The organism is Aquimarina mycalae, assembly GCF_029906345.1.
GTDB lineage: Bacteria > Bacteroidota > Bacteroidia > Flavobacteriales > Flavobacteriaceae > Aquimarina.
Genome location: NZ_JARYGY010000002.1, coordinates 393244 through 508586 on the forward strand (window position 1 = coordinate 393244; position 115343 = coordinate 508586).

A 115343-nucleotide genomic window follows, 5' to 3' on the forward strand; every position below is an offset into this window, starting at 1 on the left:
GGAGTATTAAACAACAAGGTCATATTTGCTCCGCTATCGAATAAAAAATTTCCTGTACGAGTACTGCCATCTCTTAAGGTGAATGTAAGATCAATTTGAGGAATTGGAATACCATCAAATTTTAAAGGAATCTGAACATAATCATCTAATCCAGTGATTTCTTCATCCTTATCATATAAAGTAATCATGTTGTTCTCAAAATCAAAGCGAGTACTATATTGTTTTAAGATATCATACCCTATTATCCCTTCAATTTTTCTTCCTGATCTCTCTGAAAGTTTTTGCAGATCAACAAGTACTAAATTAGAATTATTGAGTGCCAAAGAACCTACTCTGATGGTTTGATTTAATGCAATATTATATGTTTCTGATCCATTAGCTCCTTGTGCTACTTGAGAATAATTAGATGTAACACCCAGTCTTTTGGCAACTGCACTGTCTAAAACTCCGGTAGATGCACCTGTATCAAACACAAAATTCAATGATTCTTTTGTATTATTAATTTTGACCTTAATAAATACTAACTGATCTTCTTCAAAAGGGATGGTCTCTACCTGAGCTTTAGCAGCAATGGCTATGAAAATAAATAGTGTAAATAATATTCTGTTCATTTTGATTGATTGTAAGATTTATCCTCCTATTCTTATATGCATTCCATCTCCGTTACTTCTCGTTGATCTTCTATCCTCCATTTCTTTCATTTTTTTCTGCATAATTTCTTCGAATTTGCTTTCTGTTATCGTCTTGCCTTTAGTTGGTTCTGCAATAGTTACTTTTTTCTTAGGATTCAATACTATTTTGTTACAAAGCATCGTCTGATCTCCATCATTTACCTCCAAAATTAATCCTGGTAATCCCCAATATATGGATGGCCCATTATTTACTGGAATTTCTGGAGTGTACCAAGCAGTCACAGTAATTTCTTCTTCAGACGGCTCTATATCTTCTTCGCCATTATGTGAAAAATTTTGCAATCGCTGAATAGTTCGTTTGGTTGTTGCTTTATAACAGGTATAATTTCCAATTTTTTTGGTTTCATTTTCTAATTTCCAGTTAAAATGTGTAAGGGTATCTTTTACTAAAAACATTTTACTAAACAAATCTCGTTGCGCACTAAATCGTTCTTCTTTACTATTTTTATATAATATATCTGAAGATCCAGATCCTGCAATCACCACTCTAATTCCAGCTGGTTGCGGAGCTCCAAGACTTTCTTCCTCTTTATACACTGATTCTGTTTTGTTAAATCGCAATATATATTCCTTCTGAAATTGCTTTTTCATCATTTCCTGAATTTGCTTTTGCATATCAGAATTCACCTGTGTGCTATCTAATTTTATGTCAAATTTTCTATTTGTCTTATAGGTAGCAGTTCCTTGAAAATCTTGAGCTGTTACAAACTGTACCAAGAATAATACTATTAATACTACAAGTCTTATCATGATTGTTTATTTTAAAAGTTTAGTTAATTTATTTTTTAATGCTGTGGCTTCTCCCATTATTAACTCTCCATCTTCTCCTTGGATATATGCAATCCCCGATTCTATGCTTTTTATCAACCCATTTTGATCAAGAATTATATTCTTTGGAAAATCATTCATTTCTAGAGCATCCGTATATTCTTTTGCATCCACAACTTGCTTAAAATCAAAATCATGTTTTTTTAAGAATTTTTCTACTTTCTCTTTGGATTCAAAAGTAACAGCAACAAAATTCACACGATTCCCAAAATGTTCCTTTAATTTATTTAACTCAGGCATTTCATCAATACAAGGTTTGCAACTTGTAAACCAAAAATTCAGTAAGGTGGGTTTTCCTTTTAGTTCACTAATGCTAATTTGATCTCCATCTAAACTCACTAAAGTAGATTCCAGCATTGACTTTCCTTTAAGTGATTCTAGTTTTGTTTTTGTTTTTTTCCTTCCGCTTAAGTCTACATGAAACCCAAAATCATGTATGATTGAATCTTGTTTTACTTCAGTATCTTTGATATCAACATCCACAACTATCGTTTTGTTTCCTTTACTAAATTTTTCATATAACTTTTGTTGTTGCTCTTTTACTACTTCTTCTGAAATTATATTTCCATCAGAACCTCTATAATACACATCTTGTGCATTAACAGTATATATTGTTATTACAGATATTAGAAGAGCGGTTAATGTTTTCATGTTGTTTTGATTTTATGTGATTAATACACCACAAAGATGAGCACTGAATGCTAACTATACCGTTAACCAATGTTAACGAGTGTTAACCGATTCGGTTTATATCATTTAAGAAACCTATTTTTGACATATGCAAAAGAACCGTTATAAGAACATTCTATATTTTATTACCATTGTAATAGTAGCTACATTAGGCATACAGGTATATTGGAATTTCAAAAATTATGAAGCAGGAAAACAGCAATTAATTAATGAGGTTCAAATAAGTTTGGATAATGCTGTTGATCAATATTACGAAAAACTAGCAAAGGATCAGACCATTGGTTTTGCTTCAAAATCGGGGCATCTAACCCAGTTTATAGGGAGTTCTCAATTTGATAGTATTATTAAGGATATTGACACCGCTCGTTCTCGATTTAGAAATATTGACTTCATAGATTCTACTCATATTGAAGGTGTTTCTGTGTTTAGAGGTAAGCAAGTGGATGATGATATTGATAAATTTCTAAAGACACCTGACATTTGTGATTCTGCAAAAATAGATATTCGTGTTAGCAGTCCTGACTCTGTTCATTTTAAGTATGAAGAACATCCTTTACAGGCACTTACTTCTAAGATCGTAATATCAATTAATCAAGAATCAATAGAATTAAAAGAAATAGATAGTCTTTTTCGAAAAGAATTAGGCAGAAAAAATGTTGCTGTAGATTATGGGATTACCTATACCGATCCTATGAAACAAACTAAGAAGTTAGATTCTCTGATTTCTTTTAAAACTTCATTGTCAACAAAATCTAAGTCCTCATACTTACCTCCTAATAGTACGTTAGAATTATTCTTCACTAATACTACCCGTAGTATTCTAAAGAAAAATTTAATCGGGATTTTACTATCTTTTCTTTTAGTAGGAGCAGTAATTGGATGTTTATTATATCTTTTAAAAATTATCAATCAACAAAAACATCTTGCTGAGCTAAAAAATGATTTAATCAGTAATATCACTCACGAGTTTAAAACACCAATAGCAACAATTAGTGTCGCTCTGGAAGGAATCCAAAACTTCAACACAGAAAATGATCCTGATAAGACCAAAAAATATGTAGAGATGTCTTCGAACCAACTTGGAAAGTTAAATACAATGGTCGAAAAAATACTCGAAACAGCAACATTGGATAGTGAAGAATTACAGTTAAATTTAGAAGAAATAAATCTGGTGCATCTTATAGATGCTATTGCTAAAAAACATCAAGCGAATACTCCCAATAAAGAAATATCATTTGATAGCTCACATGAGAATATTTGGAAAAAAATAGATGTGTTTCATTTTGAAAACGCTATCAATAATATTGTAGATAATGCAATCAAGTATGGTGGAGATACTATTTCTGTTCATATTAAAAACACCAATCCACATATAATCATTGAGATTCAGGATGATGGTACTTCTTTAACCAAAGCTAATAAAGATAAAATTTTTGAAAAATTTTATAGAGTTCCAAAAGGGAATACACACGATGTAAAAGGTTTTGGAATTGGTTTATTTTATACAAAAACTATTATTGAAAAACATCAAGGTGCTATTCAATTATTGCTAGATAATCAGAAGACTAACTTTAAAATCACACTACCTAATGGCTGAACGTATAGAAATAGTACTAGCAGAGGATGAACCTTCTTTAGGTCAAATCATTAAAGAAAGTCTAGAAACCAGAAATTTCAAGGTGCATCTTGCTCAAAATGGAGAAGAAGCTTTTGCATTATACCAATCTATACAACCAAAATTATTAGTATTAGATGTAATGATGCCAAAAAAAGATGGATTTACATTAGCGAAAGAAATTAGAGTAGAAAATGATACTGTTCCCATCATATTTCTTACTGCAAAATCACAAACTCAAGATGTGGTAGAAGGTTTTACGATTGGAGGGAATGATTATCTAAAAAAGCCATTTAGTATGGAAGAATTAATTGTACGAATCAATAATTTGTTGCATCGTACAAAAATCCAACAAAGTTCTCAAATACTAACTATTGGTAAATATACTTTTGATTTTCCTAAACAGATCCTTACCTATGATCATGAATCACATCAACTCACTCACAGAGAAGCACATTTATTATTTCATTTGATAAAAAACAAAAACCAGGTATTGGATCGCTCTATGATTCTTAAAAAGCTATGGGGAGATGATGATTTCTTTAATGGTAGAAGTATGGATGTCTTTATCACCAAGCTTCGTAAGAAACTAAAACAAGACGATACCATTCAAATCATAAACGTAAGAGGATATGGTTATAAATTAGTTTGCTAGAAGTTTTAAAATATCTTTTGCGTTTACTGCTATCGCAAGAACAAAAAAAAGAGGTATTATCAAACAAGTCAAAAGACCTAAAATCCCTAATACTATATTACCCTTTACAATAGTTTGTATTCCAGAAATGATTCCTAAAACAACACAAAGTATACTTAATAACAAAATAAACATTGATAACAGAACCAATACTGCTTCCTCTTCTCTATTATTAGACGATACAAAGGTAAAAGCTACTAGAGATAAGATTGAGAACAGCCCTAATATTATCGATAAGTATTTTTTATATTTCAATGATAAATGATTTAGAATTATAGACAGTTTGCAAATTTATGCTAACTGTATATTTTATCATTACCTTTTAGTAAAATAATACTCAAGGGTTTATTTCTTCACAATGATGATTCTTAAAAAACTTTTGTAAACTACAATCTGTTTAATGACATAAATATGAGCGTCTTTATCGTCAAACAACGTAAGAAACCAAGATAAGACGATACCATTCAAATCACGAACATAAGAGAGTATGACTATAAATTAGTTTGTTAAAAATGGTCTTATTTTTGTACTTTGCTGGTTTATGAAAAAGATCATCTTCTTTTTAATAATATTAGGAAGCATCTATTCCGTTTCTGCCCAGCGAAATGTTATAGCAAAAGATACCATTGCATTGGATACCAATCGGTTTTTAGGCATTGATACTTTTGGCGCTACTTATTTCGCCAAAGACAATATCTTTTACAAAAAATGGAATAATCAGGAGTGGCAATTCGGTGATTTTATTTTAGGACAACTTACCGAAGTTTCTATTCTTAACCCTTTAAAAATTGTGTTATTCTATGAATCTTCTAATACTGTGGTTTTGGTAGATAAATATTTATCCGAAATTGATAGGATAAATTTTAATACAATTACAGAGTTTAAAAGTCTATCATTGGTGTCTCCTGCAAATGATAATAGTATTTGGATTTTTGATGTAAACACGCAACAACTAGAAGTATTCGACACTAATTCTGACAAAACCATTGTAGCATCACAACCTTTGAGTGAACTTGCTACCAGACAACAAAGTAATTTTAATTATTGTTGGGTACTTAGTGACAATACACTTTCTCAATTTAATATTTATGGAAGCTTACTTAACAGAATTGACAATAATGGATTTATTGATATCAGAATTATTAATAACGATCTTTTAATACTAAAAACAGATGGCTTATACTATCGATCTACTGAGACTGAAGAAATAGAAAAAATAAATCTTCCTGAAATTCCTATAAAACAGTTTTATGTTACTAATGAAATCCTTTATATTTACCACCAAAGTAAGATTTACAGTTTTGACCTAACACCCCAAAAAAATTAATCAATTATGCACGTAGCTATTGCTGGAAATATTGGTGCTGGAAAAACAACACTAACCAAACTATTAGCCAAACATTATCGATGGGAACCACAATTCGAAGATGTTCTGGAGAATCCATATTTAGAGGATTTTTATAATAAAATGGAGCGTTGGTCTTTTAATCTTCAGATTTATTTCCTTAACAGCCGTTTTAGACAAATTCTGGAGATACGTGAGAGTGGAAAAGATATCATACAGGATAGAACGATATATGAAGACGCATATATCTTTGCTCCTAACTTACACGCAATGGGATTGATGACCAATCGTGATTTTGAGAATTATAAATCACTTTTTGATCTTATGGAAAGCGTTGTAGAAGGCCCAGATTTACTAATTTATTTACGTAGTAGTATTCCTAATTTGGTAGCACAAATTCACAAACGAGGTCGAGAATATGAAAATACGATTAGTATTGATTACTTAAGCCGACTTAATGAACGTTATGAAGCTTGGGCTCATGGATATGATAAAGGTAATTTGCTTATTGTAGATGTTGATCACCTTAACTTTGTAGATAACCCAGAAGATTTAGGAAGTATTATTAATCGAATTGATGCAGAATTAAACGGATTATTCTAAAAAACAAAAACTCAAGATATAAACAAAGGCTTTTCTTAATTGAAAAGCCTTTGTCTTTTGCTCTAATAATTTTAAACAACATCTTATAGTCCAATTATTAAAAAATTAGACTACCCAATAGATGTTAGGATTTTTGTTCACCATCAGTTTTGGTTTCTTCAGTATCCTCCTTAACTGCTTTTTCTAAAGATTTCTCAGCTTCTTCTCCAACTTCCTTAACTGCTTGCTCTGCATCAGCCTCCATTTTCTCAACTTCTTTCGCAACATCTTCTGCTACATTCTCAGTCTTTTCTTGTACCTCACTGGTAGTCTCTTCAGTAGTAGTTTCCTTATTTGTATCTCTACAAGAAACAAACGCTACCTGTAAAGTGGCTAAAAACACAAATGTTAACATTACTTTTTTCATAATATAAAATTTTAGTTTGTTATTATATCGCTATAACGGTGTTCTAATCTCTCTATTTCTATTACCTTGGTAATGTTTTCACAAAAAATCTTAATTTTTTTAACAGAATGAATTTCAGTAATTTATTTCAATTTCTTTCAGAATTACAACAGAACAATAACAAAGAATGGATGGATGCTAATCGCAAATGGTATCATCAGGTTCGTAATTCTTTCATACAATGGTTAGATGAATTAGATACCGAGTTTGCTAAAATCGACCCTAATTATTACCCAACTCCAGGAAAAAAAGGTATTAATCGCATTAATAACAATTTGCTTTTTCATCCCAATAAACCTGTATATAAGGATCATTTTGCTGCTGGATTAGATCAGCGATCTAAGCAAGGGGATTTTTATATCCAGATAGGCATTAATGATTGTGAACTGGCTGGCGGTTATTGGAAACCAGACACCAAGCTAATACATAGTATCAGAGAAGCAATAGATTATAATGGTGAAGAATTAAATAAGATTATACACAAAAAAAGTTTTCGAAACACATTTGGTGAATTATATGATGATGGTGAATCTTTAAAAAAAGCACCTAAGGGATACACAATAGATCACAAGCATATCGATTTATTACGGTATAAAACATTGGCAGTTATTCATCCTCTTACTAAAGAAGAAATTTTACAAGAAGACTTTAATGAAAAGGTAATCGAAGTGTATAAAGAAATGCTCCCTTTTAGAAGATATCTAAATGAAGCAGTTACTGTTTAAGTGTATCATCTACCTCTTGTATCAAATGTTTTAAAATCATATCGGTAGCGCCAGTATTGCTATTGATAAAATGACCTGCAATCATACCTGTCTGCTGCCTAAAATTTTTATTATCTATCAACTTATTCATTATCGCAGAAAACTCTGAAGCATTAGAAATCGAAAATAACCCTGCTAACTTCTGTAATTGTCTTGCCTCTCTAAATTTTTCAAAATGCTTACCGATAATAATCGGGATCCCAAATGTCGCGGGTTCTAGAATATTATGTAATCCTGATGTTCCCATTGCACCGCCAACATATGCAATATCACCATAACTATAGACACGTGATAAATAACCAATGGTATTCATAATAAATACTTGGTGATCTTTCAAACTCTTGCCATCCTTTTCAGAAAAAAGAACCGTCTTTTTTGCTATTTTTTGCCTCAACCTATCTACACCTGTATCTTTTATTTCGTGTGGAGCTATAATGAAACATACTTCTTCTGTTGACTGATTCACATAATCTACAAACACCTCTTCATCCTCTGACCACGAACTACCAATTACAACACATAGCCTATCATCGATAAATTCTGAAATAAAATCAACTTGATTATTCATTTCGATCTGATGTGATACTCTATCAAAACGAGTATCGCCACTTACGGATACATTCGTAAAACCTATCTTATCTAATAATTGTTCTGAAATGGTATCCTGAACAAAAAAATGATTAACCGTTTTTAAAGCACTCCGCATAAAACCACCATACCATTTAAAAAAAGTTTGATCTTCTCTAAATGACGCTGATATAATAGTGATGGGAACCGCATTTCTTTGTAATGTCTTTAAGTAATTCGGCCAGAACTCATATTTTACAAAAACTGTAAGTTTTGGTTGTACTAGTGTTACAAAATTATTTGCATTTTTTATGGTATCTATAGGAAGATATACAATAATGTCTGCAAGTGTACTATTCTTTTTTACCTCATATCCAGATGGAGAGAAAAAAGTAACCAATAATATATAATCAGGATATTTTTTCTTTAACCCTTCCATTACAGGAACTCCTTGTTCATACTCCCCTAAAGATGCACAATGGAACCATATTACCTGATCATTATCACTAATGTTTGTTTTTAAAATTTTAAAAACTTCTTTTCTTCCGTCTACAAACAGTTTTAGTTTCGGACTTAACAGTCCAATTGCAGGAAGTAATGCATTAAATATCGAGATAAAGAAATTATATAAAAAACCCAAAAGAAGTAATGTTTTACGAGTTGCTAAAATACAGTTCTTTCTCTAAAAAAACAGTGAAACATTCATTACAAAAAAACATAGCTTCAAATTAGCAAAAACTCAGCTTAAATACCATTTTAACAAAAAAACATTTGAATTTTTACATTTTTAACAAAATTAATTCAATAAAATTCTTAAATTAACACCTAATATCACACAAACTCAAATCTCATGAAATTAAAATTTACTCTAATTGCATTATTTTCCTGTGCAATAGTATGTGCTCAGAATTTTGCAGAAGTGCAACTCCCTAAACCTGATAAATTAAATCCATTCTTTATTGGTCCACTTCTTAAATCAACGATTCATTATGGTGTTACGCCTCCAAACTACAATGGAAAAGTAATTCTGTTTAACCACGGATATATTGATCTTAATCAGACTCAGTTTTTGTTTGACAATTCATTTTATCAAAAAACGTATGATGAAGGATATCAGGCTGTATTTGTTGCAACTACGCGAGGTGGTGGGATTTGGATTAATGGAGAGTTGCTTGCAGAATCTATCGATATTATCACCGCAAGATATAACGTTCCTGATGTATATATTGTAGCGCATAGCAATGGAGGGAAAGCTGCAGAAGCCGCTATGATTCAGTATGGTAAAAAAAATAAGGTCTCTCAGGTTTTTGCTCTTGGCACTCCATTCTGGGGAACCTATCTGGCCGATATTTCTCAAATGCCATGGTTAAACTGGGCTTGGCGCCTTACAGGACTCAATGAAGGAGCCAGAACCTCAACCACATATTATTGTAGAGATGTAGTACGTCCATATTTAGATAATAATGCGAATAACGAACCTGAAAAATTCGTGGTATTAGGAGCATCAGGATTCCTTAATGGATCTAATCTTCTTGCCAGAGCGGCGTTTACAGTTACTGGCGGAATTTTACTTCCCGTTCAAGGTGCTAATGACGGAGTTGCTCCTTATAGAAGTACGCTAAGACCAGGAGCTGATTATGTCTTCAGAAAAAATGATTTTCGAGCAATTTTTGATCATATCGATGTTAGTTTGGGACAATTTAGCTGGCGATATATAAAACCTTACATTGAAAATCGATCCCAGAAAAGTAATGAAACAATCAAAACTGAAAATCCAGTAAGTTTTACTACCAAAAGTAATTATTACATCATACATTCGGAAAACGAGTATGATCGCATACTACTTGACAAAAACTCGACATTTGCCGTTGCAGAAATCATTCATGAAAACCCAACAGCATCATTTCAAATTTTTGATCAGGATCTAAAAAAAATAAGTTCGAAAAAAAGCTATGCTGAACAGGAACACAAAACAATTATTCCATTTTCTGAAAATAATATGCACCTAAAAAGTGAAACACGTTTTGCTGCTTTTATAAAGCAAAATAACGGAATCACAATGTCTTTAGAACATCAGATAAAAAATAACCATCCAGCGCTAAAAGTTGACATTCATTCTGATAAAAAACATGCTTCTTTAATAGAAAATACAGAAGTTCGTGGTGTAATTACTAAAACCTCAGCTATAGATGGAACTCCATTGCAAAACGAGCCCGACATTATTACTTTTAACAATATCAATGGTAGTTTTTATTTTGATACTAAAAACTTGGAAGAAGGTGTTTACAGTTTATTTTTAAATTCTGAAAGTAAAGGCAACTTCAAAAGAAGTATTATTTCTGGGTTTGTAGTTGGTGATGTTCAAAAAAAACTTGATATCACAAAGGATCAAGATTTAATTAATCATTCTGAAAAATCCATTAAGATTACTCCTAATTCAGTCAAAAACACAGCTATTTTATCTTTAGATCGATATCGAGTATCAGATCAGATATTCATCCAGTTGTATGATATTACCGGAAAAAAAATCAAAGATTTCACCATATCAGCGAATCAAAATTCGCAATATGATGTCTCAAAAGAACTACAAACACTCTCTGGAGGTATCTACCTTTTGCAAGTTAACAATACAGAAACCATAAAATTTGTAAAAGAATAATATAAATACCTGAAAGAAAAGCTTTTGTCTATATGGTATTATTTTCACAGGAATCGTTAATAAAAAATCGATCAAAACTATGCATCAAATTGCCAATCGCATCATTATTTTGTACTTTCGTCGGGTTACAAAACACATCCTATGAAGAAGATTCAAATGGTTGACTTAAAGGGTCAATATCAACAAATAAAAGAACGTGTGGATGCATCTATTCTAGAAGTTATAGATTCTGCTGCCTTTATAAATGGTCCAGAAGTACATAGTTTTCAAAAAGAATTAGAAGAATACCTTGATGTAAAACATGTAATCCCTTGTGCTAATGGAACTGATGCATTACAAATAGCAATGATGGGATTAGGTCTAAAACCTGGTGATGAAGTAATCACTGCAGATTTTACATTTGCTGCTACTGTAGAGGTAATTGCACTATTACAACTCACTCCTGTTCTGGTTGATGTAGAACTTGATTCTTTTAATATAGATCCTGAAGCTATTCGTAAAGCTATCACTCCAAATACCAAAGCTATTGTGCCTGTTCATTTGTTTGGACTTGCTGCGAATATGGATGAAATTATGGAGATTGCTAACGAACATAATTTATATGTAATAGAAGATAATGCACAAGGTATTGGTGCTACGTATAAGTTCAATACTGGAAAAACTGCAAAAACTGGAACCATAGGACACGTATCTTCTACATCATTTTTTCCATCTAAAAATTTAGGATGTTATGGTGATGGAGGAGCAATTTTTACCAATGATGATGATCTGGCACATACGATTCGTGGTATCGTAAATCATGGAATGTATAAGAGATATCACCACGATGTTGTTGGAGTAAATTCTAGATTAGATTCTATTCAAGCTACAGTACTTAGAGCTAAATTACCTAATCTCGACAGCTATAATAATGCCCGAAGAACTGCTGCTACAAAATACAATAAAGCTTTTGAGGGTATTGCAAATATTATCACCCCAAAAGTAAAAGGAAATAATTGTGGGACTAGTGAAAATGTAATTTGTGAAACCTGCAATTGTCACGTATTTCATCAATACACTTTACGAATCGTCAATGCAGATCGAGATGCTCTTGTAAAACATCTTAACGAGGTTGGTATTCCTTGTGGAGTATATTACCCAATACCTCTACATAATCAAAAAGCATATCGAGATGAAAGATATAATGAAGATGATTTTGTGATCACTAATCAATTAGTAAAGGAGGTTATTTCTTTACCAATGCATACAGAATTAGATGAGGAACAAATTAATTTCATTACCAAAACAGTTATTGATTTTGTTTCAAAATAAATTAAAAAAATGAGTTAGCAATCATTAGCTAATCATATACAAATATTATAATTACACCCCTTAGTTTAATTAACTATAATACAACAAATAAACGCCTATAATGGATTCACTTTGCATTTGTTATAATCTAGTAGATCATAATAATATTCCTGGAATTCCCCCTTTACCAGAAGCATATATTGTACCTGTAACCAATGGAAGTCTTGGTTATGTAGAAAAACAAGCAACTCCAGGAACTTTAGAAAGTTTTGGAATACCATATCTGGAAACTTCACACGAGCAATTGTTAGAAATATGTTCGAGTTTAAAAATTGCTGTATTAGAACAGCAGTTCCGACCAGCAAAAAAAAGAAAGACTTTTGGTTTAGCAGAAATTTTAAAAGAACCAAAAATTAAGGAAGTAATCCTGGATTATATTAATAAAAAATTATCCGTTTTTTATGCGCTAGTAATAGAAAACAAATATGCTGTTATACATAATGCGCAAAGAAAAGATCCTTTTGAGGTTCATAGATTATCAATTGGTGATAGTATCCTTAATCCAATATTAGAATTCACAAAAACCGATGAAGGCATTGATTATTCTTTCTCTTTAAAGGATGGAGATAAATCTATAGTTCCTCAAAATCATAGCATTCAAATATTGCTTAATGAACCTTCCTGGATTGTTGTAGATAAATACATTTTCCACATTAATAACCTTAATGCTAATAAACTTAAACCATTTTTTAGTAAAGAAAAAATTACTATTGCTAAGAAACATATCAAAACCTACCTTGATAAGGTAATTATTCCTGTTATTAAAAATGTAGATGTGATTGCTAATGGTTTTGAGATTGTTATTAATAAAACCATAGCATCTTATGGAATAGAAGTTATTCAAGACTTTATAAAAGAGAACTATGTTGTAAAAGTGGTTTTTAAATATGATCAATCTGTATTTGATTATAATAGTTCGAAAACAACATCATCAGATGTACATTTTGGCGAAAGCGAAGAAATTCAAATTACTCAGATCAAAAGAGATCCTGAAGCAGAAAAGCAAATTATTGCGTTATTAGAATCTAAAAGCTTAGTCATTAACAATAATCTTTTATTAGAAACTGAAAACTTAGAGGATCCTTTAGCAATTTTTAATTGGGTACAACAACATCATGCACAGTTAGAAAAAGAAGGCTTTGAGATCACCCTTCCTGACCTTGATAATAGAACCGTAAACCTTGATGCGCATCAAATCGAAATCCAAAACAAAAAAAAAATGACTGGTTCGATGTCAAAGGAATAGTTCATATTGGAAATCAAGAAATTCCGTTTTCTAAATTTGTTAAGTACATAAAACAAAACAATCGTTTTTTTCAGATTGACGATCATTCTGTATTTATTATCCCTTTAGAGTGGATGACTCGTTTTAAAAAATTAGCGGATTTCGGAAAAATAAAAGAGGACAGTATACAAGTAAACAAAGGTAATTACACCTTACTTAGGGATATTATCCCTCCAGAAGCGTTAGAGATTACAGAAAATATTGATTTTGAATACCAACCTTCTTCTCAGCTAAAAGCCACATTAAGGCCTTATCAGGAAGAAGGTGTAAAATGGCTCATACAACACCAACAAAATCAATTAGGCGCTTGTCTTGCTGATGATATGGGGTTAGGTAAAACCTTGCAAACCATCGCTACTTTAGTGCACACTAAAGAACAACTTACTCCAGAACCTCAGGAAACAAAAACAATTCGATTGGACTTGTTTAGTGATCCTTTAGAAATAAAAACCTATCTCAAGGCATTAATCGTACTACCATCTTCTTTAATATTTAACTGGGCACAGGAAATATTAAAATTCGCTCCTCAACTCACAATCACAAAATACATAGGGTCCGATCGTAAAAACATAGTACCTTATCTAGAAACATATGATATTATCCTTACGACATACACCACATTATCCAAGGATATTTCACAATTGCAAAAAACAGAGTTTACATATTTAATAACCGATGAAAGCCAGCAAATTAAGAATAAAGAATCTAAAATATTCAAAGCAATCAATGCGATACACTCAAAACACAAAATCTCATTAAGCGGTACTCCTATTGAAAATTCGTTGACTGATCTATGGTCGCAGATGGAGTTTATCAATCCAGGAATGCTAGGAAGCTATCCATTTTTTAAGGATCATTTTAAAATCCCTATTGAAAAACATCAAAATGAAGAACGTATTAAAGAACTAAAAACCTTAATAGAGCCATTTATCCTAAGAAGAACCAAAGAACAAGTAGCTAAAGATTTACCAGCCTTAACTGAACAAATTGTCTACACAGAGATGTTAACAGCACAAGAGAAAGAATACGAATCTCAGAAATCTGCTGCCAGAAATTTATTATTGGGTATCGACCCTATTTCTACCAATAAGATACATATTATCAACACCTTAACCAAACTACGCCAATTGGCCAATCATCCTAAATTACTACATACTTCGACAGAAGATATTTCTGGTAAATTTATAGATGTTACCTCACATTTAGAAACCTTGGTTAGGTCTAACAAAAAAGTATTAATATTTAGCTCTTTTGTATCTCACCTTGATCTATATCAGGAATGGTGCACATCTCAAAATATTTCTTTTGTAAGTCTTACAGGGCAAACAAAAAACTCTGACCGAGAAAAAGTGGTCAACGAATTTCAGAGCAACGATGCAATTTCTTTATTCTTTATTTCATTAAAAGCAGGAGGAGTAGGTCTTAATCTCACCAAAGCTTCCTACGTTGTATTACTAGATCCTTGGTGGAACCCTTTTATAGAAAAACAAGCTATTGCTCGTTCGCATCGTATTGGACAAGAAAACAATGTTCTAGTTACCCGATTTATCACAAAAAACACTATTGAAGAAAAGATATTAAAGTTACAGGAAAGAAAAAAGAACTTATCTGATGAAATCATAGCCATTGATACAATTCCTGATTATGTAGAAAATGATCTGGCAGAATTATTAAAATAACATTGTTCACTTTCACCCTAAACGATTATACAAATACTAAACATCGTACTGTAATATCTAAAATTATAAACCGTCATTAAAGAAAAAATGAAACACTTTTTAGTAATAATTTTTATAGTCATAAATCTTTTTTCCTGTACATCTCAAGAATCAATCATCATTAAAAAAAAGGAAATAAATTGGCAAGAGTTCCCTGACCTATTTACTGACAATAAAAAAACAACGTTTATTGATAAGTTTCATTTTTTGGAAAACGTAACAATGTATGAAATAACATATCTAAGCGATGGACTAAAAATCCAATCATTTGCTGCGATCCCAAAAAAAGAAGGAAAATATCCAGTTATTATATATAATAGAGGTGGAAATCGAGATTTTGGAGCAATCCAATTATTTGGTGGTCACCAAAAATTACCTATAGCACATATATTCTCTAAATTAGCAAATGAAGGGTATATTGTTATAGGGTGTAATTATCGAGGTTCTGGCAATAGTGAAGGAATGGAAGAATTTGGAGGGAAAGATGTAAATGATATTCTAAATCTCAACAAAGTTGTTCATGAACTACCCAAAGCGGATACCAAACGTATCGGAATGTATGGTTGGAGTCGCGGTGGAATGATGACATATATTGCATTAACAAAGATGAACAATATAAAAGCAGCTGTTGTTGGAGGTGCACGATCTGACTTAAGAACAATTGATAGACCTCAAATGGAAAAGAGAGTGTATGCTGAATTGATTCCTGATTACTATCAAAATAAAGATGAAGAATTAAAAAAGAGGTCCGCTATATTATGGGCCGATAAATTCTCTCCAAACGTCCCTATTTTACTATTACACGGCAACTCGGATTGGAGAGTAAAATCTACTAATTCATTAAGATTGGCTTTAGAATTTGAAAAACATAGAATCCCTTATAGACTAAAGATCTTTGAAGGTGCTAATCATGGTATAAGTCAATTTAGAAAAGAAAGAGATCAAGACGTATTGGATTGGTTTAATAAATACCTTAAAGGCTCTGCTACCTTACCAAACATGGAATTTCACGGAAGATAAACAACACAGCCTACCTATATTTCTAAAAGAAATCATAATCTAGCTTTATATCACAACAATTTATTCTAAATTGTTGCTTTTGTATATTTATTACTCGATTTACTTATATCAATTCACAAACTCATGAAATTTCTTTACACATTACTTTTTGCTCTAATTAGCACTACACTTCTTGCTCAAGATACTTATTTACATTGTGGAAAATTAATTGACACCAAATCTGGTACAGTTCTTACCGAAAAAACAATCGTTGTTTCTGGAAACAAAATCAGCAAAGTAGAAAGTGGGTATACTTCTGGAAAAAAAGGTGATATTACAATAGATCTTAAAGATAAAACGGTTATGCCTGGACTTATCGACATGCATGTACATATCGAAAATGAATCTAATCCAAAAGCATATTTAGAACGTTACACAAACAATGAAGCCGATGTAGCATATAACTCCGTGGGATTTGCCAAAACAACACTAATGGCAGGATTTACAACTGTACGAGATCTTGGAGGAAGCGGCGTAAATATCGCATTAAAAAAAGCTATTGCACAAGGAAAAATTGATGGCCCTAGAATTTTTACAGCTGGTAAATCACTAGCTACAACAGGAGGTCATGCAGATCCAACAAATGGAAGTAAAAAATCCTTAGTTGGAGATCCAGGACCAAAAGAAGGTGTTGTAAACAGTGTCGAAGACGCAAAAAAAGCAGTAAGACAACGTTATAAAAATGGAGCTGATCTCATAAAAATTACAGCAACAGGTGGTGTTTTGAGCGTAGCTAAAAGTAGTTCAAATCCTCAATTTACTATAGAAGAAATAAAAGCAATCTGTGAAACTGCAAAAGACTATGGCTTTCATGTAGCTGCACATGCTCATGGCGATGAAGGTATGCAACGTGCAGTAATGGGTGGTGTAAAAACTATCGAACACGGAACCTTAATGAGTGAAAAAACAATGGATCTTATGAAACAATATGATTCATATTTAGTCCCGACTATTACAGCCGGAAAAGAAGTAACTGGCAAAGCCAAAATAGATGGTTACTACCCAGCGATTATAGTTCCGAAAGCATTAGAAATTGGCCCTAAAATTCAAAATACATTTAGCAAAGCTTATAAAAAAGGGGTCGGCATTGCTTTTGGTACAGATGCTGGAGTTTTTAAACATGGGCAAAACGCAAAAGAATTTGGTTATATGGTAGAAGGCGGAATGCCAGCTATAGAAGCTATACAAAGTGCTACAACTACAAATGCCAAAATCTTGAATATGCAAAATCAATTAGGACAAATCGCTAGCGGTTTCTTAGCAGATATTGTTGCGGTAAATGATGATCCGACTCAGAAGATTGAAACCATGGAAAATGTTGTGTTTGTAATGAAAGAAGGTAAAATATACAAACAATAATATATTATTTTAATACACTAGTGATGTTACCCAAAAATAGTTAGGTGGTAAAAAGACCGTATCAATGAAAAAGATTCTGCAATATATCTTTGTTAGTGCTATTGTACTATTTGGGTTATTTTATGTCTATACTAAATGGGCAGCTGCGAATGAAGGTGATCCAGCTCCTGATTTTGAAACCACATTAGTGGATGGAACACCTTTTAAGCTATCCAATCTACAAGGCAAATATGTGCTATTGGATTTTTGGGGCTCCTGGTGTCCTCCTTGTATTAAAGAAAGTCCAGAATTAGTGGCGTTACATCAAAAACACGCGGATCAATTAACCATTGTTACGGTAGCACTAGAAAAAAATAAGGATTCCTGGAAAAAAGTGGTTTCGAAATATGGATATACTTGGAAAAATCAAATTGTTAGTCAGAATAGATTTGTGATGCTTTCGGATATAGCAAGAAAATATGGAGTTTCAGAAATTCCTGCTAAATTTCTAATTTCGCCAGAAGGAAACCTAATAGGCAACTATTCCTTTGAAGAGATTGATAGATTATTATCGGATAATTAACTGTAAAACAAGATTTTTAAGCACTATAAAAAGATCTTGGTACCTTATCCATAATATTTATAGTATAAAAACTACATTCAGAAAATATTGATTAATATCGGAAAGAATGAATAACACCAAGAAAATAATTAAATACTGTGTTTTAGGGTTAGCTATATTCTTTTTTATAATAACCTTACTTGGTTATACCAACCTTGGAAACTTATCAATTACTGAAAGTTCTGAAAACATTTTTGTGAACATCGAAAATGAAAAAATTAGAATTTCGCAAAAAGGAAATGGAAAAGACATATTACTAATTCACGGTAGTCCTGGCTCTATTGAAGATTGGAATAGTATTGTAGATGCTCTGGCGAAAACCTATAGAGTAACTACTTTCGACAGAGCAGGGCATGGTTTTAGTTCTTCAAACGAATATACGTATCATATAAAAGACAATGCTATTTTGGTCGAGCGCCTGATCGAACAATTAGGATTAAAAGATCCCTTGATCGTTGGACATTCTTATGGAGGCTCCACAGCTGCATATATGGCAGTCCATTCCGATCTAAAAGAATTAAAATATATCATCCTTGATTCTCCATTATACAAATCCCGTTCAAGAGGGATCTATAAGTTAATTTCGACTCCAGTTATAGGAAAAGGAATAGCACTGGCATCCTCATACACTATTGCAAATAGTCAAATAAGAGATGGTGTCACACCCATATTTAAATCTATTAAAGAAGAAAAGATTCAAGAATTAGTTAAAGAAAGGCAGAGAATGTGGTCTCAACCTAAAGTGATTTATACAAAATCTATGGAATCTATTAATTATCAAGATGATTTGAATTTAATTTCACATAAATATAAAAATATAGTATCCGATATCACTATTATAACAGCTAAAGACTCTATAAACACTTTAAGGAAAGATTGTGAAAAATTCCATTCAGAAGTACTTAATTCAGAACTAATAATCTTGGATAACACAGGGCATTATATCCAATTCGACAAATCAAATGATTTGATTGAGGTGATTCATCGTAAAATGTCAAATCAATTTCGACCCTAAATAAGCAAGAGTCAAACTATAAATAAAACCCTCTTTTTGAAATATTATATGAAAACAATTAAAATTTTTATCCTACTGGCAATCATTTCGATCTCTTCCTGGAGTCAGGAAACTGATCTCTCAATATTTAAAAATCTTATTGGTAAAGAATGGAAAGCAGAAGCTAAATGGGGAGATGGGACTATCTTTAAACAAGAAACTATTTTCGCTTTTGATTTAAACAACACCTTAATTATTGCAAAATCTAAAGGGTTTACCGATAAAAAACAATCGCAATATGGTTGGCGTAATCATGGTATCAGAAAATTTGACACAGAAACTAAAACGATCAAATTCTGGGAATTTGATGTTTTTGGAGGTGTTACTGAAGGCACAGTGCAGGTAGATGGAAAAAATCTCATATACCAATATCAATATGGAGAATCTCTAGTTACTGATATGTGGGAATATGTAGATGATCACACCTATAATTTTAAAGTTGGAAACTATGTGGACGGAAACTGGAAGCAGGTGTATCTAGAAACTCAATTTAAAGCAGAAAAATCAGAGAACAGCGGTCGTTAAACTCTTTAAAATGTTCATGCTATTCGTATAAAACGACTAACAACTCTTTCGTTTTTAAGATTTAAATTCAGGAAATAAGATCTGGAACGACCAATAGGATATAATTGCTAGAAACATCCAATAAAACGTATAACATGCAAATTCTAAAACCAGATCTTAGCCGTTTCGAAACTATCAAAGATTTTCCTTATACAGAAAATTTCATTGATTTTGATAATCTTAGAATGCATTATATCGATGAAGGAAAAGGTGAAACAATCTTAGCCCTTCATGGAGAACCTACATGGTCATATCTTTATCGAAAATTTATTCCCACATTAAAAGACTATCGATTTATTGCTCCAGATTTAATTGGGTTTGGTAAATCAGATAAAATCGTAGGATGGAAAAATTATTCTTTTGATCTTCATTTTAGATCCTTAGAGCATTTTATTCAAAAATTAGATCTCAACGATATTACTTTGGTCGTACAAGATTGGGGTGGTATGCTAGGATTAAGTTTGTTGGCAAAATATCCTGAAAAATTTAAAAGAGTCGTAGTATTAAACACTTTTTTACCAGTAGGTAAAAAGATGTCGCTCTTTTTTAAGATCTGGAGAATGTATGCAAAATATCATCCATCATTATCGATTAGCACTATTCTTAAACGAGGTTCTTATCAAAAACTATCAAAAGAAGTTCTAGATGCATACAATGCTCCTTACCCAAACAGAAAACATAAAGGAGGTGCTGTTGCTTTTCCGTTATTGGTTCCAGCAGATAGAAACGATCCAGCGGTTAAACCAATCCAGAAGGCCAGAGATGTACTTTCTAAGTGGAATAAACCTGCATTAGTTTTATTTTCGGATAAAGACAAAATTCTTGGCGGATTGGATAAATTCTTTTATCGATTAATCCCTACTGCAAAAGAGCAACAGAAAATTAAAATCAAAGATGCTGGGCACTTTTTACAAGAAGAAAAAGGTGAAGAAATAGCACAATACATTCTTAAATTTATGAAAGATGAATTGAAAATAAAGGATTGCTAGCATCTATTCTAGATAGATCATAAAAAAACCTCGAAGTCTAATAACTTCGAGGTTTTAATTTTTTATATTTTTTCTATTCTATATCGAAGCAGAAATAGTTTCCATAGATCGATCTACTTTTTTTACTAATCCTGATAATACTTTTCCAGGGCCTACCTCAGTAAACGATGTCGCACCATCTTTCATCATATTTTGCACACTTTGAGTCCATTTTACGGGTGCTGTTAATTGAGCTATCAAATTCTTTTTGATCTCTTCTGGATCAGTAACCGCAGTGGTAGTTACATTTTGATATATCGGACAGTTAGGCGTATTAAAAGTAGTTGCTTCGATTGCTGCAGCTAGTTCTTCTCTTGCTGGCTCCATTAATGGTGAATGAAAAGCACCTCCAACTGGTAATACCAATGCTCTACGAGCTCCTTTTTCTTTCATCAATTCGCAAGCTTTCTCAATTGCTTCTACTTCTCCAGAGATTACTAATTGACCTGGACAATTATAATTTGCAGCCACTACTACCCCATCAATTTCTTTACAAGCCTGCTCTACTACCTCATCTTCTAACCCAAGCACAGCTGCCATAGTTGAAGGTTTTATTTCACAAGCTTGCTGCATTGCTAATGCTCTTTTAGATACTAATCTAAGCGCATCTTCAAAATTCAATGTGCCATTTGCTACTAATGCAGAAAATTCACCTAATGAATGTCCTGCCACCATATCTGGTTTAAAACTATCTCCTAATACCTTGCTTAAAATTACGGAGTGTAAAAATATTGCTGGTTGCGTTACTTTGGTTTCTTTTAACTCATCCGCAGTACCCTCAAACATAATTTTAGTGATTTCAAAACCTAAAATATCATTGGCCTTATGAAAAAGTTCTTTAGCAATTTCTGAATTTTCATATAAATCCAGTCCCATTCCTGAAAACTGAGCCCCTTGACCTGGAAAAACATATGCGTTCATGTATTGTGTATTTTAAAATTTTGACAAAAGTAAGTATAAAGTTGATAGTGGATAGTAGATAGCCAATAGAATTTTATTGATTTTCAGTTTTACGCAATTACAATCACAACCTTAATTAACTGATGAATAACATGTTATTTATTTGTAGTGATTAAAAATACTTGTAACTTGATTGTAATAAGAACTCCCAAATAAATTAAGATGGACTAATAAATAGTATAATTGCCAAAGAGGAATTCTTTCTTCCCAATACTCTGTAAGTGGAAAAGTTTCGTTATAAACTTTAAATAATTCCTGATCAAAGCCTCCAAAGAGATGCATCATTGCAATATCCATCTCTCTTGGTGCATAAGATATTGCAGGATCTATGAGACAAGGATTACCTTTACAATCAATTATAAAATTACCATTCCACAAATCACCATGTATTAAACTAGATGGTTCATTTGGAATTTCTTTAGCAATAGTTTTGTAAAAAGAATCCAAATTTTCGAACACAAAACCATTTGCGATAGCAAGTTTAAACTGGGGTTCTAACCTTTGTACTATATAAAATTCTGAAGCAGTATCCTGTTTAGTGTTATATTGTGGTAAACTCCCGATATAATTATCATTTTCAAAACCGAAATAAGATGCGCTTCGGCTATGTAAAACTGCCAATTGTCGCCCAAACACATTCCATAAATTAGCAGCATCTCTCTCACTTGCGATATATTCGAGTATCAAAAATGCATATTCATCATGTATTCCAGATTGTAATACTTTTGGCACCGTAAAAGCATCTGCTTTTCTTAATACTTCAAGTCCTTGTGCTTCTGCCTTAAACATTCCTGGAAACCTGAAAGAGGTATTGATTTTGATTACTGCTTTTCTAGTATTGGTTTCTAGACAATAGACATCATTAATATCGCCTCCCAACAACTGTTTCGTAGTTATTACCTTTTCAGAAAAAAGGTTTTCTACACGCTGTATGAGTTTTTTTGTCAGCAAGATAAACTTACTTCTTCTTATATGTCAAATATGTAAAGCCAAACTCATGTCGCTCATCTGCGCCATGAAGTTCTTTATTCTCTACAATCCAAGCATCAGGATCTATTTCTGGGAAAAAAGTATCCGCTTCAAACGTTCCATGTACTCTAGTCAGTTCGATATAATTAGCATATTCCATCCCAATTTTATAAATCTCTCCTCCACCAATAATAAAAGGTTGCGGATCATCTTTTGCTATTTCCAACGCTTCATCCATAGAATGAACCACAACAGCTCCTTCTGGATTATAATTTTCATTTCTGGTAATTACCACATGAACACGATTTGGCAGTGGTTTTGGGAATGATTCAAAAGTCTTTCTTCCCATGATAATATGATGACCAGTGGTCAACTCTTTAAAACGTTTAAAATCATCTGGTAAATGCCATACAAGGTCATTATCTTTTCCCAAAGCATTATTTTCTCCAGCTGCAGCAATCATAGTTATCTTACGATCTAATTTAGGTTTTACCCTTTCTTCAACAGCTTTGGGTTGTTGTTTTTTAATGAATTCTTCTTTCTTCTTAATAAGATCATCTTTGGGATACATAAGGTCTACATCCTTTTGGATTAATGCTATTTCTGCTTTTTGTTTGGCTATCAGACGTTCCATTTGATTGCTGGTCCATTCTGTTCCCATAAACTTATGAAACAACCATACATTGCAGAAATGTAGTACCAGTAAAAATGCCCAACAAACAATCGCGGCTACGTACCAATTAGTCCCGAAGAAAGTAATTTCTTTACCAACACCTATTAGTAAATTAAGAATAACCAAAAAAATAGAGCCAACTAAAAAAATAATGAAATGTTGAAATAATCTTTTCTTTTGTACAATTCGTTTACGCGCATGTTCATACAATTCACGTTGTACTGGATCAATTTGTGGAGCTTCTTTTCTTTTTGAAAACATTTTAATAGTACCTTAGTAATGCTTGATTAATATCCAAGTAAATATAAAGGTTTTGCTAAAAAGCCCTAAAATAACTTATGAAGAATTTAAGAAAAGAATTTCCCGTACTATCTCAAAACACTTATCTCAACACCGCATCCTCTGGATTATTATATGACTCCTTATTAGAGTTTAAGCAAGAACATGATCTTGATTTTCTCATTGGTGGAAGCATGTTTCGGGATGATCAAGAAAAATTTCTAAACACTGTTAGAAAATCGATTGGAAAATTTTTTGGGTGTAATTCGCAAAATACGGTGTTAACTCCTAATTTTTCTTTAGGATTCAACACTATTCTTAATGGGTTGGAAAAAAACAAAAAGATTCTTCTGTTGAACGAAGATTATCCTTCAATAAATTTTGCAGTAACCAATAAAGGATTTAACGTTTGTTATGCTGAAGTAAATGGCACATTAGAGCAAAATATTGAAGAAGCTATAACTAAACATACACCTGATATTTTTGCTTTTAGCTTAGTACAATATATTAATGGTATTGCTATTGACCTGGATTTTCTCCAAAAGATAAAACTAAAACATCCTAATCTTTTACTAATTGCCGATGGCACGCAATTTTGTGGAACCAGAGTTTTCGATTTTGATTCATCTGGGGTTGATATCCTAGGATGTAGCGGTTATAAATGGTTATTAGGAGGATACGGTAATGGGTTTATATTATTTAAAGAAGGTATTCTTGATCAAATCACACCCAATACTTATAAAAAATCAGCTTCTGAAACTAATTATGACGCTTCATATACTAGTATAAGAGCCAGATATGAATGTGGTCATTTGGATACTTTGAACTTTGGGAGTTTACAATATTCTCTACGATTTCTATCCAATATTGGACTAGTAAAAATCGAAGAAAAAATTACAACGTTGACCGAGTATATTAAAACTGAATTAACAAATCTAGACCTATTAGAAAAAGATGTTGTTTCAAGAAAAAATCATAGTTCGATATTTTGCATAAAAGGAGACCAAAAATTACATAAAGTACTACAAGAAAAAAATATTATTACCTCTCTTAGAGGCAATGGAGTTAGAATAAGCGCTCATTTTTACAACACAAAAGATGAAGTTACAAAACTACTTGACACACTACATCGTTATCGTTAATATCTAATTGTTAAATGTTGATTAAATTATTGGAAATCTGACCATTTGCTCTTTTTAGTTCATCTGTTTTGTACTAATTTCACCTAAATTTTATTAACCAAAAACTAATTACAATCTAAAATTATGGCGATATCAAAGCAATACTTAAAATCAAAACCTATCTGCAAAGTAACTTTTTCAGTACCTGCAAAAGAAGCTGTTTCTGTTAGTGTCGCAGGAGAATTTAATGAGTGGAATACAGAAGCAACTGTGCTCAAAAAATTAAAAAATGGCATTTTTAAAGGGACTTTGAACCTTCCTAAAGATCAAAAGTTTGAATTTAAATATGTTGTAGATGGGCAGTGGACCAATGAGTCTGAAGCAGATGGATATCAATGGAATGATTTTGCTTCTGGAGAAAACAGTCTATTAGTATTATAATAAAACAAAGATTTATATTGAGATTGTAGTTATTATTCTACAATCTCAATATATCTTCCTAACGAATTCAGCATTTTTTATTTATATAATATGAATTAAAAATATTAGTTTTAGAAATGAATTTTCTTGAAACTATATTTTTATTTTTTGCTTTTCAAGCTTTCATTTTTGCAATGCTATTTTTCATAAAAAAGAAAGGAGATAGGACTGCAAATATCTTATTCGGCATATACATACTGTTGTTCTCCTACAACATGGTATACAACACTTTGTACTGGTCTAAACTCTTATACTCCACACCATATATTCATCTAATTTTCACTAATAAAATCCCATGGGTTTTATACGGCCCTGTACTATATTTTTATACAAAAAGAATCCTATATGCACATAAATTCAAAATTTCAGACATTATTCATTTTATACCACTATTATATGTTTTAATTTCATATAGCCCATTTTCTTTTCTTTCAACACAGGATAAAATCGATATTTTAAAAAATGATAGATTATTATCATATACCTATCTCTACTCTCCTTATGTGATCAAGATCATTATCGCTTTAATGTTATTTTATTGCGGGCTTTTGTTTTTTTCGTTTACACAAAAAATTAGAAGCTTAAATAATTTAAGGTGGTTGCAGTTGTTAAGTTTTTCTTTTTTAGGTTATGTAATATCCTTTTCCTCTTACTTTATCTTAGTTTATTTTAATATTCTTGACAGAGGTTCTGATTACTTTATTGGTTTTTCCATGATGTTTTTTACCATGCTACTTTCTTACTTTTGTTTTCTTCAACCTACTATATTTGATGGGGTATCTGTAAACAAAATCATCCCTTTCAGAAAATATAGAAAAACTGGACTTACCAAAAATCATTCAACTGAAATAAAATCTAAATTAACAGAATTCATGGAGCAAGATAAACCGTACTTAAACCACGAATTAAGACTAGATGATTTAGCACAGAAGTTCACTCTTTCAAGACATCATATGTCTCAAGTTATAAATGAGCAGTTTGATCTCAGTTTTTTTGATTTTGTTAATCAGTACAGAGTTGAAGAAGCTAAAAAAATGATCATCAAAAATGATCACCTAACTATAAATGAAATATTATATTCATGTGGTTTCAATAATAGGGTATCATTCTATAAAGCTTTCAGAAAGATTTCCGAAATCACGCCATCAGAATATCGATCTCTTAACCGCTTAAAAAGAGAAGTTCTAGATTAAGTAATATTTCTAATTCATCATAATTTCATAAGAAAATTAAGACCTGTTTCCTTTATAGGTATACTTTTGATATTGATAATATACCTTATTAGCTTTCTAATCGAGCGCAAAAAACAGATCATTCTGTAAACCTTTGTCGGGAAACAAAAAGCCCTCTAAAATGTAACCTGCTTTCTCTGAAATTTATCTTCATTTGTTCTGGGTACCTCTAACAAAACATTTTTCTAAAACTAAAAAACTGTATTATGATGAAAACTTTTTATACGCTACTTTTAATTGCTTTATTCTCTTTTTCTTCTTGTGGATATGATGATTTTATATTTTCTGATGACGACTCTTTCCCGCCACCATTTAAGTTTACTTTATCTACGCTCACTACATTACCAATTGGTACTGGCGGACTTGATGTAGATCGTCAAGGAAACATTTATGCAGCAGATTTTGGTGTAGGTTTAGCTAATATCAATGGATCTGATATCTTTAAAATAAATCCAAATAATGGATCAGTTGAGCTATTTGCCAGTCTTGAACCTTCAGGCCTTACTGGTAATCATTTTGATAGGCAAGGCAATTTATACCAATCAAATTTTTTATCCAGTAAAGTCTTTAAAATAGATCGACAAGGTACTACTGAACTTTTTACGGAAGAAGTTTCATTACCAACAGGAATAACAATAGACAGGAAAGGAAATATTTACGTATTAAGTTGTTCCAACGGAACTATTACAAAGTTTACACAAAATGGAGAAGCAACTTTACTCGCTAGTAGCGAGAGCTTTAAATGCGCGAATGGAATAACTTGGGTAAAAGATACTGGTAATCTTTATGTAGTAAACTTTAACGACGGCAATGTACTGGAAGTAACCTCTACTGGAAACGTTTCCATATTAGCAGAAATCCCAAACTCTACGGGAAATGCACATATCACGTCATTTAGAGGTCAACTATATCTCACTGCTGCTTCTTTAGGGCAAATTTTCAGGGTAAGCTTGGATGGACAATCCGTGGAAGTCATAGCTGGGAACGGAAATTCAGAAAACACCGATGGTGATGCTTTAACTTCAGGATTGAGAACTCCTAATGATCTTGCATTTAGTCCAGATGGTAGAAAAATATATATTAACTGTGTAGCTAATTCAGGAAACGCAAACGAACTATCTCCAACTGTAATACGTGTTTTAAAACTAGAGAGACATTGAGTACTTAAAGGAAATCGATATTGAGGTTGTAGTAGTAATTATTCTACAACTTCAATACCTTTCCAAAAAGCGACATAACCTTTTATCTGTTTTGCAAGATCACTTGTTTCTGGATAATACCATGCCGCATCTTTATTTTCATTACCATCTACTGATACAGTATAATACGATGCAACTCCTTTCCAAGGACATTTAGTATGAGTTTCACTAGACTTAAAAAATTCCTGTTTAATAGATTCTGGTGGGAAATAGTGATTATTCTCTATCACTTTTGTTTCATTGCTTTCTGCAATGACCTGATTATTCCAAATTGCTTTCATAATTATTATTTTTTATAAAAATCAAAAAAATTATTCTGATTTTTTAAATATATAGTTTTTGTAATATTGGTTTGCATCTGTAAAAGATTGTGTAATAGTCAACCCTGATTCATTTGCAAGCCACTTAACTGTATCATCATCATATTTCTGCGAGATCTCCGTATGAATACTCTCCCAAGCCTCAAAGTGGACTTGTAAAGACAAACAATCGATATCTACCGTTTGTTTTTTTGTACTTACGAGATAACTTTTAGCGGTACCACTTTCCGGATCATATACTTCCCAGTGAATAAAACCGTCAAGATCAAAATTACCTCCAAGCTCTTTATTAATTCTTGCTAAAACATTCTTATTAAACGCTGCAGTTACACCTGATTTGTCGTTATAAGCATCCAAAACTTTCTGCGGATGTTTCTTTTGATCAAAGCCCATAAAAATAAGATCATCCTTATGCATCACAGCATTCAATTTTTTCAGAAACTGAATAGCTCTAGGATGAAGCAGATTACCAATGTTTGATCCCAAAACCATAATCACTTTTTTACGATTACTGATATGCTGCAACCTATCTAATACTTCAAAATATTCACCTATTTGACCTTGCACATTAAGATCAGGTAATTCTTTAGTAAGATTTTCAACCAATCCATCAACGGCATTTTCACTAATATCTATAGGATGATATGTAACAGGATACCCTTGATCAAGTAATTCATTTAACAGAACTTTGGTTTTCTTACCATCACCTGCACCTAACTCGATAAGGTCGAAACCATCTTTATTAGCATCAAAGCTTTGAAGGATATCTATTTTATGTAATTGAAAAATATCATATTCTGCATCGGTAAGATAATATTCTGGTAAAGCCATGATTTTCTGAAAAAGCTTGTCTCCCACTTCATCATAGAAGAATTTAGAAGATAAATATTTCGGGAAAGCTGTTAAACCTTCATGCACTTCTTTACCAAATGTGCAAACTAATACGTTTTGATCTTTTGAACTCATGTAAAAGGGGTTATGTATTTTTTACCAATCGCAATCCATTAAATTGCCATCTCAATTGCGGGTGGAAAAAATTTCGATATGTTGGTCTTGTATGATTATTTGGTGTAGCTACAGATCCTCCTCTAAGTACTTTTTGGTTTACCATAAATTTCCCATTATATTCACCAAGAGCTCCAGGAGCTTTTGCATAATTTGGATATGGTAAATAAGCACTTTCTGTCCATTCCCATCTTGTTCCCCAATCAAAATATTGTTGAGCCGCCTCCCATTCAAATTCTGTAGGTAAACGTTCTCCTTTCCATTGAGCGAAAGCGAAAGCTTCATAATATGAAATATGGGTTAAAGGCACATTAAGATCTAAGCTTTTTAACCCTGTTAATGTATACTGTTTGTATTCACCGTCAAGTTTATGCCAGTATAATGGCGTTTCTATAGCATTAGAATTTATCCAATCCCACGCTTCAGCATGCCATAAAAGACTATCCTTATAACCATTATCATTAATAAAGTCAATGTATTCTTTATTTGTAACCAAAGACTTAGCTATACTATACTTTTGAAGAAATACATTATGAACACCTAACTCGTTATCATAACAAAAATCATCTCCTTTATAACCGATTTCATACAGACCTTCATCCATCAGAATATACTCCGAAGTTGGGGTAACTAAAGGGTTTTCATTAAAGGTATCATTATACTTTGGCAAGAGTGGATTATTTCCTAGAATAAACTTAATATCTGTAAGCAATAATTCCTGATGCTGCTTCTCGTGATGAATTCCTATCTCTATAAGTTTCCTTACTTCTAGGTCGTTACTGTCTTCTAATAAAGATTGCAAATTAGATGTTACATAATCCCGATAATCATACACTTCACTAACTGTCGGCCTGGAAAGATTACCTCTGTTTGTTCGTATTACTCGCGCTCCCATGCTTTCGTAATAACTATTAAAAACGTATGCAAAGTCATTGTTAAAACGAGTATATTCTTTTTTAAATTTTATTAGAATAAATTCCTCAAAAAACCACGTTGTATGCCCCAAATGCCACTTTGGCGGTGAAACATCAACAATAGGTTGAACCACATAGTCTTCAATCTGAAGTGGTGCACAAAGTTCCTCTGAATGTGATCTGGTCTGTAATAAAGAAGAAAGTAGATTATCAGTAATTACCATAAAAAAAAAGTGTATTCGGGTTTACGAATACACTCAAATTTAATGATTTTTATTTTGTTCCTGCCTTACGATACAGTTAATCCGATGTTAAATATATACTATTCCTGATTTGGTTTTCTAAAAGTAATAGGCACCGAATAAGCAATGGCAATTGGTTTTTCACCCCATTTACCTGGTTTCATTTTAGGTATAGTACGTATGATTCTAACTGCTTCTCTCTGTAAATATCTATGAGCTCCTGTTACTTCAATTACCTCAGCTTTACCTTTTTTATTTATAACAAACTCCACAATTACTGTACCTGTCAATCCATCTTTTTCCGCAATTTCAGGATATCTAAAATTTCTTATAATATGGTTGCGCAAGTTATTATCAAAACACTTAACTGGTGTCTGTCTGGATCTGTCACATTTTGGCCATAAAGGAGTAATTCCCTTTTCATTTGCGTTCTCCTGAGACAAAATTATATTGTCCTGAGCGAAAGAGAAAGCAGAACATAAAATGGTTATAATTAGTAATGTTTTTTTCATAATAATTCAGTTTAAAATTTGGGGGTTAAACTGCAACTGCACCTTTAATATGAGGATGCGGATTATAGTCTTCCAATGTGAAATCATCAAAAACGAAGCCAAAAATATTTTTCACCTCTGGATTGATCTTAATTCTTGGTAATTTTTTAGGAGTTCTCGACAATTGTAATTCTAATTGTTCCATATGATTATTATATATGTGTGCATCACCAAAAGTATGTATAAATTCCCCTGCTTCATACCCACATACCTGCGCCATCATCATTGTAAATAAAGCATAAGAAGCTATATTAAAAGGCACCCCTAAAAATATATCTGCACTTCTTTGATACAACTGACAAGAAAGCTTCCCATCAGCAACATAAAATTGAAAAAAAGCGTGACAAGGTGGCAAGGCAGCTTTACCATCAGCTACATTCTCTGAAAAAGATTTTGAAGTATCTGGCAACACACTTGGATTCCATGCAGACACCAACATTCGTCTACTATTAGGGTTATCCTTAAGTGCATCAACGATCTCCTTTATCTGATCAATTTCATCGCCGTTCCAATTGCGCCATTGATGACCATATACTGGACCAAGATCTCCTTGCTCATCTGCCCATTCATTCCAAATACGCACTCCATTTTCCTGAAGATATTTAATATTAGTATCACCATTCAGAAACCATAATAATTCATAAATAATTGATTTAAGATGTAGCTTCTTGGTTGTAACCATAGGGAATCCTTCACTAAGATCAAAGCGCATTTGATAACCAAAAACACTTTTAGTTCCTGTTCCTGTTCTATCTCCTTTTTCATTACCATTTTCTAGTACATGACGTACTAAATCAAGATATTGCTTCATATTCCTTTACTAACTTTATTTTTGGATTTGTTAAAATTATATTAATACTTGTCAAATATACAAAAAATAGGTTTCGGGATATTGTTTAATATGTAGATTATGAAATAGTTGTAAATCCGATTATAAAATCACGTTTTTGACAATAAAAATGTCAATCATTTATCCTATAATCATTCCAGCGATAGTTGCCGATAATAATGAAGCTATAGTTCCTCCGATTAACGCTTTCATTCCAAATTCTGACAAGGTTTTTCTTTGTCCTGGAGCAAGAGAACCTATTCCTCCAATCTGAATCCCAATCGATGCGAAATTTGCAAATCCACACAACATATACGTAGCCATGATAACGGATTTATTATAGGTTAAATGTAGAGGGTTTGCCGCATTCTTTAAATCTGCTAATTGTATATAACCAACAAACTCACTGGCTGCCAATTTGATCCCTAATAACTGCCCCATCAACATCATATCTTCCTTAGCAACACCAATTAACCACATCAAAGGAGCAAACACAGTTCCCAGAATAGATTCTAAAGAGAATCTATCATAGGGAGTATTCTCGGCAATAAAAGAACTTAAGGTCGTTACTTCTCCAACCCATCCTAAAATTCCATTAAGCATTGCGATTAATGCCACAAAAACTAACAACATAGCTCCTACATTTGCCGCTAGTTTTAGCCCTTCAGTAGTTCCATTAGAAATAGCATCCAACACATTAGAGCCAATTTTATCTTGTGTTACTTCTATATTTGAATCAAACTTCTCTGTTTGAGGATATAAAATTTTAGAAATCACGACAGCTCCAGGTGCTGCCATAACCGAAGCAGCTAATAAATGCTTAGCAAAAACCAATTTTAAAGCCTCATCATCACCTCCTAAAAAACCAATATAAGCAGCTAACACACCTCCAGCAACCGTAGCCATTCCTCCTACCATAACTAATAATATTTCCGAACGATTCATTCGCTCTAAATATGCCTTTATCATTAAGGGGGCTTCTGTTTGTCCTAAAAAAATATTTCCCGCCACACTAAGGCTTTCTGCTCCAGAAATTCTCAATAATTTCGTAAGAACCCAAGCAAGCAGTTTCACTATTTTCTGGATTATTCCAAGATAAAAAAGCAATGATGTTAATGCCGAAAAGAAGATAATAGTTGGTAATACTTGAAAAATAAATATGAAACCATATGAATTAACATCCATAATACCTCCTAATAAAAACTCACTTCCAGCTACTGTATAATTAAGTATCGCCACAAAAATACTCCCCACAAACTCAAAACCAGATTGTACAAAACCTACCTTAAGTACTCCAAAAGCTAAAAGTAATTGAGCGCCAAGACCTATACCAGCAGTTTTCCAGTTAATGGCTTTTCTATTACTACTAAAAAGATATGCTATTAACAATAACACAATCATTCCCAAAACCCCTCTCCAAAAACTGGAAAAAGAAAATCCCTGACTAGGAATAATCTCATCCTTAGCACTGGCTAGTTCAATATAAGAAGGATGTGATTTAGAGATTAAAGAAATTACCTCATTTCCTTTTTTAAGCCTTATAGTGTTTGAAGATTCATCAATAACTTCATAATACACATCAACAACTTTAGGAACTTTCTGTTTTAAAACGATTAAATTGTTATTTTGAATCCAATAACCACTCGTAAATGCTTTGCTTACTAAAGAACTGTAAGATCCATCATTTTTTAATTCAAAAAAATCTTTTCCTTTAATAAACTCTTTACTTCCTGAAATACTATCTGGATAATTAAAATAGGATGTATACTCTGAAACCTGCCAAAAAGAAGTTCTTGAATGAGGTTTTCCAATATCAACTTTAACTGAATCCTCAATGGATTGAGCAGATAATAAAGTAAAAACGAATAATGATAACAGGAAAGATAATAGTCCTTTTTTCATAAAAATAGAAGTAATATTATAATATAAATTCAGGATTAGTAATTAAAGTATTCACAATTAACCACGCTTAGAAATTTCATCTCTGATTCTTGCAGCTAATTCATAATCCTCATTATTAACAGCCTGTTCAAGCATACGGTTCAACTCATCTAATGATAAATCTTTGTAGCTAGTTTCCTTTCCAACCATTTCAACCTCATCAGAAACTAATTCATCTACCAATAAACTTTCGGGATCATTCTCATCATCCTTTTTAGGGTTTACTTTTAGATAAATCCCTGCTTGATCCAAAATGTTTTTATAAGTAAATATTGGTGCTTGAAAACGTAATGCTAAGGCAATAGCATCGCTGGTTCTGGCATCAATAATTTCTTCAATCTTATCACGCTCACAAATAATACTTGAATAAAAAACGCCGTCTACCAGTTTATGTATAATAACCTGTTTAACGATTACATCAAATCTGTCTGCAAAGTTTTTAAATAGATCATGGGTTAATGGTCGTGGAGGTTTAATTTCTTTTTCTAATGCAATCGCAATCGACTGTGCTTCAAAAGCACCAATAACAATTGGTAATTTTCTTTCTCCATCCACTTCGCTTAAAATCAATGCGTAAGCGCCATTTTGGGTTTGACTGTAAGATATTCCTTTTATGTTCAGACGAACTAAACTCATAGTATTTTCAATAAAAAAGGCTGTTTGAACAAATGGACTTTTACATGTGTTCAAACAGCCCTTTATTGGGCACAATTTATGAAAATTATGCGTTATTAGCCTTAAATTCCTTTAATTTTTCAATAAGCTGTGGTACTACCTCAAAGGCATCTCCGACTATTCCGTAATCGGCCGCTTTAAAGAAAGGCGCTTCAGGATCATTATTGATGACTACTTTTACTTTACTAGAATTAATTCCGGCAAGGTGTTGAATTGCTCCAGAAATACCCACTGCGATATACAGGTTAGAAGCTACTGGTTTTCCAGTTTGTCCTACGTGTTCACTATGAGGTCTCCATCCCATATCACTTACTGGTTTAGAACAAGCAGTAGCCGCTCCAAGCACATCCGCTAACTCCTCTATCATACTCCAGTGCTCTGGTCCTTTTAATCCTCTTCCTCCAGAAACAACAACTTCTGCATCTGCAATAGAAACTTTATCAGTTGCTTTATCTACTGATGTTACATTTACTGTAAAATCAGCATCAGATAATGATGGTTCAAATCCCTCTGCTGCAGCTGCTCCAGAAGCTTCTTTTAATCCGAACGCATTATTTGACAACCCTACTACTTTAACATCTGTTGAAATTTCTGTAATATTAAAAGCTTTATTAGTAAAAGCTGTTCTTTTCACAGTAAAAGGTGCTGTATTTTCTGGCAATGCAACCACATTAGAAGCATATCCTGCATTAAGATGCACGGCTAACATAGAAGCTAAAAACTTACTATCAGCACTAGAACTTACTACCACCACTTTTGCTCCTTCTTTTTCTGCAGCTTGCTTTAAAGAATCTGCATATGCTTTTGCATTAAAAGTAGAAAGTTTATCGTTTTTAATTTCTAATACTTTATCTACTCCATAATTTCCAAGTTCGCTACTATCCTCTACATTAACACTAACCGCTGTAACTGTAGTTCCAAGCATAGTAGCAACTTCTTTTGCATAAGATGCTACTTCGAAGGCCGCTTTTTTAAATTTCCCTCCTTCACTTTCTGTGTATACTAAAACTGACATATATACTATTTTTTATATTGAACCTACACTATTATTGCAGGTACTTATTTATACTTTAAATTATTTAGATTGCTTTAGCTTCGTTATGCAGTAACTCTACTAATTGACCAACATTATCTGGAGAAACTAAAGTAACATCACCTTTAGGAGCTGGTTTTTCGAATTTAACCGCCTTTGTCTCTTGAGTAGCTTCAGCTGGCTCAACTACATTAAGTGGTTTCTTACGAGCCATCATAATTCCTCTCATATTTGGAATACGAAGATCACTCTCTTCTACCAATCCTTTTTGACCTCCAACTACTAATGGTAATTTTGTAGTTGCTGTTTCTTTTCCTCCATCAATCTCACGAATAGCTGTTGCAGTATCTCCTTCTACTTCTAGTCCTATACAAGTATTAATAAAGTTAGCTCCAGTAAGTGCTGCCAACATTCCTGGCACCATACCTCCGTTATAATCAATTGACTCTCTACCAGCAATTACAAGATCATAACCTCCATCTTGTACTACTTTCGCTAATTGTTTAGCTACATAAAAACCATCTGTAGCTTCTGTATTTACTCTAATAGCATTATCTGCTCCAATTGCAAGTGCTTTTCGTAACGTTGGTTCTGTTTCTGCTCCTCCAACATTCACTACATCTACAGACGCACCTTGCTTTTCTTTAAACCACATAGCACGTGTTAATCCAAACTCATCATTAGGATTGATTACAAACTGTACTCCATTAGTGTCAAACTTAGTGTCACCTTCTGTAAAATTAATTTTAGAAGTAGTGTCTGGCACATGGCTAATACAAACTAATATCTTCATTTTATATAGGTATTTTTTGAGAATTTAATAATAAAAGCGAAAGTACAAATAAAATGTCGAATTTACTATGCGTGCATAATAAATTTTTTAATTTTCAATGATCTGCAAAGGGTATTAATTGCTACTTTTGCCTTTCGTGTAGCACAAAAATAATTATTTTACAAATGAAAACGATACAATTCAGAGAAGCAATTTGCGAAGCAATGAGCGAAGAAATGCGAAGAGACGATTCTATTTACTTAATGGGTGAAGAAGTTGCTGAGTACAATGGAGCATATAAAGCAAGTAAAGGAATGCTTGATGAGTTTGGGCCCGATAGAGTTATTGACACTCCGATTTCTGAATTAGGTTTTTCTGGAATTGCAATAGGTAGTGCTATGAATGGCAATCGCCCTATTGTAGAATATATGACTTTCAATTTTTCTCTTGTTGGTATCGATCAGATTATTAATAATGCCGCAAAAATGCGTCAAATGAGTGGAGGTCAGTTTAACATCCCTATTGTTTTTAGAGGCCCTACTGCCTCTGCAGGACAATTGGGAGCTACCCATTCTCAAGCTTTCGAGAATTGGTTTGCAAATACTCCTGGACTTAAAGTGGTGGTACCGTCTAATCCAAAAGATGCTAAAGGTTTATTAAAATCTGCTATCCGTGATAATGACCCAGTGATTTTCATGGAAAGTGAACAAATGTATGGAGATAAAGGAGAAGTTCCAGAAGGAGAATACACTATCCCTCTTGGTGTTGCAGAAACTAAAAGAGAAGGTAATGATGTTACTATTGTGTCTTTTGGAAAAATAATTAAAGAAGCTTATAAAGCTGCAGATACACTTGCTAAAGAAAATATATCCTGTGAAATAATTGATTTAAGAACAGTACGACCTCTTGATCTCGATGCCATTTTCACTTCTGTTAAAAAAACAAATAGACTGATTATTCTTGAAGAAGCATGGCCTCTTGCCAATATTGCTTCTGAGATTACATATCAAGTTCAATCTAACATATTCGATTATTTGGATGCTCCAATTCTCAAAATAAATACAGCCGACACTCCTACTCCATACTCACCTGTATTACTTGAACAATGGCTACCAAATAGTGAAGATGTTGTTAAAGCTGTCAAAAAAGTGATGTATAAATAAAATGAACCTTTTTTCTTTGCGTTTGATAGTTTTTAAATTTTGATTCGATTCTTATAAATATTGGCTCGAAATTTGATAAAACCATATAAGTTTAAAAACATCAACATTTATTAAAAACTTTGAAATACTGAAATTATAGATTTAAAATGTTTCGCTTTAAAAACATAGGAATCAAATTCCATAAAGAGCATTTTAAATATTGGTATTGCAGGTAGGGTATTTGTGTATTGATGTGTTTTAGATAAAACAACGACGTTTAATTTGATTAGACAACGTTACATTTTAACACCAGTAATAATCATTAAAGAGGACTTAATTGTTCCTTTTTTGATTTTAAACATATTGAATTATTTCAATCAAGTAGTTAACTAATGTAATGATGCTTGATCACAATTATTTAAAAATATTAGATGAGATATTGGGTTTTAGGGTTTATATTTTTTGCTTTTAGCAGCTCTTTCATTTTTGCACAGACCAAAGTTAGTGGTCATATATACGATAGTAATAAACAAGCTATTCCATTTGCAAACATTGTTTTTGTTAATTCTACTATAGGAACCATTACAGATGAGAATGGTAGATTCTATATGGAATCTGATCAAAATCATTCGAGCATCAAAGTATCTTTTCTGGGTTTTGAAACCAAAACGATTCCACTTACACAGCGGACCACATATAAAATGCAAATTACTTTAGAGGAAGAAGCTGCATCCCTAGATGAAGTAGTAATATATAAAGGCAAAACCTCTAAGAAAAATAACCCTGCTATTGATATTCTTCGGAAAATTTGGGAAAATAGGCGTGAAAATGGTGTCAAAAAGTTTAAACAATATAACTATGATAAATACGAAAAATTAGAATTCGACCTGAATACTATTGACAGTGCTTTGGTAAACAGTAGGATTTTTAATGGTATGGAGTTTATTTTTGAAGATATTGACACTTCAAGAATAACTGGAAAAACATATTTGCCGATCTTTTTAAATGAGGCAATTTCTAAAGTCTATGGAGACAATGAACTCAATGAGCTTAAAGAAGTTTTGCAAGGAAATAAAAACGCTGGTTTTAGTGATAACCAAACTTTAATTGCATTTGTAAAAGATTTATACTCTGATTATGATATCTATGACAACTACCTGAAATTCTTTGACAAAAGTTTTACCAGCCCATTATCAAGAACAGGAATCAATGTATACAACTATGTACTTTCTGATAGTGCCTACATTGGAGATAAGTGGTGTTATAACATCATCTATTACCCTAGAAGAAAGAACGAGTTAACATTTAAAGGTGATTTTTGGGTAAATGATACTACTTGGGCAATTAAAGAAATTAATCTAGAGGTCACTAAGAGTGCAAATATCAACTGGGTAAAAGACTTATATATCGAACAAGAGTTTGATGTTCTTAATGACTCTATTTTCTTAATCACAAAAGATTATTTTCAATCTGATTTTGCCTTAAATAAAAAAGAAAAATCAAGAGGAGTTTATGGTAAAAGAACTACCCTTTATGATAATTACAAGTTTGATCAAAAGAAAGGAAAAAAATTCTACCAGAGTCAAGTAGACCCTTACAATCAAGATGTCTATAATCGTGAAGATTCTTTTTGGGCTAATGCCAGAATGGAAAAACTAAACAAAGACGAACAAAAAGTATACAAACTTCTTGACACCCTTAAAACCGTAAAAGCATTTAAACGATTATACAATGTAGGAACTATTTTAGCTACAGGATATGTAGATTTTGATGGATGGGATTTTGGTCCATTATTCTCTACTGTTGGATACAACGCCATTGAAGGTTTTAGGATTAGAGCTGGTGGTAGAACCTATTTTACAGTAAATGACCGTTGGCGAATTGAAGGGTACGGTGCTTATGGATTTAAAGATAAAAAATTCAAATATGGACTTTCTGGAAAATATCTTGTAGATCGAAAATCAAGATTAATTGTTTCTGCTGGAAATCGAAGAGATGTAGAGCAATTAGGAGCTAGTTTGACTAACACCAATGATGTAGAAGGAAGAAGTTTAGCGTCATCTTCAATTGTCTCTACTGGTGATAACAGTAGATTGACCTCTATCAACCTATCTGCGTTCTCTATGCAAATTGAACCCAGAAAGAATTTTACAATTGGAGTAACTGGATCATTTAGGACATTAAAACCAGCTGATAGTAATTTATTTAGCTTAGATTTTGTTGATCCAGATACTGGTGTATTGAGAACAGAAATCAAACAAGCCGAAATTGCAACGTCATTAGCTTATTATCCTGGAAGAAAAACTACTGGATATGGGGTCGATAGAATTACTGTTAATGATGGGGATTTTGCCCAATTATTCCTTAATTATTCTGTAGGTTTAGATCATATATTAGAAAGTGATTTTGAGTATCAAAAAATTCAATTTCTCTATAGACAACCATGGAACATTGGTGGTTTTGGAGTGTTAAACAGTTCTATTGAACTAGGAAAAACGTTTGGCGATGTGCCTCTTGGTTTATTAAGTGTTGTTCCTGGTAACCAAACTTATTTATCCATTCAAAATACATTTCCTTTATTAAACTTCTATGAATTTGTAACAGATACCTATGCTGCAGTGCACATGGAACATAATTTTAATGGAAGAATCTTCTCAAGAATCCCCTTACTTAGAAAACTAAATTTAAGAGAGTTAGTAGGCGTTAGAGGGGTATGGGGAGAGTTGTCTGATGAAAACATAGCTCTTGATGCTTCCGGCTTTTTGCAAACAGTAGGAGCGCCAGATGATGAAATCTATTGGGAATACAGTGTTGGTGTGGGTAATATTTTTAAAATATTCAGAATTGATTTTCATTTTAGAGGAAATTACTTTGACAATCCTGATGCTCGTAATTTTGGTGTTACTGGATCATTTGGCTTCTACTTTTAGTATATTAAATATCCTAAAAACTCATTACAGAAAACAGATGTAGAATTACAAAATTATTATGATTATGTAAATTTTGTATTACCCAAGTTAGGTGATTTACTTTTCCGAAAACCTTTTAGTTAAGGGCCCGCATAAAATTTAACATAAAAAACCATTATTTTTGGTTATAAATTTCACACAACCCCTTGTATTACTTATCTTTGCCGCCCATTAAAATGAGAATAAGAATATGAGCGCAGCAACTCGCGAAAGTTTCGACGTACTTATCGAAATACCAAAAGGAAGTCGTAATAAATATGAATACGATTTTGATATAAAAAAGATCCGATATGATCGCATGATATTTTCTTCAATGATGTATCCTGCAGATTACGGATTTATCCCAGAAACATTAGCATTAGATGGAGATCCACTTGATGTATTAGTTTTAGTTACAGAACCTACATTTCCAGGTTGCGTAATGGAGGTGAAACCGATTGGAGTATTTCATATGGCAGACGAAAAAGGTCCAGATGAAAAAATCATCTGTGTACCAGTAGCTGATCCAATTGCTAGTAGATTGGCAGATCTTAAAGAAATGAATCCTCATTTAATAAAAGAAATAGAGCATTTTTTCCAGGTATACAAGGACTTAGAGAAGAAAAAAGTTGATGTTGGTGGATGGGGTAATATAGATGAAGCTAAGAAAATCATCAAAGACTGTGTACAACGTTTTAAGGATATGCCAAATAAACCAGAAGGATTGTTTAGTATTCAATAAAGTTCTATACAAAAAATAAATAAAAGCGCAATATTTTCTTATGAATATTGCGCTTTTTCTTTTTAGCTTTATTTTACTACATTTAGCGACTAATTAACTAAAAATACATTTAATGGAATCAAATATGATTTATATGCCAATTGTTTTGGCATTACTGGGGCTAATTTATATGCTTGTCAAAAAATCTTGGGTAATGAAGCAAGATGCCGGTGACGGTAAAATGAAAGAAATTTCAGATCATATCTATGAAGGAGCCTTAGCTTTCTTAAATGCAGAGTATAAATTACTTGCAATATTCGTTGTAATAGTAAGTATATTGCTTGCTATTGTATCTTTTGTGGTACCCACCACTCACTGGTTAATTGTAATTGCTTTTATATTTGGAGCCATTTTCTCTGCTTTTGCTGGTAATATAGGAATGAAAATAGCAACAAAAACAAATGTAAGAACAACACAAGCTGCACGTACTAGTTTACCAAATGCTCTTAAAATATCCTTTGGAGGAGGTACCGTTATGGGACTTGGTGTTGCTGGTTTAGCAGTATTGGGTTTAACTGCCTTTTTTATATTCTTTTTTCACTTCTTTATGGGTGGAGAATGGACCAATACAATGGATATGACTATTGTACTCGAAACATTAGCGGGGTTTTCTCTAGGAGCTGAATCTATTGCATTATTTGCTCGTGTGGGAGGAGGAATTTACACCAAAGCAGCAGATGTAGGTGCAGATCTAGTAGGTAAAGTTGAAGCAGGTATTCCTGAAGATGATCCACGTAATCCTGCAACTATTGCTGATAATGTAGGGGACAATGTTGGAGATGTTGCTGGTATGGGTGCTGATTTATTCGGTTCTTATGTAGCAACTGTTCTTGCTGCTATGGTACTAGGAAATTATGTAATTAAAGATATGGGAGGTTCTATCTCTGATCTTTTTGGAGGTATTGGACCAATCTTATTACCTATGGCAATTGCAGGTGCAGGAATCATCATTTCTGTTATTGGTACAATATTGGTAAAAATTAAAAGTAATGATGCTAAAGAAGCTCAAGTAATGGGCGCACTTAATATTGGTAACTGGACATCAATTATTCTAGTAGCAATAGCTTGTTTTGCACTATGTAAGTGGATGCTTCCAGAAACTATGAAAATGGAATTCTTTGGTGAGGGGCTTGTAGAGATTTCGGCAATGCGTGTATTTTACGCAACGCTTGTAGGGTTAGTAGTTGGAGCTGTAATTTCATCAGTTACTGAGTACTATACTGGACTAGGTAAATCACCAATTCTTAAAATTGTTCAACAATCAAGTACAGGTGCTGGAACGAATATTATTGCTGGTTTAGCAACTGGAATGATTTCGACATTCCCTTCTGTATTATTATTTGCAGGTGCCATATGGGCATCGTACGCTTTCGCAGGATTTTATGGTGTAGCTTTAGCGGCCTCTGCAATGATGGCAACAACTGCAATGCAATTAGCAATAGATGCTTTTGGACCTATATCCGATAACGCTGGTGGGATTGCAGAAATGAGTGAACAGGAACCAATCGTAAGAGAACGTACAGACATATTAGATTCTGTAGGTAATACAACAGCCGCAACAGGAAAAGGGTTTGCTATTGCATCCGCCGCTTTAACTTCATTAGCTTTATTTGCAGCTTATGTAACTTTTACTGGGATTGATGGTATTAATATTTTCAAAGCACCAGTATTGGCAATGTTATTTGTTGGAGGTATGGTCCCAGTAGTATTTTCTGCATTAGCAATGAATGCTGTTGGTAAAGCAGCAATGGAAATGGTACAAGAAGTACGTCGTCAGTTTAGAGATATTGCAGGAATTATGGAAGGTACAGGAAAACCTGAATATGATAAGTGTGTTGCTATATCTACCAGAGCATCTTTAAGAGAAATGATGTTACCAGGATTATTGACTATCGGATTCCCATTGGTGATTGCATTTGTTCCATTATTATTTGGAATGAATACATTAGCAATTGCAGAAATGTTAGGAGGATATATGGCTGGAGTTACTGTAAGTGGTGTATTATGGGCTATTTTTCAAAACAATGCAGGTGGTGCCTGGGATAATGCTAAAAAATCATTTGAAGCTGGTGTAGAAATCAATGGAGAAATGACTTACAAAGGTTCTGATGCTCACAAAGCTGCTGTGACTGGAGATACTGTTGGTGATCCTTTTAAAGACACTTCTGGACCATCTATGAATATCCTTATCAAACTAACATGTCTTATAGGACTTGTTATAGCTCCGATCTTAGGAGGTCATACAGCTGAAACTGCCGTTGCAGATCAAAACGTAGAAACAACTACAACTGCTAAGCAAGAAACAGCAGATCAAGGAAAAGTAAAAAAATTAAAATCCAATTCTCTAGAATCTAAAGAAACGGCAATACAATAATTTTTTAATCATAATAAATTAAAAACCTCGCTAATTAGCGAGGTTTTTTATCTTTATATTATATAACTTTCTATGTTCAGAAAAAAACCATTACGAATTAATTCTTATCTAGGGTATGGAACCAATACAAGAATCAGAGCTACTGGCAGAGCTTTAGAAGATGAGAATCTTAATTTTGATGGAAATACAGGAACATTAAAGACATTGTGGAATATCTTTAAGCAATTCGAAAGTGATGAAATTCCAGATATCGAAGTTGCATTAACCTTTTCAAATAAACCACCTATTATTACAGTTACAGATGCTGAGGGATACTATCATTTTGATAAAGAATTTCAAGAAAATTTAAATCCAGATGAATCTGAATGGATTTCATACATAATTTCTTTTTACAGAAAACAAAAAAAACAAATCATTAATAATAATGTATTTAAAGGTGAAATGCTGATCCCTAAACAAAGTGCAGCATATGGAGTTATAAGTGACATTGACGACACCATTTTACATACTGGTGTTGCTTCCTTTTTTAAGTGGAGAGTAATTGCAAATACATTTTTTAAAAATTTTGACAAAAGATTACCATTAGAAGGCACGGTTGATTTTTATAAAAAACTACGGTTTGGAAAAAGTACAAAAGAAGTAAATCCGATTTTTTATGTTAGCAATAGCCCTTGGAATTTATATGATTACCTAACCGCTTTTCTTCACAAGCATGCATTTCCAAAAGGACCTATTTTACTTAGAGATTTCAGAACTCCTTTTGACAAGACTCCTAAGCCTAAAGCACCTCATAAATATTCTGAAATTTTAAATCTTTTAGCATTATATCCAAACTTAAAATTCATACTCATTGGAGATAGTGGAGAAAAAGATGCGCATATTTACACAGAAATTGCCACCGATCATCCTGATAGGATTTTAGCAATTTATCTAAGAAGTGTAAATCACAAGAGAAAGGAAAGACGAATTCTTAAAATCATCAATTCCTTTACAATTGTTCCTATTCTTCTTGTGCATTCATCCGATGAAGCCGAACAACATGCAAGAGCAAAAGGGTATATTAATTAGTTTTTAAGCTTCTCACTTCAGAAGTTAATGCAACCATAGCATCTTGTAATTGCCTTATACTAGCTGTATCCGAGTTGGCATCAATATTAAAACTCAATTTACTATTGATCTCCCACAGCTCGACAATCTGATGCGTTTGGATTGTATACGGCAAGTAGTCAGTGTTTAATGAGATTAAGGTAAGAACAGACGCGTCTTCATTTTTCTTAACTTTTTTCACCACTACACTATCCGCAAGCACAACCACATAAATAGCATTATTACTAAGTTCTGAAAGATTATTAACAGCCTTACCAATCACCCATTCCTTAGGTTCTAAAACTGGTAACATACTATCTCCTTCTACTTGAAACCCCCGATAGGTGGCATTACGATATTCTGGAAGCGGTATATCAAACGCTGGTAATTGTTGATACCAATCCACATCTTGTACATTATGAGGATATCCAGCAGCAGCTTTTACATTAACAAGAACAATATTCTCATTGTTTTCTGAATCTACAGTTACAATTTTCGGAGCAACATCTCCGCTTTGCAACTGAATTTTCTTTTGATCACTTTCACCAAACAACCATAAAGGGTTTACTCCAAATTCCTGAAGTAATCTAGAAACAACTTTTCCTGAAATTTTAGTTTTTCCCCTTTCGATATCCGCAGTAGAGTTTTTGATATGCAAAACTCTGGCAAAATCAGATTGTGTAAAATGATTTTCCTCACGAATAGATTTAAAACGTTGAATGGTTTGGTTAGTTAAATTATCCATACAACTACGATTTATTTATTTATAAGCATAGATTATTCTCTTTCTATAATTTGGGATAATTGTTTTAACAAATATACCAATTTTTGGAATATTTCCAATTTTAACACTATTTGATTTTTATTTTATTGGAATATTTCCATAAATTTGGAAAAATTACAAGTTAAATAGACGATTATGCCATCACAAATTGTTTTACACCAACCAGAGTCAGAAAAAATTATTCGTTATTCTTTGAACAACTCCATTCCTGTAGCGGAAGAACTATTTCAAAAACTCACTGAAAAAGGATATAACTTTCTCAGAAATCATAGAATCAATAATTATTCTTTTGATTTTTATTGTCCTTCTCTAAAGATTGCGATCGAAATAGACGGATATGCACATGAGTTTTCTGATGTACACAATCAAGATGCTCCCAAAAAGTTACATATTCATTCCTTAGGAATTACTGTATTACGCTTTACTGATCATCAGATTTTAGTCGACATAGAAGAAGTGTTCAGAGCTTTAAAACACCAGATTAAACTTTCTACTAAAAGTATTTATGTCGTTTGATAGAATTCAAGAAAAGCTTTCTATTCTAGCAGATGCAGCAAAATATGATGTTTCTTGTGCCAGTAGTGGTGGCAAAAGGAGCAATATCAATAAAGTATTAGGTAATAACACAGGAATGGGTATTTGTCATAGCTACACAGAAGATGGTCGCTGTGTTTCTTTATTAAAGATTTTACTCACTAATCATTGCATTTTTGACTGTGCTTATTGTGTTACCAGAAAAAGTAATGACATAAAAAGAGCTGCCTTTAAAATTCAAGAGGTCGTTGATCTTACTATAAATTTTTATAGAAGAAATTACATTGAAGGATTGTTTCTAAGTTCTGGTATTTTTAAAAATGCTGATTATACTATGGAAAGATTGGTATCAGTTGCAAAAAAACTCCGATTAGAAGAAAATTTTAATGGTTATATTCATTTAAAATCTATTCCAGGAGCTAGTGATGAACTCATGCGAGCGGCTGGATTGTATGCAGATCGTCTAAGTGTAAATATTGAAATCCCTACCATATCTGGACTTAAACTTTTAGCACCAGATAAAAAGCACGAAGACTTTGTTAAACCAATGGAGAAAGTAAAAAATGAAATCATTCAATATAATGCAGAACGAAAAACAATAAAGAACACTCCTAGATACGCTCCCGCTGGACAGAGCACTCAAATGATCATTGGAGCAGCTGGAGAGAGTGATAGAGATATCATGTACTCTGCTGCACATTATTACAAAAAATTTAATATGCGTAGGGTTTATTATTCTGGCTATATTCCTGTTACGACGGATAATCGACTCCCCTCATTAGAAACCCAAGTGCCTGTTCTAAGAGAAAATCGTTTGTATCAAACAGATTGGTTATTGCGATTTTATGGTTTTTCTATTAACGAATTATTAAACACCCAACACCAAAACCTAGATCTTGATATTGATCCTAAATTAAGTTGGGCGCTCAGAAATTTGGACTTTTTCCCAATTGATATTAATAAAGCAGATAAACACATGATTGCCAGAGTTCCAGGAATTGGTATGCAATCTGTTTACAAAATACTACAAGCAAGAAGGTATAGAAAACTTAATTGGTCACACCTTAAAGCAATTGGTATTGCATATAATAGAGCTCAATATTTTATTATTTGTAATTCCACAAATTCTCATCTTAAAGAACTTACATCATTGGATCTAAAAAACAAGATCCTAAAAACTTCCAGAAGTAAACATCAAAAATATTTTACAAATCAACTGAGTCTTTTCTCGTAAATCATAAAAAGCATGAATCCGCAAACTATTTTGTTATATGATGGAAGTTTTGATGGTTTTTTATGTTGCGTTTTTATGGTATATGATCAAAAAATCGCTTCTCCGATTATTAGAAAGGAATCAGAGACCAATAATCAACTATTTACCATTACAGAAACTATTATTACAGAGGTAACAAAATCAAATAGAGTGTGGAATGGATTAAAACACAAAATACGTTTCTCAGAGCAAAAAATACTATTTAGTGCATTTTTAAGCGAGATCAAGGGAGTTGAAAACACTTTACTCTCATACATTAAAAATATTTTTAATAATCAAAACCCTACTACAATAGATTATAGTAATAAAGATATTCTTAAAATAAGTCAAGTTGCAAAAATGGTTACCAGAGAGAAACATAGAATGGAAGCTTTCGTTCGTTTTAAATTAACTAAAGACAATATCTATATAGCTACAGTAGAACCAGATTTTAATGTTTTACCATTGATCATTCATCATTTTAAAGATCGTTATGCTGATCAAAAATGGTTAATTTATGATATAAAACGAGATTATGGCATCTATTACGATCTAAATACCGTAGAAATAACAACGGTAGACTTTTTTTCGAAACTAAACACCTCTATAAATAACAATAGTCTTAAAGATAACGAACTTGATTATCAAAATTTATGGAACACCTATTTTACACATATAAACATCAAATCAAGAAAAAACACAAAGCTTCATTTACAACATCTACCAAAGAGATATTGGAAATACTTAATAGAAAAAAACAATATATAAAATAAAATGTTAAATTTGACGTTGAATAACCCAATTAACTATATCTATCAATTATGAAAAGATTATTTTTAGGAGCAATCGCTCTAACGTTAGCAGTTTCAGTTACCTCTTGTAGAGATACAAAAAAAGCAGAAGATGCTGCTAATGAAGCTGTGGAAGAAGTACAAGAAGCAGCTGAAGAAGCAAAAGAAGCTGCCACTGAAGCTGTAGAAGAAGTAAAAGAAGCTGCTGGTGAAGTAGTTGATTCTGTAAAAGCTGCTGCTGGTGATGCAGTAGACGGAGCGGTAGATGCTGCAAAAGAAGCTGCTGGAGATGCAGTTGATGCTGCAAAAGATGCTGTAAAAGAAGGAGCTGATAAAGCTACTGATGCATTGAAAAAGCAATAATATATACAGGTATATATTTTTTAAAAACCATCCCATAGATCTTGGGATGGTTTTTTATTTGACATTATTCTAACCAAGTAACCTTATTTTCTATTGGTATTCGCTTTGAAGTTAAACTCTCATCTTTATCATAATTCCCTAAGTAGAAAAGCCCCAAGCATCGCTCTCCTTCATTCAATTCCAAAAATTCACCCATATAATCAATCAATTTAGGACTACTCCAATAACAACCTACATTATTCGCCGAACAGGTAAGCCACATATTTTGAACAGCCATTGCAGTAGCTGCTATTTCTTCCCATTCTGGAACACTTTCTTTTGAGTCTCGTTGCATGCATATGATAATTATAGCATTCGCAGCCTCACATTTATTTTTAATCTTTTTATGTTTAAAAGGAGAAAAAGCTTCATCTGATGTAATATCAGTATAGGTGTTCGATAAAAAATCTCCTAATCGACTCTTAGCATCTCCTTGAATGACTTTAAAACGCCAAGGCTCTGTTAATCTATGCGTAGGAGCCCAATTTGCGTTTTCTAACAAAACGTTAATAAATGATTTAGAAATAGGTTTATCATTATATTGTGCTGGATAAATAGCTCTTCGATCTCTTATAATTTGATTTAAATATTCGGTATCCATATAATTTACTTTTAATGTAAAGTTATTATTAAAAATTAGACTAATAAAAAATAACATTCAACTTACACTTTGAACTTTCACACTCGTATTCATACTCCAGAACAATTAGATAATTTATCCTTATCTGGTAATGAATTACAAAAGACATTATTGAGTTTAAAATTAATCAACTTTCTTTTCGGGAATCATAGACAGCTAACTAAAAGTGTCTTAGAGTTCTGCTCAACGCATCCTACCAAGGAGACTTTCCATATTGTAGATCTAGGTTGTGGTGGCGGAGATAGTATTCATCAAATTTCAAAAAAATTACAACAAAAAAATATTCGAGCATCTTTTACAGGAATTGACGGTAACCCAGAAAGTATTGCATATGCAAAATCTCAATATAGCAAAGAGAATATTATAAAGTTTGAAGTAAAAGATATCATGGACATCAACTTCGAAATTCCAGATTGTGATTTAATTATCAGTAGTCACTTTATCTATCATTTTGAAGATAAGGCATTGATACAATTCATAAACAATATCAAAAGTAAAAAAACGAAACATATTATTTTCAGTGAATTATATCGTAGCAAAATAGCTTATGTTTTATTTAAATTTTCTAGTTTTATTTTGCCAATTTCCGCAATAGCAAAAAAGGATGGTTTATTGGCAATAAAAAGAGCATTCACCATTAGAGAATTAAGAAGTATTTTTAATAACAGTGATGTAAAAAACTTCAGAATCTATAAAAAAATATGGTTTAGAACCATCGTAAAAATTGATTTATAATTATGAAAGAAATCCTACTCCAAAATGCAAGGAAATTAAAACAAACTTCCAGAACATTGCTAATTACTTATGTTATTGTATATTTTTTATGGGGATTAGGAATGAACGAATTTGGAGCAACTATGGAAATTGCTCGCTTTGAAAACTGGTGGCAGGTGATTTCCTGCTACATTTTATATATGGTACCGATTTCAATACTTCTTAAAGAGTATAATTTTTTTAATCAGTATGCCTACGGATTAGTTGCTATGGGAATATTAGAGTTCTTGGGATATTGGTTGCAAACCTCCTATGTATATCCTAATAATATGCTTGATCAATTATTTAACCCTCAAAATTTCAGTTTAGGGATGGCGCTGTTTTTTGCTTTGTACTTTCCTGCTGGAAATTGGTTGGTCAATAAGATTCATGGTCTAATTTTCAGGAGACAAAAGATAACGACATCGACTACCTAGGCACAATTACAAATTGTTGTTTTCCTTGTTTTTTAACCCTATAATTATCCTTAATAGCATTCGCTCCTTTTAGGTCTAGTGAATCTGCCACATATGATATCCAATCTTGTCTATGTACAATTGCATTATCCAATACAACATCAGTCAAAACAGCATCTTCTAGCTTGGTTCCCCATAGCGTAGCCTCAGTCAAATCAGCTTCAGTAAGATCTGCTCCATATAATTTGGCATTGGTCAAATCTACACTTAACAACTCTGAGTTTCTAAGATTAGCATTTGTTAAATTCGCCCTTACCAATACTGCATCAGAGAGGTTAATTTGTTCCATATTTGCCTCTGTTAATTCGCTTCGTTCTAAATTAGCTGCTGGGAGATTAACTTCAGATAAGTTAGAATGGCTTAAATTAATATACTTCATATTCACTCCTCTTCCTAAATAGATATCCTTAAAAAAAGTATAGCTAAAATCCGATGCGTCTAGGATTTCTCGATAAGATTGATCCGCAAGATTACTTCGAATCAAACTAAACAATAATTGTCCCTTTTCGGGGCTTATTTTCTTATCAATAAGCTCTCCATCTTCCTTATATTTATAGGGTTTCATCGCTCTTGATAAGCTAGCAATTCTTGCTTCTAAAACAGGGCTTATATTACGCTCACTTGATCCTTTATATTTCAATTCTTCGCTAAGATCAGAAAGTAAGTTATCCATAATAAAAACCAAAGAAGATCTTCTTTCAGCTTCAATTAATTCATTTTGGTTATCCACCAACCTATTCTGATTTATTACAAGTTTAGTTTGATATAACAGGATAATAGAAGGTATAAGTGTAACTAACAACCCGAATATTCCAATTCTTGTTATACGCCAGATAACATTAGAAGATACATCAGAAACTGTATCAACTGATACTGATTTAGTCTCTTTATATTCGGTAATTGCATTATTAATGCTTTTTTTAAGTCGTACTCCAAGTAGAGGAACACTTGACTTTTTAAGCAACCAAAATCCAATACTCTTCTTTTTTTCTTTTCTTTTTTTAATTTGATCTAATTGATCCTGAAGTTGTTGCTTTTCTTGCTCTAATTGTTCAATTCGCTCTTGTTCAGTCACTTTATAATAGATTTGGGATTTTCAATGTTCAATATATTAAAGTTATGTGACTAATACCAAATAAAAAAGAAAGCCTTTTTAATTAAAAAGGCTTTCCAAATCTAACATAATAAAATATAGTCCAAAAACTATCCCTTACTTCATATATTTAGATATATCATTAGAAATATCTTCTACAAGCGAAACTCGTTCTTCTTCTTCAATCTGATTTATTACTTTGGCTAGCAGATGTACATAACTTGCTACATATTCTCTCTTTTTCTTATCATTTACATACTCCTTTCCTTCAATAACAATAAATACGATGAGATTATGTATAATCCGTTTTAAATCCGAAATATGTAGTTTCTCTTCCATTGTATACATTTTTAAGCATGTAACTAAAATCTACAATGAATTTATAATTCTAATTCCCTAATGATGAATATGATTGTTTATTAAAAAAACGATTTTCGATAAAAAGCAACTTTTATCGATTTTAGTATAAAAAAGAAGAATACTTCAAAAAAAGTTCTCGAATTTTAAATATAATAAGTTGTTAAGAAGAGTGTCAAAATAAAAAAAGCCTTCAAAATCAAAAGATTAAGAAGGCTTTAAGTACTCGGGACGGGACTTGAACCCGTACGTCCTAATGGACATTGGATTTTAAGTCCAACGTGTCTACCAATTCCACCACCCGAGCGTGGTATATTTTCTCAGAGCGAAAGACGGGATTTGAACCCGCGACCCTCACCTTGGCAAGGTGATGCTCTACCCCTGAGCTACTTTCGCAGTTATTTTAAGAACTTCGCAATTCGTTATTGCGGATGCAAATTTAAAACATTTCTAGTAATACCAAAGTCTTTTCGCAAAAAAGAATAAAAAACTTTACACTTGAGATGCTTTCTTCCTGGTTAACATACGTTTAATCTCATTTAATTTCATCAAAGCCTCTACTGGAGTAAGCGTATCTATATCAATATTTACAATTTCGTCTTTGATTTCCTCCAATAATGGGTCATCCAGATTAAAGAAGCTTAATTGCAATTCATCTTCTTCTTGAATTCCTTTTATTTTATCAGTTAGTTCTTCACTGCTATGAGATTTTTCTAATTTCTTAAGCATCTTATTAGCTCTATAAAGCACTTGTTGAGGCATTCCTGCCATTTTAGCCACATGAATTCCAAAACTGTGCTCACTACCTCCAGGAACTAGTTTTCTAAGAAAAAGCACATTATCCTTTAATTCTTTTACCGCTACGTTATAATTTTTAATCCTGTCAAAAGTTTCACACATTTCATTAAGTTCATGATAATGTGTTGCGAACAATGTTTTTGGTTTTGCTGGATGTTCATGAAGAAATTCACTAATTGCCCAAGCAATCGAGATCCCATCATAAGTACTTGTACCTCGACCGATCTCGTCCAATAACACCAAACTTCTATCTGATATATTATTTAGAATATTTGCAGTTTCATTCATCTCTACCATAAATGTGGATTCTCCCATAGAAATATTATCACTTGCTCCTACTCTTGTAAATATTTTATCTACTACTCCAATTTTGGCTTCATCAGCAGGAACAAAACATCCCATTTGCGCTAATAAAACGATCAATGCTGTTTGTCTTAATATTGCAGATTTACCACTCATGTTAGGTCCTGTAATCATGATCATCTGCTGCGCCTCTTTATCCAAAGAAACATCATTAGCAATATATGATTCTCCAGGTGGGAGTTGTTTCTCGATTACTGGGTGACGACCATTTTTGATTTCAAGATTATAAGAATCATCAATCATAGGACGTGTATACTTATTTTCCTGAGCCAACTGAGCAAAAGAACCTAAACAATCTAATTGACCTATTAAAGTTGCATTTAACTGTACAGGTTTGATATATTCATGCATCCAAACAATCAAATCACTAAATAACTGCTGTTCTAATATCAGTATTTTTTCTTCTGCACCAAGGATTTTGGCTTCATATTCTTTTAACTCCTCTGTGATATATCTTTCTGCATTTACTAAAGTCTGTTTGCGAATCCAAGTTTCTGGTACTTTATCCTTATGTGTGTTTCGAACTTCTATATAATATCCAAAAACATTATTGGAAGCTATTTTTAAAGAAGTAATTCCAGTAGCCTCTGTTTCGCGTTCCAACATTTTATCCAAGTAATCTTTTCCAGAAAATGCAATTGATCTTAATTCATCGAGCTCATCCAAATACCCATCTGCAATGGTATTTCCTTTTAATATATTTACTGGAGCTTCTTCATTAATTGTTTCCTTGATCTTATTTCTTAATAACTCACAATCATGTAATGTATCCCCAATAACTTTTAATGCTTCATTTTGGCTATTTGTGGCTTGAGCTTTTATAGGCACAATAGCCTCTAAAGAGTTTTTTAATTGAATTACTTCTCTTGGGCTTACTTTTCCTGTTGCTACTTTAGAAATTAAACGCTCTATATCTCCAATCTGTTTAATTTGATGTTGAATCTTTTGATGCAATATTTCATTGTCTAGAAAAAACTGCACCACTTCATGGCGTTTTTGGATACTTATAATATTCTTAAGGGGTAATGCCAACCAACGTTTTAAAGTTCTTCCTCCCATTGGAGAAATCGTTTTATCAATAACATCGATAAGCGTTACTGCATTAGCTGCGTTTGGATTATACAATTCCAGATTACGAATCGTAAACCGATCCATCCATATATATTCATCTTCAGCTATTCGCTGGATTGCAGTTATATGCTGTAATTTATTATGCTGTGTCTCTCCTAAATAATGTAGTATCACACCAGCCGCAATTACTCCTTCTTGTATATGATCTACTCCAAATCCTTTTAAAGAAGTGGTTTCGAAATGTGAATTTAATGTTTCGTTGGCATAATCAGTTTTAAATGTCCAATCTTCTAGAAAAAAAGTATGAAAATCACTTCCAAAATCATGATGAAAAGTTTGTTTCTTAGGTTTAGAAATTAACACTTCGCTTGGATTAAAGTTGCGCATTAACTTATCCATATGTGCAACATCTCCTTGAGCCGTTAAGAATTCTCCTGTAGAAACATCCAAAAACGCTATTCCTAATTCCTTTTTACCATAGTGTACAGCACATAGGAAATTATTAGTCTTACTTTGTAAAACCTCATCATTCAAAGCAACTCCAGGAGTAACTAATTCTGTTACACCTCTTTTAACAATAGTCTTAGTTTGTTTTGGATCTTCTAGCTGATCACAAATAGCCACTCGTTCACCTGCTTTTACGAGTTTTGGCAAATATGTATTTAAAGAATGATGAGGAAATCCAGCCAATGCCGTTTCCTGTTCTGTACCATTACCTCTTTTAGTCTGAACAATATTAAGGATCGCTGCAGCTTTAACCGCATCTTCTCCAAAAGTTTCATAAAAGTCCCCTACTCTAAACAAGAGCAATGCATCTGGATATTTAGCCTTTATCGCATTGTATTGCTTCATTAAAGGTGTTACTTTCTTTTCTTTTTTTGCTGCCAAAAGGATATAATTTTATGAATGTGGCTAAAGTAGGTATTCTTCATTTTTTTTTGAAATGTTGCCAAAAGGAGTTATTCATTTTTATTCACAATCCTACTTCCTTAAAAGAATGTATAAATCATATTATGAATAAATGATATTTTTGCCATCATGGAAATGAAAAGAAAACTAAGAAACAGTGAACTTGATCGCAAAACCATAACTGAGTTCAAGAATGCAAAAAAAACTCCTTTAATCGTCATATTAGACAATATTAGAAGCCTTAATAATATTGGTTCTGTTTTCAGAACTGCAGATGCCTTTTTAATTAAAAAAATATATCTCTGCGGTATTACAGCAACACCACCGCATAAGGACATCCAAAAAACGGCATTAGGCGCAACTGATACTGTCGACTGGGAACATACTGATAGCACCTTAGAGCTTGTATCAAAGCTTCAAGAAGAAAACATAAAGATCATATCGATTGAACAAGCAGAAAATGCCACCATGCTAAACGATTTCAACCCTACTTCTAATCAAACATATGCAATTATTTTTGGCAACGAAGTAAAAGGTGTACAGCAAGAAGTAGTTTCTGCAAGTGATAGCGTTATTGAAATCCCTCAACACGGAAGTAAGCATTCTTTAAACATCTCAGTTAGTGCTGGTGTTGTAATATGGGATTTATTCAACAAACTCTCTTAAAGCTATTCTTCCTTCTAACAAAATCAAACGCAACCATTTCTCATCGTATTCATCTATTAGTAAAAGTAAGAAAGGGAAAAGTTATGAAAAAAGAAATAGTTACCACCTTAAAACTATACGTAGGATTCATATTATTATCAGTAATAGCTTATAGCTGTTGTCCAGAACAAATTTTTCAAATACGAAGCTTTAAAAGCTTAACATTATTTCAGCTCAACAACCCAGCCCCTCAAGATTCTGCAACAATTATAACAGATGAGTTTGTTCTAGATGCAATATTTAGTTCGAATGATGCCATAAGTGCTAATATTAATTTTAATCTTATTACCTCTACTTATGCCACATCTTGTGATAATGACACCTTCATAAATCGATTAAATGAGGAAAGCTTAATTGTAAGTCTTGACAAAGATTTTATATATGATGGTAATACAATTTCGGCTAATTCCAATTTGGCTGAAATAACGGAAATAGCAGACAACATTAATTTCTTTTATGACATTATTTCGATTAATTTTTTAAATGAATTTTTAGATAAATCTCAATTTGAAAATGAGGAATATACGTTCACTTTATACATTGAAACTACAGATGGGTTACAATTTGAAAAAGAGGTTTTAGCAACCTTAAACTTATAGATAGAAAGCATAGAAATAGGCAATCCAGATTTTGTTTTGTAAGTTTAAGGCTAATTACTCAATCACACATCTCATAATGAAATATTTCACATTAGTATTCATGATCTGTCTGGCCATAGTCGGTTGCAACCAAAAAACAACCGAAACTAAAAAGGAAGAATCTATAACAGAAAGTCAACTTGTTGCTAAAGCAAAAGCAATTCACAATAACATCATTACACTAGATACCCATTGTGATATCAATATAAAAAACTTTACAGATTCTATAAATTGCACTCAGGATTTAAGCTCTCAGATTACATTACCAAAGATGAAAAAAGGCGGTTTAGATGTTGCTTGGTTTATAGTCTATACTGGTCAAGATTCGCTTAATACAGAAGGATTCGAAAAAGCCCATAATATCGCAATGTCCAAATTTGATGCGATCCATAGATTAGTTGATACTATTGCACCAGATCAAATAGAATTAGCACTAACTTCTGAAGATGTTAGACGTATCCACAAATCTGGAAAAAAAGTAGCTATGATTGGTATCGAAAATGGCTATCCAGTAGGCACGGATATCGGCAATGTTAAAAAATTCTATGATCTTGGAGGAAGATATATGTCGCTTTCCCACAATGGACATAGCCAACTTTGCGATTCTAATACTGGTGAAGCGGATAATGTATGGCTTCATAACGGTTTAAGTGATTTAGGCAAAGAAGTTATTGCCGAAATGAATAAATGGGGCATGATGATCGATGTATCACACCCATCAAAAGAATCGATGAGACAAATGATTGAGCTTTCTAAAGCCCCAATTATCGCCTCGCACTCTTCTGCAAGAGCATTGTGCAATCATAGCAGAAATCTTGATGATGAACAATTGCAGTGGTTAAAGGAAAATGGTGGTGTTGTACAAACCGTTGCTTTTACTTCATATTTAAATACCGAAAAGTTTGAAAAAAGATCTGTAAAAGAGATTGAAATCGGAAAACAAATTGCCGATTCTATGGGAGTAACTTGGTTAGAAAGAGAAGAAGTGATGAAACTAAGTTCTGAAGAAAAAGAGACTTATTACGATTTTTTAGGCAAAATGGCTGCCATAAGAAGAGCAAAAGTAAAAAAGATTAACGACCTTCCTCCAGCTGTTGATGTTGTGGATTTTGTAAATCACATTGATTATATGGTTGATAAAATAGGTATTGATCATGTAGGTATTAGCTCTGATTTTGACGGTGGTGGTGGAATCGAAGGATGGAGTGATGCTTCTGAAACCTTTAATGTTACCTTAGAATTGGTAAAAAGAGGGTATACAGAAGAACAAATTGAAAAACTATGGAGTGGTAATCTACTTCGTGTGCTAGATCAAGTTCAAAAAGTAGCCAGCGAGCTTCAGAAAGGGTAAACTAATTAGTCAATTCATTGAGCACCCATATATAATCTTTTCGGTTTTGAATAAAATCTTTATCCGAAACATCTACAATCTTAACATTAAAGTGAGATTGAGATTTTATAAATTGTAGATACCCTTTATTGATCTTATTTAAATACTCTGCTGGAATTTTCTGTTCATAGTCACGCCCTCGTTTTTTAATATTTTCTAATAAACGTTCTGTGTTTTGATACAAATAGACATATAATCCTGGTTTTGGAAGGTCCCGATACATGATATCAAAAACCTTCTTATACAACTTATATTCATCCTCCTGAAGCGTTACCTGCGCAAAAATTAATGATTTAAATACGTCATAATCACTTACTACAAAATCCTTAAATAAATCAAATTGGCCAATATCATCCTGTAATCGTTGATAACGATCCGCAAGAAAAGACATTTCAAGAGGAAAGGCGAATCGCTCCATATCTTCATAAAACTTGGGCAAAAAAGGATTGTCTGCGAAACGCTCTAAAACCAACTTAGCGTTAAATTCCTGAGCAATTAGATTTGCCAGACTTGTTTTACCAGCACCAATATTTCCTTCGATCGTAAGATACTGAACTGATGACAACGAATATTCTTCTTTAGGATTCATTATTTGTACATCCAGTATATCTATCTCAGAAACATCCTCCGTGTGCTCCAATAATTCTGATACCGTTTGATTAAGAATTGGGTGCACCAGATCACTATCAATATCAGCTAACGGATGTAAAACAAATTTTCGATCTTGTATTGAAGGATGTGGAACGATTAGGTTTTCGGTTTTTACAACTCCTTCAGAAGAAAAAAGAATATCTAAATCAATTGTCCTAGCTTCATACCCTTCATTTTTCGTTCTGTTTCTGCCTAAAGAATTTTCAATTTCTAAAAGTGTATCCAATACTTCTGCAGAAGAATAAAAAGTTTTTATAAGGATACATACATTATAAAAATCATCACTACTAAATCCCCAAGCAGGTGTTTGACATATTCTAGATATCTTAATTACATCACCAATGGTATTGTAGATTGCATCTACTGCTTGCTGAAGATAACCCAGGCGATTCCCAATATTACTCCCTAATGAGATATGTATAAGATTTGATGTTTTCAAATGTGGAAATTTATATTCTGATCAGAACTACGTATTTTTATGAGCAAATTAAGGAAAACAAAACCACTTCACCTTATTTTTGCACGAAGTATTATAAACTAATTTTATTTAAAACCAACACACCTGAATCTAAAAGACAAAATAGTAGCCTACAGAATTTACCTTATACTTGGAGCCTTATTTATCTCTTCGTTAGTAGCATCAAATCTTATTTTTCAGAAATTTTTCTTTTGGGATTTTTTTGGAGTCTATACTTTCGAAATTTCCGTAGGGATTTTACCATACCCTGTTACATTTTTAATTACTGATATTATCAGTGAAATTTACGGTAAAAGAAAAGCCAATCAGATTGTCACTGCTGGTATTTTTGCTTCATTCTTTTCTTTGATCATAGTTTTTGTTTCTAAAGAGGTCCCAGCAACATCCTGGTCACCAGTTAATGACGAAACATTCTCTCAGGTTTTTGGTGCCACGGTAATTGCAGTTTTTGCGTCTATGATGGCATATCTTTTTGCTCAATATATAGATATTCAGATCTTTCACTTTTGGAAAAAAATAACTAAAGGAAAGCATCTTTGGATCAGAAATAACTTTTCTACCTTTGCTTCTCAATTCATAGATACACTTACCGTATTACTGTTATTATGCTCTACTGATATCATTAGTTGGGATCGTTTTGGAATATTATTGCTAAATGGGTTCTTATTTAAAATACTAGTTGCAGCCCTTGATACTCCGCTACTATATTTAGGTGTTTACATCTTAAGAAAAAGATTTAAACTTAAAGAAGGAGGAGAATTAGCACTTGAAATATAAAAAACTAACAAATACTTAACTCAAAATCAGCAACATATTACACTTGTGATTCGTTACTTTATATAAAAGCAATAAAATGATCAAAAAAGCCCTTAAAATCTTTAGTATACTTATCCTCATCCTCATAATAGGGATCATTTCTATTCCTTTTCTTTTTGGAGGAACAATTAAGGACAAAATTCGGTACCTCGCCAATCAACACGTTAATGCAACCGTTGATTTTGTCGATGTTGATATCAGCCTAATTAGAAGTTTTCCTGAAGCTTCTGTGATCATTGATGAACTTTCTATTATTAATTTCGCTCCTTTTGAAGGCGACACACTAGCATATGCAAAAAAAATATCCCTTGATATGTCTATTAATGAGCTTTTCAAAGATGCTTCAGAGCCTATTAGTATTCAAAAATTTATTATCGATGAAGCCAATATAGCAATCAAAACAGATTCATTAGGAAATTCTAATTTTGACATTGCTAAAAAACAGGACAACGTTGAAGAACCAGCAACTGAAGATAGTGGCTCGTTTACTTTTGAACTTGATCATTATGAAATAAATCATAGTAAACTGCTATACAACGATGACATTAGTAAAATTTCATTACTAATGACCGAGGTAAATCATAGTGGAGACGGATCCTTATCTGGTGAAAATATACTCCTCGATACAAAATCTAACTCAGAAGTTTCTTTTAGTTTAGATGGAACTAAATATCTTAATAAAAATGCCCTAAAACTAGATGCCGAATTAGAATTAGATCTAGAAAATCAACGATACGCATTTAAGGAGAATAAAGCTCTAGTTAACCAACTACCTCTTGAGTTTAAAGGTTTTGTTCAGCTTAACGAAAAATACACAGATGTTGATCTTAGTTTTAAAACGCCTACATCTGATTTTAAAAATTTCTTGGCCGTAATTCCTGAAACATATGCTAAAAATCTTGATGGAGTACAAACTTCGGGAGATTTTTATGTAGATGGCATCATTAAAGGAAAGGTAGATGATACGCTTATCCCAAAAATGGATATTAAAATAGCATCTAGTAATGCTTCCTTTAAATATCCTGATCTACCAAAAAGTGTGCAAAACATAACAATAGACACACAAATAAAAAATGATACTGGTTTAGTAGATGATACATACATAAAAATAGGCAATCTAACATTTAGAATAGATCAGGACACCTTTGCCGCTAATGGTAGTTTACGAAATATCACAAAAAATATGGTTGTAGATATGGCTGTCAATGGAACTCTAAATCTTGCTAATCTGGACAAAGCATACCCTCTAGAACTTGATCAAGAGCTCAATGGAGTTTTCAAGGCCAATGTGAACACTAATTTTGACATGTTATCTTTAGAAAAAGAACAATACCAAAATATAAAAAGCTCTGGTACTGCTAGTTTAGATCAATTCACGTATGCTTCTCCAGAATTACCGAACGAAATAAAAATCGAAAAAGCAAATGTAAGTTTCAAACCAGAAACCATTACATTAGACAAGATGCAAGTGACAACAGGCAAATCTGATCTTACAGCAGCAGGAACCATTAATAATCTAATGGGATTTTTATTCTCAAAACAGGATCTTAAAGGAAGTTTTGATGTAAGTTCTGATGTTTTTGCAGTAAATGATTTTATGGTTGCAGAAAACGAATCGACAGAAGAACAAACCAACGAAACTATTGAAGAAGAAGCATTGCAGATACCTTCCTTCTTAGATGCTACCTTGAACTTTGATGCTAAAAAAGTGATCTACGATAATTTAGAACTAAAAAATACAAAAGGAAGTGTAAAAATAAATGATGAGACGGCATATCTACAAAATGTAACATCAAATCTATTTGATGGAGGACTTGCTTTTAATGGAGAAGTATCTACAAAATCAGACACCCCTAATTTTGGTATGAATTTAGATTTGAGCAAAATTGATATTGTAAAATCCTTTGCTGGTCTAGAATTATTACAGAGCCTAGCCCCTATTGCCAAGTCTCTTACAGGAGCATTAAATACTCAAATAAATCTTAACGGCAATTTAAACAACGACCTAACACCTGTACTAAATTCTCTAAAAGGTAATGCTCTGGCAGAAATATTAAATGCTAAAGTAAGTACTTCTCAGACTCCTTTACTGTCTCAATTAGATGGTCAATTAGGCTTTTTAAACCTAGATAAACTGAATTTAAAAGACCTTAAAACCTCTCTTAGTTTTGATGATGGAAAAATACATGTAAAGCCTTTCGAATTTGATATTGAAGGAATAAAAATCACGGCTGGCGGAAGTCACGGGTTTGATATGAATATGGATTATAATGTATCGTTGGATGTTCCTGCAAAATATATGGGTAAAGAAGTAGGCGGATTGATCTCTCAGCTCAATGATCAGGAGTCTAACGAAATGACGGTAGCACTTCCTGTGGGTATATCAGGTAATTTTTCGAATCCCAAAGTAAACATCAACACGGGTCAAGCCGTTACACAGCTTACGCAACAGATTATTAATAAACAAAAAGAAAAAGCTACTGGTAAAATTGTTGATGAAGGCACGAAAGTACTTACAGATTTACTTGGAGGATCAAATAAAGACAAAGATTCTACACAAACAACAACCAATAAACCTGAGGATAAACTCAAGGATGCTGCTAAAAATATTTTAGGTGGATTTTTAGGCAAAAAAAAGAAAAAAGATACCACAAAAACCAAGAACTAAATACCATCTTATATTAAATACTTGCTGTATTCAATGATTACATTATTATTTTGTCAACAAAATAAAGAAATCTTTAATTTTGCGTAAAAAAGACTAGGATATGAACAGTATCCCGTATAATTAGTTTTTTTTGAGCACTTTTCTTAGTACATTAGCCTTGGGAAAACGTTAAAAATAGAATTGGATTTTAATTGGATTTAATTAATAATTATAAACCACTTAAAATTAGACAGATTAGCACTTCACAGACAAAACCCAAGATTTTTAGCCATTATTCGTTAAAAACTAAGATTCTAGCACAATAAATTTAGTAAAACTGAATTAACTATTTAGTAAAGTTGTTTCTAATAAGTAAAATTCTTTTAGCTATAATTTTACTACAAAATTTATAACCCCAACAATAACAATTATGAAACCAGCTATTTTACCCCTCGCAATTCTATTATTTGTTTCTTCTCAATTATGGTCACAAAGTACAACAAATGAAAATCAAATGAAGTGGATGCAAGGATGGACCAACTTTGACCCAAATAACAAAGAATACGCTGAAGCTGAAGAGGAGCTTCTTACCATTATAGATCAAGATTCTTATTTACGTAATGACGTTGTATATCTAATGTCTGGAAATGTATATGTTACCAATGGTGCTACGCTAACAATTCAAGAAGGAACCGTTATACGTTGTGATACAGAAACCTCAACAAGTCTGGTAATCACCAAAGGATCTAGACTAATCGCCAGAGGTGTAAAAGGCCAACCGATAGTGTTTACTTCTAATAAATCTCCAAAAGCAAGAAAAAGTGGAGATTGGGGAGGAATTGTTATTGCAGGATCTGGAACCATCAATTCCCCTTCGGAAGCAGGCATTATAGAAGGCAACTTTTTACCTCAATACTCTCTATACGGAGGAAAAGATGATAGCGAAATGACCGCTATTATGACATATGTAAGAATTGAATATGCTGGAAAAAAAATTAACAAATCAAAAGAATTAAATGGATTATCACTATACGCTTTAGGAAAAAAATCTATTCTAAATAATATTATGGTTAGTTATTCTGCCGATGATTCATTTGAATTTTTTGGAGGAACCGTAGATATGAACAATCTAATTTCTTATAAAGCTAAAGACGATGATTATGACTTTACCTTAGGATATACAGGAGAGTTATACAATATTGTAGCTGTAAGACACCCATATATTTCTGATATTAGCGGTTCTTATGCAATAGAAATAGATGGCTATGATAAAAAATCTGGAATGACATCTTTACCCTTATCCTTGGTGAAAATTAAAGATGCAACTTTAATCAATTTATCAGACAACAGTAATTATCAACATACTGGTGCTGCGATTTCGTCTAAAAATTTAGGGCGTTTAGTTTTTAGAGACTCTAGAATATCGGGTTTTGCCAATGTTGTTAAATTCGATAAATCTTATAGTTCTTATGGGGAAATTGAAAAATCCTTTTCTCTGGAAAACAGTATTTTTAATGTGCATGACACTAATGTACTAGTCCCTTTTGAATCGAAAGCTGAAGCTCAAAAACTTTTAAAATATAACATGTTTACTACACAATTTAAAAGTGTCGGTGATCTATTTGAAAAACCTTTGGATTCGAAAAATCCGAAATTTACTTTAAAACAATCTCGTGATAGCTATACAGTAATGCAATAATATTTTATATTTATTCTAATTAACAACAATACCTTTATAATGAAATCGATTACCATTTTATTTTTCTCTCTTTTTCTAACAACGACCAGCTTTGCTCAATCAAAAAAGAATGTTTTTTTTGATCAGAGTACCTTAATTACTAAATTTCACACAATTGATGAATTAGAGGGATTAAAAAAAGGAGAACTTGTTAAACTATACATAGAAAGAGCAAACGAAATTATTACCGTATTACCATATATTGCATTAACGAACGAATCTGATGTCAGTCTAGCCGATGTTGGAATTAAAGAAAACTCTGATAATCTCAAAACACTGGGGAAACATCATGAAACTACCACAGATGCTTTTGAGAGCACCAGTAATTTAATTACCGAATTTATTCCTTATGCCGATACTGAAAAAATAATATGGGCGATTCTTTATTATGAAGAAATCATTAAAAAAATTAGAATAGGAGTCAATGGAAATTTCTAAAAAAATTAGATAAGATTAAAAAAACAGCCTGTATGGCTGTTTTTTTGTTTACTATCATTTCGTCTCATCAAAACAAAGCATACATTCTAAAATCTACCATACATAAAATAATTCCCTAATTATTTTATCCTATTTCTGATGATGAAAATTACAAATAAATGTTAATAAATGCTTTTTTATGTAATCTATATCATTGGTAATCGACCTAAAAAGAGTTACTAACAAATAAATGTTGTTAAAAACTAATATCTCAAAAGAGTTTAATAAAAGTAGAACTTAAAAAATGAAGCTATGAAAAAAAGAGAACTACTAAGTTTATTTTTGTTTATTATGATTTCAATTACTGGATTATCTCAAAGTAGTTTTAATCAAAATACCATGAAATGGACCAGAGATTGGACTAATTTTGAGCCCAATAACACGAATTACCCAGATTATGATGAACAATTACCAAACATCATAGATAAAGACACATACTTAAGAAGTGATATCGTTTACCTAATGTCTGGAGATATTTATGTAACAAACAATGCTACTTTAATAATACAAGAAGGAACGTTAATAAAAGCAGATACAGAGAAATCAACAAACCTTATTGTTACCAAAGGGGCCAAACTAATTGCCGATGGTAGCAAAGCATCTCCAATAGTATTCACCTCTAATAAATTAAGTAATTCCAGAAAAAGCGGTGACTGGGGAGGAATTACGATTATAGGTTCTGGTAAAGCTAACACTGTTGAAGGTGAAGGAATTATAAAAGGAAACTTTAACCCACTATACACAATATTTGGAGGAAATACCCCAGAAGAAGAAACTACTATCCTAAGATATGTTAGGATTGAATACGCAGGCAAATCTACTAATGGTCTTTCTTTATATGCTTTAGGAAACAAATCTGTTGTAGAAAACATTATGGTAAGCTATTCTGCTGATGATTCTTTTGAATGGCATGGAGGAAATTCTATTTCCAAAAATCTTATTTCTTATAAATCAAACGATGATGATTATGATTTCACTCAAGGTTACAGAGGAGAATTAATAAATATTCTTGCTATCAAACATCCATATATCACAAGTAATAATGGTTCTTATGCTATCGAAGTAGATGGTTACAACAAAAGTCTTGGATTTGAAAACTCTAAAATACTATCCAGCATCGATATCACAGGAGCAACATTAATAAGCTTGGTAGACGAAAACAACTATAGTCATACAAGAGCCGCTATTTCTATAAATAATCTTGGTGAATTGTATCTCAATGACTCTAATATATCTGGTTTTTCAGATGTAGTCAAATTAGATAAAACCTTTTCAACTCTCAGAATGATTGAAACGGCATTTAAACTAGATAATAGTTTTTTCAACATCCACAAGAATGGTGTTATTACCCAAAACAATATAGAGGATGACCTGTTCAACCTTCTTAAATACAATCGTTTTACTAAAACATTCCTTCAACCAGAAGAGATTTTCAGTAATCCACTGGATCGTGCTAATCCAGATTTTACATTAAAAAATTCATTAAACAACTATATGGTTGTTCAATAAACCAGTTTTTCCATCAAAAACTAATACCATGAAAAAAACAATCACTCTATTACTAATGATATTTATCATGAGCACGCTTAGTGCTCAGACTAAGAAAAAAGGAGTTTTCTTTGGTAGTGATAAGCTAATTGATCGATTTCATACTATTGATGAATTACAGGACCTAAACAAAGGAGAATTAATTAAACTATATCTAGAGCGAACCAGAGAAATTTTTATAGTCCTACCATACCTATCATTGTCCAATGAACCAGGAACCAGTCTTAGTGACGTAGGTATTAAAGAAGACTCTGATAATATAAAAGTAGTAGAAAAAAACAATGAAATAGCTGATAGAGCATTTGAATATACCACAAATACAATAAAAGAATTAATACCCTATTCAGATACAGATAAAATTATCTGGACGATTTTGTACTTTGAAGAAATGATAAAAAAGATGAGATTGGGTACTAAAGGAAATATATAAAAAGAGCATGCAATGCACTAACAATTAATTATCGACAAAGTGTATAAAAAAACCTTCAAAAGTACACTCCAACAAACTCATGTTTGATTTCAAAAAAGTAAAACCCTTTAAATAAAAGAGGAATTCCTTCGAATCGACAAAAACACAAAATACTGTTTAATAGATAGTTATAAAAAAGTGGTTTTTTAAATATAAAAAAAATTAGCTAAAAAAACATTTCTGTTTATCTTTTACCCATAAATATTAAACAAATAATAAAACCTTGAAAATCAACAATATAAACATGTTGGTGTAGGAATTATACTCTTAAAGTTTTCGTAATAAATATTAAAATAACGATGAACGTACATATTTTACGGTAAAAACGTAACTTACTCTGAAAAAAGTATCTTAACTTAGTGAACCTAAATTAGAAGAGAGAATTTTCCTCTTAAATTTATAACCCCAAAATAACACTTTGTATGAAACTAAGATGCGCTTTTTTTACGTTTACCTTACTATTCTCTTTTATTCCAATTTCTAATGCACAGGATTTTAATAGAAATGAAAACAAATGGATAAAAGGCTGGACTAATTTTACACCCAATGCAACGAATTATCCTGAGGCTGAAGAAAAACTTCCAAATATCATTGCAGATGACACCTATCTCACCAATGATGTGGTGTATTTATTATCAGGAGACGTTTATGTAACAAATGGAGTTACTCTTACTATTCAAGAAGGTACTATCATAAGATGTGATCACATAAACCCAGCAAGTTTAATTGTTACCAAAGGGTCTAAATTAATTGCAGCTGGGTCTGATGCTTATCCAATTGTTTTTACGTCTAACAAAGCTTCAAAATCCAGAGCAAGTGGTGATTGGGGAGGAATTATTGTAGCCGGTTCTGGTAAAGTTAATTCAGTATCAGGTAATGGAGTCATTAAAGGAGGATTTAATCCTCAATTTTCTGTCTATGGAGGTGATGATGTTGATGAACAAACTGCAATAATCAGATATGTAAGAATAGAATTTCCTGGTAACAAATCCAAGAGAGCGGAAAATTCCAATGGATTATCCTTATTCGGAATAGGTACTGCATCAATCATAGATCACGTGATGGTAAGTTATTCAGGTCAAGATTCATTTAATTGGTCTGGCGGTAATAACAATATGAGAAACATGGTATCTTTTAAGGCAGAAGATGATGATTTTCAAATCTCTGAAGGTTTTAAAGGAGATCTAGACTATTTAATGGCTGTACGACATCCATATATTACAAGTCCAAAAGGATCATACGCCTTAGAAATTGATGGTTATAATAAAGATTTAGGATACCTAAAACCTAATGCAATCACAGATGTAACAATTACCAATTCAATCTTTGTAAATCTTTCTGACAACTCTAACTATATCCATACCACTTCGGCTATTTCTGCTTCAAACTCAGCTTTGGTTTACCTACATAATTCTAAAATATCAGGTTTCCTAAATGTTGTAAAATTCGACCAATCCTATACATCGCTAACTGTAATTGAAAAAGCTTTTAAAATGGACAATAGTTTTTTTAATATTCAGGGAGAAGGTGTTGAAGTAGACTATAAACCGAGTACTGGTGTTCTAGATGTACTAAAATATAATAGATTTACGCAGGATTTTGTAAGTGTAGATATATTATTCGAGGATCCGCAAAACAAAGTAGCCCCAAAATTTCAGCTTAAAAAAGCAATGAACAATTATATGGTAATGCAATAATAGGCAATATCATATATATTTTGTTCTGGATGTTCTAAATCCATCATTTATTGTTAATAATACTAAATACATTTATGCTAAAGTCAAACTTACTATTAGGTTTCATTTTTTTTCTATTGATACAATGTACGTATGGACAGACAAAGAATGAAGCCGTTTTTTTCACCCAAAAAGATCAAATAAATAAATTTCACACGATAAGTGATCTCGAAAATTTAAGAAAAGGTGACCTTATTAAACTCTATCAAAAAAGAGTAAGAGAAATTGTAACCATAATCCCATTTCTATCATTAACTAATGAGCCAGAAGTTAGATTAGGTGATTTAGGAATAAAAGAAGATTCTGACCACCTTAAAACACTAAAGAAAAGTGTAACTGCCACTCAAGAAGCACTTGACACAATTGAAATCTCTATTGAGGAACTAGTTCCTTATGCCGACACAGAAAAAATTATATTGACAATTCTATATTTTGAAGAAATCATAAAAAAAATGAGGATCGGAGTTAGTGGGAGTTTTTAAGGTAAGAAGCCGCCAACAAGATGTTTCTTTATAATTACATAAATAAATGTAAGGGTTATTTAGAAATTTCTACTAATCGAACATGATTACATTCTATCTAATTCTTGGAATCTTAACTGCGGTAGCTGGTGCGTTACCTCTTGGAGCTGTAAATATTGCTGTAATTAATACCACTATTAAAGAAGACACCAGAAAAGCATTTCGTATTGCATTAGCAGCTGGTATCGGAGAAGTACTATTAGCTTTTTTTGCATTACACTGTAGTATGGAGCTTACAGATTTTTTCGAAAACAATCGATGGATTCAGATAGTTATTATTTCAATATTTTTAGCTATTGGGATTTATTTTTTAGTACGAAAAAACAAAAAAGACAATAATAAGCCATCCAAAATCAAACTAAGCAAGTCTAAATTCTTAACTGGTTTCTCTCTTGCTTTTTTAAACCCACCTGTTATTATATATTGGATAATAGCTATTTCTTTAACCAATAAACACTTGTTCGAACTTACGCTATATACTCCTCTGATCGCGTTATTTCTATTTTTCTCTGGAATATATCTTGGTAAAATTGGCACATTGTATTTATACAGCAAATGGGGAGATAAAATGGCACAAAAATCCACAGATTCTAAAACCAAATTATTTAAGATTATTGGAGTTGCATTAATTGTTATTTCAGTTGCACAAGGTTTAAAATTCTTTGTAGCATAAACAAATAAAACAACATTTCGTTATTTCTCTTATCAACATTATTACACCAAGAACAAGAGTTTTGCAATATATTTTTACCAACTAGTAAATTATTGTAATCTCTTTATTATTGGAATCTCTTTATCCAAAAAAAATTCCCCATTTCTTAGAACGAATTCTAGCTCTCAATAATTAAACAATTAGTTAAAAATCAAATTTTTCTCTTTTCAAGGGGTAACATTATTCGATTTAAGTACACTATTACATGAGTTTTGGTTAAAAACATCGATATTATCCAATCGGAACTATAGATACATCAAAAAAAGTATATTTTTGCAAATTATCTGCTCAAAATCTGATAATCAATGATTATGAAACATAAAACACATAAAATAAAGGCCTTTAACCTTCAGGAAATGCTGTTGGTTTTGGCAATTATAGGGATATTATTGTTAATAGCATTACCCAATTTTTTACCACTTATCGCGCAAACAAAAGCACAAGAAGCAAAAATACAGCTAAAGACCATTAGCAATATGCAAACCCAATATAGATATCTTAATTCTAAGTACTCTATTGACTTTAACGAAATTAATTATGAATCTCCTACAACTGTAAAAAATGGAGGTACTGCCAACTATAGTTACGAAATCCTAGAGGCTTCTATTTCTAATTTTAAAGTAAGAGCTACGGCTGTAGTAGATTTTGATGGTGATGGAGTTTTTAACATCTGGGAAATTGACGAAAACGGAAATCCAAAGCAAATCACTAAAGACTAATGTTGATTTTGAAAGGACTTGTAATGTTTAATCTGGGATATATTACTTATCAGGATCTTGATAACAGAGAAGTGTACTGGTTTTTGTTTCCAAGTCTTTCCATGTTATTAGGGCTTTTGCATTATAACAATGTGCTTCCTATCCATTTTAAAAATGCTATTTTAATTAATACAGGATTAATAGGTACAATAATCGCAGTACTCTATATCTATTCTCTGATCAAAATAAAACGTCCTTTTTTTAAAGAAGTATTTGGCATAGGCGATGCTATGTTTTTTTTAGCATTAGCAATAGCCTTCCCTACCATAACATTTATGATAATCTTTGTATTCTCGTTATTGTTCTCTTTAGGTATTTGGCTAATAGTAAAAAATAACTCCAGACACAACACAATTCCTTTAGCAGGATATATGTCTTTGTTTTTAGCCCTTATTTTAATAGGCAATTGGGCCACCAGTATAATTAACCTGTATCTAATATAATGAAAGTAGATTCTTTTGACATACCTGTTAATATGAAGCAATTGATTACACCTAATCAAGCCTTTCATTATAGAATAATTCCGTTCTCAAGAGATCAGGAAACATTATTTTTCAAAACGGATTCTGAGAATCAAGATGCGCTTCAAAAAGAGCTTTCTATTATTCTTAATCAAGAAGTTGCTCTGATTAAAGAAACGAAAGAAAACATACAATCTTACTTAACTCTAAATTATAGAAAAACCACATCTGGATCTAATCAGAACCTACACTACGAAGATAATTTTTTACAAAAACTAATTACTACAGCAAAAGATTTTGGCAGTAGTGATATCCACATGGAACCTTATGAAAAATTCTGCAGAGTACGACTCAGACTAGACGGAAAACTCAAAGAACAATATACCATTAGTAATAAAGAATACCCGCAACTGATTAATCAAATTAAGATACAATCAGGCTTGGATATTTCACAAAAAAGACTAGCTCAAGATGGTCGTATTACTTTTAAAAATGGCTTAGAAGAATTCGATATTAGAGTCTCTACAATGCCAACGCTTTATGGAGAAAAAATTGTATTACGTCTTTTAAGTAGAGATACCCAAGATGTACAATTAGATGACTTAGGATTCACGAAAAAAGAACTTGAACTATACAGAGAAGCTACCAAAAAACCTCAAGGGATTATTTTAATTTCTGGACCTACCGGTTCTGGAAAAACTACCACTCTTTATGCTACATTAAAAGAACTCAACAAAGAAGTTTCTAATATATTAACCATAGAAGACCCAATAGAGTATACTTTAGAAGGAGTGAATCAAGTACAACTTAGAGAAGATATAGAATTTGATTTTCCTGCAGCATTACGCGCATTTTTACGTCAGGATCCAGACATTATAATGGTTGGTGAGATTAGAGATGACAAAACAGCTAACATGGCTATAAAAGCAGCGCTAACAGGACATTTAGTACTATCTACCATACACACCAATTCGTCTTGGGCTACTATCTCCAGACTTATTGACATGAAAGTCCCAGCATTTTTGTTAGCCAGTACATTAACTATGAGTATCGCTCAGCGATTAGTTCGTAAATTATGTGTTCATTGTAAAAAAGAGAAAAATTCTGAAATCAAGGACTTTCCTTTAGGATTTGACATTCCTGAAGATTTAAAAAATCACTATATCGCTACTGGATGTAATCATTGTTACCAAACTGGATACTATGGTCGAAAAGCGATTTATGAACTATTACCTATTACAAAAAAACTAGAAACAGCAATACGTCATAATGAATTACAAATTGATGACTACATTGCCACCCAAAATATTGATACGCTACAACAAAATGCTTTGCGCCTAGTAAGGGAAGGTGTAACTTCTGTAGAAGAAGTATATGCATTATTAGCTAATAATTAATACCATGAAGAAAAACATACTTTTAATATGTTTCATTTTTAATTTTGGAATACTATCCTTTGCACAGGATAATTTTCAGAATCAATCAGAAGATAATACCAGAATTGGGACTATACAAAACAAACTACAGTTACTAAGTGTAGAAGTACCAGGTTTAGCAGAGAAAGTTAATATAAGCATTTCCAATACTACGCTTCTTAACTTTTTAAGAGCAGTTTCGCAGGTTCATAAAATTAACATCAACCCTTCTGATCAACTTAACTCGGTTAATATAATTAATGGATTTAACGATGTTACCGTACAGGATTTATTGATTTTTTTGGTTAAAGAATATAATTTAGACATTAAATTCACAGGTAATATATTATCGATAAAGAAATACGTACCACCTACCGAAATCCCAGTAGAAAAAGAGTTAATCATAGATTATGATCTAACAGCAGGTACACTATCAACGGATCTTAGAAATGATCCATTGCCGAAGGTATTCAGAAAAATAACAGAGGCTTCTGGTAAGAACTTACTTTATACTCCAGAATTAAATACCAAAAACCTTACATTATACTTAAGTAACGTACCCATAGATGTTGCATTACAGAAACTTGCTGAAACAAACGATTTAGATTTCAACAAAACAAGAGACGGGTTTTATGAATTCGAAAGTATTCCTGGTGTAAACAACACTTCGGGCGGTTCAGGTTCTGCACGCAGAAGAAGAGGTAATTCTAACTACAAAATAGTTGATACCTTAAATAGAGTGCTTTCTGTGGATTTAAGAAATGCAAATGTTTCTGAACTTATTAATAATGTTTCAGAAGATTTAAAACTAAATATTTTTACAGCTTCTCCTTTGGAAGATGCAGGTCAAGTAACTGTAAAAGCTGAAGCTATTAGTTTTGATGATTTATTGGTAAAGATTTTTGAAAGTAATTCTAAGAATGTTGCTCAAAATACAGCATCTAATAGTCAATCTAACAGAAATAACACTACAAATCAACAAGGAGGTTTTCAAAACAAGAACGCAGCTACCTCTAGCAATTTCACCTTTAAGAAAGAAGGTAACGTATACTATTTTGGAACCGAAAATCAGTTAACCATCAAAAAAATAGAAATGGTTCAGATGATGCACCGCTCTATTGCTATGCTTGGTGATGCTAATCCTTCGGGTGGATTAGGTGGAAACAGTTTTGGGAATAATAATTTTGTAACTGGTGGAACCAATTTTTTTGGAAATCAAGGAAACTCTAATTTTAATCAAAACAGAACTAATACCAGAAATCAAGGAAACATAAACTCTGGAATATCAAGAAATTCTTCTTCCAATAGTGGGAATAGTACACAAGCAGGATCGATTTCAGATATTTTCCCAGCATCAATTACTGAAGGTTTAGATATTAAAATAGATACTGAATTAAACAGTTTTGTAGTTAGCGGATCAGGAACGCGAGTAGAAAAATTCAAGAATTTTGTAAAGTATATAGACAAACCTGTTCCTTTAATCCTAATTGAGGTGATGATTCTGGAAGTAAGCAGAAGTGCAACTGTAGAAACAGGTATTGAATTTGGGCTTGGTAAAGAGCCTACTACTGCCGAAGGAGTTAGTTTTCCGAATGCTAATATTACCTTAGGTTCACAAACCATTAATAGAATTATAGGTGGTTTTGATGGCTTTGGATCTTTAAATCTTGGAAATGTAGTCCCTAATTTTTATATGGACATCAAAGCAATGGAGTCTAATGGTAATGTAAAAATATTATCAACCCCTAAACTGAGCACTCTTAATGGACATAAAGCTTATTTATCCAGTGGACAGACAACCTATTATGCAGTTACCAGTCAAAACATTTTTGGATCACAAAACCCTCAGACTTCAGAAATAGTTAATTATCAACCTATAGATGCAGAATTAGCATTAGAGTTTAAACCTTTTGTCTCTGGAGATGGTCAGATCACTTTAGATATACAAGTAATACAATCTAATTTTAGTGGTGAACGTATTGCAGAAGATGCTCCACCAGATATTAATAGCAGAAGGTTTTCTTCTATCATGCGAATGCAGGCTAATGATGTTGCAATTTTAGGTGGAATTGAGGAAAAAGTAAAGAATGATTCAGGATCTGGAGTACCTCTTTTATCTCGTATTCCTATCATCAAATGGCTCTTTAGTAAAAGAAGAAGAGAAGATTCTAAGAAAAAACTAAATGTAATTATAAAACCTACAGTGTTTTATTAATGGAAACATCACTAGTATCATATAATCCAATAGGAAAAACCTTTCTTGCTTTTGAACATTCAGAACAAGAAAATGCTCCTATAATTATTGGCATCAAGGTAATACAAAAAAAAGATGAGCTAGATGTTACTCAGCATTTTATAAAAGTACACTTTAGTGAACTTACCGAAGTTATTAAAGCTTCAGGGAAAGCTCATCTGATCATTACCGACAGCAATATCTTAAGTAAAACAGTAGATTTTATAGGTACAGATCAGGAAGTTTTAGCAAAAGCTTATCCTAATCTGGATGTAGATGATTTTTACTATCAAATCCTAAAAACCAACACTACATCTTTTGTTACTGTATGTAGAAAACAATACGTTAATGAGGTTATTGATAAGTATAAAGAGGCAAATATCCTGATTACTAGTATTGATCTTGGAAGTCTTAAAACCACATCGTTAATATCGTATATTCAAGATACTGAACTACAAACTTATAATACGACGATTACAATTAACAATAATCAGATTGCTTCAATTCAACAAGGCTCAGATCAAATAAGGAATTATAAAATCGATTCTGTTGTAATACCTAGCACACATACACTACCTTTTGCTTCAATACTGGATACTGTAATTGATCAAACATCCATTTCTGGAAATATTGAAGAGAAAAATACTGAACTCCTACATAGGTATAAAGAATCTAGATTTTTTAAAAACACATTACAATATGGGATTGGATTTTTACTAATCTCATTATTAATTAATTTCTTTGTTTTCAATAGCAAATACAAAACTTGGCAAGGTTTACAAGAAGAAGAACAAATTTATACCACGCAAAAAGAACATATTGAAAAACAACAATCGATAGTTAGCACTAAAGAAGACATTGTTAACAGTATTATAACCACTGGATTCTCTAAAGGATCTTATTATACAGATCAAATTATACAATCGCAACCGTCTACTGTTATTTTAAAGTCATTCAGTTATCAACCAATAGCTAAAACAATACGTAGTGACAAACCAATTATAGTAAGAGACAAAACAATTGCTATTTCTGGGGATTCATCAGACAAAATAAGTTTTACAAATTGGATACAAAAGATAGAAAGTTTACACTTTGTGAACCATGTTACCATTGTTAATTATGGGTTAGATAAGAAGAATACTTCGGTTTTCGAAATAGCAATTAATCTCATTGATGACACAAAAAAATAAAAACATAGCACTAATCGTAAGCCTATTATTAGTCTTAGGTATTGCATATCAATATGGTTTTGCAAAAACTTTTGCGATCAGCAAAGAAGTGGCCAAACTCGAAAATCAAAAGGAGGTTTATGAATCAGCTCCTGCTCAATTAGCAGCATTAGCTAATAAAGAAAAACAGTTAAATGAAATTCTGAAAAAGAATAATGTAGAGGGAAACTCATTACAGAATAACATCTTAAAAGTACTCAATACATTATCGGGTGATTCCGGATTTACAATAATTGCTTTCGAGGAACCACATATACATCTAAACGAAATATCTCAAAAAACTACCACTACCTACAATTTCACATTACAAGGAGATTATAAATCCTTAATCAATGTAGTATATGCATTAGAACAAAAATATAGTTTTGGAAACGTAATTAATGTTCATTTCGAAAAGAAAAAAAACTTTAGAACAGGTAGGCGCTTCTTACAATGTCAAATCTTGGTGCAACGTATTAATTAGAACACATTTGCTTGTAATTGATCGAAATTTATACGTTTAGCGCTCTATTTTAGTTTTTTCACCTTAGTATAATAAAAGATAAACTTCTTATCAGATCAAAGGTTTTTAGCATTGAAACTTCTAGAATTAAGCGCTTGAAATCTATACATGAATCTCAATATATAATGCTAATCTAAAGGATAGCGCGGATTTACAATACGTACAATAACAAAGACGGAAAGTTAAAATATGATTTTGAAATATTAGAAAAAGTAAAAATATACGATGATGAAGGTGTATATAGTTATGTCTATAGAAATGTAAAAGATCAAGAGTTAACGATTCGACACTTAATCCAATAGGATCTGTTATATTAATCGCAGTATCAAACTCATCTTGTTTTTAACGCTATATTTTCATTATCCATCTCTATAATTAAAATTTTTACTCTAAATGGGGGTAACATTTTACTCAAAAAAGACACTATCTTATAAGAAACCATAAGTAAGGTTATACCAATCATAATAATCAATAGCTTACTAGCATAATTAGCTGGCTTCTATTATCTTTGGCGGCTCATTTTGTGGTAAATACAAGATCAGTATATGAATTATAAAAATTATATTCTTGCAGTAATAAGTCTTATCTGTTTGGCTGGATGTCGTAGCATTTCGGTAAATAAAACTGCAATGCATACAGCTACAACCACTCCAATTGCATTAGGAGTTATTGGGATTCATGAAAACCATATACTTAACACTGATTTTCAGGTAACTACAATCCCTACATACAAAAAAGCAATCAGGACTGGCATTACCACTACAAATTTTGACAAAGCTACCTACAAAGCATATCTAGCTGCATCACAACACAATGCACAACAGATTACCTATGTAGATTCACTAGATAACAAACCTCAGTTTCTCAAAATCGAATTGATTGATTGGGTAACAACCATAGCAGAACTTGAAGAAGCATATAATCAACAAACTATTGAATATCTAAAACGTCAGGAAGATGCAGAAATAATCTCATCAGTTTCTATGGCAGTATCTCAAGATATGATAAATGAGATGCATACTGCAGAAGCGGTATTTTTGATAAATAAAAACTATAAACAATATGAATTATCACTGGTAAAAAATGGCAAACCATATAAAACCATTGATTTTTCAGATGTCACCATATTTGGATATCGATTATCTTATTTCTGTTGGGGAGAAAATGATAAAAGAAGGGTAACACTGTTTGACATTGTAGATGAAAATGACAACTGCCCAAAAAACACGTATAAAAACGCAGAAAAAGCAAAAGATAAAATAGATTATTTTAAGTTATAGCTATCTATATACTAGCCATGTATTTAGATAAAACACGCTAAAAAAGAGCATCGATTCGAGTATTTTATCAAAATGAAGACGAGACTAAAAATTTATCGAGAATATCTTTTAAAAATTCTTAGTTCTATTTTTGATAGGCTTTACCTTATTGGTCGAAGCATTCGTATTGGCAAATTACGTAAAAGCTTAAATATGCAATATATTATTACATCTAGTATTTTTTTGCAAACTAAGAAAATGAAAACACTACTATGAAAAAAGAATTTATATATATCTCAATACTGTTATTCACCTTATTAGGATGCGAAGAAATCCTTTTTGAAGAGGATATTACGGATGATATAGTCACACTCGTAGCTCCATCCAATGGATCACAGGTAGAAAGTACTGCTGTTGCCTTTAGTTGGAACGCTGTTGATCAAGCTACATCCTATAGACTTCAGATTGCGAGACCAACCTTCGAAAATGCAACACAAATTGCAGAAGACACAACAATAACCGCTACTAATTTTAGTACCACTTTGGTAAAAAACAGTTACGAATGGAGAGTGAGAGCACAGAATTCTGGGTCCCAAACCATATATGCTACAGCTGGTTTTAGTATTATCGAGAGTGAAGATTTTTCTGCAAGAGATGTGATACTTTCTTCACCACAGGATAATATTATCCTTAATAATGCATCGATTACCTTACAATGGGAAACAGTTACAGATGCTACTTCATATAGAATACAATTATTAGACGAAAGTGATCAGGTAATTGACGAAAATACCAGCTCCACAAATTCGATTCAACTTACATTTCCAGAAGGTATTACCAAATGGCAGGTTCGTGCAGAAAACAATACACAAAATACATTATACTTTACCAGAACCTTAACGGTAGATACTATGAATCCCAAAAAACCTGTGGCAACAACTCCTGCAAATCAAGCTACGCTAACAGATGCGATCGTATCGTTTTCATGGACTAGAGAAGTTGTAGAAGGTAGTACAGAATTTGATAGTATCTATGTATATCGCAATATGCAGTTAACAGATTTGGTAACCAAAGATCAAGCAACTTCTCCTACGGATATTACTTTAGACACCAATAACACCTATTATTGGTTTATTAAAGCATTCGATGAAGCAGGTAACCAGAGTGAAGCCAGTGACACATTTAATTTTACTATAAATTAACAAGATGCTTAAAGGAAAGAAAGGATTATATGTATTATTACCACTGGTTGTATGTATCTGGGGCGCTATCATTTTTCAGGTAGTAGACGCGTTCTCTGATGAAGATCCTGTAATTGCAAATACAAATCCTATTTCCTTTGCAACCATTAAAACCAAAGAAAGAGAAAAATTTACGATCGGAGAGGTTGATAGAGATCCTTTTTTGGGCACCATCTATAAACCTAAAAAAGTAATTAATCAAAATCCTAAACCTGTAGCAAAAAAACAAGAAATCGTATGGCCGTCTATACGATATAAAGGATTGGTTTCTGCACAGAATAATTCATCTGCCATTTTTATGGTAGAAATCAATGGATCGGATCAATTAATGCGAATCAATGAATCATTCTCTGAAGTAAAACTCATAAAAGGTACTACTGGCACTATCAAACTACGATATAAAGGTTCAACAAAGCAATTTCAAATTTTGAATTGAAAATATTATATAAAATAAAAGCCCAAGCCATGCAATTTGCATTGCTTATTTCTGTAATTATTGCAATACTGCTTAGTGCCTTCTTATTACTCACTCATGTACAATCATTCTTTAGAATTAAATCACAAGAATTAATTAAAGCTTCAGAATTAGCAAGTCTTGCTTTAGTAGAATCATTAGAAAATAATTCCATTACTAAAGATACGATCAGGACTAATATTGACACTAAAACCCTAAAATTAGTATCTAATTATCACGGTATTTGGACAAAAACCATAACTGAAGCTGTTGTTAAAAACAGAAAAATTAAACAGGCAGCTTTTTCTGGAACAGCGATACACTCAAAAACCGCTAACCTATATCTAGCAAACAAAAACTCACCATTAGTTGTTGTAGGAAATACTCGATTAGAAGGTAATAGCTACCTGCCGAAACAAGGTATTAAGGCTGGTAATATATCTGGAAATTATTATCAAGGATCTAGTCTATATTATGGACGCACCGTTGAAAGCAAACCAAATATTCCTGAGCTTGATACTTCCTGGATTTCTTATATAGAGTCACTGCTTAAAGGTGCTTATCTTGATGAAGATCATATAATCCCGCTAAGCATAGAGATTAAGAACTCCTTTTACGATCCAACTAAAACCATTTATAGCAATGAAACCATTACGCTAGGAAACGAAAACATCGCTGGAAATATTATTATCCAATCGACATCAAAAATTGTGATCACTGCCGCTTCACGACTAACAGATGTTGTACTCATTGCGCCAACAATTATTGTACAGGATAATGTAAAAGGTAGATTTCAACTCATTGCAACAAAAAAAATTGAAGTAGGAACACAATGTCACCTCTACTACCCTTCTTCTGTAACATTATTAGACAAAACTGCAACATCCAGCACTAATCAAGGAAATGCAATACAGCAGAGAATTCCTAATTTGATCATAGAAAAAAATACTACAATCGAAGGTGTTCTTTTATACTTAAAGAAAAAACAAGAAGTACAGAACCGAATCAAAACACACCTAAAAGTGGAAACTGGTGCACAAATTATTGGTGAAATATATTGTCAAGGTAATGCAGAATTTCTGGGTACAGTAAAAGGATCATTATTCACCCATCAATTTATCGCTAATCAATCAGGATCTGTATACCTTAATCATTTGTATAATGGTAAAATATTAGTAAACCCTATTCCTGATTATGCAGGATTACCATTTAAAAACTCCAAAAAAAATGTAGCGACATGGTTATACTAAAAAAAATAAGAGCTGCTACATTGATTGAAACGCTAACCGCTTCGGTTCTCATCATTATTGTATTTATGATTGCCAGTTTAAGTTTTAATAACATATTTACCAATCATATAAAAAGAGATCGAAGTACGATAGAAAATAGAATTAAGGAATTAGAATATTTGGTTATTCATGAGAAAATCCGTCTTCCATATACAGAAGATTTTGACTCTTGGGAAATAGAAATTATTTCTAAAAACAATAAAACGATAGTACTATATAATCAAGGTACGATAAGTAACGAAAAACAATTGATCCTGCGTGATTAAAAAAACTCATAAAATAAAGGCATTTACACTAACTGAAATGATGGTAGTAATTGTTATTTCTGCTATTGTAGTAGGATTAGCATTTACGGTTCTTGGTATTGTACAAAATAATATGAGAAGTATTGAAAATAATTACGAGTATCAATCAAAAATACAATCGCTAGAAGTCGCTTTAACTATAGACTTTACGAAATATCCAGTTGCAGAATGGAATCCAAAAGAAAATGAACTAACACTCTCTTCTCCTATTGAAAACCGCACCTACACTTTTGTTTCGGATAGTATTGTAAACGATCTCGATACTTTTGCATTGAAAACGAAAAATGTAACATACTATTTTGAAGGAGAAGAAGTGAAATCTGGTAGAATAGACGCTATCAAATTAACTTTTAATGACACTAAGGATTTACATCGTATTTTTGTCTATAAACGTAACGATCCTACGATCCATTTCTGAATATGGGAATAAAAATCGCAAATACTAAAAAGCAAAAACCAAAGGATAATTCTTTTGATATTTCTGAAATCTTAACCAAAGAGATTACACTATTTGGAAATTCGTTTAACAACAAAAAGAAAGAACAATGGTATGCAGAACTTAGTGTGTTATTAAAATCAGGGATCGATCTAAAAAGTGGTTTAGAACTATTATCAGAAACACAAAAAAAAGAAAAAGATCAAAAGTTAATGACAATGATGTTATCCCAATTAATAGATGGTAACTCATTTTCTGATATTCTAAAAAAAGATAAAAACTTTACTGATTATGAATATTATGCAATAAAGATTGGAGAACAAACAGGACAACTAGCTCAAATCACACTTGAATTAAGTGAATTTTACAAACGAAAAAATGACCTAAGAAGAGAAATCATTTCGGCGCTCACCTATCCAATCATAGTATTATTCACAGCATTAGTTGTTATCTTTTTTATGCTTAGATATGTAGTTCCTATGTTTGTTGACATTTTTAAACAAAATAATGTAGAGCTTCCTGGTGTTACCAAAGGAATTATCAATTTCTCTGAATTTACAGAAGAAAATGGATTACTAATTCTAATATTTGTAGCGATAGGAGTTCTATCTATCTACTTTATTTCAAATAAACCATGGTATCGAAAGTTTTTAGGAAACTTACAGCTTAAAATACCTGTTTTAGGGAACTATTTTAGAAAAATTTATATGGCTCAGTTTACGCAAGCACTTTCTCTATTAACCCATGCAAAAGTACCGATGGTGGATAGTATTGATTTAGTAAAAAACATGATAAACTTCTACCCTTTGCAACAAGGTTTAGCTCAAACAAATCAAGCTGTAATTGCTGGAGACAAATTAAGTGCTGCCTTTTCAAAAAGTTCAATTTTTGATAAAAAACTGATTGCAATGATTCGGGTAGCCGAAGAAACCAATCAAACTGAATTCATTTTTCAAAAGTTGAATGAGCAATATAATCAACAAGTAAAACATCAATCACAGGTGATTTCTAACGTATTAAATCCTTTATTAACCATTATGGTAGGAATCATAGTAGGAGTCATCTTAATTGCTATGTATTTACCAATGTTTAGATTGAGTAGTGTTATTGGATAATATTTAATCTCCAAAACACGAGAATACTAATTTTTCACAAGATTATACAAGTAGATACTACCAAAAACATGATACATTCGCTTATCAAGTAGGTAAAAAAGACACCATGAAAAAAGACGACCTAAATGCTAAACTAGAGCTATCCAAAGAGGATATGAAACAATATGGTTATACCATTATAGATCATATTGTAGCGCATTTTGAAACTCAGGACACTAAAAAACCTGTAGCTATTGCTACTAGAGAAGAAATGGACTCTCTATTAACTGAAAGCATCCCAAACCAACCAACCCCTGCCAATGAAGTTCTGGAATTTGTAATGGAGCAAGTTATTCCTCAGAGTACTATTGTATCACACCCTAAATCATATTCTTTTGTACCAGGTCCAAGTAATTATATAAGTGCTATGGCAGATACCATTGCCACAGGCTTTAATATATTCTCTGGTGGTTGGGCGGCATCTCCAGGAGCCGCCGAATTAGAAATTTTGACAATGAATTGGTTGTTGGATATTTTCGGTTTCGGAACAAAACTTGGAGGCGGTATTTTTACAAGTGGAGGTTCTATGGCTAATCTTACAGCTTTGGTAACCGCCAGAAGAATCAAATGTGGAGATGATTTTTCTAAAGCAGTGATATACCTATCTGATCAGGCACATTCATCAAATATAAAGGCTATAAAAGTAATTGGCTTTAAAAAAAGTCAGATACGAATTATTCCTACGGATCTGGAATTCAAAATATCACTTAATAAATTAAAAAATGCAATTGCCAAAGATCGTTTACAAGGATTAGAACCTTTTTGTATGATTGCCTCTGCAGGAACTACAAATACAGGAACTGTGGATCCTCTTGATGAAATTGCAAAAATCTGTAAAGACGAAAACCTATGGTTCCATATAGATGGCGCCTATGGCGGTGCAGCTATATTGGCTAACAACGGAAAAGAAATATTAAAAGGTATTGAAAAAGCGGATTCTTTAACTGTAGATCCTCATAAATGGTTTTTTCAACCCTATGAAATGGGATGTTTATTGGTAAAGAATCATAATTGGCTAAGTGGAACTTTTAGTGAGAAACCAGAATACTTAAGAGATGTAGAAGGCAATGAATCCGAAATCAACTTTTATGATCACGGAATCCAACTAACTAGACGTTTTCGTGCCTTAAAGTTTTATATGTCCTTAAAAACATTTGGTCTAGACTCTTTTAAAAAGGCGATACAATACAATATTGAATTAGCTGAACAAACAGAAGACATCTTAAGAAAGAGTCCTAAGTGGGAAATTATCTCTCCAGCTACCTTAGCGGTCATAAATTATAGATATCACCCTATCGACCAGAAACTATCTGAAAAAGAAATTGATATTATCAATCAGAAAATCTCTGAAAAAATAATTAATTCAGGAGAAGCATTGTTAGTGACAACAGTTCTGCTAGGACAAGTTGTATTAAGAATGTGTTTGATAAATCCAAGAACTACGATCCAACATATTAAAGAAACCATAACACAATGTGAAGTGTTTGGAGATGAAATATTATCTCAGAAAAGCGATATCTAAACCATGGTTAATTGAACTACATAACCTTCATTATTGCGAACGTTAAAAACGGTATCATCTTCAAAAATAAGATATTGACCCTTAATACCTTTCAAAACACCTGAGTACTCAGGTGTTTTTTCTAAGTTTAAACTTTTTAACTTATTCGGATATGCTAATACAGGAAAATCCAATTCCGTTTCTTTATTTTGCGCTATAAAATATTCTTTTGCTTCATCAGGAATATACTCCTTAAGACGATCTCGGTATTCTGTTAAGTTCTTATCTTCAACTTCATTTTTGAGCATTTTACGCCAGTTGGTTTTATCCGCAACGTGATCCTTTAAAGCTACCTCTGTAATACCTGCAAGATACCTATTAGGCACTTCTACAATTTCGATAGCTTCGTGCGCTCCTTGATCAATCCACCTGGTTGGTACCTGAGACTTTCTGGTTACACCTACTTTAATATTACTTGAATTAGCCAGATATACTATATGAGGTTGAAGTTGCGCTTTTTTTTCAAAATCAAGATCTCTATCTTCAATATCTAAATGCGCTGTACTTAATTCAGGACGCATCACCCAATCTCCTACCTGAGGTTGATTATAAAAATCATCATAACAATATCCTTGTCTGTATATTTTTTTATTCTCGCCACAAGCTAAACACTGATACCCTACAAATTTTATGCTTAAGGTTTTATTCAATAATTGATTGACATGAATAAAATCAGATTCGAAAACCAAATAATATTGAATTGGGCTTCCTATCTCTGTTTGCATTTTAGTGAGTACTCCTTGATATTGCATAAAAAGTTCAGTTATAAGTTAAATCTATAAAAAGAATGTTATTATTTTTATTATTTTAGTTTCCGATGAAAGTCAACCACACAATCATATTAATGCTAATTACAGCCTAAAGATACATCAAAAAATGCCAATCCCTTTAGTTAATTCTATAGCCAGCTGGTTTCTAAAAAAGCGTTTTCATCAGATGGAGCTTTTCCTGAAGTACCCCAATGAGGTACAGCTGGAATTATTACACATTTTATTAGAAACTGCCAAAAATACTGAGGTTGGGAAACAATATGATTTTTCATCTATATATAGCTACGAAACTTTTAAAGAACGTGTTCCTATTCGGTCTTATGAAGATTATGAAGAAATGATTGAACGTAGTCGTCTTGGAGAACATAATATTTATTGGCCAACTCCAATTAAGTGGTTTGCAAAATCCAGTGGAACTACCAATGCCAAAAGTAAGTTTATTCCTGTTAGTCAAGAATCTCTAGAAGATTGTCATTATGCCGCAGGAAAAGACCTTTTATGCATGTACCTTAATAATAATGAAAACTCTAAACTGTTTACAGGAAAAAGTTTACGCTTAGGAGGAAGTAAAGAACTATACAAAGAAAACGGTACCTCGTTCGGAGATTTATCTGCAATAATTATAGATAATATGCCTTTTTGGGCAGAATATAGCTCTACTCCTAGCAATGAAGTTTCTTTAATGAGCGATTGGGAAACCAAGATGATCGCAATTGTAAATGAAACCGTGCAGGAAAACGTAACTAGTTTGGCTGGAGTACCTTCTTGGATGTTGGTATTATTAAATCAAGTATTAGAAACAACAGGACAAGAGCAACTTTTTGAAATCTGGAATAATCTAGAAGTATATTTTCACGGAGGAGTAAGTTTTGAACCATATATAGATCAGTATAAAAAAATACTTCCTCGAGATTCTTTTAGGTATTACGAAATTTACAATGCATCAGAAGGGTTCTTTGCTATACAGGATCGTAATGAATCCTCAGAACTTCTACTTATGCTCGATTATGGTATTTTTTATGAGTTCATACCTATGGACACCTATGGCACCAATAAGGAAACAGTAATTCCACTAAGTGAAGTGGAAATTGGTAAAAACTATGCTGTCATTATTACCACAAATGCAGGATTGTGGAGATATAAGATTGGTGATACAGTTAGGTTTACTTCTATAAATCCTTATAGAATAAAGGTATCGGGACGCACCAAACACCATATTAATGTATTCGGCGAAGAACTTATTATTGAAAATGCCGAAGAAGCACTTAGGAAAACAACTAAAGAAACTAACTGCGAGATTATTGACTATACAGCAGCTCCTATCTTTATGAAAGGAAGAGAAAAAGGAGCTCATGAATGGATGATTGAATTTAAAAAACATCCTGAAGATCACATATTGTTTTCGAAAATTCTTGATCAAAACCTTCAAAACATCAATAGTGATTATGAAGCTAAAAGGTATAACAATACCACACTAAACATGCTAAAAATCAATGTTGCGAGAACAAATTTATTTTATGATTGGTTAAAAAAGAATGATAAATTAGGAGGGCAACATAAAGTTCCAAGGTTATCTAATACAAGAAAATACATTGATGAACTAGTAGTACTTAACAAAGTAAATTCTTACACACTTTAGCAATTCATTAAATGCTTGATTTTGACGATTACAAGCAAAATTCCCATTTAATTTTTGATTATTTTATGGTTTTACCGTAAAAATATTGCGTAAGAAATTGAATTTTTTGACAAAAAATGAGTATTTCGTCGATTAAAAAAAACGATTGATCTAAAAAATAAAAAATCTCTTTCTGTCACCTCTTTTTCGTATTAAATTTGTAACCAGTTAGTTATAACTATACCCAAAGTCCCAAAATATGAAAAATCTATTACTCAGCTTTATTTTTATATCTTTTTCTCTTGCAATGAATGCGCAAGAGAATGAAACTTCTATTATAGATAATCAAGTAGAAGAAAGTATTACTGAAAATAATGATTTTTTAGAAAAGCCTGCATCAGAAACTGTTATTAATACTGATAACCAAACAGTTAAACTAGACAAAATCTGTTATAGCGAGGTATCTAAAGTTGCTTTTTATGAAGCTTTATTATCTCAAAACGATTTTAAAATAAACCTTAAGAACAGTACTGATCTTGCAATAAAAAATACAGAAGAAATAATTACCAGAAAAATAGATGAAATACTTTATTCTGAAGAGGATTAAAACAACTTAACTAACCAATCAAAATATATACGAGCACCTCTATTTAAGAGGTGTTTTTTTTTACTAAAAAAGCTCCTTGTATCTAAAACACAAGGAGCTTTTTAATTATCTATCGATAAAGTTTACTTAAGATTAAGAAACTGCCTTCAATTTTTTAATTGTAGACTTATTTAGTTTCTTTTCTACGTAATCTTTAGTCACTCTCAATTCTGTTTCTTCACTCTCTGGTAATTCATACATCGCATCAGTAAGAATTGCTTCACATAAAGAACGTAATCCTCTTGCACCTAACTTATACTCCACCGCTCTTTCTACAATGTAATCCAAAGCTCCTGGAGTAATGGTAAACTCAATATTATCCATTTCGAAGAGCTTTTTATACTGTTTTATAATAGCATTTTTAGGCTCAGTCAAAATAGCTCTCAATGTATGCGTATCTAACGGATTCATATGAGATAACACAGGAAGACGACCAATTATTTCAGGGATTAGCCCAAAATCCTTTAAATCTTTTGGAATGATATATTGTAATAAATTATCCTTTTCAATGGTATCTTCAGATTTAGAAGCACTGAATCCCATTGCCTGCATATTTAAACGTTTTTGTATCGCATTTTCAATACCATCAAAAGCACCTCCTGCAATAAAAAGAATATTTTCTGTGTTGACTTCAATAAATTTTTGATCAGGATGTTTACGACCTCCTTTTGGTGGAACGTTTACCACTGTTCCTTCTAATAATTTAAGTAAAGCCTGTTGCACACCTTCTCCAGAAACATCTCTTGTTATACTTGGATTATCACTTTTACGAGCTATTTTATCTATTTCATCAATAAATACGATTCCTCTCTGAGCTTTTTCCAGATTGTAATCCGCAGCCTGCAATAATCTGGTAAGAATACTTTCTACATCTTCTCCAACGTATCCAGCTTCTGTAAGTACTGTAGCATCAACAATTGCTAGAGGCACATTAAGCATTTTAGCAATGGTTTTTGCTATCAATGTTTTACCTGTACCTGTCTGACCAACCATAATGATATTACTCTTCTGGATTTCTATATCATCATCGGTATTAGGCTGTAAAAGACGTTTATAATGATTATATACGGCAACAGACATAACCTTTTTGGTAAATTCCTGTCCGATCACATATTCATCTAAAAACTTCTTAATAGCCATAGGTTTACGAAGCATTAATTCAGTGCTAAGTTCTCCTGTTTCTTCATCTCTAGCTTCTTCTACAACAATTCCATGAGCCTGTACAATACATCGATCACAGATGTGTGCATCTAGACCTGCTATCAGCAGGTTAGTTTCTGGCTTCTTCCTACCACAAAACGAGCATTCTAAATCTTCTTTCGGCATAATTATCTAGTTCAAAAAATTTGTCTATCCTAATGACAGACTTGTTTCTAGGGGTGCAAATTAATTATTTGCTATTTAAAAATTATCATCTATTCTCTTGTAAGAATTTCATCAATCATTCCATACTCAAGAGCTTTGTCAGCTTTCATCCAATAGTCTCTATCACTATCTTCATATACTTTGTCGTAAGTTTGCCCAGAATGTTTCGCTATGATCTGATATAATTCTTCTTTTAATGTTAAAATCTCACGTGCTGTGATTTCTATATCACTTGCTTGTCCTTGAGCACCACCTAATGGTTGGTGAATCATCACTCTACTATGAGGTAAACCTGAACGTTTTCCTTTTTCACCAGCACACAATAAAACAGCTCCCATAGATGCCGCCATACCTGTACAAATTGTTGCTACATCTGGCTTTATAAATTGCATTGTATCATAGATTCCTAAACCTGCATATACACTACCTCCTGGTGAATTGATATAGATCTGTATATCTTTTGAAGAATCAACACTTTCTAAAAACAAAAGCTGTGCTTGTATAATATTCGCCACCTGATCATTGATACCAGTACCTAAAAAGATAATACGATCCATCATCAAACGTGAGAATACATCAAAAATAGCCACATTCATTTGACGTTCTTCGATAATATTAGGAGTCATCCCTTGTGGATACATACTAGTAATCATCTTATCATAGTAATTACTATTGATACCATGATGCTGCGTAGCGTATTTTTCGAATTCTTTTCCGTAATTCATATGTTCTTTTTCTGAAATTTTATTTTTATAAAAAAGGCGTTAACCAAATTATGGTTTAACGCCCTAAATATAAGTATAAATTCCTTATTAGTATATGTTGATTATTTGTAAACTTCTTTTACAAAATCATCAAAACTAACTTCTTTTTCCTTCAGTTTGACATTCTCTTTATAGTAAGTTAATAATTTCTGACTCATTAACTGTTCAGAAATTCTTTTTACTTCATCCTGATTAGATAATATTCTTGCAGCAATATCTTCTAACTCTTTATCTGCTGGTGACATTTGACCAAACTGAGCCATTTGTCCTTTTATTAAATCTTTTGCAAACGCTTTTAATTCTTCAAAGGTTACTTGAAGATTATTATCATTTACAATTTTTCCTTCAATTAATTGAAAACGTAGTCCTTTCTCGCTTTTTTCATATTCATCCTTAGCTTCATCTTCTGTTAAAGGTTGCTCTCCTGTAGCTTGAATCCATTTTTGTAAAAACTCTACTGGTAAATCAAATCTAGTATTTTCAAGAACACTCTCTGTAACGTCATTCAATAATTGTTGATCAGCCTGTTGTACAAACTGACGATCAGCATCCTGCTTAATTCTTTCTTTAAGCTCAGTAACAGATTTTACTCCATCTTTACCATATAACTTATCAAATAAATCTTGATCCAGATCTGCTAATTCTTGAGTATTAATTTCAGAAATTGTAAAAGTAACCTCTACATTTAAATCGTGTGCATCATCATGATCTATCTTTAATGCACTGATTAAATCATGATCATCAGAAAAAAGACCTTTAGTTTTGAACTTAAGTACATCTCCTACTTTAGCTCCAACAAATTTATCTAAGTTTTTCTTCCCTTTAATTTTATCCAAAGAAATCGTAGTTTGATTATTGATTTCCTTCTCTTCATTTACAAAAGTACCATTAATCAAATCATCCTTTTCTGCAACATCTTTTGCAACAAGTTTACCATATTGCTTCTGGATTGTTGTGATTTGATTATCAATCATTTCATCAGTAGCTACAATAGTATAATGAGTAATTGCTTTCTTACCATTAAGTTTTACCTCAAATTTCGGTGCTAAACCTAATTCAAATTCAAAAGAATAATCATCTGCGTCCCAATTGAAATTATCTTGTTCTTTTGGTAAAGGATTACCTAAAACATCAAGTTTTTCTTCAGTAAGATACTTGTTTAATGCATCCTGCAAAAGTTTATTCACCTCATCAACCAAAACTGCCTTTCCGTACTGTTTTTTTACCAAGCCCATAGGCACATGACCTTTTCTAAAACCAGGAATATTGGCATTCTTTCTATAATCTTTAAGGATGTTTTCTACCTTATCGTTATAATCTGCTTTTGCGATGTCTACTGTTACTACAGCATTTAACTCGTCTAACTGCTCTTTTGAAATATTCATTATCTCTACTTTTTGTACTAAAAATCGGGTTGCAAAAGTAATACTTTTTTACAACTCAACAAAGTTTTAACTTCCTGAAAAACAGTTAGCTTTTATCTTTCTTTAAAATAGAGTATAATATCGATTGAAACATCGACAACAAAACACTGAATATTAATGCCCACAGCCATCCGTTAACGCTAAATCCTGATATAAAATGATCTGCCAATAAAATGATTGCAGCATTAATTACAAGCAAAAATAATCCCAAAGTTACAATAGTAACAGGCAGCGTAAAAATAATCAGCAACGGTTTAACTACAGCATTCAAAACAGCCAAAACCACAGCTACTATCAATGCACTAACGTAACTATCAACTCCTACTCCAGGAAGAATTTCGGCAAGCACTAGCACCGCAATGGCACTAAGAATCATTTTTAATACGAATTTCATAGGTATTAGTTTAAGCTATTAAAGTACTAAAAACAATGTAATAAAAAAACCTGCTAAGAAATTAGCAGGTTTTTTTATTACATTGTTTCTTAAAACTAGTTCACTTCGTTACTAAGTGTTACGGTTCCGTAATCTCCAGGATTAACACTTGGTAAAACAGCTCCATACGTTGTTTCTACAGCATCCATAATACCGTTAGCAATTATAGCATATCCTCTAGGTGTTGGGTGTACACCATCTAAAGAAAATCCACCACCACTTACAAAAGCATCAGTAACAATACCTCCATCAAATGGTATTCCTCCATTAGCTAATTGAACTAAATCAGAAGCAGCATCATAAAATGCCAATCCATTCGCAGAAGCAAGTCCTTGGATAGTCGCATTATAAGAAGCCTGAGCATTATTGATTCCTGACACTTCTGATGCTGTTAATACATATTGATCTTCTAAAGGCCAGGTAACACCATTTACAGCAAATTGACCTGCTTGTTCTTGGGTTAATCCAACACCAACTAATTCTGTAAATCTGTCCATATTTAATTGACCAATAACACCAGAACTAGTAAGCACCAACAAATCATTGGCAGTTGCTTGTCTAGCTTGTCCGAACTGAGCTCCTAATATCGGAGCTAAAGGTCCAAAGGTTGGTGTTAAAACTTGAGTCAAAGCAGCAGATATGTCCATTAAAGATTCATCCTTGATCACTACTGCACTTGCGGCAGTTGTAGAAAATTGAATTGATCTTTCTGGAACATTCAAAAATGCAAACGCTTGATTCAATCCTGCATATGTTGCATTTAGCGTTGGGATTTGTGGTCCAAAATTAGGATCTAATGGGCTTAACGGCGCAAAAGGCACAGTTGTAAAAAATGGTATAGAAGTTACATTTGGTAGATTAACCAACACACCCTTAGCTCCATTTGCAGTAAGTGCATCCACTAATTGGCTATATACACCAGCAAAAGTTGTATTATTAGTGATGTCATTTCCACCATAGTTAGCAGGGTTCATCTCACCTGTTACATTATGATCGACACCTACACCGCCAGAAGTGGCATAACTAAGAATATCATTATTACCAATCCACAAGCTAAAAAAAGTAGGGTTTTGTGCAATCGCATCACCTAATACCGTAGCATCTGGTGAAGAGGCAAATCTCACAAAATATGGATTAGCTAAACCTGCGGTAACACCCGCAACATTTCCATATCCAGGAGCTGCTAAATGATAACTCTTTGCTCCAGGCACGCCTGTATTATTAAAAGACCCACTAAGAACGTTGCTAATTTCTGTTGTTGGAGCAGCTCCAGTATATATTGCTGGACCAGGATTACCTTCTGCATCAAAAGCCAGTACAAATCTGTTATTAAGAATCTGTGTTCCTCCTAATAAGGCTCCTCCAGCATTATCAGCCATTAATGGCTGAGTAAAATCTCCACCTCCAGCTAATGCAAATTGCTGAGAAAGAATATTGGGATAAGAATTTTCTTGTCCAGTAATATATAGTGCGCTATCCGCAAAACCAGCAGTTAAAGAATTCCCTAAGGCTACATAATTAGAGAAATCTGCTTCACCACTAGAATATACTCCTGCTTCATCAATTGGATTATCAAATTCTGGCTCACATGCTACTAATCCTAATGCCAGAATTGCTAAATATTTTATATTGTTTTTCATCTTCAAAATTATAATTTATAAGTTAAACCAAGTCCTGGCGCAAAAGCGCTTGATTTATATGTTCCTCCAAAAGAAGTTACCGCTCCTGATACAGGATCAGCTGCAAAGTCATATGATTCATTTACTTCCTCAAATCTTAAATAGAAGAATGATGCATCAATTGCTAATTTTGGTGTAATTGCAAAACTCACACCTCCCGTAAATCCTTGAGAATCGTTACGTGGCGTTTCTGGAGCAAAGAATCCAGATCGAACTGGAGATTCATCGAAATAATATCCTGCTCTCAATGAAATCTTAGAGGTAGCATCATATTGTAGACCAAAACGATATACAGATGAGTTTTTATAATTACGAACATTTAAAGAACTTGCTCCTGTACCAAATTGAAGGTCCAAAGATTCATAAACATCCCAGAATTGTCTGTTATAATCAAATGCAAATAACCACTTTTTATGAAACTGGTAAGAAAGTCCTACTGACAATTCTGCTGGCAACGGTAATTCTGCATCAAAAGTTGTAGTTCCATTTGCTGGTAACAATGGAGAATTAGGGAAATTGCTAAAAGTAGCTTCTCCACCTTCGGCTTCAAGAATAATTTCACTTCTATAACTAAATCCTAATCTAAAATTTTCGGTAGGATTAAACATAGCACTTACACTCCATCCCCAATTACTTACACCAGAATCATCTACAGTAATATTTGAACGATTACCATCTATATCAGTTAATGTTCTACTAGCATTACGATTAAAGTTAACAGAACCTGTTACATAAATAGGTCCACCACCAATACTAAAATGATCAGAAAGTTTAATAGAAACTACTGGTTGTATATAAATTGCAGCTAACTCAATATTATTAACTAAATGAGATCCAGCCCAATCTGTTGGCCAAGTAACTTCACTACCATAAGGAGTATATACTCCTAGACCCAATGCTAGCCAATCGTTAACTTTATAAGAACCATATATGTTAAGTGGAGTTCCTACAGAGCTATCAGTTTCTGAAGAAATCCCAAGCTCTGAATTCTGATAAATTACATCTGTAAAAATACCACTGGCACCAACACTTACGTTCAACTTGTTTTCTAAATATACAAGACCAGCTGGATTAAAGAATACTAGCTCTGCACTATTCACCACGGCAACACCTGTGTGCCCCATAGCCATCGCTCTCTGCCCTTGCACACTAACTCTATATCCACCTGCATAAGTAACCAAAGTCACCAAAGCGAATAGAACTAATAATAGTAGTTTTTTCATAATAAATTCTAATTGTTTTTTTTGTTTTTTTAGGAATTTTTAAAAATAATGCACCAAATTTAGTAGAAAATACTAGTTCTACAACTAATTCACTAAGATATTATGCATACATAGTATTTTTTATTTAAATTTTAAGAATTCTAAGACTGTCTCCAAAAATTCCGTTGGATTTTCAGCGTGTAACCAATGTCCTGAATTAGAGATTTCTTTGATCATCGAGTTAGGAAATTGCGTTAATATACGATTCTCATCATCCGTTGTTATGTAGTTAGATTTTTCCCCTTTAAGAAAAAGAGTTTTACCCAAATACCTAGCATCCTCTGGTAATTCTTTCCCTATTTCAGAAGCATTTTGAATCAAACCATTCAAATTCATGCGCAATCCTAGTTCCCCTTTTTCTTTCCAAAACAAGTTTTTCATTAAAAACATGCGTACTCCTGCATCCTGCACATAACCACTTAATGCATGATCCACTGCTCCTCTATTCTTTAATATATCAAAATCCAAAGAACTTAACCCATCTAATATATCTTGATGATGTAATGGATAGTACTTTGGTCCTATATCTGCTATAATTAATTTTTTAAGCATTTCTGGATATTTTGAAGCAAAAAACATGGCAGTTTTACCTCCCATAGAATGTCCAACGAGTGTTATCTCCTTTAAATCATTATTATTACAATATTCCACCAAATCCAAGGACAAAAGCTCATAACTAAACGTATCACTATGAGGACTTCGGCCATGGTTTCTTTGATCTATCAAATGCATCTGATAACCATACGTAGATATTTTTTTTGCAAGAGTTTTCCAGTTATCTCCCATTCCTAAAAATCCATGTAAGATCACAAATGGTTTTCCTTCTCCAAATACATTAGCATGTAACTTCATCTATCCAACTATTATTTAAGTTTATGTAAATACATATTTACAACATTCTCTAATCCAAGATATAAGGACTCACTTATCAATGCATGGCCAATAGAAACTTCTAACAACCCAGGAATATTATCCTTAAAAAATTTAATATTATCCAATGAAAGATCATGACCAGCATTAACCCCTATTCCCAGATCTGTTGCTAATTCAGCACATGCTGCATAAGGTTTAATGGAATCAAGGTTTCCTTTATGATATTGTGAGGCGAAAGTTTCGGTATATAGTTCTATTCTATCTGCACCTGTTTCTTTAGCTCCCTCAATCATATTTTTAACTGGGTCAACAAAAATTGAAGTCCTAATATCATTTCTTCTAAATTCTGATATAACTTCTTGCAAAAACTCTTTGTGTTCTAAAGTATCCCATCCTGCATTACTTGTGATCGCATCTACTGCGTCAGGAACTAGTGTTACTTGAGTAGGTTTTACAGAAAGCACAAGATCTACAAATTTTGGTATTGGATTTCCTTCAATATTATATTCTGTATGTACAATAGGTTTTAAATCATATGCATCCTGATATCTAATATGTCTTTCATCTGGTCTTGGATGAATAGTAATTCCTTCTCCTCCAAAATCCTGAATATCAGAAGCGACCTTAAGTAAGTCTGGAGTATTCCCTCCACGAGAATTGCGTAATGTTGCTATTTTATTGACATTAACACTTAACTTTGTCATAGTTTTTGATATAACTTTAATAAAAAACAAAAATACGAACTTGAGAACGCCTTAGTTACATATTTTTGATTAATTTGCATAAAAGCCCCCAGTAAATATGAAGACAAGTTTATACATAGTAAATGAAATAGAACCTCTAGCCACAAAGGCGAAAGTAGTGGATGCGCAATTATTATTTAACGAACTTACATACACTCATTTTCCTGTTTTGAAGGATAACACCTATATAGGATGTATATCAGAAGCAGATATCAGATGCTTTGAAACAGAAAAAACATTAGAGTCTTATCAATATGCATTGGAAGGTTTTTATGTAAGAAATGATGCCAATTGGTTGGATGTTCTTGAATCTTTTGCCCAAAACCATTCTAATATTATGCCCGTATTAGATGATGATAATAATTATCAAGGATATTTTGAGCTAAGAGATATCATGAATTTATTTAATGAAACTCCTTTTTTAAGCGAACCTGGTAACATTTTGATTGTTGAAAAAGGTGTATTAGATTATTCTTTTAGTGAGGTTGCACAAATTGTTGAATCCAATAATGCCAAACTACTAGGTTTATTTATTTCTAATATGGAAAATGATGTAATTCAAATTACTCTAAAAATAAATGATAGTGACATTAATAATATCGTTCAAACATTTAGAAGATATAGTTACAATATAGTATCTAAACACCATGAAGACTCCTTCTTGAATAATCTTAAGGAGAGGTCGCAATATTTGGAAAAATATCTAAATATATAACACCAACTAAAATCAAAATAAATCATAATGAAGATAGGTATATACGGCCAGTTTTATCATGAAAAATCTGGAATATACATCCAACAACTATTAGAAGCATTGGATAAAAACAATATCGAGGTTGTCATCGAAAAAAATTTTCTTGAACTTATTGATCTTCATGATGATATTGACAAAAGTTATTCCCACTTCAGCACTTTTGAAGAATTAGATCATTCTTATGATCTATTTTTTAGTATTGGAGGAGATGGGACAATTTTAAAAACTATTACCTATGTGCGAGATTTAGGCATCCCAATCGCAGGAATCAATACTGGAAGATTAGGTTTTTTAGCTACAATCCAAAAAGAAGAGATACAAGACACTATTGATCTTATTCTAGATAAAAAATTTTACATCTCCCCTAGAAGTATTGTTACTATAGAAACATTACCTCAAACAGAAGAGTTTGGAGTATTAAATTTTGCAATGAACGAAATTGCAGTTAGTAGACGAAATACAACCTCTATGATTACTGTGCACACAAGTCTTAATGAAGAATTTCTAACCTCATATTGGGCTGACGGACTCATTGTTTCTACTCCTACAGGCTCTACGGGATATTCATTAAGCTGTGGTGGACCAGTCATGATGCCTGATGCAGAAAGCATGGTATTGACACCAATTGCACCACATAATCTTAATGCAAGACCTTTAGTAATTCCTGATGATCAAGAAATCAAATTACAAATCTCAGGAAGAGAAGATAATTACTTGGTATCCTTAGACTCCAGAGTACATACATTACCCAATGAAACCACGGTAATAATTAAAAAAGCTCCTTTTAAGATTAATATGGTCGTTTTGGAAGGTGATAGTTTTATGAAAACCTTGCGAAAAAAAATGCTTTGGGGAGAAGATAAACGCAATTAAACAATAAATTCTACTAAAAAGTGTTTTTTAATTCATACTATTTTACTCAAATTCTTGTGTAGTAAAGTTAATTGTTATATTTGCAAACTTTTGAAAATCTATGAGATACTTAGCATCCTTTGTATTAATTTTGTTTTTTGGGCAATTTATCAACGCGCAAACCTACGAAGTAGGGTTGATGGTTGGTGGTTCTAATTATATCGGAGATGTGGGATCTACCTACTATATTTCTCCAAATGATTTTGCCATTGGCGCCATTGGTAAATGGAATCGTAGTAAGAGACATGCTTTTAGGGCTTCTTTTTTATATGCAGAATTAAATGCAGACGATGCCAAAGGTGATGAAAGAAGACAGGCAAGAGGTTTAAGTTTCAATAACTCAGTTAAAGAACTATCCGTAGGATTAGAATTCAACTTCTGGGATTGGTACTTATACGATAGCCAACCACAGTTTACTCCTTATCTATATACAGGTATTACTGGGTTTAACTATGGTGCTCAAGCAGTAGATATTAACAATCAAATTAGCGCATATAGTGATAAATGGAATTTTGCAATACCTATGGTAGTTGGTGTAAAAAAAACCATAGGCAGACACTGGGTATTAGGTGCAGAAATTGGTGCAAGATATACATTCACTGATAATTTGGATGGAAGTGATCCAGACAGTGCATTTGGAAACGGATTTGGTAATTTGGATAATAATGATTGGTATGTATTTACTGGCATAACGTTATCCTTTACATGGGGTAGAATACCATGTTATTGTGCATTCTAAAAAAATGATTAATAAAGAACAACTCAATTCTAATATTCCTAAACATGTCGCCATTATTATGGATGGTAATGGACGATGGGCAAAAAAGAAAGGTCTTTTTAGAGCGGTTGGCCATGAAAATGGAACAAAAGCTGTTAGGGAAGCTGTGGAAAGTGCAGCCGAAATAGGAATAAAATACCTTACCTTATATGCTTTTTCTACCGAAAATTGGAACAGACCTAAGTTAGAAGTAGAAACATTAATGAGGCTTTTAGTAAGCTCATTAAAAAAAGAAATAAAAACGCTTCAAAAAAATAATATTCGCCTGAATGCTATTGGAAACTTACAAGCGTTACCAGAAAAGGCTAGAAAAGAATTACTGGAAGTTATAGAAAAGACTAAGGATAACGACCATATGACCCTTTCTTTGGCACTTAGTTATGGCAGTCGAGAAGAGCTAATAAAAACTATCCAAGAAATAAGCATTAAAGTTAAAAATAATGTACTTTCGCCACATCTTATAAATGAAGCAGTCATTAATAAGCATTTGTATACCAAAAGCCTGCCAGATGTAGATTTATTAATACGTACTAGTGGAGAACAACGTATCAGTAATTTCTTATTATGGCAGATTGCGTATGCAGAATTATATTTTACTGAAATATTATGGCCTGATTTTAAAAAAACGGATTTATTTGAGGCCATTTTAAATTATCAACAAAGAGAGAGAAGATTTGGAAAAACTAGTGAGCAGCTTAGTTAAAAAGATGACAAAAAAATTACCTATTACGTATTTAGCATTCATTGCATTTTTAATAAATACAGTATTACTTTCAGCACAAAGCATACCTGGCGCAAACGGAAAAGAATATATCATTGGAGATATTGAGGTAACAGGAATAACAACATATAGTAAAAATACTGTTATTACTTTTACAGGTCTTAAGAAAGGAGAACGTATTCTTCTTCCTGGTGATCGTATTAGTCAAATCATAAAAAAGCTTTGGGGTCTTGAATTATTCAGTGATATTAACTTCTACATTACTAAAGTAGAAGGTGATATTGCACATCTGGAAATAAATATTCAGGAAGTCCCTGAATTAAATCAAGCTCGTATAGAAGGCGTAAAAAAGCGTAAGGCGGAAGATTTAGTTAAAGACAACAGTCTTAACCCAGGATCTAAGGTTACTGAAAATCTCATTACTACAACACGTAACTTTATTACCAATAAATACCGCAAGGATGGGTTTCTTAATACAAAGGTGATTATCAACACAACACCTGTTAAGGATACAGTTCCTACCAATAAAGTAAATATGTTGGTTCGAATTGATAAAGGAGATCGTGTAAAGGTAGATAAGATTGAAATCCAAGGAAATACTCAATTTTCTGATAACAAGGTTAGATCTTCTATGAAGAATACCAAGCGTAGAAAATTCTGGAGAATATGGAAGCGATCTAAATATATTAAAAGTGATTACCAAGAAGATAAGGAAAGTATCATTAGTAAATATAAAGAGAAAGGATACAGAGATGCTCGTATTGTATCAGATTCACTAATTGTAGAAGATGACAATAGCGTGTCATTAAGCCTTAATATCGAAGAAGGTAATAAATATTATTTTGGAGATATCAAGTTCTTAGGAAATAGTGTATATACAGACAGACAACTTGCACGACAATTAGTGATCAAAAAAGGAGATGTATATAATGGTGTACTTCTTGAAAAACAGATTGCTGATAACACCAAACCAGATGCAAATGATCTTACCAATTTATACCAAAATAATGGGTATTTGTTTTCTAACATTGATCCTGTAGAAACCAATGTAAAAAATGATACAATTGATTTTGAAATCAGAATACGCGAAGGTAAACTAGTACATTTTGATCACATTACGGTAACAGGAAATGACAAGACCAACGATCACGTAGTATATAGAATCCTAAGAACTAAACCAGGACAAGTATATAGTAAAGATTTAGTAGTAAGAACTGTTAGAGAAATAGGTCAATTGGGATTCTTTGATCCAGAGCAATTAGAACCACAATTTAAAAATGCCAATCCACAAGCTGGAACTATTGATATTAACTATCCTGTTGTAGAAAAAGGAGCCAGTCAAATTGAGCTTCAAGGTGGTTTTGGTGGTGGAGGTTTTGTTGGAACACTTGGTTTAGCTTTCAGCAACTTTTCTATCAGAAACATTTTTAACAAAGAAGCCTATAGCCCGCTTCCAATGGGAGATGGTCAAACGCTTCGAGTAAGAGCTCAAGCTAGTCAGTTTTTCCAAACATATAGTTTATCCTTTGTAGAACCTTGGTTAGGAGGAAAAAGACCTTTCCAGCTTTCTACATCCTTTTCACATACGATTCAATTTTTATTTAATCAAAGAACAAGAGATGTAGATAGAGATAGTAAATTCCTTATTACTGGAGGATCTATCGGTATCGCGAAAAGATTAAATTGGCCTGACAATTACTTTACTTTGTCACAGGCTGTAAGTATTCAACATTATAATCTTAAAAATTACAATACGAGATTATTTACCTTTGGTGATGGTTCTTCTAACAATTTGGCATATACTATTGGTATCAATAGAAACAATACTGCAATAAATCCAATATTCCCAACATCTGGATCTGAATTCAATCTTGTTGCTAAGCTTTCTTTACCTTATTCTATTTGGGATGGCACTGATTATAGTGAATTAGCTCAAGAAAGAAGTGATTTGCTAGCAGAACAAGAAAATTTAGTAAATACTGATCCTACTAATTCCAGAATAGGTGAGATAAGTACTGAAATTGGTGAGATTGACCAAGAAAGATTCGATTGGTTAGAATATTATAAAATTAAGTTCGATGCTACCTGGTATACTACATTGGCCAAAATAGGAAAACAACCACTAGTATTAAGAACAAGAGCGGAATACGGTTTTCTTGGTGCATACAATAATGACAGAGGAAATATTCCTTTTGAGAGATTTTTCCTTGGTGGAGATGGATTAGGAGCTACAAGTCTAGACGGAAGAGAGGTTGTAGCCCTTAGAGGATATGAAAATCAATCTTTAATACCACTTAGTAGAGCAAATGACCCAGATTTTGTTGAAGATGGGGCAACAATTTATAATAAATATTCGTTAGAGCTTCGTTATCCTATAACTCTAAAACCATCAGCCTCTATTTATATGTTGGCGTTTTTAGAAGGAGGAGCATCTTATGATAGCTTTAGAGGGTTTAATCCATTCCAATTAAATCGTTCTGCTGGAGCAGGTTTACGTATCTTTATGCCAGCCTTTGGATTGTTAGGTATTGATTTCGGATACGGTTTTGACCCAATTCCAGGTACAACAGGAAGTAATGGATGGGAAACTCACTTTATCATAGGACAACAATTTTAATTTTGGCACGATTATTTCTATAAACAAAACAGGATTATGAAAACAAAAGTTCTTTTAGTATTAGCAGCTATCCTTTGGTTATCTTTCTCCAATTCTGCAGAAGCACAAAAAGGCATTAGAGTAGGATATATTGATATGGATTATATCTTAGAAAATGTCCCTGAGTATAATGAAGCTTCAGCCGAGCTGGAAACCAAAGTACAAAAATGGAAAGTAGAGATTGAAGCTGAGTTAAAGGAAGTAGAACAAATGAGAAAAGATCTCAATAATGAACGTGTACTGCTTACCAAAGAACTTATTGAAGAAAGAGAAGAAGATATTTTCTTTAAGGAAAAAGAAATCCTGGAATATCAACAAAAAAGATTTGGTCCGAATGGAGATTTATTTATCCAGAAAAAAAGACTAGTACAGCCAGTACAAGATCAAGTTTTTGTTGCAGTTCAAGAAGTGGCAAAAAATAAAAACTATGATTTTATCTTTGATAAATCTGCAGACCTAGTAATGCTGTATTCTGCTGACAGACATGATGTAAGTGATCAGGTATTATTAAGAATAAACAGAGCATCAAAGAGAAAGCAAATAAATAGTAAAAAAGAGAAGAAAGCTTTAGAGCGTGCTGAAAAAAGAAATAGCGAGCAAGAAAGAGAAGTAACAGATCGAGAGAAAGCAACTTCTAAGAAACAAGCTGAAAGAGAAAAATTATTAGCCGAAAGAAAAGCTACTAGAGATTCTTTAAGAGCGGCTAAGAAAAAAGAATTTGAAGAGAGAAGAGCTAAACTTTTAGCAGCTCAAAAAAGAAAAAGAGACTCTATTAAAGCTTTAAAAGAGCAATTAGAAAATAATGAAGCACCGTCTAATGATGACAATGGTGAGGCAAACGAAAATGAAGATAATTAGAGAAATTAATTTTTAAATTTATAACACACTTAATATTACTTAAAATGAAAAAGTTTAGAACCCTATTAGTAGCTTGTGCATTAATCCTAGGAGCATCAAGTTTCGTAAATGCGCAATCAAAAGTAGCTCATATTGCATCTCAAGAGCTTGTGGAAGCAATGCCTGCTTTTAAAGCTGCCAAGAGTGAAATTGAAAAGCTAAACAAGACATACGAAGCTGAAATCAGAAATATGGTTTTAGAGCTACAGAATACAATGAAGAAATATCAAGCTGAAGCTCCTACCAAGACTGAAGATGAGAATGCTAAAAGAGCACAAGAAGTTCAAACTACTGAGAAGAGTATTGGAGACTACAGACAAAATGCTTTACAAGATCTTCAGAAAAAAGAAATCGAATTACTTAAACCAATCTACGAAAGCGCTCGTGTTTCTATACAGAAAGTAGCAAGAGCTCAAGGATTTAATTATGTATTAGATTCTACTACTGGAACAGGAGTTATCCTTGCAGATGGTAAAGATCTTATGGCAGATGTAAAAAAGGATTTAGGTATCTAGAAAATTACAATCAATACGATTGAAAAATAATAAAAAAACAGTGAGGTTCGATTCTCACTGTTTTTTTTATTTTTGGAATAATACTATCTCTCAATTATGGACAACAAAGCAATAGGTATTTTTGATTCTGGTGTTGGTGGAACTTCCATATGGAAAGAAATTGCTATTGCGCTTCCAAACGAAAATACCATCTATCTGGCAGATAGTAAATATGCTCCATATGGTAAAAGAAATAAGGATGAAATCATAGCCTTAAGTATTAAAAACACTAAAAAACTTCTGGAATTAAATTCTAAGATCGTTGTAGTTGCTTGTAATACAGCTACTACGAATGCTATAAAAGTACTTAGAGAACAGTTTGATGTTCCTTTTATAGGTATCGAACCTGCTATAAAACCAGCCGCTCTTAATACCAAAACACAAAAAGTAGGTGTCCTAGCTACCAAAGGTACTCTATCAAGTGAGCTCTTTGCTAAAACCTCAGATTTATATGCTAATACAATCGAAGTTATAGAAGTAATTGGCACTGGATTAGTAGAACTAATTGAAAAAGGTAGCATCCACACTCCCGAAATGATCGCTTTATTAGAATCATACATACAACCATTAATACAAAAAAATATTGATTATCTAGTATTGGGATGTAGCCATTATCCTTATTTAATACCTACTCTTAGAAAGATGCTCCCAAAGCATATTATTATCATAGATTCTGGTGAAGCTGTAGCTAAACAAACTGGTGTAATTCTATCTCAAAACGATCTTCTAAGTAAGAGTTCTAAAAAAGGGACTCATACATTTTTCACCAATGGAACCTTAGACGTTTTGCAGCAAATCCTAAAAGACAGTGCTATTTCTTCAACTTCACAATACTTAAAATTTTAGTTTTTTGTAGGAATTTAACTTCTTATACTACTTTGATTCTGTTAAAAACAGGCTTATTGGCGAATTCTTAACAATCCTTGACGTTATTTAAGCTCTTTTTTTCTTTTATTTGATAACATGTTGATTGTTAATATTTTACAACAACAAAGCACTAGTAACACCTTTTACCCCTATTTGTAATTATGAAAAAAAGCATCATAACGCTTTTTGGTTTATGTTTTGTTACCTTGACCATTGCGCAAAACAATGTCAAGATCGATGGAAGATTAAAACCACATTTGGATACATTTTTTGAATATTGTAAGGAATACAATATAGAATATCATGATAAATTATTTGAGCTTAAAAATATTGATATCGTAGATACACTTTACCTTACTCCTAAGTCCTCTACCTTAGGAATGTTGACCAGAGATAAAAACAACAACGTAGAAAACATAGTAATCAACTGGGTAGTTCTTTTGGATGAAGAAATTTTAAAAGTGGTTGCCTTTCATGAATTTGCACACTACTTTTTAGAATATGAAAAACATATTTGTGATGATTGCGGAAAAATAATGGCTGTTGTTAATACTAGCTATTTTGACATAGCGAAAGATTGGGATAATCAAGTAGAAATATTATTTAAAGATTCTCCTATATTGAAAAAACGCAAAACAGTTGCCTTTTTTAATCAAAAAAACAGACAAAGCTCTTTAACAAATTAACCTTTATTTAAAATAATCCAATAAAATTCCTTTTTTAGAAGAAGAAACCATCAGCTCTTTTCCAGAAGATAATTGTACACTACCTCCTTTACCTTTTTTATATCGTACGATTGAATTTATGTTGACCAAATAACTTTTATGTATCCTAACAAATCCATGATCTGTTAGAGAATTTTCAAAATATTTTAAAGTTTTACTAACCAATTTTTGACCTTGGTTAAGGAATATTTTTGTGTAATTATCATCTGCCTGGCAATACAAGATATCAGCAATATTTAACACCTCAAAACCATCTTGTTGAGGTATTGTGATCTTACCTTCTACATTAGGATTCATCTTTGGAGTTAAAACTTTATCCTGAAGTTCTTTTTCTCGTTCCTTTATATGACTCACATGATCTACAGCTTTGATTAAATTATCAATGGCTATCGGTTTTAACAAGTAATATGTTGCTTGTGCATTTAAGGCATCCACAGCGTAATGATCATAGGCAGTTACAAATACGGTTTCAAATGTACGATCTGGCACTTGCTCTAATAAATCAAAAGCATTGCCATAAGGCATCTCTACATCAAGGAACAGTAGGTCAGGATCATTAGATTCTAAAAGTTCCAATGTTTCTTGAACACTAGCAGCCTCTCCTAACACCTCAACCGATGGGCAATATTTTTTTAAATAATTTTTTAAGATCGCTCGGCTATTTGCTTCGTCATCAACTACAATTGCGGATAATTTCACGGTTTTAAGTTTATTAATGTGTTATTACTATTGTTTTTGTATAATATTAAATTGCCTTAATACATTTAAGCATCTCTTTTAAGAGTCAATTTTACCTGGGTTCCTTCTTCATTATCTGATAAGTCAGAAACAAAAACATCTACTCTATCCTTATACATTTCATTGAGAATTGAAATCCTCTTTTTAATATTACTCATTCCCTGAGATTTTTGCTTCTTTTGATTTTCAGTTTTTAACTCCTTAGATTTCTCTCTTCCTATTCCATTATCCGTGATCATTATCTCTAAACTCTCACTTGAAACCTTATTGAAATTAATTGACAACAATCCTTTATCAGATTTGTAGCGCAATCCATGCCATACTGCATTTTCTACATATGGTTGTAGTAACATTGGTGGGATCATATATTCATTGATATCAATCTCTGGATCTACATTTATTTCATATTCAAATTTATCTTGAAATCTAAAATGTTCTAATTGCACATATAATCCTAATAATTCAATTTCCTTTTCTAAAGGAATAAAATCCTCCTCGCTATTCTCTAAAACAGCTCGCATCAATAATGAAAAATCCGTAAGGTATCGATTTGCCGCGCGCTCATCACTTGTTGCAATAAAAGTATTTACAGAATTCAAGGCATTAAAAATAAAATGAGGATTCATCTGAGAACGTAGGGATTTTAATGCCAAAAGGTTATTTGCATATTTTTGTTGTTTCATATTTCGATACATCAAATATCCTGCAAAAAGTAATACTACCATAAGCCCGATAAGGGAGTATATTATAATTTTTTGCTGACCAGCTAATTCCTGTGATGCAAAAGCAAGCTTATACCTACTTTCATTCAGTTCTCTATCTTTTTCTAGTGTAGTTATACGATTTGCTTTTTGAGCTAATTCTCTACTAAATCTGGTAGCCTGCGAAATTTCTTGTTCTTTTTGAAGATATAATTTATCAACAATAACTTCATACTCTTCAAAAGCTTCAGAGGCCTTTTTAAGTTCTCCTTTTTCCCGAAATACTTCTCCTAGTTTACGAGTTGCATCTTTCTGAACCACTAAATCATTTTCTGATGCCGCTTTTTTAATACTTTCCTCTAGATACGGTATTGCTTCATCATATTCTTCTTGTGCTGCAAAAGCATTGGCTATTTTATAGTTCTGTACCTGAGACGTAATTGCACGATCTTCTACATTACTTCCATCGGGTATAATAGTGTCTTTTTTTCCTTTATTAAGCTCATTAGTACTTTCAATTTCCTGAATATCTTCCAGAGCTTCCTTTCGTAATTGTATCTCCTTATCAAAGCTGTTATTCTTACTATAAAAATCTGCTGCTTTTGCCCTTTGTCTTGCTGATGATTTTTTACTTCTTTGACTTGCCAATTGTACAGAATTTCCTATATATTCCTCTGCATCATCAAGATTTCCTTGTTCTTGAAGGACTTCTCCTAACTTAGAGTTTAATTCAATAATTACATCTTCATATTTTTTTTTCTCTGCCAATGTCAGTGCTTTATTATAATTTTGCACTGCATTTGTTTCATCTCCTAATGCTTTATAACCATCTCCTAACCCTTCATATGTCTTTACTTTTTGTAGAGAACTAAGTCGGGATTTTAATAATTGATTAAAGGTGTTTATCGCATTTTGATAGTTCTCATTCTCTAATTGAGCGCACCCTAACTTGATTTTTACATCTTTATCAAATTTATTATTGATACTATTTAGATAGTTATCCTCGGCAAGATCTGGTTGTTTCCAATAACTATATATATCAGCCAAGGTTTCATATAATTCGGCTTTTTTCTTATCAGCAGATCTATCATCATCTCTAATCGTTTCGAGTGCCTTTGTTACATAATCTATACTCGTTGAAGCATCTTTTTTAAGATTTATTTTTGCAGCATTAAAATTCCGTAAATACGAAGATTCTCTCTTTTTTTCGGCACGACGAGTAGCTGCAGATTCAGCAGGATTCTCTTCTACTAAAACATCAATTCTCTGATCATCTTCTATCGTATAATTCTTTGTAAAAAAACTATCATGACTAATGATCAACTCATCTCCTACTCTTGCTTTAATTTCAAAATATCCATATACATCAGTATTAACTGTTCCCTTACCTAGAACTCTTATTTCTACATCTTTAATTCCCTTATGGGTACTTTTCTCTTTAACAGAACCTTTAATAACCATAGCTCTTTCCTGACTATGTCCTAACATCGGGATAAGCCATAATAGTACTATTATCAATACAGTCTTCTTCATCATATTTGGTTTCATCAAGGTAAACTTAATCCATTTATATCGGATAATAAAATTAGAATTTCTACATAACGCTCAGTTTTAATGATTCTAAGCACTATTTGAGCACTTTCCCTAATTCATACACCTTTTTTACTCATTTATAATAAACACTCCCTCATTATAGATTTTTATCCTAAAAACTTCCATTTAGTTTTAGCTAAAATTTAAAAAAAGCAACAATTATGAAGACAGTATATTTATGGAGTTTATTATGCTTATTGGTTATTCCTATCTCATGCAATGCAAAAAATCATAGCAAGTCTGAATTAGCATTTCGGACCGAGAAATCACATCAGATTTACACATCCAAAACTGATCCCAATACAAAAAACATTCAAGTCGCACTATTATTAGATACTAGTAATAGTATGGATGGTCTTATTGATCAAGCCAAAGCACAATTATGGGAAATTGTAAATGAGCTATCCTATGCAAAATGTGGCCATTATAAAATTAAGCTTCAGATTGCATTATATGAGTATGGCAATGATAGACTGCCATCAAAAGAAGGCTATATAAGACAAGTGTTGCCTTTCTCTGAAGATTTGGATGAAATATCAAAGGAGCTTTTTGGATTGACTACCAATGGAGGTAATGAATATTGTGGTAAGGTAATTAACACTTCGATTAATCAGTTAGATTGGAAAAAAAACAACGATCATCTAAAACTAATTTTCATTGCTGGAAACGAGCCTTTTACGCAAGGTCCTCTAAATTATAAAGATGCAGCAACTGATGCTATGGAAAAAGATATAACAGTTAATACCATTTTCTGTGGTAATTATAGACAAGGTATTGAAACCATGTGGAAAGATGGGGCGGATATTACTAATGGAGAGTACAGTGCTATTGATCACAATAGAGAAACCATTCATATCGCTACACCATATGATGATATTATCCTTCAATTAAACCAAAAACTTAACAAAACGTATATCTATTATGGAAGTCAAGGTTCTAAAAAAATGAGCCTACAGGCAGAACAAGATAGTAATGCCAGGTCCTATAGTGAAGCGAACGCAGTGAGTAGAACAATAAGTAAAAGCTCTGGGTTCTATAAAAACAAAAGTTGGGATCTTGTAGATGCAGCTGAAGATGAAAATTTTGAACTAGAAGAAGTAGCAAAAGAGCAGTTACCAAAAGAACTAAAGGGTAAATCTAAAGCAGAATTAAAAAAACACATTTCAGAGAAAAGCAACGAGCGAAAAGAGATTCAGAAAAAAATACAGGAGCTAAACAAGAAACGTATAGATTATATTAAAAGTAACAGTAAAAAAGATGAATCTAACTTAGAAGCAGCACTTATAAATGCTATAAAAACTCAAGGTAGACAAAAATCTTTTAGCTGGGAAAAATAACAAAAAACTAATACGATGAAAATAATTAGAATTACATTATTTACTTTATTTATTCCATTAGTAGCAATGTCTCAAGAAAATAAAGAATTACAGCAATCAAAAGTAGATTATGAATCTTTTTTAGAAATCTCTGAAGAAGTCCACAACTATAGGGAATCCAGATTAATCCCCTTAGAACAATTTCTGGGTTTCAGTAAAGATTCTTCTACTATCTTACTAGACACTAGGTCCGAAAAAGCATATAGAAAAAAACATCTTAAAGGAGCGGTGCATTTAAATTTTTCAGATTTCACAGAAGGAAAGCTGGCAAAATTAATACCTAATAAAGAAACTCGTATTTTAATTTATTGCAATAACAACATTGATGGAGATAGTATCAATTTTGCAACAAAAATGATTCCGTTAGCATTAAACATTCCAACGTTTATCAACTTATATGGGTATGGATATCATAATATTTATGAATTATCATCATTGGTACCAATACAAGATAATAGATTAGAATTTACAGGCACAGAAGTAGAATAAAAAAAGGGCTGACTTAATAAAAGTCAGCCCTTAAGTTTTATATGAGTTTATTTGCAGATCAATTATTAACAGCAGGACAATTACAGTTCCAACGTTCTTTACGTTTTCCGAAATCATATCCTAAAGTTAATTGATGAAAACCTCCGTTACTTAGTACTACAGAATTAGATTGGTAACTATATGTATACCCAACCATCCAGTTTTTATAATTTATACCAAGAAATGGAGTAATATATTGTAGTTTTTGACTTTCTATTTCAACTCCCGTTTGAGAAAACTCTGCTCCATCAAAACTTCTTCTATATGATAATCCTCCCCATAATGTAGCAAGTTCTCCAAATCTTCTATACACCTTCATATTAGCATCGATACTACTCTCCTGAGTTTGATCTGTTGCTTGGTAAAGTAAAGATGGTTCTAAACTCCAAGGACCATTACCCAAACCAAATACATAACCTAAAGAGAAAATGTATCTCCTTTGATTATTAGAATCACGTATCGTTGCAAAGTCATCAGTGTTATCAAATGCATCTCTTGCAGCGGGCAATAAGTTTTTAACTGTAATATGAGCATACCAATCAAGATAATGATAAGACACTCCCACATCAACATTAAAATATGCATCTTTTTGTACTTGATTGAATTCAATCGCAGGATCAGGATCTGCAGGATCAAAAAGATCTCTTACATCGACATTAGATTGTATAAATGCGCCACTCATACCAAAAGATAGCATATTAAGATCTGTACGATCTCTAGAAAACAATAAGTGGTAAGCAAAAGTAGCATATACTCCAGTCTGCGTAAAACGACCATTTTCATCTCTATAAATAATTCCTCCAAGACCTACTTTATCTCCAGTTCTAAAATTGATATTCGCAGATTGAGTACTTGGTGCATTATCCACATCAAACCACTGTTTTCTTGCAGTAAGTCTTATCTTATTTGCATTAGAAGCTCCTGCCATTGCTGGATGAACCAAGTATAAATTATCTGATAGATAATCAGCATAAACTGGTATTCCTTCCTGAGAAAAAACAAATTGTGAGATCAGTACAGCAACCAATAAATAATATTTCTTCAAATTCATTATAGGCATTACGTTTTTTAAAAAAGGAAAAACTAGGTTAATTATTTCAATATAAACTGTTTAATCCCGCTTATATTGTGGGGCTTTAATATTTCTTTTCCCAAATAAAAATATTATTTATTGCCGGCATCAAATATATAAATTTTTACCAGAACACAACTTTTTGCCCCAGTATTAAAACATTCTTAATGGTATAAACCCTACTATTATGGAGTTACTTTTTAGTAAATTTGCCAAAAATATGATTATGGAAAAGAATTTTGAGATAAAGATAGAACCAACTTCTAATTCTAGCATTATAAAATTTGAAGCAAATTATTTTTTGACTCAACATACCAGCTATGAATTTGAAAATATAGATCACGCTAAAAATTCTCCTCTAGCGCAGCAACTATTTTATCTACCTTTTGTAAAAAGAGTATTTATCGCACAAAATTTTATCGCTATTGATAAATTTGATATTGTAGAATGGGCAGATGTTCAGGATGAAGTTGCAGCACAAATAAAAGAATATCTAAGCAGTGGAGCACCTATTATTAACGAATCTGATGTTTCTAAAAAAGTAGCTATTACTATTTATGCGGAAAGCACACCTAACCCTGCAGTTCTTAAATTTGTTGCTAATAAAAAGTTAGTTACCAGTGGCCATGAATTTAAAAGCATTGACGATACTAAGGAAGCCCCTTTAGCCGAAAAACTGTTTCATTTCCCCTTTGTAAAAGAAGTATATATTGACGAGAACTATATCTCTATTAGTAAATATGACATGGCAGATTGGAATGAAATCACTTTAGAGATTAGAGAATTTCTAAGAGAATATCTGGAGCAAGGAAAAGAAGTTTTATCTGCAAACGCTACAGCATCCAGAAGTCAAGCTAGTAAACAAGCTGATGTAGATTTCGAAAAACTAGATGACACTTCTAAAGATATTGTAAATATTATAGAAGAGTATATTAAACCTGCGGTTGCCAGTGATGGAGGAAATATTATGTTTGATTCTTATAACCCTGATAGCAAAATAGTAAAAGTAATTTTACAAGGAGCTTGTAGTGGATGTCCTTCATCTACATTCACACTAAAAAATGGAATAGAAAACATGTTAAAAGAAATGCTGAAAGATAAAGTAGAATCTGTAGAAGCTATAAATGGGTAATTCATCGAATTATCTATAATTATATCGAAAAAGCCATATAAATAATAGTAGTAGTTATTAAAAAAAGATAAAACTATCTCGTATCTTAGAGAACCTTTTATAAAATATTAACCAAAAAATTATTAAAATGGCAATTGTTAAAGTAATTGAAGTAATAGCAACCTCAGAAAAAGGTTGGGAAGATGCAGCTAGAAATGGAGTAAAAGAAGCTGGTAAAACAGTAAAAAACATCAGATCTGCTTGGGTCTCTGATCAAAAAATGATTATTAAGGATAATGAAATTAAAGAGTTTAGAGTTATTCTTAAAATATCTTTTGAGATAAATTAACAATTTATTTGTTTTTTATAAAAAGCATCTCAATATTGTTGAGATGCTTTTTATATTTTTAGGCATTACTAAAAACACTTTTAAAGTGAAATATTTATTTCTTCTCATATTATCACTACTATTTACCACCTGTATTAGTCAAAACAAGGAGCTCATGAAACAACATGCTTACACTAACGATCTTATCCACGAAACCAGCCCTTACCTTTTGCAGCATGCACATAATCCAGTAGATTGGAAACCATGGGGAGAAAAGGCATTAAAAGAAGCCAAAGAGAAAAACAAACTAATTATTGTTAGTATTGGGTATGCAGCTTGTCATTGGTGTCATGTTATGGAACATGAAAGCTTTGAAGATCCTCAGATCGCAGCGCTTATGAATGCTAACTACATAAATATAAAGGTAGATCGAGAAGAACGACCAGATGTGGATCAAGTGTATATGACCGCTGTACAGCTAATGACTGGTAGTGGTGGTTGGCCACTTAATATGGTTACTCTTCCTGATGGAAGACCTGTTTGGGGAGGTACTTATTTCCCAAAAGGAAAATGGGCAGAAGCTTTAAAACAAATTTCGAATTTATATGATACGCAACCCAATAAACTTATAGAATACGCAGAAAAACTAGAACAAGGGATTAAAGCCGTAGATATTGTTGATATCAATACTGACGAAATTAGTTTTGAAAATAATTTTATTGAGAAATCCGTGAAAGAATGGAGCACTAATTTTGATCATCAAAAAGGAGGGACCAAACGTGTTCCTAAATTTATGATGCCAAACAATTATCAATTTTTACTTAGATATGCCTATCAAAGTAAGGATGACACATTAATGGAATATGTAACCAATACACTTACAAAAATTTCCTATGGCGGAGTATATGATCATGTAGGTGGAGGATTTGCTAGATATTCCACTGATGATAAGTGGCATGTTCCTCATTTTGAAAAAATGTTATATGATAATGCGCAATTAGTGAGTTTATATTCAGATGCGTATCTGGTAACAAAAGATTTGTGGTATAAAGATGTCGTATATGAAACTCTAGAATTTGTTTCCAGAGAACTAACGAGTAAAGATGGTGCATTCTATTCGTCCCTTGATGCAGATAGTAATACGTCTTCTGGTGAACTCGAAGAGGGTGCTTTTTATGTTTGGACAAAAGAACAACTTGCCTCTTTATTAGGAAGTGATTATGATTTATTTTCTAAATATTACAATATAAATTCTTATGGTTTTTGGGAAAAAGGAAATTATGTACTAATTAGAAAAGATGATGATAACATCTTTTCTAAAGAACATAACATTGCTATTGATGAATTGGATAAAAAAGTTAAAGAATGGAAAACTATACTACTATCTGAAAGAGAAAAACGTTCCAGACCAAGGCTTGATGACAAAACTCTAACTTCTTGGAACGCTCTTATGTTAAAAGGGTATCTGGATGCATATCGCGTATTTGGTGATCAAAAATTTTTGGACATAGCGTTACGTAATGCCAATTTTATTAAAGATAAACAACTACAATCTGATAACTCGTTATTGCACAATTATAAAGAAGGAAAAAGTACTATTAACGGATATCTAGAGGATTATGCTGCCGTGATAGAAGCTTTTCTTGCTGTATATCAAAATACGTTTGACCAGCAATGGTTAGATCTTTCAGAAAAACTCGCTCAATATTCATTCGATCACTTCTATGATGAAAAGAAGAGTTTATTCTATTTTACTTCTGATTTAGATCCAAAACTCATTACTCGAACCATTGAGCATACAGATAATGTGATTCCAGCCTCCAATTCTATCATGGCTAAAAACTTATTCTTATTGTATCACTATACAGATAACAAAGAATATCTAAGCGCTAGTAAACAAATGCTTCATAATATCAAACCACAAATTGAAAAGTATGCTTCGGGATATTCTAATTGGTTAGATCTTATGCTTAATTACTCTGATAAGTTTTATGAAATTGTAGTAGTTGGTGATGAATTGTATTCAAAAACGAAAACATTAAACACCACCTACATTCCTAATAAATTATTAGCTGGTAGTACATCACCATCCGAATTACCTTTACTAAACGGTCGATTTTCGGAAAATAAAACTCTAATTTATATCTGTGTAGACAATGCATGTAAATACCCTGTAGACAATGTAAATCAAGCACTTAAATTTATTGATTAGAGATTTTTCTTACAAAATTACATCGTTTTCGCTATGCTTTTTACTGTTTTACCATAAAAAAAAGGTGTTATATATTCAACAAAACTCTCTTTTTTCGAATAATACACGATCGAAAAACTAAATCCTTTATTAAATCGACAAAAATATTGCATTAAATCCATCATTTTTGTATTTAATCTTATGTTTCTTTATATTTATTTCACCTAAATCGATATGCCGTGAGAAAAATACTACAATTTTTATTTTTAGTAATGTCGCCTGTTTTGTTTGCGCAACTTCCGCAATCTTTATTAAAACCGACCAAGAGAATAAGTACATTTGACGAGTACGATGGTTCTATTTATAAAACCTTACGTTACAAGCAAGCAAGTGTAATTGATGAGAAATCTGGAACCTTTGATGCCAAACTTAGGTACAATACGTATGCCGATGCATTAGAATTTAAAAAAAGTTCAAATATATTTGAGCTCGTTAAAAGTCCTACTGCCCATGCCAGAATAGATGGAGATTATTATTATTATTGTGAATTTAGAACACAAAGAGGTTTAAAAAGACATGGATATTATGTCCTTGTTGAATTAAATGAGCGTTATAGAATTTACAAGAAGTACTCAGCAAAAATTATAGATCCCGAGAAAAGAGGATCAGCTAGTGGCACAGCAACACCTGGTAAAGTCCAAACGATAACTAAATACTATCTTGAAGAAAGAGGGGTTATAATGGAATTACCAATGAATAAAAAAGAAATTCTATCTACACTTGGTGATAAAGAAGAGGAACTGAAAATTTATATTAAAAAAGAAAAAATAAAGGTTAGAAAAGAAGAAGATCTTATACGTCTTGTATCGCGTTATAATGCTTTAAAAAGTAGCGATACTCAATCTAGGAGTCTTTTAAGTACTCGATCCAGAAGAGATTAAAACTCTACAAATATTATAAAAAAAAGCCATCTTAAAATAAGATGGCTTTTTTATTAATTATGGATAAGCCATAGTACTCTTATGTTACTTTTTTATCAGTTTTTTTATGTTAAAACAGTATTTAATCTATGTTTTATGCCTTTAATCGAAATATTTTTATATATTAGCGTTATAAATAAATTTCGCTATGAGAAATATACTACAACTAATGATCTTTTTGACGGCTTCTACCGTATTGGCTCAGTTACCACAAGAATTATTAAAAACAGCACAAAAAACAGATGTATTTGATTCATATGTAGGATCTGTATACACAAATAAAAAATATCAGAATGCAAGTATAATTGCAGAAAAAACAGGAACATTTGATGCTCCTGTAAGATATAACATCTTTAATGATGCACTGGAATATACTGAAGGTTCTAAGTTATATGAGATTGTTAAAACACCTACTACTCATGTAAGAATTGGTAATGATTATTTTTACTACTGTAATTTTAAAAATGAGCGAGGTTTTAATAACCATGGATACTTTGTTCTTGTAGAGTTAAATGAACAATACAGAATATACAAAAAGTATGATCTCAAGATAATAGAACCTAAAGCCATGGATGCTAATACAGGTTCTGCTCAAATAGGTAAAATAAAAGCTATTGAAACATATTATTTAGAGGAAAATGGAACTGCTATAGTCTTACCAACTAAAAAGAGTGAAATATTAGCTATGTTTTCCGACAAGAAAGATGAGCTAAAAGATTATATTAAGAAAGAAAAAATAAAAGTTAGAAAAGCAGATGATTTAGTAAAACTTGTATCTAAATATAATGCATT

The 115343-nt window shown here is 32.3% G+C and carries 110 protein-coding genes and 2 tRNA genes (2 of these 112 only partly in view); 74 read left to right on the forward strand and 38 right to left on the reverse strand.

All coding sequences use genetic code 11. The annotated features are described in order from the left end of the window. The 3 genes in view from QBK95_RS06380 to QBK95_RS06390 are tightly spaced (at most 18 nt apart) and all read right to left on the reverse strand, a layout consistent with a single transcriptional unit that may run on beyond the window. Positions 1 to 611 carry the 5' portion of an aspartyl protease family protein gene (locus QBK95_RS06380; RefSeq protein WP_280931732.1) on the reverse strand. 553 nt of this gene lie to the left of the window's left edge, so the window shows 611 of its 1164 coding nt (coding positions 1–611); it begins with the start codon at positions 609 to 611; its stop codon lies off the left edge, out of view. A gap of 18 nt (positions 612 to 629) precedes the next feature. Continuing rightward, a complete protein-coding gene (locus QBK95_RS06385) occupies positions 630 to 1442 on the reverse strand; it encodes a GLPGLI family protein (protein WP_280931734.1) in 813 nt (270 codons plus the stop codon). Between the two features lie 6 nt (positions 1443 to 1448). After that, positions 1449 to 2171, reverse strand: coding sequence for a TlpA family protein disulfide reductase (locus QBK95_RS06390; RefSeq protein WP_280931737.1), 723 nt, complete (start codon positions 2169 to 2171; stop codon positions 1449 to 1451). A 127-nt stretch (positions 2172 to 2298) separates the two neighbouring features. On the opposite strand from QBK95_RS06390, the gene QBK95_RS06395 reads away from it, so the two are divergent. Continuing rightward, the gene (locus QBK95_RS06395; protein ID WP_280931739.1) at positions 2299 to 3807 is read left to right on the forward strand and encodes a sensor histidine kinase; all 1509 of its coding nucleotides are present in this window, start codon (positions 2299 to 2301) and stop codon (positions 3805 to 3807) included. Continuing rightward, a complete protein-coding gene (locus QBK95_RS06400; RefSeq protein ID WP_280931741.1) occupies positions 3800 to 4480 on the forward strand; it encodes a response regulator transcription factor in 681 nt (226 codons plus the stop codon). The genes QBK95_RS06395 and QBK95_RS06400 overlap by 8 nt, the downstream gene beginning before the upstream one ends. Here QBK95_RS06400 and QBK95_RS06405 read toward each other — a convergent pair. After that, positions 4469 to 4774 (reverse strand): hypothetical protein, encoded by a 306-nt coding sequence (locus QBK95_RS06405; RefSeq protein WP_280931743.1) that lies wholly within the window; start codon positions 4772 to 4774, stop codon positions 4469 to 4471. The two genes, QBK95_RS06400 and QBK95_RS06405, sit on opposite strands and share 12 nt — an antisense overlap. A 286-nt stretch (positions 4775 to 5060) precedes the next feature. Here QBK95_RS06405 and QBK95_RS06410 point away from each other — a divergent pair, with 286 nt between their 5' ends. After that, positions 5061 to 5846, forward strand: coding sequence for a hypothetical protein (locus QBK95_RS06410; RefSeq protein ID WP_280931744.1), 786 nt, complete (start codon positions 5061 to 5063; stop codon positions 5844 to 5846). Between the two features lie 6 nt (positions 5847 to 5852). Next, the gene (locus QBK95_RS06415) at positions 5853 to 6467 is read left to right on the forward strand and encodes a deoxynucleoside kinase (protein ID WP_027393042.1); all 615 of its coding nucleotides are present in this window, start codon (positions 5853 to 5855) and stop codon (positions 6465 to 6467) included. Between the two features lie 124 nt (positions 6468 to 6591). Here QBK95_RS06415 and QBK95_RS06420 read toward each other — a convergent pair whose 3' ends face one another. After that, positions 6592 to 6873, reverse strand: a complete 282-nt coding sequence (locus QBK95_RS06420) for a hypothetical protein (RefSeq protein ID WP_280931751.1) — start codon at positions 6871 to 6873, stop codon at positions 6592 to 6594. 107 nt (positions 6874 to 6980) lie between these two features. On the opposite strand from QBK95_RS06420, the gene QBK95_RS06425 reads away from it, so the two are divergent. Beyond that, positions 6981 to 7637 carry a DUF2461 domain-containing protein gene (locus tag QBK95_RS06425; RefSeq protein WP_280931753.1) on the forward strand — a complete coding sequence of 219 codons (657 nt, stop codon included), beginning with the start codon at positions 6981 to 6983 and terminating at the stop codon, positions 7635 to 7637. Here QBK95_RS06425 and QBK95_RS06430 read toward each other — a convergent pair. Further along, positions 7627 to 8883, reverse strand: a complete 1257-nt coding sequence (locus QBK95_RS06430; RefSeq protein WP_280931755.1) for a 3-deoxy-D-manno-octulosonic acid transferase — start codon at positions 8881 to 8883, stop codon at positions 7627 to 7629. The genes QBK95_RS06425 and QBK95_RS06430 overlap by 11 nt on opposite strands. Before the next feature lie 210 nt (positions 8884 to 9093). On the opposite strand from QBK95_RS06430, the gene QBK95_RS06435 reads away from it, so the two are divergent. The 10 genes from QBK95_RS06435 to QBK95_RS06480 all read left to right on the forward strand — a co-directional run bounded on the left by QBK95_RS06435 (position 9094) and on the right by QBK95_RS06480 (position 20881). Continuing rightward, positions 9094 to 10902 carry a T9SS type A sorting domain-containing protein gene (locus QBK95_RS06435; RefSeq protein WP_280931757.1) on the forward strand — a complete coding sequence of 603 codons (1809 nt, stop codon included), beginning with the start codon at positions 9094 to 9096 and terminating at the stop codon, positions 10900 to 10902. A gap of 141 nt (positions 10903 to 11043) precedes the next feature. Beyond that, positions 11044 to 12213, forward strand: a complete 1170-nt coding sequence (locus tag QBK95_RS06440) for a DegT/DnrJ/EryC1/StrS family aminotransferase (protein WP_280931759.1) — start codon at positions 11044 to 11046, stop codon at positions 12211 to 12213. A gap of 100 nt (positions 12214 to 12313) precedes the next feature. Beyond that, on the forward strand, positions 12314 to 13498 hold the full coding sequence (locus tag QBK95_RS06445) for a hypothetical protein (protein WP_280931761.1): 1185 nt from the start codon (positions 12314 to 12316) through the stop codon (positions 13496 to 13498). A 113-nt stretch (positions 13499 to 13611) separates the two neighbouring features. Then, positions 13612 to 15216 (forward strand): DEAD/DEAH box helicase, encoded by a 1605-nt coding sequence (locus QBK95_RS06450; RefSeq protein ID WP_280931763.1) that lies wholly within the window; start codon positions 13612 to 13614, stop codon positions 15214 to 15216. An 87-nt stretch (positions 15217 to 15303) separates the two neighbouring features. Then, a complete protein-coding gene (locus QBK95_RS06455; protein ID WP_280931765.1) occupies positions 15304 to 16275 on the forward strand; it encodes an alpha/beta hydrolase family protein in 972 nt (323 codons plus the stop codon). A gap of 123 nt (positions 16276 to 16398) precedes the next feature. Beyond that, the gene (locus QBK95_RS06460) at positions 16399 to 17673 is read left to right on the forward strand and encodes a metal-dependent hydrolase family protein (RefSeq protein WP_280931767.1); all 1275 of its coding nucleotides are present in this window, start codon (positions 16399 to 16401) and stop codon (positions 17671 to 17673) included. Positions 17674 to 17737: 64 nt separating this feature from the next. Beyond that, positions 17738 to 18235 (forward strand): TlpA family protein disulfide reductase, encoded by a 498-nt coding sequence (locus tag QBK95_RS06465; protein WP_280931769.1) that lies wholly within the window; start codon positions 17738 to 17740, stop codon positions 18233 to 18235. A 106-nt stretch (positions 18236 to 18341) separates the two neighbouring features. After that, the gene (locus tag QBK95_RS06470; RefSeq protein WP_280931771.1) at positions 18342 to 19289 is read left to right on the forward strand and encodes an alpha/beta fold hydrolase; all 948 of its coding nucleotides are present in this window, start codon (positions 18342 to 18344) and stop codon (positions 19287 to 19289) included. A gap of 48 nt (positions 19290 to 19337) precedes the next feature. After that, the gene (locus QBK95_RS06475) at positions 19338 to 19853 is read left to right on the forward strand and encodes a hypothetical protein (protein ID WP_280931773.1); all 516 of its coding nucleotides are present in this window, start codon (positions 19338 to 19340) and stop codon (positions 19851 to 19853) included. Between the two features lie 134 nt (positions 19854 to 19987). Beyond that, entirely contained in the window at positions 19988 to 20881 is an 894-nt protein-coding gene (locus QBK95_RS06480) for a haloalkane dehalogenase (protein ID WP_280931775.1), read from the forward strand. Between the two features lie 78 nt (positions 20882 to 20959). Here the strand turns inward: QBK95_RS06480 and fabD are convergent, their stop codons facing one another. From fabD to QBK95_RS06495, 3 genes are all read right to left on the reverse strand, one after another. Further along, positions 20960 to 21841: an ACP S-malonyltransferase gene (gene fabD / locus QBK95_RS06485; protein WP_280931778.1), complete on the reverse strand. Its 882-nt coding sequence runs from the start codon at positions 21839 to 21841 to the stop codon at positions 20960 to 20962. Between the two features lie 138 nt (positions 21842 to 21979). Further along, entirely contained in the window at positions 21980 to 22831 is an 852-nt protein-coding gene (locus tag QBK95_RS06490; protein WP_280931780.1) for a fructosamine kinase family protein, read from the reverse strand. A 7-nt stretch (positions 22832 to 22838) separates the two neighbouring features. Next, positions 22839 to 23783: a dihydrofolate reductase gene (locus QBK95_RS06495; protein WP_280931782.1), complete on the reverse strand. Its 945-nt coding sequence runs from the start codon at positions 23781 to 23783 to the stop codon at positions 22839 to 22841. A 77-nt stretch (positions 23784 to 23860) separates the two neighbouring features. On the opposite strand from QBK95_RS06495, the gene QBK95_RS06500 reads away from it, so the two are divergent. From QBK95_RS06500 to QBK95_RS06515, 4 genes are all read left to right on the forward strand, one after another. Next, positions 23861 to 24943 (forward strand): aminotransferase class V-fold PLP-dependent enzyme, encoded by a 1083-nt coding sequence (locus QBK95_RS06500; RefSeq protein WP_280931784.1) that lies wholly within the window; start codon positions 23861 to 23863, stop codon positions 24941 to 24943. Between the two features lie 123 nt (positions 24944 to 25066). Further along, complete coding sequence (locus tag QBK95_RS06505; protein WP_280931785.1) at positions 25067 to 25363, forward strand: isoamylase early set domain-containing protein; 297 nt, start codon at positions 25067 to 25069, stop codon at positions 25361 to 25363. A gap of 911 nt (positions 25364 to 26274) precedes the next feature. After that, the gene (locus QBK95_RS06510; protein ID WP_280931787.1) at positions 26275 to 26595 is read left to right on the forward strand and encodes a helix-turn-helix domain-containing protein; all 321 of its coding nucleotides are present in this window, start codon (positions 26275 to 26277) and stop codon (positions 26593 to 26595) included. A gap of 245 nt (positions 26596 to 26840) precedes the next feature. Continuing rightward, entirely contained in the window at positions 26841 to 27794 is a 954-nt protein-coding gene (locus tag QBK95_RS06515) for an NHL repeat-containing protein (RefSeq protein WP_280931789.1), read from the forward strand. Between the two features lie 38 nt (positions 27795 to 27832). Here the strand turns inward: QBK95_RS06515 and QBK95_RS06520 are convergent, their stop codons facing one another. The 9 genes from QBK95_RS06520 to QBK95_RS06560 all read right to left on the reverse strand — a co-directional run bounded on the left by QBK95_RS06520 (position 27833) and on the right by QBK95_RS06560 (position 36136). Continuing rightward, entirely contained in the window at positions 27833 to 28114 is a 282-nt protein-coding gene (locus QBK95_RS06520) for a DUF427 domain-containing protein (protein ID WP_280931791.1), read from the reverse strand. Between the two features lie 30 nt (positions 28115 to 28144). Further along, a complete protein-coding gene (locus tag QBK95_RS06525; RefSeq protein WP_280931793.1) occupies positions 28145 to 29119 on the reverse strand; it encodes an L-histidine N(alpha)-methyltransferase in 975 nt (324 codons plus the stop codon). Positions 29120 to 29129: 10 nt separating this feature from the next. Continuing rightward, complete coding sequence (gene egtB, locus QBK95_RS06530) at positions 29130 to 30296, reverse strand: ergothioneine biosynthesis protein EgtB (protein ID WP_280931796.1); 1167 nt, start codon at positions 30294 to 30296, stop codon at positions 29130 to 29132. A gap of 98 nt (positions 30297 to 30394) precedes the next feature. After that, positions 30395 to 30826, reverse strand: a complete 432-nt coding sequence (locus QBK95_RS06535) for an energy transducer TonB (RefSeq protein WP_280931798.1) — start codon at positions 30824 to 30826, stop codon at positions 30395 to 30397. A gap of 25 nt (positions 30827 to 30851) precedes the next feature. Next, on the reverse strand, positions 30852 to 31676 hold the full coding sequence (locus tag QBK95_RS06540; protein ID WP_280931802.1) for a thymidylate synthase: 825 nt from the start codon (positions 31674 to 31676) through the stop codon (positions 30852 to 30854). Positions 31677 to 31835: 159 nt separating this feature from the next. Then, positions 31836 to 33596 (reverse strand): NupC/NupG family nucleoside CNT transporter, encoded by a 1761-nt coding sequence (locus QBK95_RS06545; protein WP_280931803.1) that lies wholly within the window; start codon positions 33594 to 33596, stop codon positions 31836 to 31838. Between the two features lie 57 nt (positions 33597 to 33653). Continuing rightward, positions 33654 to 34271, reverse strand: a complete 618-nt coding sequence (locus QBK95_RS06550) for a bifunctional nuclease family protein (RefSeq protein ID WP_280932291.1) — start codon at positions 34269 to 34271, stop codon at positions 33654 to 33656. A gap of 85 nt (positions 34272 to 34356) precedes the next feature. Next, the gene (locus QBK95_RS06555) at positions 34357 to 35325 is read right to left on the reverse strand and encodes an electron transfer flavoprotein subunit alpha/FixB family protein (protein WP_280931806.1); all 969 of its coding nucleotides are present in this window, start codon (positions 35323 to 35325) and stop codon (positions 34357 to 34359) included. 64 nt (positions 35326 to 35389) lie between these two features. After that, positions 35390 to 36136 (reverse strand): electron transfer flavoprotein subunit beta/FixA family protein, encoded by a 747-nt coding sequence (locus QBK95_RS06560; protein ID WP_280931808.1) that lies wholly within the window; start codon positions 36134 to 36136, stop codon positions 35390 to 35392. Between the two features lie 164 nt (positions 36137 to 36300). Here QBK95_RS06560 and QBK95_RS06565 point away from each other — a divergent pair, with 164 nt between their 5' ends. The 5 genes from QBK95_RS06565 (at position 36301) to QBK95_RS06585 (ending at position 44428) form a co-directional block, all read left to right on the forward strand. After that, positions 36301 to 37278 carry a pyruvate dehydrogenase complex E1 component subunit beta gene (locus QBK95_RS06565; RefSeq protein ID WP_280931810.1) on the forward strand — a complete coding sequence of 326 codons (978 nt, stop codon included), beginning with the start codon at positions 36301 to 36303 and terminating at the stop codon, positions 37276 to 37278. A 410-nt stretch (positions 37279 to 37688) separates the two neighbouring features. Further along, the gene (locus QBK95_RS06570) at positions 37689 to 40187 is read left to right on the forward strand and encodes a DUF5686 and carboxypeptidase-like regulatory domain-containing protein (RefSeq protein WP_280931812.1); all 2499 of its coding nucleotides are present in this window, start codon (positions 37689 to 37691) and stop codon (positions 40185 to 40187) included. Positions 40188 to 40416: 229 nt separating this feature from the next. After that, positions 40417 to 40947, forward strand: a complete 531-nt coding sequence (locus tag QBK95_RS06575) for an inorganic diphosphatase (RefSeq protein WP_280931815.1) — start codon at positions 40417 to 40419, stop codon at positions 40945 to 40947. Between the two features lie 112 nt (positions 40948 to 41059). Beyond that, the gene (locus tag QBK95_RS06580; RefSeq protein ID WP_280931818.1) at positions 41060 to 43360 is read left to right on the forward strand and encodes a sodium-translocating pyrophosphatase; all 2301 of its coding nucleotides are present in this window, start codon (positions 41060 to 41062) and stop codon (positions 43358 to 43360) included. 72 nt (positions 43361 to 43432) lie between these two features. Beyond that, positions 43433 to 44428: an App1 family protein phosphatidate phosphatase gene (locus QBK95_RS06585; protein ID WP_280931820.1), complete on the forward strand. Its 996-nt coding sequence runs from the start codon at positions 43433 to 43435 to the stop codon at positions 44426 to 44428. On the opposite strand, the gene QBK95_RS06590 is transcribed toward QBK95_RS06585, so the two are convergent. Further along, complete coding sequence (locus tag QBK95_RS06590; protein WP_280931823.1) at positions 44421 to 45191, reverse strand: XRE family transcriptional regulator; 771 nt, start codon at positions 45189 to 45191, stop codon at positions 44421 to 44423. The genes QBK95_RS06585 and QBK95_RS06590 overlap by 8 nt on opposite strands. A 174-nt stretch (positions 45192 to 45365) precedes the next feature. On the opposite strand from QBK95_RS06590, the gene QBK95_RS06595 reads away from it, so the two are divergent. From QBK95_RS06595 to QBK95_RS06610, 4 genes are read left to right on the forward strand one after another with little or no spacing between them, the layout of a single operon-like run. Next, positions 45366 to 45746 carry an endonuclease domain-containing protein gene (locus tag QBK95_RS06595; protein ID WP_280931825.1) on the forward strand — a complete coding sequence of 127 codons (381 nt, stop codon included), beginning with the start codon at positions 45366 to 45368 and terminating at the stop codon, positions 45744 to 45746. Then, complete coding sequence (locus QBK95_RS06600) at positions 45736 to 46998, forward strand: putative DNA modification/repair radical SAM protein (protein ID WP_280931827.1); 1263 nt, start codon at positions 45736 to 45738, stop codon at positions 46996 to 46998. The genes QBK95_RS06595 and QBK95_RS06600 overlap by 11 nt, the downstream gene beginning before the upstream one ends. Positions 46999 to 47010: 12 nt before the next feature. Beyond that, positions 47011 to 47784, forward strand: coding sequence for a TIGR03915 family putative DNA repair protein (locus QBK95_RS06605; protein WP_280931829.1), 774 nt, complete (start codon positions 47011 to 47013; stop codon positions 47782 to 47784). Positions 47785 to 47837: 53 nt separating this feature from the next. Beyond that, a complete protein-coding gene (locus tag QBK95_RS06610) occupies positions 47838 to 48170 on the forward strand; it encodes a hypothetical protein (RefSeq protein ID WP_280931830.1) in 333 nt (110 codons plus the stop codon). A gap of 64 nt (positions 48171 to 48234) precedes the next feature. On the opposite strand, the gene QBK95_RS06615 is transcribed toward QBK95_RS06610, so the two are convergent. Further along, positions 48235 to 48810: a nitroreductase family protein gene (locus QBK95_RS06615; protein ID WP_280931833.1), complete on the reverse strand. Its 576-nt coding sequence runs from the start codon at positions 48808 to 48810 to the stop codon at positions 48235 to 48237. Positions 48811 to 48879: 69 nt separating this feature from the next. On the opposite strand from QBK95_RS06615, the gene QBK95_RS06620 reads away from it, so the two are divergent. Continuing rightward, the gene (locus QBK95_RS06620; protein ID WP_280931835.1) at positions 48880 to 49584 is read left to right on the forward strand and encodes a methyltransferase domain-containing protein; all 705 of its coding nucleotides are present in this window, start codon (positions 48880 to 48882) and stop codon (positions 49582 to 49584) included. A gap of 2 nt (positions 49585 to 49586) precedes the next feature. Then, a complete protein-coding gene (locus QBK95_RS06625) occupies positions 49587 to 50039 on the forward strand; it encodes a hypothetical protein (RefSeq protein WP_280931837.1) in 453 nt (150 codons plus the stop codon). On the opposite strand, the gene QBK95_RS06630 is transcribed toward QBK95_RS06625, so the two are convergent. The 5 genes from QBK95_RS06630 to mutS form a co-directional block, all read right to left on the reverse strand. After that, positions 50032 to 51153, reverse strand: a complete 1122-nt coding sequence (locus tag QBK95_RS06630) for a pentapeptide repeat-containing protein (RefSeq protein ID WP_280931838.1) — start codon at positions 51151 to 51153, stop codon at positions 50032 to 50034. The two genes, QBK95_RS06625 and QBK95_RS06630, sit on opposite strands and share 8 nt — an antisense overlap. A gap of 135 nt (positions 51154 to 51288) precedes the next feature. Then, complete coding sequence (locus QBK95_RS06635; RefSeq protein WP_280931840.1) at positions 51289 to 51510, reverse strand: hypothetical protein; 222 nt, start codon at positions 51508 to 51510, stop codon at positions 51289 to 51291. Positions 51511 to 51751: 241 nt separating this feature from the next. Then, positions 51752 to 51835 (reverse strand) — tRNA-Leu (locus QBK95_RS06640). A gap of 17 nt (positions 51836 to 51852) precedes the next feature. Beyond that, positions 51853 to 51924: transfer RNA gene (locus QBK95_RS06645), tRNA-Gly, on the reverse strand. A gap of 96 nt (positions 51925 to 52020) precedes the next feature. Beyond that, positions 52021 to 54612: a DNA mismatch repair protein MutS gene (gene mutS / locus QBK95_RS06650; protein WP_280932292.1), complete on the reverse strand. Its 2592-nt coding sequence runs from the start codon at positions 54610 to 54612 to the stop codon at positions 52021 to 52023. A gap of 186 nt (positions 54613 to 54798) precedes the next feature. Between mutS and QBK95_RS06655 the strand changes: the two genes are divergently transcribed. The 3 genes from QBK95_RS06655 to QBK95_RS06665 all read left to right on the forward strand — a co-directional run bounded on the left by QBK95_RS06655 (position 54799) and on the right by QBK95_RS06665 (position 57363). Beyond that, positions 54799 to 55335, forward strand: coding sequence for an RNA methyltransferase (locus tag QBK95_RS06655; RefSeq protein WP_280931842.1), 537 nt, complete (start codon positions 54799 to 54801; stop codon positions 55333 to 55335). A gap of 83 nt (positions 55336 to 55418) precedes the next feature. Further along, the gene (locus QBK95_RS06660; RefSeq protein ID WP_280931844.1) at positions 55419 to 55973 is read left to right on the forward strand and encodes a hypothetical protein; all 555 of its coding nucleotides are present in this window, start codon (positions 55419 to 55421) and stop codon (positions 55971 to 55973) included. A gap of 76 nt (positions 55974 to 56049) precedes the next feature. Next, complete coding sequence (locus QBK95_RS06665) at positions 56050 to 57363, forward strand: dipeptidase (protein ID WP_280931846.1); 1314 nt, start codon at positions 56050 to 56052, stop codon at positions 57361 to 57363. A gap of 1 nt (position 57364) precedes the next feature. Here QBK95_RS06665 and folK read toward each other — a convergent pair whose 3' ends face one another. Continuing rightward, entirely contained in the window at positions 57365 to 58492 is a 1128-nt protein-coding gene (gene folK / locus QBK95_RS06670) for a 2-amino-4-hydroxy-6-hydroxymethyldihydropteridine diphosphokinase (RefSeq protein ID WP_280931850.1), read from the reverse strand. Positions 58493 to 58615: 123 nt separating this feature from the next. Between folK and QBK95_RS06675 the strand changes: the two genes are divergently transcribed. The 23 genes from QBK95_RS06675 (at position 58616) to QBK95_RS06785 (ending at position 83453) form a co-directional block, all read left to right on the forward strand. Beyond that, positions 58616 to 59308 carry a queuosine precursor transporter gene (locus tag QBK95_RS06675; protein WP_280932294.1) on the forward strand — a complete coding sequence of 231 codons (693 nt, stop codon included), beginning with the start codon at positions 58616 to 58618 and terminating at the stop codon, positions 59306 to 59308. A 76-nt stretch (positions 59309 to 59384) separates the two neighbouring features. After that, a complete protein-coding gene (locus QBK95_RS06680; protein ID WP_280931852.1) occupies positions 59385 to 62015 on the forward strand; it encodes an AsmA-like C-terminal region-containing protein in 2631 nt (876 codons plus the stop codon). A gap of 409 nt (positions 62016 to 62424) precedes the next feature. Beyond that, the gene (locus tag QBK95_RS06685; RefSeq protein WP_280931854.1) at positions 62425 to 63693 is read left to right on the forward strand and encodes a beta-helix domain-containing protein; all 1269 of its coding nucleotides are present in this window, start codon (positions 62425 to 62427) and stop codon (positions 63691 to 63693) included. 39 nt (positions 63694 to 63732) lie between these two features. Continuing rightward, on the forward strand, positions 63733 to 64170 hold the full coding sequence (locus tag QBK95_RS06690; RefSeq protein WP_280931856.1) for a hypothetical protein: 438 nt from the start codon (positions 63733 to 63735) through the stop codon (positions 64168 to 64170). A 291-nt stretch (positions 64171 to 64461) separates the two neighbouring features. Further along, on the forward strand, positions 64462 to 65718 hold the full coding sequence (locus QBK95_RS06695; RefSeq protein ID WP_280931858.1) for a beta-helix domain-containing protein: 1257 nt from the start codon (positions 64462 to 64464) through the stop codon (positions 65716 to 65718). A gap of 28 nt (positions 65719 to 65746) precedes the next feature. Then, complete coding sequence (locus QBK95_RS06700; RefSeq protein WP_280931862.1) at positions 65747 to 66187, forward strand: hypothetical protein; 441 nt, start codon at positions 65747 to 65749, stop codon at positions 66185 to 66187. A gap of 461 nt (positions 66188 to 66648) precedes the next feature. Further along, positions 66649 to 67923, forward strand: a complete 1275-nt coding sequence (locus QBK95_RS06705; protein ID WP_280931865.1) for a beta-helix domain-containing protein — start codon at positions 66649 to 66651, stop codon at positions 67921 to 67923. Between the two features lie 74 nt (positions 67924 to 67997). After that, the gene (locus QBK95_RS06710) at positions 67998 to 68444 is read left to right on the forward strand and encodes a hypothetical protein (protein ID WP_280931867.1); all 447 of its coding nucleotides are present in this window, start codon (positions 67998 to 68000) and stop codon (positions 68442 to 68444) included. Between the two features lie 82 nt (positions 68445 to 68526). Further along, on the forward strand, positions 68527 to 69156 hold the full coding sequence (locus tag QBK95_RS06715) for a LysE family transporter (RefSeq protein WP_280931869.1): 630 nt from the start codon (positions 68527 to 68529) through the stop codon (positions 69154 to 69156). Positions 69157 to 69506: 350 nt separating this feature from the next. Continuing rightward, positions 69507 to 69914, forward strand: coding sequence for a prepilin-type N-terminal cleavage/methylation domain-containing protein (locus QBK95_RS06720; protein WP_280931871.1), 408 nt, complete (start codon positions 69507 to 69509; stop codon positions 69912 to 69914). Continuing rightward, complete coding sequence (locus QBK95_RS06725; protein WP_280931872.1) at positions 69914 to 70396, forward strand: hypothetical protein; 483 nt, start codon at positions 69914 to 69916, stop codon at positions 70394 to 70396. Before QBK95_RS06720 ends, QBK95_RS06725 begins: the two co-directional genes overlap by 1 nt. Then, a complete protein-coding gene (locus tag QBK95_RS06730; RefSeq protein ID WP_280931874.1) occupies positions 70396 to 71811 on the forward strand; it encodes a GspE/PulE family protein in 1416 nt (471 codons plus the stop codon). Before QBK95_RS06725 ends, QBK95_RS06730 begins: the two co-directional genes overlap by 1 nt. Positions 71812 to 71815: 4 nt before the next feature. After that, positions 71816 to 74044: a type II secretion system protein GspD gene (locus QBK95_RS06735; protein WP_280931876.1), complete on the forward strand. Its 2229-nt coding sequence runs from the start codon at positions 71816 to 71818 to the stop codon at positions 74042 to 74044. Further along, the gene (locus tag QBK95_RS06740; protein WP_280931878.1) at positions 74044 to 75252 is read left to right on the forward strand and encodes a hypothetical protein; all 1209 of its coding nucleotides are present in this window, start codon (positions 74044 to 74046) and stop codon (positions 75250 to 75252) included. Before QBK95_RS06735 ends, QBK95_RS06740 begins: the two co-directional genes overlap by 1 nt. Then, positions 75236 to 75754, forward strand: coding sequence for a hypothetical protein (locus QBK95_RS06745; RefSeq protein ID WP_280931880.1), 519 nt, complete (start codon positions 75236 to 75238; stop codon positions 75752 to 75754). Before QBK95_RS06740 ends, QBK95_RS06745 begins: the two co-directional genes overlap by 17 nt. A 584-nt stretch (positions 75755 to 76338) precedes the next feature. Beyond that, on the forward strand, positions 76339 to 77073 hold the full coding sequence (locus tag QBK95_RS06750; RefSeq protein ID WP_280931882.1) for a hypothetical protein: 735 nt from the start codon (positions 76339 to 76341) through the stop codon (positions 77071 to 77073). Positions 77074 to 77324: 251 nt separating this feature from the next. Then, positions 77325 to 78254 (forward strand): hypothetical protein, encoded by a 930-nt coding sequence (locus QBK95_RS06755; protein WP_280931884.1) that lies wholly within the window; start codon positions 77325 to 77327, stop codon positions 78252 to 78254. A 4-nt stretch (positions 78255 to 78258) separates the two neighbouring features. Then, positions 78259 to 78729, forward strand: coding sequence for a hypothetical protein (locus QBK95_RS06760; protein WP_280931886.1), 471 nt, complete (start codon positions 78259 to 78261; stop codon positions 78727 to 78729). Positions 78730 to 78758: 29 nt separating this feature from the next. Next, on the forward strand, positions 78759 to 79997 hold the full coding sequence (locus tag QBK95_RS06765; protein WP_280931888.1) for a hypothetical protein: 1239 nt from the start codon (positions 78759 to 78761) through the stop codon (positions 79995 to 79997). Beyond that, entirely contained in the window at positions 79985 to 80302 is a 318-nt protein-coding gene (locus QBK95_RS06770) for a hypothetical protein (protein WP_280931890.1), read from the forward strand. Before QBK95_RS06765 ends, QBK95_RS06770 begins: the two co-directional genes overlap by 13 nt. Further along, entirely contained in the window at positions 80295 to 80759 is a 465-nt protein-coding gene (locus QBK95_RS06775) for a prepilin-type N-terminal cleavage/methylation domain-containing protein (protein ID WP_280931892.1), read from the forward strand. Before QBK95_RS06770 ends, QBK95_RS06775 begins: the two co-directional genes overlap by 8 nt. Before the next feature lie 2 nt (positions 80760 to 80761). Beyond that, positions 80762 to 81892 (forward strand): type II secretion system F family protein, encoded by a 1131-nt coding sequence (locus tag QBK95_RS06780; protein ID WP_280931893.1) that lies wholly within the window; start codon positions 80762 to 80764, stop codon positions 81890 to 81892. Between the two features lie 106 nt (positions 81893 to 81998). After that, positions 81999 to 83453: a pyridoxal phosphate-dependent decarboxylase family protein gene (locus QBK95_RS06785; protein WP_280931895.1), complete on the forward strand. Its 1455-nt coding sequence runs from the start codon at positions 81999 to 82001 to the stop codon at positions 83451 to 83453. Here the strand turns inward: QBK95_RS06785 and QBK95_RS06790 are convergent. Then, positions 83450 to 84244: a DUF2797 domain-containing protein gene (locus QBK95_RS06790; RefSeq protein WP_280931897.1), complete on the reverse strand. Its 795-nt coding sequence runs from the start codon at positions 84242 to 84244 to the stop codon at positions 83450 to 83452. The genes QBK95_RS06785 and QBK95_RS06790 overlap by 4 nt on opposite strands. A gap of 124 nt (positions 84245 to 84368) precedes the next feature. On the opposite strand from QBK95_RS06790, the gene QBK95_RS06795 reads away from it, so the two are divergent. Further along, a complete protein-coding gene (locus QBK95_RS06795) occupies positions 84369 to 85901 on the forward strand; it encodes a GH3 auxin-responsive promoter family protein (protein ID WP_280931898.1) in 1533 nt (510 codons plus the stop codon). A gap of 238 nt (positions 85902 to 86139) precedes the next feature. Next, complete coding sequence (locus tag QBK95_RS06800) at positions 86140 to 86487, forward strand: hypothetical protein (protein WP_280931900.1); 348 nt, start codon at positions 86140 to 86142, stop codon at positions 86485 to 86487. A gap of 132 nt (positions 86488 to 86619) precedes the next feature. Here the strand turns inward: QBK95_RS06800 and clpX are convergent, their stop codons facing one another. The 8 genes from clpX to QBK95_RS06840 all read right to left on the reverse strand — a co-directional run bounded on the left by clpX (position 86620) and on the right by QBK95_RS06840 (position 95030). Next, the gene (gene clpX / locus QBK95_RS06805) at positions 86620 to 87852 is read right to left on the reverse strand and encodes an ATP-dependent Clp protease ATP-binding subunit ClpX (RefSeq protein ID WP_280931902.1); all 1233 of its coding nucleotides are present in this window, start codon (positions 87850 to 87852) and stop codon (positions 86620 to 86622) included. Between the two features lie 89 nt (positions 87853 to 87941). After that, entirely contained in the window at positions 87942 to 88616 is a 675-nt protein-coding gene (clpP, locus tag QBK95_RS06810; RefSeq protein WP_280931905.1) for an ATP-dependent Clp endopeptidase proteolytic subunit ClpP, read from the reverse strand. Positions 88617 to 88717: 101 nt separating this feature from the next. Continuing rightward, positions 88718 to 90040, reverse strand: coding sequence for a trigger factor (gene tig, locus QBK95_RS06815; RefSeq protein WP_280931907.1), 1323 nt, complete (start codon positions 90038 to 90040; stop codon positions 88718 to 88720). Positions 90041 to 90125: 85 nt separating this feature from the next. Continuing rightward, a complete protein-coding gene (locus tag QBK95_RS06820) occupies positions 90126 to 90473 on the reverse strand; it encodes a phage holin family protein (RefSeq protein ID WP_280931909.1) in 348 nt (115 codons plus the stop codon). A gap of 95 nt (positions 90474 to 90568) precedes the next feature. Next, the gene (locus QBK95_RS06825) at positions 90569 to 92152 is read right to left on the reverse strand and encodes an SGNH/GDSL hydrolase family protein (RefSeq protein ID WP_280931912.1); all 1584 of its coding nucleotides are present in this window, start codon (positions 92150 to 92152) and stop codon (positions 90569 to 90571) included. A gap of 8 nt (positions 92153 to 92160) precedes the next feature. Beyond that, complete coding sequence (locus QBK95_RS06830; protein WP_280931914.1) at positions 92161 to 93414, reverse strand: OmpP1/FadL family transporter; 1254 nt, start codon at positions 93412 to 93414, stop codon at positions 92161 to 92163. Positions 93415 to 93534: 120 nt separating this feature from the next. Then, positions 93535 to 94305 carry an alpha/beta fold hydrolase gene (locus tag QBK95_RS06835; protein ID WP_280931915.1) on the reverse strand — a complete coding sequence of 257 codons (771 nt, stop codon included), beginning with the start codon at positions 94303 to 94305 and terminating at the stop codon, positions 93535 to 93537. Between the two features lie 11 nt (positions 94306 to 94316). Then, positions 94317 to 95030 carry a pyridoxine 5'-phosphate synthase gene (locus tag QBK95_RS06840; protein WP_280931917.1) on the reverse strand — a complete coding sequence of 238 codons (714 nt, stop codon included), beginning with the start codon at positions 95028 to 95030 and terminating at the stop codon, positions 94317 to 94319. A gap of 97 nt (positions 95031 to 95127) precedes the next feature. Between QBK95_RS06840 and QBK95_RS06845 the strand changes: the two genes are divergently transcribed. From QBK95_RS06845 to QBK95_RS06885, 9 genes are all read left to right on the forward strand, one after another. Beyond that, the gene (locus QBK95_RS06845; protein ID WP_280931919.1) at positions 95128 to 95784 is read left to right on the forward strand and encodes a CBS domain-containing protein; all 657 of its coding nucleotides are present in this window, start codon (positions 95128 to 95130) and stop codon (positions 95782 to 95784) included. A gap of 27 nt (positions 95785 to 95811) precedes the next feature. Beyond that, on the forward strand, positions 95812 to 96696 hold the full coding sequence (locus QBK95_RS06850; RefSeq protein WP_280931921.1) for an NAD kinase: 885 nt from the start codon (positions 95812 to 95814) through the stop codon (positions 96694 to 96696). A 100-nt stretch (positions 96697 to 96796) separates the two neighbouring features. Then, a complete protein-coding gene (gene porG, locus QBK95_RS06855; protein ID WP_280931923.1) occupies positions 96797 to 97474 on the forward strand; it encodes a type IX secretion system protein PorG in 678 nt (225 codons plus the stop codon). Between the two features lie 4 nt (positions 97475 to 97478). After that, positions 97479 to 98216 carry an undecaprenyl pyrophosphate synthase gene (gene uppS, locus QBK95_RS06860; protein WP_280932295.1) on the forward strand — a complete coding sequence of 246 codons (738 nt, stop codon included), beginning with the start codon at positions 97479 to 97481 and terminating at the stop codon, positions 98214 to 98216. Positions 98217 to 98220: 4 nt separating this feature from the next. Next, the gene (gene bamA, locus QBK95_RS06865; protein ID WP_280931925.1) at positions 98221 to 100851 is read left to right on the forward strand and encodes an outer membrane protein assembly factor BamA; all 2631 of its coding nucleotides are present in this window, start codon (positions 98221 to 98223) and stop codon (positions 100849 to 100851) included. A 36-nt stretch (positions 100852 to 100887) separates the two neighbouring features. Continuing rightward, the gene (locus tag QBK95_RS06870; protein ID WP_280931927.1) at positions 100888 to 101748 is read left to right on the forward strand and encodes an OmpH/Skp family outer membrane protein; all 861 of its coding nucleotides are present in this window, start codon (positions 100888 to 100890) and stop codon (positions 101746 to 101748) included. A 44-nt stretch (positions 101749 to 101792) separates the two neighbouring features. Beyond that, positions 101793 to 102302, forward strand: coding sequence for an OmpH/Skp family outer membrane protein (locus QBK95_RS06875; RefSeq protein WP_280931929.1), 510 nt, complete (start codon positions 101793 to 101795; stop codon positions 102300 to 102302). A gap of 96 nt (positions 102303 to 102398) precedes the next feature. Continuing rightward, positions 102399 to 103187: a glutamate racemase gene (murI, locus tag QBK95_RS06880; protein ID WP_280931931.1), complete on the forward strand. Its 789-nt coding sequence runs from the start codon at positions 102399 to 102401 to the stop codon at positions 103185 to 103187. 182 nt (positions 103188 to 103369) lie between these two features. Further along, positions 103370 to 103894, forward strand: a complete 525-nt coding sequence (locus tag QBK95_RS06885) for a hypothetical protein (RefSeq protein WP_280931934.1) — start codon at positions 103370 to 103372, stop codon at positions 103892 to 103894. A gap of 3 nt (positions 103895 to 103897) precedes the next feature. On the opposite strand, the gene QBK95_RS06890 is transcribed toward QBK95_RS06885, so the two are convergent. Then, the gene (locus tag QBK95_RS06890; RefSeq protein WP_280931936.1) at positions 103898 to 104632 is read right to left on the reverse strand and encodes a LytR/AlgR family response regulator transcription factor; all 735 of its coding nucleotides are present in this window, start codon (positions 104630 to 104632) and stop codon (positions 103898 to 103900) included. A 65-nt stretch (positions 104633 to 104697) separates the two neighbouring features. Then, the gene (locus tag QBK95_RS06895) at positions 104698 to 106905 is read right to left on the reverse strand and encodes a histidine kinase (protein ID WP_280931938.1); all 2208 of its coding nucleotides are present in this window, start codon (positions 106903 to 106905) and stop codon (positions 104698 to 104700) included. A gap of 221 nt (positions 106906 to 107126) precedes the next feature. On the opposite strand from QBK95_RS06895, the gene QBK95_RS06900 reads away from it, so the two are divergent. Together QBK95_RS06900 and QBK95_RS06905 are read left to right on the forward strand one after the other, a co-directional pair. Next, the gene (locus QBK95_RS06900; RefSeq protein ID WP_280931939.1) at positions 107127 to 108302 is read left to right on the forward strand and encodes a vWA domain-containing protein; all 1176 of its coding nucleotides are present in this window, start codon (positions 107127 to 107129) and stop codon (positions 108300 to 108302) included. 15 nt (positions 108303 to 108317) lie between these two features. Next, positions 108318 to 108830 (forward strand): rhodanese-like domain-containing protein, encoded by a 513-nt coding sequence (locus QBK95_RS06905; RefSeq protein WP_280931941.1) that lies wholly within the window; start codon positions 108318 to 108320, stop codon positions 108828 to 108830. Positions 108831 to 108888: 58 nt separating this feature from the next. Here QBK95_RS06905 and QBK95_RS06910 read toward each other — a convergent pair whose 3' ends face one another. Further along, positions 108889 to 109920 carry a PorP/SprF family type IX secretion system membrane protein gene (locus tag QBK95_RS06910; protein WP_280931943.1) on the reverse strand — a complete coding sequence of 344 codons (1032 nt, stop codon included), beginning with the start codon at positions 109918 to 109920 and terminating at the stop codon, positions 108889 to 108891. 208 nt (positions 109921 to 110128) lie between these two features. Between QBK95_RS06910 and QBK95_RS06915 the strand changes: the two genes are divergently transcribed. From QBK95_RS06915 to QBK95_RS06935, 5 genes are all read left to right on the forward strand, one after another. Beyond that, complete coding sequence (locus QBK95_RS06915; protein WP_280931946.1) at positions 110129 to 111073, forward strand: NifU family protein; 945 nt, start codon at positions 110129 to 110131, stop codon at positions 111071 to 111073. Between the two features lie 127 nt (positions 111074 to 111200). Further along, positions 111201 to 111401, forward strand: coding sequence for a dodecin family protein (locus QBK95_RS06920; RefSeq protein WP_280931948.1), 201 nt, complete (start codon positions 111201 to 111203; stop codon positions 111399 to 111401). Positions 111402 to 111555: 154 nt separating this feature from the next. Then, positions 111556 to 113592, forward strand: a complete 2037-nt coding sequence (locus QBK95_RS06925; RefSeq protein ID WP_280931949.1) for a thioredoxin domain-containing protein — start codon at positions 111556 to 111558, stop codon at positions 113590 to 113592. A gap of 218 nt (positions 113593 to 113810) precedes the next feature. Beyond that, on the forward strand, positions 113811 to 114512 hold the full coding sequence (locus tag QBK95_RS06930; RefSeq protein ID WP_280931951.1) for a hypothetical protein: 702 nt from the start codon (positions 113811 to 113813) through the stop codon (positions 114510 to 114512). Between the two features lie 187 nt (positions 114513 to 114699). Further along, positions 114700 to 115343, forward strand: partial view of a hypothetical protein gene (locus tag QBK95_RS06935; RefSeq protein WP_280931953.1) — the 5' portion only. It continues 61 nt past the right edge of the window; the window shows 644 of its 705 coding nt (coding positions 1–644); its start codon is at positions 114700 to 114702; its stop codon lies off the right edge, out of view.

Bases quoted from the DNA above. Each gene is read 5' to 3' on its own strand.
- QBK95_RS06505 (WP_280931785.1), top strand. From the start codon at position 25,067: ATGGCGATATCAAAGCAATACTTAAAATCAAAACCTATCTGCAAAGTA.
- fabD (WP_280931778.1), bottom strand. From the start codon at position 21,841: ATGAACGCATATGTTTTTCCAGGTCAAGGGGCTCAGTTTTCAGGAATG.
- QBK95_RS06745 (WP_280931880.1), top strand. From the start codon at position 75,236: ATGACACAAAAAAATAAAAACATAGCACTAATCGTAAGCCTATTATTA.
- QBK95_RS06400 (WP_280931741.1), top strand. From the start codon at position 3,800: ATGGCTGAACGTATAGAAATAGTACTAGCAGAGGATGAACCTTCTTTA.
- tig (WP_280931907.1), bottom strand. From the start codon at position 90,040: ATGAATATTTCAAAAGAGCAGTTAGACGAGTTAAATGCTGTAGTAACA.
- QBK95_RS06785 (WP_280931895.1), top strand. From the start codon at position 81,999: ATGAAAAAAGACGACCTAAATGCTAAACTAGAGCTATCCAAAGAGGAT.
- QBK95_RS06825 (WP_280931912.1), bottom strand. From the start codon at position 92,152: ATGAAAAACAATATAAAATATTTAGCAATTCTGGCATTAGGATTAGTA.
- QBK95_RS06460 (WP_280931767.1), top strand. From the start codon at position 16,399: ATGAAATTTCTTTACACATTACTTTTTGCTCTAATTAGCACTACACTT.
- QBK95_RS06665 (WP_280931846.1), top strand. From the start codon at position 56,050: ATGAAATATTTCACATTAGTATTCATGATCTGTCTGGCCATAGTCGGT.
- QBK95_RS06415 (WP_027393042.1), top strand. From the start codon at position 5,853: ATGCACGTAGCTATTGCTGGAAATATTGGTGCTGGAAAAACAACACTA.
- QBK95_RS06795 (WP_280931898.1), top strand. From the start codon at position 84,369: ATGCCAATCCCTTTAGTTAATTCTATAGCCAGCTGGTTTCTAAAAAAG.
- QBK95_RS06910 (WP_280931943.1), bottom strand. From the start codon at position 109,920: ATGAATTTGAAGAAATATTATTTATTGGTTGCTGTACTGATCTCACAA.
- QBK95_RS06915 (WP_280931946.1), top strand. From the start codon at position 110,129: ATGGAGTTACTTTTTAGTAAATTTGCCAAAAATATGATTATGGAAAAG.
- QBK95_RS06390 (WP_280931737.1), bottom strand. From the start codon at position 2,171: ATGAAAACATTAACCGCTCTTCTAATATCTGTAATAACAATATATACT.
- QBK95_RS06870 (WP_280931927.1), top strand. From the start codon at position 100,888: ATGAAAACAAAAGTTCTTTTAGTATTAGCAGCTATCCTTTGGTTATCT.
- QBK95_RS06800 (WP_280931900.1), top strand. From the start codon at position 86,140: ATGAAAAATCTATTACTCAGCTTTATTTTTATATCTTTTTCTCTTGCA.
- QBK95_RS06590 (WP_280931823.1), bottom strand. From the start codon at position 45,191: ATGGATAATTTAACTAACCAAACCATTCAACGTTTTAAATCTATTCGT.
- QBK95_RS06695 (WP_280931858.1), top strand. From the start codon at position 64,462: ATGAAAAAAAGAGAACTACTAAGTTTATTTTTGTTTATTATGATTTCA.
- QBK95_RS06725 (WP_280931872.1), top strand. From the start codon at position 69,914: ATGTTGATTTTGAAAGGACTTGTAATGTTTAATCTGGGATATATTACT.
- QBK95_RS06760 (WP_280931886.1), top strand. From the start codon at position 78,259: ATGCTTAAAGGAAAGAAAGGATTATATGTATTATTACCACTGGTTGTA.
- QBK95_RS06395 (WP_280931739.1), top strand. From the start codon at position 2,299: ATGCAAAAGAACCGTTATAAGAACATTCTATATTTTATTACCATTGTA.
- QBK95_RS06560 (WP_280931808.1), bottom strand. From the start codon at position 36,136: ATGAAGATATTAGTTTGTATTAGCCATGTGCCAGACACTACTTCTAAA.
- QBK95_RS06440 (WP_280931759.1), top strand. From the start codon at position 11,044: ATGAAGAAGATTCAAATGGTTGACTTAAAGGGTCAATATCAACAAATA.
- QBK95_RS06840 (WP_280931917.1), bottom strand. From the start codon at position 95,030: ATGACAAAGTTAAGTGTTAATGTCAATAAAATAGCAACATTACGCAAT.
- QBK95_RS06770 (WP_280931890.1), top strand. From the start codon at position 79,985: ATGGTTATACTAAAAAAAATAAGAGCTGCTACATTGATTGAAACGCTA.
- QBK95_RS06735 (WP_280931876.1), top strand. From the start codon at position 71,816: ATGAAGAAAAACATACTTTTAATATGTTTCATTTTTAATTTTGGAATA.
- QBK95_RS06465 (WP_280931769.1), top strand. From the start codon at position 17,738: ATGAAAAAGATTCTGCAATATATCTTTGTTAGTGCTATTGTACTATTT.
- QBK95_RS06850 (WP_280931921.1), top strand. From the start codon at position 95,812: ATGAAGATAGGTATATACGGCCAGTTTTATCATGAAAAATCTGGAATA.
- QBK95_RS06520 (WP_280931791.1), bottom strand. From the start codon at position 28,114: ATGAAAGCAATTTGGAATAATCAGGTCATTGCAGAAAGCAATGAAACA.
- QBK95_RS06480 (WP_280931775.1), top strand. From the start codon at position 19,988: ATGCAAATTCTAAAACCAGATCTTAGCCGTTTCGAAACTATCAAAGAT.
- QBK95_RS06580 (WP_280931818.1), top strand. From the start codon at position 41,060: ATGGAATCAAATATGATTTATATGCCAATTGTTTTGGCATTACTGGGG.
- QBK95_RS06790 (WP_280931897.1), bottom strand. From the start codon at position 84,244: ATGCAATATCAAGGAGTACTCACTAAAATGCAAACAGAGATAGGAAGC.
- QBK95_RS06780 (WP_280931893.1), top strand. From the start codon at position 80,762: ATGGGAATAAAAATCGCAAATACTAAAAAGCAAAAACCAAAGGATAAT.
- QBK95_RS06525 (WP_280931793.1), bottom strand. From the start codon at position 29,119: ATGAGTTCAAAAGATCAAAACGTATTAGTTTGCACATTTGGTAAAGAA.
- QBK95_RS06595 (WP_280931825.1), top strand. From the start codon at position 45,366: ATGCCATCACAAATTGTTTTACACCAACCAGAGTCAGAAAAAATTATT.
- QBK95_RS06600 (WP_280931827.1), top strand. From the start codon at position 45,736: ATGTCGTTTGATAGAATTCAAGAAAAGCTTTCTATTCTAGCAGATGCA.
- QBK95_RS06470 (WP_280931771.1), top strand. From the start codon at position 18,342: ATGAATAACACCAAGAAAATAATTAAATACTGTGTTTTAGGGTTAGCT.
- QBK95_RS06830 (WP_280931914.1), bottom strand. From the start codon at position 93,414: ATGAAAAAACTACTATTATTAGTTCTATTCGCTTTGGTGACTTTGGTT.
- QBK95_RS06585 (WP_280931820.1), top strand. From the start codon at position 43,433: ATGTTCAGAAAAAAACCATTACGAATTAATTCTTATCTAGGGTATGGA.
- QBK95_RS06510 (WP_280931787.1), top strand. From the start codon at position 26,275: ATGGAGCAAGATAAACCGTACTTAAACCACGAATTAAGACTAGATGAT.
- QBK95_RS06515 (WP_280931789.1), top strand. From the start codon at position 26,841: ATGATGAAAACTTTTTATACGCTACTTTTAATTGCTTTATTCTCTTTT.
- QBK95_RS06615 (WP_280931833.1), bottom strand. From the start codon at position 48,810: ATGGATACCGAATATTTAAATCAAATTATAAGAGATCGAAGAGCTATT.
- QBK95_RS06835 (WP_280931915.1), bottom strand. From the start codon at position 94,305: ATGAAGTTACATGCTAATGTATTTGGAGAAGGAAAACCATTTGTGATC.
- QBK95_RS06715 (WP_280931869.1), top strand. From the start codon at position 68,527: ATGATTACATTCTATCTAATTCTTGGAATCTTAACTGCGGTAGCTGGT.
- QBK95_RS06420 (WP_280931751.1), bottom strand. From the start codon at position 6,873: ATGAAAAAAGTAATGTTAACATTTGTGTTTTTAGCCACTTTACAGGTA.
- QBK95_RS06575 (WP_280931815.1), top strand. From the start codon at position 40,417: ATGAGCGCAGCAACTCGCGAAAGTTTCGACGTACTTATCGAAATACCA.
- QBK95_RS06740 (WP_280931878.1), top strand. From the start codon at position 74,044: ATGGAAACATCACTAGTATCATATAATCCAATAGGAAAAACCTTTCTT.
- QBK95_RS06385 (WP_280931734.1), bottom strand. From the start codon at position 1,442: ATGATAAGACTTGTAGTATTAATAGTATTATTCTTGGTACAGTTTGTA.
- QBK95_RS06730 (WP_280931874.1), top strand. From the start codon at position 70,396: ATGAAAGTAGATTCTTTTGACATACCTGTTAATATGAAGCAATTGATT.
- QBK95_RS06680 (WP_280931852.1), top strand. From the start codon at position 59,385: ATGATCAAAAAAGCCCTTAAAATCTTTAGTATACTTATCCTCATCCTC.
- QBK95_RS06685 (WP_280931854.1), top strand. From the start codon at position 62,425: ATGAAACCAGCTATTTTACCCCTCGCAATTCTATTATTTGTTTCTTCT.
- QBK95_RS06570 (WP_280931812.1), top strand. From the start codon at position 37,689: ATGAGATATTGGGTTTTAGGGTTTATATTTTTTGCTTTTAGCAGCTCT.
- QBK95_RS06495 (WP_280931782.1), bottom strand. From the start codon at position 23,783: ATGTTTTCAAAAAGAAAAGAAGCTCCACAAATTGATCCAGTACAACGT.
- QBK95_RS06905 (WP_280931941.1), top strand. From the start codon at position 108,318: ATGAAAATAATTAGAATTACATTATTTACTTTATTTATTCCATTAGTA.
- QBK95_RS06925 (WP_280931949.1), top strand. From the start codon at position 111,556: ATGAAACAACATGCTTACACTAACGATCTTATCCACGAAACCAGCCCT.
- QBK95_RS06655 (WP_280931842.1), top strand. From the start codon at position 54,799: ATGGAAATGAAAAGAAAACTAAGAAACAGTGAACTTGATCGCAAAACC.
- QBK95_RS06845 (WP_280931919.1), top strand. From the start codon at position 95,128: ATGAAGACAAGTTTATACATAGTAAATGAAATAGAACCTCTAGCCACA.
- QBK95_RS06705 (WP_280931865.1), top strand. From the start codon at position 66,649: ATGAAACTAAGATGCGCTTTTTTTACGTTTACCTTACTATTCTCTTTT.
- QBK95_RS06765 (WP_280931888.1), top strand. From the start codon at position 78,759: ATGCAATTTGCATTGCTTATTTCTGTAATTATTGCAATACTGCTTAGT.
- clpX (WP_280931902.1), bottom strand. From the start codon at position 87,852: ATGCCGAAAGAAGATTTAGAATGCTCGTTTTGTGGTAGGAAGAAGCCA.
- QBK95_RS06710 (WP_280931867.1), top strand. From the start codon at position 67,998: ATGCTAAAGTCAAACTTACTATTAGGTTTCATTTTTTTTCTATTGATA.
- QBK95_RS06540 (WP_280931802.1), bottom strand. From the start codon at position 31,676: ATGAAGCAATATCTTGATTTAGTACGTCATGTACTAGAAAATGGTAAT.
- QBK95_RS06920 (WP_280931948.1), top strand. From the start codon at position 111,201: ATGGCAATTGTTAAAGTAATTGAAGTAATAGCAACCTCAGAAAAAGGT.
- QBK95_RS06755 (WP_280931884.1), top strand. From the start codon at position 77,325: ATGAAAAAAGAATTTATATATATCTCAATACTGTTATTCACCTTATTA.
- QBK95_RS06545 (WP_280931803.1), bottom strand. From the start codon at position 33,596: ATGAAAAAAGGACTATTATCTTTCCTGTTATCATTATTCGTTTTTACT.
- QBK95_RS06635 (WP_280931840.1), bottom strand. From the start codon at position 51,510: ATGGAAGAGAAACTACATATTTCGGATTTAAAACGGATTATACATAAT.
- bamA (WP_280931925.1), top strand. From the start codon at position 98,221: ATGACAAAAAAATTACCTATTACGTATTTAGCATTCATTGCATTTTTA.
- QBK95_RS06410 (WP_280931744.1), top strand. From the start codon at position 5,061: ATGAAAAAGATCATCTTCTTTTTAATAATATTAGGAAGCATCTATTCC.
- QBK95_RS06900 (WP_280931939.1), top strand. From the start codon at position 107,127: ATGAAGACAGTATATTTATGGAGTTTATTATGCTTATTGGTTATTCCT.
- QBK95_RS06605 (WP_280931829.1), top strand. From the start codon at position 47,011: ATGAATCCGCAAACTATTTTGTTATATGATGGAAGTTTTGATGGTTTT.
- QBK95_RS06455 (WP_280931765.1), top strand. From the start codon at position 15,304: ATGAAACACTTTTTAGTAATAATTTTTATAGTCATAAATCTTTTTTCC.
- QBK95_RS06450 (WP_280931763.1), top strand. From the start codon at position 13,612: ATGACTCGTTTTAAAAAATTAGCGGATTTCGGAAAAATAAAAGAGGAC.
- egtB (WP_280931796.1), bottom strand. From the start codon at position 30,296: ATGGTAATTACTGATAATCTACTTTCTTCTTTATTACAGACCAGATCA.
- QBK95_RS06750 (WP_280931882.1), top strand. From the start codon at position 76,339: ATGAATTATAAAAATTATATTCTTGCAGTAATAAGTCTTATCTGTTTG.
- QBK95_RS06820 (WP_280931909.1), bottom strand. From the start codon at position 90,473: ATGAAATTCGTATTAAAAATGATTCTTAGTGCCATTGCGGTGCTAGTG.
- uppS (WP_280932295.1), top strand. From the start codon at position 97,479: ATGATTAATAAAGAACAACTCAATTCTAATATTCCTAAACATGTCGCC.
- QBK95_RS06875 (WP_280931929.1), top strand. From the start codon at position 101,793: ATGAAAAAGTTTAGAACCCTATTAGTAGCTTGTGCATTAATCCTAGGA.
- porG (WP_280931923.1), top strand. From the start codon at position 96,797: ATGAGATACTTAGCATCCTTTGTATTAATTTTGTTTTTTGGGCAATTT.
- QBK95_RS06610 (WP_280931830.1), top strand. From the start codon at position 47,838: ATGAAAAGATTATTTTTAGGAGCAATCGCTCTAACGTTAGCAGTTTCA.
- QBK95_RS06660 (WP_280931844.1), top strand. From the start codon at position 55,419: ATGAAAAAAGAAATAGTTACCACCTTAAAACTATACGTAGGATTCATA.
- QBK95_RS06885 (WP_280931934.1), top strand. From the start codon at position 103,370: ATGAAAAAAAGCATCATAACGCTTTTTGGTTTATGTTTTGTTACCTTG.
- QBK95_RS06625 (WP_280931837.1), top strand. From the start codon at position 49,587: ATGAAAGAAATCCTACTCCAAAATGCAAGGAAATTAAAACAAACTTCC.
- QBK95_RS06445 (WP_280931761.1), top strand. From the start codon at position 12,314: ATGGATTCACTTTGCATTTGTTATAATCTAGTAGATCATAATAATATT.
- QBK95_RS06475 (WP_280931773.1), top strand. From the start codon at position 19,338: ATGAAAACAATTAAAATTTTTATCCTACTGGCAATCATTTCGATCTCT.
- QBK95_RS06535 (WP_280931798.1), bottom strand. From the start codon at position 30,826: ATGAAAAAAACATTACTAATTATAACCATTTTATGTTCTGCTTTCTCT.
- QBK95_RS06550 (WP_280932291.1), bottom strand. From the start codon at position 34,271: ATGAGTTTAGTTCGTCTGAACATAAAAGGAATATCTTACAGTCAAACC.
- QBK95_RS06690 (WP_280931856.1), top strand. From the start codon at position 63,733: ATGAAATCGATTACCATTTTATTTTTCTCTCTTTTTCTAACAACGACC.
- QBK95_RS06425 (WP_280931753.1), top strand. From the start codon at position 6,981: ATGAATTTCAGTAATTTATTTCAATTTCTTTCAGAATTACAACAGAAC.
- QBK95_RS06565 (WP_280931810.1), top strand. From the start codon at position 36,301: ATGAAAACGATACAATTCAGAGAAGCAATTTGCGAAGCAATGAGCGAA.
- clpP (WP_280931905.1), bottom strand. From the start codon at position 88,616: ATGAATTACGGAAAAGAATTCGAAAAATACGCTACGCAGCATCATGGT.
- QBK95_RS06555 (WP_280931806.1), bottom strand. From the start codon at position 35,325: ATGTCAGTTTTAGTATACACAGAAAGTGAAGGAGGGAAATTTAAAAAA.
- mutS (WP_280932292.1), bottom strand. From the start codon at position 54,612: ATGAAGCAATACAATGCGATAAAGGCTAAATATCCAGATGCATTGCTC.
- QBK95_RS06895 (WP_280931938.1), bottom strand. From the start codon at position 106,905: ATGAAGAAGACTGTATTGATAATAGTACTATTATGGCTTATCCCGATG.
- QBK95_RS06700 (WP_280931862.1), top strand. From the start codon at position 65,747: ATGAAAAAAACAATCACTCTATTACTAATGATATTTATCATGAGCACG.
- QBK95_RS06720 (WP_280931871.1), top strand. From the start codon at position 69,507: ATGAAACATAAAACACATAAAATAAAGGCCTTTAACCTTCAGGAAATG.
- QBK95_RS06435 (WP_280931757.1), top strand. From the start codon at position 9,094: ATGAAATTAAAATTTACTCTAATTGCATTATTTTCCTGTGCAATAGTA.
- QBK95_RS06500 (WP_280931784.1), top strand. From the start codon at position 23,861: ATGAAGAATTTAAGAAAAGAATTTCCCGTACTATCTCAAAACACTTAT.
- murI (WP_280931931.1), top strand. From the start codon at position 102,399: ATGGACAACAAAGCAATAGGTATTTTTGATTCTGGTGTTGGTGGAACT.